Below are 115,343 nucleotides of genomic sequence, written 5' to 3'. Positions count from 1 at the left end.
AATGAAGAACCGCTTTGATGCGCGACGTTAATGAGACCCGAAGCCGCACCGTTATCTTGAGGGTCCACACCTGAGAGTCCCATAACGGTAAGCGGTTGGAACACCATTCCGGCGCCAATGCCCATGATGGTTAAAAGGATGAACATTTGCGGAAAGAACTCCGCTTGTCCGGAGACGATTCGGCTCAGTCCGAGTGTACCAACGATTGCTAATAACAAACCGGCTATCAGGACTTTCCTATTTCCATAACGCTGCACTAGCCCAGGTATCAGATACATCATCCCGAACTGGGCGACTGTAAATGGCAGGAAAGCTAAACCTGCTTCAAGCGAGCTGGACCCGAGGACGTTTTGCAAATATTGAGGGATAAAGAAAAAGAGTGAAAAATTCCCGCACACCATGAAGAACCTTCCCAGATAAGCCCCGGACCGCTGGCGGCTCGCGAACAACCGGAGTGGGATGATCGGCTCAGCCGATCGGGCTTCAATAAGAACGAATGCCGCTAACAAAACAATCCCGGACGCAAGTGAAATCCATGTTTCGGGCTCCCCCCAACCGCGATCGGCAGCTTGAACAAAACCGAATACCAACGCAGTCATGCCAATTACGGAGACAATCGCACCCCAAAAATCAAAACGTCCGGTCCTCTTACCTGATTTCTGAATAAACCTCTGTACCAAATAGAGCAAAACAATCCCAATGGGTACATTGATAAACATTCCGACGCGCCAGGAAATAAAATCGGTGAAAAATCCGCCAAGAAGGAGACCGATACTGCCGCCTCCAGCCGAAACCGCGCTGTATATCGCGATCGCTCTGGCACGTTCCTTGGCCTCTACAAAGCTCGCCGACAGCAAGGCTAGTGCAGCAGGTGTTGCCAAAGCAGCCGCAAAGCCTTGGAATGCACGTGAAACAAGCAAAATTTCGGCTGTCGGCGCCAAACCGGCCAGCATAGAAGCCAGCGAAAATAATCCGATGCCCACATTAAGCATTCTTCTGCGCCCCAAAAGATCCCCAGCCCGGGCACCGAGCAACAAAAACCCACCGAACGGTAAAATGTAGGCATTTTGCACCCAAGTCAAGCCGGTTGCCGTCATATGCAGCGAACGACCGATTTGAGGTATTGCCGTTACCATTATGGAGGCGTCAAGCACAACGATAAGTTGACATGCGATGATAATGGTTAAAATGATCCATTTTGACTGTTGCATAAACATGTTCCTTTCTTTTTTAGAAGATAGTGTTCTGAAGAATATTATGGATGGAATCGGCGGAAGGAAGTAGACCGTTCCTGCTTAAAATTTGCCTAAAGCTGCAAGTTACTTTTTTTTCATAGTTCTATTGCATTGCAATCTTTTTCAATGCCTTTATAATTTAGATAAAGATAGGAGGGATGGAATAAATGCCGGAACAAAGACGGGATAACCGCGCTAGCTATGGAAAGAGTGTTTCTATTCATAAGAAACCGTTGGATCAGCTCATTGCCATGACGGATCGGATTACCAAGGCGGAAGGACGGACGCCAACCGATGTTCCGTTTCTTTCCATTATCAGAAGCAGTCGCGAGACGCTGCGGAATCCAGGTGTTTTGACTCCTTCCTTTTGTCTGATCCTTCAAGGGACTAAGAAGCTTTACCTTGGTCAAGATATCTTTCATTACTCAGCGGGTGATTATTTGGCTTCGCTGATCGATATACCGGCTTCCGCCCAAGTCATCGGCGCTTCGGAAGAATCGCCTTATATCGGTTTGCGTATCGATTTTACGACGCAAGAAATCGCTTCTGTGGTCATGGAGGCGGAAATCATTACGGAACCAAAAGAGAAAGATCTGAATGCCGGAGCTTTCATCGGAAAATCGAATGCCGAACTGCTAGACATATTTTTCCGATTATTGAAGCTAATCGAAAAGCCTAAAGAAGTTCGATTTCTGTCCGAACTGATCAAAAAGGAAATGATTTTTAACTTACTGTCGAGTGATTTTGGTCATTTATTTTTCCAAAAGGTGCTTTTTGATCAAAGAGCGGATGGAGTCGGTAAGGCGATTCAATGGATCAAAGAAAATTACGCACGTTCTTTTACCGTTGAGGAACTCGCAAAATCCTGCAACATGAGTACCTCCGGACTACATCATAAATTCAAAGCGATCACAACAATGGGGCCTTTGCAGTATCAGAAGCAGCTTCGCCTTCAGGAAGCCAAGCGCCTGATGTTAAGCGGTCCCATAGGGGCAACGATGGCCGCATTGACAGTAGGCTATGAAAGTCCGTCACAATTCAATCGGGAATACCGAAGGCTTTTTGGTCTACCTCCTCTGCAAGATATTAAAGCGATGCGAAAATCTTCTCGCGCTTGGGGATTCGAGGATAGTTAATGATGGATGTCATCATCGAGGGAAACGGGCTCAGGGCAATATAATATTTTCTAACGAATTATGAAATAAACCGCGATCTTCACTACAGTGCTTTTCAAATTCTAATAAATTCTGGAACAACAAAAACGGAGCCGCACGGGTGAAGCGGGCTCCGTTTTCTGATTTATTATGGAATACCACATGAATTAATCATCCGGGAAGTGATGCGGTTCCTTATGAAGAACCGGAGTTGATCATTGTGCTGAATCAGGAGATCGTGCTTAATTCCCCGCGGATCGATATTATCCGTAGGAATCGAACGATCGTGAGTCCGCCATTGAGGATACCATTGATTTTGTCATGCGGGGCCTAAAGTATAACAATGACACATTCATCCATTAAGTGACAGCTTTTGTCTGCTATTTTAGTCTCAATTATAGAACAGCAGATAATAGTGAAAGGTTATGCGTAGAACGCAAGCCGTGCGACGAATCCACGCCGTATTCAGAAGGACGAAATTCTGGCTCTACACCAAGACAAAGTACCAAGGACGTAGAACGGTACCGTGCTTTGATTCTGTCATATTTATCCGTTTGAAAAGAGACAATGAACTTGAGAAATTGAAATTAGGAAAAGAGTGGTTAGAAATGAATTCAGTCCCTCGGTTATGGGAGGAGCTTAGTGAATCATCGGATTTCGTTTGCTACGAACATCAAACGATTACTGCGCCTTTTTTCATCGGTTATTTTAAATCTCTCACGGAGTCAAAAGTCTTGCACCAGCATATCCTGGGCTGCCTGAGCAACAATTCGGACATATCCTTTGAGGATTTGTACCACTTGATCCCCGTAGCGGAAAAAGAAATATCCATCGATTGGGATCTTATTCAAAACAAAATTTTGCGGGGGAATGTCGCTATTCAATATGGCCATCAAAGCCATCATTGTATTTTGGTCAATGCCGCCGCATCCAATGGTCGCAGCGTAACGACACCCGAAATCGAATTCACCGTGGAAGGACCGAAAGAAGCCTTTGTTGAATCATTGGACGTCAATCTTAACTTGATTCGCAAGCGAGTTCCTGTTCCTGAGTTCCGCATAAAAGAGCTCGCTGTGGGGAGTATTTCCAAGTCGAGAGTTGCGATTTGTTACATAAAGGGAGTAACGAACGAACAATATTTAAATACATGCATTCAGCGCATAGAGGATGTGCAATTCGATCAAGTTAAGCAACATAATCAGGCCTTTCGGTCCCGATCGTCTGTGGAAAGATGGAGTTGGAATTATCTTCGATCATTTGTTGAAGCTTAGTGGTATCCGTACCGTAATATTGAAGCAATAATCCATGGCAAATAATAATCTTCATAAGTAATAAAAAATGACCACAGGTTGACCGGCGCAAAAAACGCAGTCGGGGACCCGTCCTTCAAAACGCATATTTGCCCCGATGATACGGCCCATTTGGGCAAAGGAATGGACCCTTTTTTACCTCTCCTTAAATTGCAAAAAGATCAAGTTGTGATTTCCGGTTTAGCTTTATTTAAGGATGACAAGTATGTAATGTCACTGAACGAAAAGCAGATGCGAGTCATGAAACTTCTTCTGCAAAATGTAAAGCACGGTACTCTTGAAGCAACGCTGGACAATGGATCCTACATCGCAGTAGTAATTGTCGGTTCAAAAGTGAATTATCGAGTCGGGAAAGATGCGAAAAGTCCAAAAGTAACGATATACCTTATCCTAAACGGTGAAATTCTTGATTCAAAGGGAGTTCACTTTCCAACACAAGAGCAGCGGAGAATAAAAGACCGTTTCGAAAAGGATCTTACCACAACTGGAATGGATCTCATTCAATTGTTTAAAAAAGAAGGGATCGACCCGCTCGGATTAGGGGATTTTGTTAGGAGTAAAACGCGAAATTGGAACGAAGAGGAATGGAAAAAAGAATATCGAACGTTGAACGTTAAATTGAACGTAAAGGTGAATCTTTTGGAAACGGGAATCAGGAAATAAAGACAACCCTATCACCCCGAAAATGGGAATGAAGGTTGTCTTTTTATTTGTCTCTCTTGGCTGTCCCAGTTTTTCAGTGGCCTCGGCGAAAACGGCTGAATTTTTTAGATGAATGTCATTTTGAATAGAAAAATTGTTGAAATTTGTGTCACACTTGAACTTCGTCAATTGTCTAATTAATGACCATTTTTTTAATCGTGGACCATTTCATCTTTTCTAATAGTAAGCTATAAAGACGTGTTTTAACCAACTAGAGAAGGGGCGGGTGTTATGCAAAATTATACCATTGAACCGTCATCGAATAACATTGAAGAATTGTATAGGACCTACAAGCCGCATTTATTTGCAATTGCTTACCGCATGCTTGGTTCTAGATCGGATGCAGAGGATATGGTTCAAGATTTGTTTATCAGCATGTATGGATTATTAAACGAAAACATTCAAAATAATAAATCGTACTTAAGTAAAATGATTATCAATCGTTGTTTCAACGAGTTAAATTCAGCACGAAAAAAAAGAATAAGCTACGTAGGCAACTGGCTTCCAGAACCAACCGTGCAGCTGATCGAGCATAGTCCATTAGATACTGTTGAGCGTCAGGATACGATGTCTTATGCATTTCTTATTCTTATGGATAAACTGACACCCTTGGAACGAGCGGTGTTTATTTTAAGAGAAGTGTTCGCGTATGAACATCGTGAAATTGGAGAAATGTTCAACAAAACAGAAGTCAATTGCCGCAAGATCTACAGCCGTGTCAAGAAAAAAGTAGATGCATCCGATGAAAAAGATGAAATGCTTTCATCGCATCTTCATGAGGAAAAGGAAATGGTAGGCCGTTTCATTGCTGCTCTTTCGAACGGTAACATTCAATCCCTGGTGAACATGTTAACTGAAGATGTCATTTTCATTGCTGATGGCGGAGGAAAAGTGTCTGCCGCGATTAATCCAATTTACAATAAGGAACGAGTGCTCATCATATTGAACGCTCTTTCGTCAAAACAATTGCCTAACTCTAAAGCGCAGCTTGTAGAGGTCAATCATAGGCCAGGTATATTAATAACCAAAGATAGGATTTCAACTGGGGTCATTTGTTTTGATTGGAATATCCAGATGATGGCCATCCAACGGGTTTACCTGATTGTAAATCCGGATAAATTGCAGCAATTTAACTGAGAATGCACGAATAACGCGACAAAACTTGAAAAAGATTGCCAACCACCTGGCCAGAGAGGCCGGAAAGAAGGCAATCTTTATTTGTTTACTTACAACGGTCATTAATGGCTGATCCGAGGCACGCTTCATGGTCAAACGCCCTCAAATTAAGTCTCTGAACTATGTCACATTTTCACATCACCAATTGCCTTATTAATATCAAACAATTATGAACAAAGAAAGGGGTGAAGACACCTTGAGTAATTGTCCTGTTTGCCTAGTAGGCATTATTGAGCCAATTGGTTACGTCGAATTAAAGGAGGGACCACTGGAATTCAAACTGGGCCAATCTACACAGACTAAAAAACAAACAATTACCATTGGGATGTGCAGCCGGAATTCATGTCAGCATGTAAGTATGGGGGCAGTTCCGGAATCCCTTACGCCAGCCAAGAATTTATTGAAGGAGCTCATTATATCACTTGAAAAGAGAACACGGTAAAAGCAATAACACGATATCGTACTCGCGATGTTGAACTATCAAATTATAAAAAAGATATTTGGTTTATGTCACACATTGAAGTTGTCAATTGTCTTAACAGTGTAAAAAAAAATTAGGAGGCATACAATTATGACGCAACGGGTAAATTATATGGAACAATCTCCAGAGCTTTTCAAAAAAATGGTAGAGTTCAGCTTGGCCGAGAATAAAAGCTCAATTGAAAAGAAGATCCTCGATCTCGTTCACATCAGAGCATCACAAATGAATGGATGCGGTTTCTGCCTGGACATGCATGTTAAGGAAGCCAAGATTCATGGTGAGCGCGAGCTTCGCCTATACCACATCTCGATCTGGCGGGAGTCGACGCTGTTTGATCCGCGTGAATGCGCTGCGCTGGCATGGACCGAGATTCTGACCAAGCTGCCTGAGCATGGTGTGCCCGATGAGCTGTATGAACGCGTTCGTGGTCAGTTTACTGAGAAAGAAATTTCGGATCTGACATTCTCTGTTATGGCGATTAATGCTTGGAATCGTATTAACGTAGCATTCAAAACGGAACCGGGCACAGCTGACGCCGCATACGGTTTGAACAAAGCTGGCTTGAGCTAATCAGTTACAGAAGCAAAGCATAGTTCACTCTTATAAGCACTTTAGAACCTATATAGAATATATGTTTAGACATTACTAGCTCTTTATGGGCTACAACAACTAGGAGGATTAATATGAAGATTGTAGTTATTGGCGGCAGTGGGCTTATTGGAAAAAACTTGTAAACAACCTTCGTCAGCGTGGCCATGAGGCAGTGGCAGCATCACCTTCCTTAGGTGTCAATACGATCACTGGTGAAGGGCTAGCAGAAGCGCTTAGCGGCGCACAGGTTGTCGTCGACGTGACAAACGCGCCTTCGTGGGAGGACCAGGCAGTTATGGAGTTCTTTGAGACGTCTACTCGTAATCTCCTTGCAGCTGAAGCAACCGCTGGAGTAAGTCATCATGTTGCGTTGTCGGTCGTTGGTACCGAACGCCTTCTCCAGAGTGGTTATTTCCGTGCGAAAAAGGCTCAAGAAGAGCTAATCCAGAATTCCAAGATTCCTTATACGATCGTCCGCGCGACGCAGTTCTTCGAATTCGTCGGCGGCATCGCCGATGTGGCTACAGACGGGGAAACCGTTCGTTTGCCTTCCGCCCTTATGCAGCCTATTATTTCGGATGATGTTGCAGCCGCGGTGGCCGATTTCACACTTGAAGCGCCAGTGAATGGCATTGTCGATGTGGCTGGTCCAGATCAGATTCGTATGGACGAATTCGTTCGACAATACTTTAACGTAACTCAAGACAAACGACAGGTTGTCACAGACGCCAACGCGCTCTACTACGGATCCGTAGAGGTGAATGATCAATCTCTCGTTCCAAATGGCGATAGACCCGTGAGCATCACTACGACACATTTCCAAGATTGGCTCAGCCGCTCAATATCTCAGGGTTAACTCTCCAAGACAGAGTCAAAAATTAATAATTTTATTATTGTAAAGAACATGGAAGACTCCACATTTTGGATTAAATAATCAAGGATACAGTATGTGAATGAAAGGAGAACCGGTTGTTTACGGGTCTCCTTTCAAAAAGATTCTGATATCAAAAAATAAAATGCTTACCATTAGCTCTTTCAAATGGTAAGCATTTTTTGTGTGATTTTAATATGTGGGGAGGAACGTAAAAGGAAATGAATCACTATTCATCACGTGAATAAAATATCTCTTGACTTGGAGTTAACTCCAAGTGAGATAATATCAGCTATCTACAGGAAACAATCATCGGAGAGAACTACATATGAAGGAATAATATGACCTGGAAAGTGGGGAAATCTTATGGAATACGTGAAACTAGGAAATACCGGCTTGGATGTTTCTCGGCTCTGTCTTGGCTGTATGAGCTTTGGTGTAGCCGAGCGGTGGACACATCCGTGGATACTTGATGAAGAGAATAGTCGTCCGATTATAAAAAGGGCGTTGGAACTTGGTATCAATTTTTTTGATACGGCGAATATTTATTCACTTGGATCAAGTGAGGAAATTGTTGGACGAGCCTTGAAGGAATATGCCAACCGAGATGAAATCGTCATCGCAACGAAAGTTCATTTCCGAATGCATCAAGGACCCAATGGTGCAGGTCTTTCCCGAAAAGCAATCATGAGTGAAATTGATAAAAGCCTTAAAAGATTAGGTACAGATTATGTCGATCTGTACCAGATTCACCGCTGGGATTACAGTACGCCCATTGAAGAGACGATGGAAGCCTTGCATGACGTGGTGAAGGCAGGGAAAGCAAGATATATCGGTGCATCTGCCATGTACGCATGGCAGTTTCTTAAGGCGTTACATGTAGCGGAGAAAAATGGATGGACCCGGTTTGTATCCATGCAGAATCATCTCAACCTCATCTACCGTGAAGAGGAGAGAGAGATGATGCCGCTTTGTAGGGAGGAAAAAATCGGTGTTATTCCATATAGCCCTCTCGCATCAGGTAGATTGGCGCGTAATTGGTTGGAAACAACCTATCGTTCCCAAACCGACCAAGCTCAGAAATGGAAATACGATGCAACTGCAGATATTGACAGCTTGATTGTAGATCGGGTGGCCACAATCGCAGAAAAACGCGGCGTTCCACGCGTGCAAATTGCCCTTGCCTGGCTGCTGCAGAAAGAACCTGTGACAGCTCCAATTATTGGTGTTACGAAAATGGCCCATCTCGAAGAGTCGGTAGATGCTCTTTCGATTACGTTAACACAGGATGAAATTGCGTCGCTGGAAGAACTGTATACTCCTCATCCCGTAGTTGGTCCACAGTAATACTTTATGATTATCCAGTGGTCACTTTAGCTCAATACTCCATGAGTAGGCTGCCGCGAAAAACGCGACGCAAAACTGCTATTCAAGCAGTTTTGCGTCGCGTTTTTATTTAAGCATATTACGATCTAATCGTTTATATGAGGGATTCTGTTCTCTTCATTATCTACTAAGGTGTATACGTAAGGGGGGGACGTCCTGTCGTCAGTAAAAGAGGATTTATTTATTGCAATTCCAAGAGTTATTGCTTCATGGCGTTTGGGCTCCGATGCCTAGAAGACTTAACCGAATGCCCTTCTATTTGTATTTGGAGCTCGGTTATAAAGTCTTTATCGTTTGGAGAATCATAATTATTTGGAAGCGAAACTTCGTATACATTATTTTCTGTTGAAAAGCCTGATGAATAATAGGCTTTTTTTAGTTTGCAGAAATGATCATAATATTCGGTTTTAGACCACTTAAAGGCGATGCACATATACGTACCTTCTGGGATCGAATCAACATGAACACCTGATGGTAAGGAATTTAAATCCGATTTAGAAATAGAAGTATAAAGGCTGCTGTAGTGGATCTTTTCTGTGGACTCATAATTTTTTAGCGGATATATACAGCCACATAGAAGAGCCATAATAGTCCCTTCTTTCTCAAGTGCATTAGCGAGTCCTCTGAAATATAGTTCAGGTTGATCCAGTGGAGTGACTACGTCTTTGCAATCCACTTTTAAGACGGAGCGTTCATCTATTTTGCGGGTATAGACGACACCACATTCCTGATTGTTTAGACGTGTTTGCTCTCGAATCGTTTGTACACATATCCATTTTGAAATTAAGGAGGATTCAACGGCTTGTGCATATTCAGATTCAAATGAACCTGTTGCTGCGATAGAATTACGTCTAACAATTTCTGCTGCTGGAGCCTATCGGGTATTTGATGAGTTCAGTGAAATGGCAATCCATAGCAATGATGACGGTTCATTTGACATTGTAACTCATGTTCCTGGAGGGAGCTGGCTAATCAGCTATCTCTTATCATTCGGCTCGCTTCTCGAGCAAATAGAGCCGGAGCACATCCGGGAACAGGTGCTGTTGGAATTGGATTTACTAAAAAGAAATTTACATTTCAAAATATAATATGACACCCTGTTGTCAGATTATATCCATTATGATTATTTGTAACTTACTGGTCACAACATGCTCATCCACAGGAGGTTATTTGAAATTGAAACCCAAAAAAACCATGCCAGCCGCAGTAGAAACTTACTTTAAATCAGTGAACCAATCTCAGATTGAAGCATTTATTTTCGCTTTCGATAATAACGCTTTGATTTCCGACGCCGGTCGTGAAATCAAAGGAATTGACGCCATTAGATCATGGTGCAATATGGATGTATTTGGGCCTAACGTTAACTATGAGGTAGTGGAAATGGATATGGAAGACTTTAATGGTAACGTTCTCGTAATTGCAAAGGTAGACGGAGACTTTGATAAATCCAATCTTCCCGATCCGCTCCTCCTTAAACATCTGTTCCTATTCGATAACGATAAAATTAAAGAATTGATCATATCGCTTCCCTAAAATAAATAGCTGTTTTTTTGTAATCCAAGGCCATCAAATAGTCATGATAATACCCCTTGATAAATCAACGTTTTTCGCTGCTGTTTTCTCAATAATTATGACACCACACATCAGTGAGGCAGTAAAGTGTATATTCCGCTTCAAGCCCCAAACGACCAGGATAAGCCGATCCTGTTCCATTGGGGCTTTTTTTCTGTATTTCAAGACCGGTACCGGGTTGATGGTGCAGGCTTCTCGTTCGCAGCTCTTCCGGTATTGTATTACACGATGAAAAATAAAAAAATTTAACACTAAAAATAACCGTTCGAAATGACGATAGATGACTAAGAGGAGGATAGATGGTATGAAAAAAAGCTTTAGGTTTAATCGAAGCGTTGTTTTGACGTTCTTATTGGCATTTGTCGTCACATCAGTTTTAGTTCCGATCGGTAAAGTTGAAGGGGAAGGCTCTCTGCTAAAAACAGGGAATTATGTCTACAGTCATGCTCCTAACGGAGGGAACTCCCCCGACTGGAAGGGGACCGGGGTTGTATCCGTGACAAATGGCGTGTTGTTCGACGGAGCCCCGGCTTACGCTGGCTGGATGGGGAGCGCGACATCTCCCGCGACTGTTAATGTGGTTATTGACCTGATGAAGGACTACCCCTTGGACCAGATTCGCTTGGTGCTGAATTCACCCAACAAATATTGGGGATTTAAGGACATTACCGTAAAGTACCGTCCCGAGTCGGCGACGGGGTATTACATTGCAACCAGACACGTAAGAAAGGGGACCGATTTGAACTATTCGGTAACCGTTCCGATGTCAAACAAGACGGTCAGGTTTATCGTACTGAACATTAGGCGTACCCAAGCCTATCAACATATTCCGCTGACGGAAGTTGAGATTTATAAAGGTACGGGCGTTGAAGGGAAAAATCCGAAACCGGCTATTACCACGGAAGTATTGAAAGATGAGTTGAAGAAGGAGGCCTTGCTGACGGACAAGTTCGGTCAATGGATGAATGAAGCCTGGTCGGGAAAAGTTACATCCGCCGAGCAGCTGAGGATGGAATATGCGAATGAGGCCGTTGCCTTGGCGAATGTTTCGCTGGATCCCGCAAAATATGATCAATATGGAGGCATTAAAAGCTTAGGAAAGCAAGCAAGTACCGGGTACTTCAGGCTTCAAAAAATCAACGGCAAATGGTGGTTTATTACGCCGGAAGGATATCCTTTTATTGTTAAAGGAGTGGATGCAACCAGTTTATGGGAGTCCGGATATAAGACGCCTATCCTGAAACCGGACGGCACCTCCAAGCAGATTTTTGAGGAACTGCCCGACCGGACCGCTTACGCTCCCGCCTACACCAGAGATGACAACGGTGAATACGTCAGCTTCGTCGTCGCCAATGTCATGAAAAAATATGGAAGCGAATATGAGTCGAAATGGGAGGATATAACGAAGAAGCGTTTGATCCAGTGGGGCTTTAACACCTTCAGCAAGTGGACCAAACCGAAAAACATTACGTTTCCGTACATTCAAGTGCTGCATGACCCCTGGAATTTGAGAAGGATACAATGGACGTACGACGTTTTTGACCCGCAGAGCGGGCCCATCATCGAGAACACACTGAAGACACAGCTTCAAAATGCGAGATACAGCAAGTGGTTGATCGGCTATTCCTACGATAATGAAGCGGGTTGGAATGCCGATATCGTAACACAGGTGCTGACGTATTCTTCGGACTCTCCGGCAAAAAGCGCATTCGTGGATTTTCTTGCGCCAAGATATAACGGCAAACTCGACGCCGTCAACAAGATTCTGGGAACGAATGCTGCATCGTTTGACGCTTTGAAAGATATCCCGATCGATATCGCCAAAGTTCCCTCGGTCGATGTATCGGAATATATCAGGCTGGCATCCAGAACATACTATTCCATGATCAGGAACATTATCAAAAAATACGATCCGAGCCATTTGTTCCTGGGCACGTCTATCGTTCCTACCTGGCGAACCAGCTTGGATTGGGATCAAGCAGCTATGGAGTTTGTAGATGCCTTTTCCGTGGACAGTTATTCAAGAGATGCGAGTTGGATTTCCAGATACGAAGATTTCGGAAAGCCCCTGCTGAATCTGGAACATTCATTCGGCTCGTCCGAACGCGGACTTTCTTATATCAGTACGGCTACGATGACAACAAGCACAAGGGATAGAGGGCTGGCTTACCAAGCTTTTGCGGAAAGCCAGGCCGCGCATCCGTTGTTTGTCGGCTCAGGGTGGTATGCCTACTACGATCAGCCGGTTACCGGGCGTCCGGACGGCGAGAGCTACAACATCGGCCTGGTCAATCAGCAGGATCAGCCGTATTCGGATATGGTGAGCATCATGAAGACGGCACATGCCGGATTGGAAAATGTTCACCTCACCGGGGATGGCCTTTCGTTGAAAGTTCCTTCTCCAGTCAGGATAGAAGCCGAGAAGTACAGTTCGCAAATGGGGATTGCGAACCAGACTTTGTCGGAAACCGGGACAGGGCTGAAAATCGGTTCGTTGCAGTCTGGCGACTGGGCCGCTTACAGCAACAACAATCTTACGGGGATGAAAAGCATCGATTTCAGGGTCGCCTCTGCCGGTTCAGGTAAGATGAGGATACGGTTGGGAAGCTCTACGGGTACCATTATAGGCACGTTCAATGTCACTTCTACCGGGGGATGGCAGAACTGGATCACTTCCAATGTTCCGATCGCGCCAACCGTCGGAACGCAAAACATATACTTTACGTTTGAAGGTGTTGCGGGTCAGGAGATCGGCACCATCGATTATTTTGAAATCAAACCTTAATCAAACGAAATGCGAAATAAACGACTGTCCCGGCCGCTATGCCGGGGCTTTTTTTTTGCGCAACGGCGCTAAAGGATACCAAGTAAGTGGATGGATTTAATGTAAGGAAATATAACGTTTATTTTGATTAAAGAAAGGGAACTTAAGTGTAATCGGCCTTCATTACAATTAAACTTCAGACTTTACCCCATCTCATGTAATGTATAGTAACATAATAGTTCTAATTTTAATTAATTACATAAATTAATGTTAACTATATTGACATTGAAAATAAGTGATTGTATGATCGATATATCTATTAAAGATCGAAACGAGGGGTGATTGTAAAAGGGAAATCAGGATAATTTTTTTGCTTTTCAGGAAAAGGTTTTCCTAAAAGAAACAAGACTGGTTTGAGTAATCGTGTAATAGATATTTTTTTGATCTTTAGGAAAAGGTTTTCCTGAAATGAGAAATGGATGTGAAGGTATGAATATAACAATTAAAGATGTTGCCCTGAAGGCGAATGTATCAATTGCCACAGTATCGCGTGTGCTAAATAAGAGTAAACCGGTTAGCCAGGAGGTAAGAGAAAAAGTAATGAAGGTAGTGGAAGAGCTTGGCTTTAAGCCCAATCTTGTTGCACGCACTCTCATTATGAAGGAAAGTAAACTAATCGGTGTCCTCATTCCCGAAATAGACAATCCATTTATTTCGATTTTTGTTCAAGCAATTGAAGAGGAGTTTTTTAAACACAATTATACGACTCTACTCTGCAACACGAAGCGCGATTTGGATATAGAGCTTCATTATTTAAAGATCTTAAAAGAAAAATATGTGGATGGGGTTGTTCTGTTAACTTCCGTTCCTAAGCCACAACATATTGAATTTTTTGAGGACCATACCATTCCTGTTATTTTTGCAAGCCATACGGACAGTGAGGGCAGATTTTCCAGCATTAACATCGATGATTTACAGTCTACCTATGATGCAGCCCGTTTTCTTATTCAATCGGGACATCGTAAAATCGCTTTTTTCGGCGGGCCTATTGAATATTATCAGGTTTTACGGCGGCTGGAAGGATACAAGCAAGCCTTGGCTGATCACGGAATTGAATACGATGAGGAGTTATTTTATCCACAAGACTATGATATTAAATCCGGATATGAGAACGGGATGAAATTGTTCAGTAAGAAGGACTTGCCTACGGCAATCTGCTGCATAAGCGACATGGTAGCAATTGGGGCCATTCGAGCAGCAGAAGACAGCGGGCTTAGGGTGCCGGAAGATATTTCGGTCATGGGATTTGACGATATTCCGATTTCCGAAGCTTACCGTCCGGGCATCACGACAGTTCGTCAACCGGTCTATGAGCTCGGAGTACAAGCGGCACAAATGCTGCTCAAGCAGATTCAGCAGAAAGAAGGCTATTTGAAGGAAGCAAGAATTCTCCCGCACGAAATCATCGTAAGGGGGAGTTGTATGAATATAACAAAGAAGGGACTAACGATATGAATACAAAGATGACGAAGCCTGGGCCAGGGCATGCCCAAATCGCAATTATAGGAGGAACTTATCTTCAAAATATGATGCTGGAGTCCGGTCTCCTGGACGACCAATCTTTCACGGTCGAGACACCTTTCGGCCGCTCAGGCGAAATTTGGTGCGGCCGCTCGGGAACCACATCCTTTTATTATGTACATAATCATGGAGACGGAAAGTATGTGGAGACTTGGGTGGCGCTGTATCAATTAGGGGTGCGGGAGGCAATCGGCGGTGCGACAGCCGGCGCTATAAATCCAGCCATGAAAGTCCGTGATTTTGTCGTTCCCGACGATTTCATGGATTTCAACATCGACCGTCCCCGCTCGCTGCCGCAATCGATCTTCCATGAAGAAGGGATGATCCTGCCGCGTTATACGCCAGCTACCGATCCGCTGCTCGACGACATACTGGTCAGCGAGACGAAGAGCTGCCTGGAGCGGGATGATGCTCTTTCAGGTATCGATGTCCACAAGGGTGGCGTTGCCGTTCAGGCTGCTGCAGGGCGCTTTGAAACTCCCGCTGAGATCAGAATGTTTCAGAAGCTGGGCGGCGACTTCGTAACCATGAGCATTGGTACCGAGATCGCTTACTCCCGTATGGCTGGCATTCATTATTCGTGCTTAGTTATTATATCCAATCCGGCTGAAGGGATGGGTGAATGGAGGTTTGACAGCCTTCCGGATATCTATCAGACCTTGAACAAGGTGTCGCTCGACATTGTGGTTTCGTCGCTGCCCCGCATCGCGGGTTTGAAAGGGATGCCCCGAATTGGGGACGAACTCCGAGTCCATCCTTAAGTCACGGCTCGACAACCGAATTCATATTAGGAGGAGTTGCATGACAGTGAAAAACTGATTTTCCACAACTTGAACGATTTCGAATAGATGAGTAGAGACAAAAAAAGGAGAAGAGAGACCATGATGAAAAAATTGAGCCTTCTTTTACTTTCCATCGCATTGACCATCTCGCTGGCCGCATGCGGCAGCAAAACGGACACGGGTAATTCAAGCACTGGGACCGACGGTCAGAACGAAGCTGCCGCAACAGAAGAATTTACGCCTGAACCGGGTGCGGAACTGAAATGGTGGACGTATACGGATGACCAGAAAGCATTTGCCGATCATGCCGTGAAAGAATTTGAAACGAAATACAACATCAAGGTGAAAGTAGAAAATGTCGCGTACTGGGACAGTGTGGCCCGAATGTCGACGGACGGACCGGCAGGCACCGGCGCTGACGTATTCGGGCTTCAGAATGAAGCACTTTCTGAAGCAGTAAAAGCCGGCCTCGTGTTACCCAATGACTACTATGAAGAAGATACAAAGACGACGAACAGTAAGGAATCGATCGCTGCAGTAACGTTTGATGGCATGTTATATGGTTATCCTTGGAACGTTTACTCACTTTCCCTATATTACAATAAAGAGCTGGTAAAGGACGCCAAGCTGGAGACCTGGGACGATATCATTGTGTTTTCGAAAAGTTTTAACGATGTGCAAAACAACCGGTTCGGTTTCCTGTTTGATGGCAAAATTTCATTCTTTGATGTTGCCTTTATGACGGGGTATGGCGGTTATATATTCGGCAACGGTGAAACTGACCCGGCCGATATTGGCCTAAACAATGAAGGCTCTGTAAAAGGCATGGAATTTTTCAGATCGCTTAAAGAAATTATACCAATCAATTTGTCAGACATAACGGGAGACGTGAAATCAGGTTTGTGGGAACAAGGCAAAGTAGCGATTAACATGGATGGAAGCTGGAATATCGGGAAGTTCGGCGACCTTCCGTTTGAAGTAGGCGTTTTGTCAATGCCGAAGCTGCCGGGCGGCGAGGAGGCGAAACCTCTTGCAGGCTATACGTCGTATTATGTCAGCTCGTATTCGAAATATCCAAACGCTGCGAAAATATTCGCTCATTTCATTACGACAAAGGAAATGCAAATCAAAAACAATGAGCTGACCGGTGTCATTCCTGTAGCCAATGGAATCGAATCGGATATTCGCAAGGATGAAATCACTCAAGGATTCTTTAAACAAATCCAGAACAGCCACAGAGTTCCGAACCTGTACGAAACGAAATTCGTATGGCAAAACCTGGATCCCGCGGTGGATGCAATCTGGAACGGCGCTGATATCAAAACCACGCTGGACAAAGCTGCGGCAAAAATAAAGAGCAGCATTGAAAACCAGAAATAGTAGTCAATATTTTTCTTGAATAATGAAAGAGCAATCACCCGGATGTTTTTTCGGGTGATCCCATTTAACTGGAACTGGAGTTGGTATCAGATGAGGGAGCTGGTAATGGAAAATAAATATCATCGACAACCCGGTAGGTATAGCAAGATTGCCGCGATAATGTCCGCCCTAATTATGGGCTTAGGCCAACTTTATAACCGGCAGTATATAAAAGGTATTTTAATGCTGGCATGTTATGTCTTTGGGGTTTATACGGCCATAACGAAGCTGCCTCATGCGTTTTGGGGAGTCGTTACCCTTGGCGAAACCGAAACTCAGCTGAAAAAGGTAGGGAAATTATATAAGCAGGTTATGGGGGACCATTCGATTTATTTAATGATTGAAGGTCTGATTACCATATTTATAATGATCGTTCTTATTTGGCTGTATGTCCTCAGTATTAAGGACGCCTACCGGACCGGCAAACTCCGAGAAGAAGGCGTGAAGCCGAATACATTTAGACAAACAATGAACTTTGTCGCATCATACCGTTTTCCCCACATCGTACTGGCCATTCCAATGATCGGCGTTGTTTTCTTTACGATCATGCCGATCATATTTATGATTTTGGTTGCTTTTACCAACTTTACAAGAGATACAATGCCTCCGGCAAATTTAATTGATTGGCATGGATTTGAGACATTCAAAGATATTTTCCAGATCCAAACCTGGAGTCACACCTTTTACGGCATTATGTCATGGACCTTTATCTGGGCATTACTTACAACATTAACGGGTTACTTTGGCGGATTCGCCGTGGCTTTGTTTGTCGAGCAGAAAGGGATCCGGTTTAAAGCGTTTTGGAGGACGATCTTTATTCTGCCGTTTTCAATCCCGATGTTTGTCTCGACATTAATTCTGCGAAACATCTTTAACGGGCAATTCGGACCGGTCAACCAATATTTGAACTTGCTCGGATTTGAAAAAATTCCCTGGCTCTCCGATCCGCTATGGGCGAAAGTTACGCTTATACTCGTCAACTTCTGGTTAAGCTTTCCGGTTTCAATGTTGATGATCATCGGGATTCTCTCTACAATTCCGAAGGACATGTATGAAGCGGCGGATATCGATGGTGCGAACGGTTTTCAGAAAATTTGCCTGATCACATTTCCGTCGGTTATGTTTTCGATGGCTCCGCTGATTATTATGCAATTTGTCGGCAATATCAATAATTTTAATGTGGTATACCTGCTTACAGATGGACAGCCGGTCAATGAGGATTATCAATTTGCGGGGCATACCGACATTTTGATTTCATGGCTGTATAAGCTTTCGATGGAGCAAGGGCAGTACAACTTCGCCTCGGTAATCGGAATATTCATCTTTATCATACTGTCCGTATTTGCTATATGGAACGTACGCCGCACGAAAGCATTCAAAGAGGAGGACGCCATCTAAATGATACGTAAAACAAAAAGGTCGGTTTGGCTGACGTTCAGTTATATTGTACTTGTTTTAATTGCAGTCTTCTGTGTGTATCCTGCTCTTTGGGTGACGATATCTTCTTTGCGTACCGGCGATGCATTGTACAGCGATACTGTCATTCCGTCCGCACTTACGTTCGTACACTATTTAGACTTGTTTAAAAAATTTATGTTTGCCCAGTGGTACATGAACACCCTCAAAATAGCCTTGGCAAGCATGATAATCGGTACAGTTTTAACGCTGTTAACCGGTTATACCTTTTCGATGTTCCGATTCGCCGGAAGAAAAAACCTAATGAGCATCCTGCTGGTTCTTGGCTTATTTCCCGGATTTATGAGCATGATTGCCGTCTATATTTTGCTCAATCAGATGGATTTGCTTAATAAGCACGCCGCCATCATTATTGTGTATGCCGCGGGAGCCCCGTTGTTTTTCCTTTTCTCGAAAAGCTATTTCGACACGATTCCGAAAAGTCTTGTTGAGGCTGCACGAATTGACGGAGCGGGGCACCTGCCCATTTTCTTTCGGATTGTCATGCCGTTGTCAACCCCTCTTATTGTGTATACGGCGTTAATGACGTTCACTGGAGCGTTCACAGACTTTATTTTCGCGAAGCTGGTGCTGCGATCCCCTGAGAAAAAAACGCTTGCGGTCGGTTTGTTCGATATGATCGCCGGCCAGTTTGCGACCGAATTTACGACGTTTGCGGCAGGCTGCGTATTAACGGCGTTACCGATTACAATCGTATTTATCATTATGCAGCGCTTCTTGGTTGACGGTTTAACGGCTGGCGCTGATAAGGGATAAATTGCAACTAATTTTTACTGATTTATGAGGGATTAAAGCCTTTAAAGATTTATGCATACACCGGGGGCGTCTTTATCACTAGGCAAAGTGGTGGATGATTGTATCGTTTGTCCGTATCACGGATGGCGGTATGACGCAAAGGGGAAATGCGTCAAAATTCCTCAACAGCCTGCGGGGCAAGCCATTCTGCCGAAGTCCATGAAGGAATGCTGAACGACTCTAACTTTCCGGAAATACCCGATTATAGCGTGAATTGTGTAGAGAATCGCTATGTTTCCGATGAATTTGCCATATATGCTAATGCAGACGGGTCGGGAAACTATGAAACGATTTATTCGCAATTAGTATACGACAGCCTGGAACGTTCAGGTGTGTCGTTTTTTTGGGTTTAATAGGATCAAGCCTTTGGTTACTGCACGGAACAGGTAGAGAATGTTCTTTACCTCGATGTTTCGCTCTGTAAACTAAGCATGAATCTATTATTCTATAAAATCATCAGATGACTAGTTACGAATCATAGAGCTCATTCATATGTTGTAAGTAGCTTCTATGAGGAGGTAAAGCAATGCCAAAGGATAAGGAAAAGGAAGAAAAAAAATCTTCAGGTAACCGCTCAGGCGGCAAAAGCAGCGGAGGTAAAAGCGGCGGCAAACGTAAAGGCGGCAAAAGCGGTGGAGCCAAAAGCGGAGGCGGCCGTAAAGGCGGCAAAAGCGGCGGAAACAAAAGCGGAGGCGGCCGTAAAGGCGGCAAAAGCGGCGGAAACAAAAGCGGAGGCGGCCGTAAAGGCGGCAAAAGCGGCGGAGCCAAAAGCGGAGGCGGCCGTAAAGGCGGCAAAAGCGGCGGAGACAAAAGCAGAGGCGGCCGTAAAGGCGGCAAAAGCGGCGGAAACAAAAGCGGCGGCAAACGCACAGGAGGCAATCGCAGCGGAGGCAAAAGCGGCGGCAAACGCACAGGAGGCAACCGCAGCGGAGGCAAAAGCGGCGGCAAACGCACAGGAGGCAACCGCAGCGGAGGCAAAAGCGGCGGCAAACGCACAGGAGGCAACCGCAGCGGAGACAAAAGCAGAGGCGGCCGTACAGGCGGCAATCGCAGCGGAGGTAAAAGCGGCGGCAAACGCACAGGAGGCAACCGCAGCGGAGGCAAAAGCGGGGGCAACCGTACAGGAGGCAACCGCAGCGGAGGCAAAAGCAGGGGCAACCGTACAGGAGGCAACCGCAGCGGAGGCAAGGGCCCACGGGGTCCACTCGGACCGCTCGGCCGCAAGCATAATCAAACGGATCAATTTGATTCAAATTCGGACGACGATATCGAATAGTTTCATATGATGTTTACGATAGCAGTCTATTTCACTTCGGGGAAATGGGCTGCTTTTTGCTTATGATTTATTGGACTATCTTATTGACGGGTTAGTAAGTGGGGGTCCATCATTCGTCTCTTTCAAAAAAATAGATTTACAGATCAAACCAATTTGTCCTCCGAAGCGTTATCTCTAGTGAACAGAACTTAAGGAGGGTTAATTGATGCTAACAAGTTTGAAGAAAATGTTCTTAATTACTGCGATGTGCACGACACTCGCAGCTGTCCCGCTCGGCACTGCATCGGCAGACGCCACAGCCGCGATCGAATCCGATGCCGATACGGCGTCCGAGCTTGGCCTGCTTATTGGTGATGGCAATGGCATGAATGCTGCTTATTTGAACAAAGCATCGACTCGAATGCAGGCTGCAATCATCTCGCTCCGTCTCAATGGTAAACTAAAGGAAGCTCAGTCTTACACCGGCAAATCCAATTTCTCGGATGCTGCAAAGGTTAGTAAAGCGAACCAGTCCATTCTAGCCTATTTGAAGAATAAACCGGAATTAGGCTGGCAGGGCACGGGCAACAATCGATTTGATCCAAGCGCCGCAATCAGCTCCAAGCAATTTTACAAGGTAATCTTGGAGAACCTTGGCTACCAATCCGGATCAGACTTTACATACCAAGGAACAGAAGCATTCGCTGCCTCCCATGGCTTGAACCGGATTGCCGGTAAGGGGTCTTTACTTAATACCAGCTTGGCAACGGCGCTCATCGAAGCATTATCGGCCGAGACGAAGGGCGGAAAGGTGTTTTTCGATTCCCTGCAAGCCAGCGGCGTAATCGCTGCCGGGTCTTCGCTGCCGCAGGGCGAGCGAATCGAGCTTGGCAAAAACGACAAGCTGGGGACGTTTTTCACCGATAAAAACGGACGTACGCTTTATTTCTTTACGAAAGATGCGGAGAATGTGAATGCCTGCCAGGCGGATTGCTTGAAGAACTGGCCGGTCTATTATGATGAGCATCTACAAATACCTGCATCGCTTAATAAGGATGACTTCGCTGTTATTACCCGCACCGATGGTACGAAGCAGTTAACCTACAAAAATTGGCCTCTCTATTATTTTGTAAAGGATACCGCGGCCGGGGATATTGCCGGAGAAGGAGTGGGAGGCGTATGGTTTGCCGCGAAGTCGGATTATGCGGTCATGCTCGGTACCTCGAAGTCAGTAGGCAGCTACTTGACCGACGACTACGGCCGTACGCTTTATTATTTTGACAAAGACCCGTCCCAAACCAGCGTCTGCGAAGGCAATTGTCTAGTTAATTGGCCAGCCTATTCATTATCAGGCTCAAGCGTTCCATCCACGTTAAAAGGAAGTGACATAGGAACGATTACACGCTCGGATGGAAGTAAGCAAGCTGCATTTAAAGGGTTCCCGCTCTATTATTTTATCAAGGACAAGGAGCATGGAGATTTGAAAGGGCAGGGCGTCAACGATGTCTGGTTTACTGTTGATCCGGTGAAATTCAATGGAACGACAGCTTCAACTGTCATTGTTAAAACGTATAGCATTGACATCAAACAATTTTCATTCGGCAAGGAACCGCTCACTGTGGAAGCAGGCTCCAAAATTACCTTCACGAACTACGACGATATGAAGCATAATGCGGTAGCCGTGGACGGTTCATTCGCAACGCCGCTGCTAGCTAAAGGCGAATCGTACATGATAACTTTGGATAAACCCGGTACTGTTAATTTTTACTGTGAGCCCCATATGTCATTTATGACCGGGCAAATCATCGTAAAGTGAGTGTGCTGAAATGAGAAAAATATCCCGTATTTATGGATGGCCGCTTCTCGTCCTGCTGCTCTTATTGTTATCGGCCTGCGGTGCTTCGGCAAACGAACCGCCTGAGCACACAATGGATATGTCTGCTTCACCCGCTAGCTCTGATGCTGCCAATAATAGTGCGCAGGAGACGATGGATGCGAATCATTCCAGCTCTCCCTCTGCTAGTCCCGCGTCCGTTGTCTCCCCTTCGGACGAGCCGGATGCGACTGAGAAGCCCCGGGAGACGGATAAGCCGAAAATAACGCAGAAGCCTGCTGCAACGGAGAAAACGGTAGAAACCAAGCCGCCGACCAGTACGCCGCTGCCTAAATCTACGTCTACTCCCAAGCCTTCCAAAGCCCCGGCAAAGTCTGAGGGGCAGGGCGAGGGTAAAGACAAGGATCAGCCGACTGAAGCGGCGACCGTTCACACAGTTGAGATCTCGAATTTCGCGTTTTCACCGGACAAGCTCGAAATAAAGGAAGGCGATACCGTTACCTTTATCAATAAGGATGAGGTAGGACATACAGCAACTGCAGATAATGAAGACTTTGACACCGGCATTCTAGCTCAAAATGACAGTAAGAGGATTACCTTCTCTAAAGCGGGAGAGTTCAGCTACTATTGCGCTCCTCATCCCGGCATGAAAGGGACAATCGTCGTGAAGGAGAAATAAGTCGTCGTATTTATGAACGAAGGAGCAGCTGTTCACGGCTGCTTCTTCTTCTGATAAGATAGACAAAACAAGCCTGTCGTGGAGGCGCTATTCAATGCTTAATCTAACCGATCATGAACTCATGCAGCTCATTAGAAGCGGCAAACATCAAGCGCTATCCGTTCTTTATGACCGGTATGGCGCTTTGATTTATTCTTTTGCCATGAAGGCGGTCAGGGATGAGGCTGCCGCGAGAGATATTGCGCAGGCGGTCTTCATGCGTCTGTGGACAACGGAAGCGGAGTATAACCCGGAGAAGGGGCGTTTTACAAGCTGGCTGCTCACCTTAACTCGCAATATTACGACGGACCATATTCGAAAACAAAGAAGAAATGATTCCGGCCTTATACAAATAACGGAGGAACGATTTAATGAATTGCCGGATCAGATCGCACTCTCACCAGAGGAACATGCCGTTCGCCATTCTCTAAGAGAACAAATTCAGCAGGCGTGCATGCATTTATCTCATCCGCAGAAAACGCTGTTAGAGCATTTTTATTGGCAGGGCTACAGCCTCAGCGAGCTGGCGCAGCTGTATAATCAGCCTCTCGGAACGGTCAAGAACAGGCTCCATCAAACTTTGAAAATATTACGAAGGCATCTTGCGGCAAAGGGGGATCTATAAAATGAGTGACGAAACATATGGCAGTGAATGCGGCATCGTGCTTGACTATCTTTCCGGTGCTTGCACCGAGGAGGAAAGAGAGGCATTCGAGCGTCATTTGACTCATTGTAAATCCTGCAGAGAGGAGCTTGCCGCATTGCAAATCGTATGGGAGGCGCTCCCCTTGGATATAGAAAGAATTGAACCCCCGCAGGATTTGAAAGAGCAGATTATGTCCGCTGCCAGAAGGGTGCCAAGACGTCCCGCAACTTTCAGTAAAACCAACTGGAGGAAGCCTATTATAGCTGTGGCAGCGGCAGCGGTCATTTTTTTCAGCGGCTCGCTATGGCATAATCCCTTGATCAACAACCGGCAAACGAGTCCGCCATCCATCGAAAATGCCTTATTCGCTCCGGCTTCCCGGATTGTTCAAATTAACATGCTTAAGGCGGAATCGAGTGAGAAGGAGCGTGCGTATGGTGTCGCATGTATTGTTGACACGGGACAAAGCAAACAATTCGTTGTCTATGTGTTCGGAGCAAAGCCAACCAAAGATGAGCAGGCCTATCAGGTTTGGCTTCTCCGCGATGGCAGCCGAACGAGCGCCGGCACGTTCCGTGTAGACGAGAAGGGGATTGGCCTGCTCACGATGGCGATCAAATCAAACGAATTAAACTACGACCGTATCGGCATTACGCTGGAGCCGGACGACAAAGGCGATCAGCCGCGCGGTCCTAAAGCTTTTGGAACGGAAGCCGCCATTACCTGACCTCCCGGTTCAGGTCGTGTCTGCTTATCCCTTACCCTTTCGCGTCATTTCGGCCAGAACGTCCCATTGCTTATCGGTAACTGCGGATAAGCTGTTGAATTGGCCTGCGCCTTGCAGCCATTCTCCGCCGTCTATCGTTACGACTTCGCCGTTCACATAGGCTGCATAGTCAGAAATGAGATATGCGGCCAGATTGGCCAGTTCTTCCTTGTCGCCAACCCGCTTCAGGGGAACGCGTCCGACCATTTTCTCTTCCAGCTCGGGAGTAGGAGAGAGGCGTGACCATGCGCCTTCTGTCGGGAAGGGGCCTGGCGCAATGGCGACCTGACGGATTCCATAAGGCGCCCACTCGGCTGCGAGAGATCTGGTCAAAGCCAGTACGCCAGCCTTCGCAGCTGCGGACGGCACGACGTAACCTGAACCGGTAGAAGCATAGGTGGTGACGATGTTCAGCATGGTGCCGCCTTTTCCTTGCTCAATCCATCGCTTTCCGACCTCCAGCGTCGTATAAAAGGTGCCGTGCAGAACGATATTTAAGACCGCGTCCACCGCTCTCGGCGAGAGGCGTTCAGTCGGGCTGATGAAATTGCCGGCAGCATTGTTAACGAGTATATCGATATGTCCAAAATGATTCTCTACGGCTGCTATCAGATCGTGCACTTGAACCGGGTCACGCACATCACAGCTTTTGTAGAACACGCGGCTGGCCGCAAGGCTCATTTCTTCGGCTGCCTTTTCAAGCACGGCTTCCCGGCGGCTGGCAATAGCCAGACTAGCGCCAAGCGCTAAAAACTTTTCTCCCATGGCACGGCCGAGACCTGTCGCTCCGCCTGTAATGAGAATAACCTTCCCTTTCAAGAGATCCGTTGAAAAAGGTCCCATCCGTTCAGTCTCCTTTTGAAAAGCATTATTTTGGTTTTTTGCTGCCTAATGGCTGGAGCGATCTTAGTATATGATTGAGCTGTCGCAAGAATGAAAAAGCCTGCAAAGCAGCTTGAGCTGCTTTGTAGGCTTTTTCTTCTTTATAATCGGAAAAGCGAAAGGGACAAGCGGCCAATTGAGGCTGCTATTTTTTTGATCAGGACTATTGCAAGCGCTGTCATTATTTGAGTAATATAGAAGATCATCGACTAATGTTGATAAAACAGGAGGAAAAACGATGCGCTTTCGACATTTTCATTCCATTGTAGTTCAACTCTTTTTGCTCTGCTTTATCGGCATGACGCTGCCCGTACTCGTCATGGGTTTTTTATCTTATCACAAATCGTCCTCGATCGTGGAGGAACAGGTCAGCAAAGTGGCATCGCTTACGATTACGCAGGTCAGCGACAAGCTCAACCTGTATTTCAAGAAGCTTGACGATACGTCCATGATGGTTTTAAACAGTAAAGTGATCCACAATATTTTGAAAGAGCAGTCGAAAGAGAAGCTGTACGAAACGACGCTCAAAATTCAAGACGGAAAAGACGTTCTTACCTCCATCATGATTAATTCTCCAGAAATTCTCGATATATACATTTTTGATGTAAACCGCAACAATTCGGTCCTAAGCTCGTCATTGACGTCATTTTCGGATCAATGGGATTCCGAATGGTACAAAGCGATTTTGGACGCCAACGGCAATACCGTCTGGTTCGGACTCTCTCAAAGCTCTTACTTGAAGAAAACGGAAATGGGCTTTCCCGTATTCGGGCTTGGCCGCGCGATCCGAAGCTGGGAAACAGGCGAAGTGATAGGCGTCATGTTTATCGAAGTGATGGGGGAGGTGCTGATCGATGAGCTTAACCGCGTGCAGTTTGGCGATACGGGCTATATCTATGTCACGAATAACCAGAACCGTTATTTTTACCATCCGGACTCAAGCCAGTACGGCAAAGAATCGAAGCTGCCTCTTCCAACACAAGCGACGGAATATGAACTGGACCATAAAAGCACGCTGGTCATTCCCGAACGGCTGTATAACGGCTGGGATGTCGTCGGTGTCGTGCCCCTTGAGGAATTGACAGCCGATTCGGCCAGCATCCGGAACTTTACGATGTGGATTGCGCTGTTCTGTATTTTGTCCGCTATGGGGATGGGCTATTACGTTACGCGGAAAATAGGCAAGCCTTTAGTTTATTTGAGCCGTTTGATGCGTAAAGGAGAGGACGGGGACCTGACCGTGCGAAGCCGGAATGTCGGCCAGAACGAGATTGGGCAGCTTGGACGCAGCTTCAATAATATGATTGAACAAATCGGTCTGCTGATCGCCCGAATCGCCAAAGAGGAATCGGAGAAAAAGAAGGCGGAGGTTCGGGCGCTGCGCTATCAAATTAATCCGCACTTTCTTTATAACACGCTGAACTCGATAAAATGGATGGCAAAATTAAACCGTACGAACGATGTCGATAAAGCCGTTACCACGCTTGTGCAATTGCTGGAAGCGAGCCTTGAACGAAACGGCGTATTTATTCCGCTTGGCGAGGAGCTTGAGCTGCTTCAGAAGTATATGATCATTCAGGAATACCGGTATGACAACCATATTCGCTTAAATATCGTTTGCAGCGATGATCTGAAAAAAGTGCAAATTCCGCGGATGCTGCTCCAGCCGATCGTCGAAAACGCTATTTTCCATGGGATCGCCCCTAAGGATGCGGACGGATCGATTAACATCGTGGTAAAGCAAGCCGCTGCCGACATTATCATCCTGATCACCGACGACGGGGTTGGAATCGATGAGAGCAGGCTTCATCAGCTGCAGATGAACGAGAGCGGACGGAGCAATCAAGGAATGACCAACATCGGCTTGAATCACGTCCACCAGACGATCCAGCTTTATTACGGCAGCAAGTACGGCCTAAGTATCACGAGCGTTAAAAACGAAGGCACAGAGGTGCTGATTGCGATTTCCAAGTATAAGGAGGAGACATATGTACAGAGTGCTATTGGTGGATGATGAGAAATTGGCCCGGATCGGACTGCGCTCCACGTTCGATTGGGAGGAAAACGGATTCATCGTCGCAGGGGAAGCGTCGAACGGCCAAAATGCGATGAAATGGATTGAAAATCAAGAGGTTGATATATTGATTACCGATATTGCGATGCCCGTAATGGACGGTATTGAGCTAACGCGCAGGGCCAGACAGTTGTGCCCGTGGATCAAGGTGCTGCTGCTAAGCTGCCATAACGATTTCGAATTCGTGCGGGAAGGCATACGTCTGGGGGCAAGCGACTATATTTTGAAGCCGACGCTGACCTCGGATTTGCTCAAAGGTGTGCTGCTTCAAATGCGCCAAAAAATACAGGAAGAAAGCGAAAACAGAAAAATTGTAAAGCAGTTTGAAGTTCAACAGCAGGCTAACAAGCTGAAAATATTGGAGAAGGCATTTTGCAAGGCGCTCTGCGGCGACCGGGATGCACTCGAACGGCTGCAGTCGGAATGTCCGGAACAAAGCTACCTAGTTGCCGCTTTGGAGATCAATGTTTTCGGCAAATCGGATGCGGAAAGAAATGATCTGTTTACGGAGCAGGGGGAGACGCTCAAGCAGCATCTCTATCAGTCCTTAGGTTCCTTTGTTGCGGTCATGCTGCGTACGGGCCTGCTGCTGGCCGTGCTTCCTGCGCATGAATGCCATCATGCCAAACTAAACGGGCTCATCTCGCAGTATAGGCAGCATGCGGAGTCAAATGGTGTGCACGTTTCCGTTGGACTAAGCGGCGTTTATAGCAGCTATGATGTTCTTCGAGAAGCCTGTGAAGAAGCGGAGAGAGTGCTCGCGGGCGGTTTTTTCCGGGGACCGAACCGTTTGCTCGCTGCAGAAGAGCTGGCTGCTTCGGCATTGGCAGACCGCGAAGAATCATCAGCGGACTTGAGCGAGCTGAGAGAGTCGCTGACGATGGGCTATTCGTCCAAATCGGAACAAATGATAAACCAAATTATGGAGCAGTGGCAGCCGCAGTACCGGACGAAAGAGGAAGTGATGCTGGAGGCGGAGGAGCTGCTCAGTCTGTTTGTGTTAATAAAAGAAGCTGATTGTTCAATCGTCCGCAAAATCAGGGAGCTGAGAAGTTTCGTTTACGTTGCCGATGTCATTCATCATGTGAGAGCATGCTTCGGCGCAGTCGGGGCCGGCGACGATTCCGTGAAGCCGGATAAAACGCTGCATCAGAGAATTATTATGGAGGCTGCCGCTTATATCGAAAACCATTACAGAGAGCCCATCTCGCTGCAGCAAGTAGCGGATGCGGTTAACGTAAGCCGAAACTATTTCAGCGAAATGTTTAAACGTGTGACGGGTGAAAATTTTATTGATCATCTGATCGCCCTGCGCGTCAAGAGAGCCAAGGAGCTGCTGCAGGGATCTTCGCTCAAGGTGTATGAGGTAGCGGAGCAGTCCGGTTTCAACGACGTCAAGTATTTCAGCAAGCAGTTTAAGAAGATCGTAGGATTATCTCCGGCGGAATATCAGGGACTGCTGCGAAAGTGAAATAAAACGAAATGCGGAAAACAAGACACCCTTTCGGAACATAATCCGTTCAAACCTAAGTTAACGAAATACTATAATTAAAGCGTTTACAAATACTTTAGTGTTGTAAAAAACGAGAGTTTCGAGGGAGGAAAAAGAGAATGAAAAAACTTAAATGGTCTCTGCTCATCTTGATGATTACGGTGTCGGCGGTGCTTCAAGCCTGCGGTTCGGACGGCGGGACGAGCAGTGGAGCAGATGCGGGCAAAGGCGCCAAGGGGGATAAGGTCCAAATTAAATGGGCGACCTGGGGCAACCCGGGAGAATTGACAAGGTTCCAGGATTTCACCAAAGAATTTAATAAGAAGCACCCGGATATCGAAGCGGAATTAATCCCGATTCCAGGGGAATACGATCAGAAAATATTGACGCAGTTGAGCGGCGGAACGGCGCCCGATCTTTTTTATGCAGGGGATGCAACGATCGTCAAATTAATTGAAAACGGCAGCATCGAGGAGCTTACGCCTATGATGGATGCGGCGGACAGCGCAGTGAAGAAGGAGGATTTCTTCCCGGGTTTATGGGGGGCGGCGCTGCGCGACGGTAAAATTTACGGGGTTACGGTAGATAACAATCCGATGGTGCTCTGGTATAACAAGAAAGTGCTGAAGGATGCAGGCATTACGGAAATGCCCGCAGATCTGCAGGAAAAGGGGCAATGGAATTGGGATGCGTTCCAGGAAATGACCGACAAAATACGCGAAAGCGGCAAATACGGCTATGTGCTGGATAATGGCTGGAACAGCACGCACAGCTGGGTCACCTCAAATGGCGGAAAAGTGTATGACGACAACGGCAAATATGTAGGCTACTCGGATCCGAAAGCGATCGAAGCGTTTAGGTTCTTATATGACAATGTGAAGAGCGGGAACATTACGTTTGCCGGCACGCTGCCGAAGGGACAAGGCGGCGATGCGATGTTTATGTCCAATCAGGTCGGGTTTGTCGGCGCAGGCCGCTGGTACCTGCCTTTGTTCAAGAAAAACGCAAGCCTTGAGTATGACATCGTAACCTGGCCTACTAATACAGGCAACAAAATAGAGCCTGCCGGCATACCGACTGCCTTTATGGTACTGAATAAGGCATCGAAGCAAAAAGAAGCGGCATTTGCATTCCTCGCGGAATTCGTTAATGCGGATGGTCAAAAATACCGTCTTCAAGGAGGAGGCAATGCGGTGCCTTCCGTAGTCGGTGCGGACGAAGTGGTTCTGGAAGGAAATCTTCCTGAGCATTCACAGTTATTTTTGGATGCCCGTGAAGTTGGCTATGCTTTAACTCCGTTTGAAGCAGGCATTCCAGGTCTAAGCAATGACATCAATTCCCGTTTCGAGGCGCTTTGGCTGAAAAACGAGGATTTAGATACAGCAATGAAAGAGATCGAGCAATTAGCGAACAAGAAAATCGAGGAATATAAAAGTAAAAAATAAACAGGCCTTTAGGAACTAAAAAGGAAGGGGCTCGGACAACCCGATCGCCCCTTTGTTCTTAACAATAAGAAGAGAAAGGTGGGTTACGGGAATATGCAAACAGCCGAAAGAACAGGGCCCGCTCCGTCTTTAGACCGGATTAGTATGAAGCGCAGCTCCTTAAGTACAAAGACGGTGGATAGCATTTGGGGATATGTGTTCATTTTTCCGCAAATGGTCGGTTTGGTTATTTTTTCATTAATTCCGCTTATATTAGCCTTTACGCTCAGCTTAATGAGCTGGGACGGCTTCGGTGAACGATCCTTTGTTGGACTGGACAATTTTGTGGAACAGTTTAAAGACCCCGATTTCAGGATCGCGCTTGTTAACACGCTGTATTATACCATTCTTACGGTTCCAACCGGCATTCTTCTCGCTATGCTTGTCGCAATCGGCCTCAATAAAGTAAAAGGAAAAGTCCTTTACCGACTTATTTATTTTATGCCTAATATAACGATGTCCGTTGCAGTGGCTGTCGTCTTTATGTGGCTCTTTAATGCTGACTTCGGATTGATTAATCTATACTTAAAAGATTGGTTCGGCATTGAGGGACCCCGGTGGCTGACGGATACGCGGTTCGTTATGCCCTCCATTGCGCTGCTCAGCATATGGATGGGGCTGGGAGGCAGCATGGTGCTGTTTCTTGCGGGCCTGCAGGGGATTTCCGGCACTTATTACGAGGCTGCGCAAATCGACGGCGCGAGCAAATGGCAGCAGCTGAGGCATATTACGATTCCTTTATTGTCATCGACTACCTTCTTCGTTACCATCATGTCGGTGATCGGCTCTTTCCAGGTGTTCGACCAATCGTTTGTCATGACCTCGGGCGGTCCGGCAAAAGCGAGCTATACACTTGTATATCACATTTATGATTCGGCATTCGTCGATTTCACTTTCGGTAAAAGTACGTCGGCCGCAGTCACGCTGTTTGCGATGATTTTGTCGCTGACGTTGTTTCAGATGAAAATATCCAAGCGTTGGGTTCATTACGAAGAATAATAAGGAGAGGGAAGGAGAGAACCCATGAAATCTAAAGCGCTTCATCCGTCTAAAATTTTGCTGCATGCCGTGCTGATCATCGGTGCCTGCATTATGGGGCTTCCGTTCGTATGGATGATACTCAGCGCGCTCAAGGATTTGTCCCAAGTATTTGTCGTACCGCCGAAATGGATTCCCGAGCCGTTCGTCTGGACCAATTTCAAAGATTCGTTGACGGCATTGCCGTTCGGACGCGCGTATTTCAACAGCTTCTACATTAATGTTATTGTCGTCATATCGCAGCTGATCACATGCTCGATGGCGGCTTACGCCTTCGCCAAAATCCGGTTTCCCTTCCGCGAGCCGCTGTTTCTCTTGTTTCTTGCAACGATGATGGTTCCCGGACAAGTAACGATCATTCCGCTGTACTTGATGATGAAAAACTTCGGATGGCTCGATACGCATTATTCGATCATCGTGCCAGCTTCGCTGCTGAATGCATTTGGCGTTTTTCTGCTTCGTCAATTTTTTAAAGGCATCCCGAAGGATATGGAAGAAGCGGCTATTGTGGATGGCGCGAACCGCTTCACGATCTATTTGCGCATTATGCTACCGCTCGTCAAGCCTGCGCTTTCGGCGCTCGGAATATTTACGTTTCTCGGGATGTGGAACAACTTCTTTTATCCCCTTATCTTTCTTAACAGCCCGGAGCAGTTTACGGTACCTATGATGCTGAATCTATACCGCGGCATGTATGCGACGGACTGGACGCTCATGATGGCCGGCGCTACGATTGCGCTGCTTCCGGTGCTGGTCGTTTATATTATCGGCCAACGCTATATTATAGAGGGAGTGACGCTGTCCGGTATTAAAGGATAGAGCTTGCTAAAAACAAACGGGCTGAAGCCTAAGAGACTTCAACCCGTTTGTTTTTGTATTATTGAATTGTAACCTTACGGCTTTCGTTTACAGGGATTTTAACATAGAGAACTTTTTCTTCCGAATCGAAATAATAGCCTTTTTCTTGTTTGTTCAGCTCTTCGAAGCTGCCGGCTTGGTCGTATTTATTATTTGCGGATTTTACGTTTTCCGGCTTTTCGGCATTATGCAGTTTAAGCGTATAGGACTTAATGTCGGAGCTGTAGTTTTGAGATTTTTTGTCCTGCTCGAACGTGATGTGGTTACCCTTCTTCTCCAATTGGAATTCGGTAACATTGTACTCGCCTTTTTTGTAGTCCAATGTTTTGGCATCGTCCTCATAGAAGCTGTAACTAGCTTGTTTATTCAAGTAAGTGTCCAGAATCAAGTTTTCCAGCTTCTTCTCATCCGTATGCTGTTCAACTTCCTGACGAGGGATGATCGTGTCTGCTTTCACGAAGATCGGCAGCGTTCCAAGACCGGCATTTACCGTGATCGTTTGATTGCCGTTAAACTCTTTGCCTGTCCAATAGTCTACCCACTTGGTTCCTGCCGGCAGATACACTTGACGGCTCGTTTGACCCTGTTGCACAACAGGAGCCAGCATCATTGAATCGCCGAACATGAATTGGTCCTCGATATTGTATGTTTTCTCGTCGTCCTGGAATTGGTAAACAAGCGGCTGCTGAACCGGTTGTCCGTTTTCGGCCGATTTCTTAAATTGGTTGTACAAGTACGGCATCAGCTCATAACGCATCGAGATATATTTCCGGCTAATGTCTTCCACTTCTTTACCGAACTGCCAAGGCTCTTGTCCGCTGCCGAGACCTGATTTCGCGCTGTTATCGTAATGGTCGCGGGCAAACGGCAGGAAGGCGCCGACCTCGATCCATCTCGCAAACAATTCAGGGGTTGGGACATTGCCCGGCGATTTTGCAAAGCCGCCGATATCATTTCCGACAAACGGTACGCCGGACAATCCGACATTGGCATTCATCGGAATCGACATTTGCAAATGCTCCCAGTTACTTACGTTATCCCCGGTCCAAAGCGCCGCGTAGCGCTGAGTTCCAGCATACATATCCCGGGTCAATACAAACGGTCTTGTATTCGGTTTATGCTTTGCATATGCATTATAAGTTGCTTCGGCTTCATCGTGACCATACAGGTTATGGTATTCCGTATGCAGCTTCTTCTCTCCGTTATCGCCTTCAAACACGACGTCAAGCGGCATCGTATGGAAAGGACCGTTAAATACGGCAGGTTCATTCATGTCATTCCAAATGCCGTCAACGCCTTCATTCAGCAGTGTACCGAGACTGTCGGTCCACCATTCACGCACATCCTTCTTCAGGAAATTCGGGAAAGCGGAAGGTCCCGGCCATACTTCGCCGATGAACGTGGAGCCGTCGGGATTTTTTGCCCAGAAATCACGCTGAGTGCCTTCTTGATAAACGCTGTAGTTATCATCTTGTTTAACCGCCGGGTCATTGATTGTAATCGCGTGGAATCCTTGTCCCTTTAACGTCTTGAGCGCTTGTTTGTACTGCTCGTTCCATGTGAATACTCTGTAGCCATCCATGTAGTCGATGTCTAAGTGCATCGTATCCAACGGGATTTGTTTCTCACGGTAAGTATTGGCAACATCGACCAGCTCTTCAGGGGTATAGCCCCATTTACTTTGATGGAAGCCTAGCGACCACATCGGAGGCGTTTCCGATTTTCCCGTAAGCTCCGTATATTTATCGATAACATCTCCGATTTCCGGACCGTTGATAAAGTAATACGTCAGTTTGCCGCCGTTGGCATAGAAGTAGTAGTAGTCATCCTTTTCACTTGCCATTTCATAGTAGGAGCGATACGTATTGTCGAAGAAAATGCCGTATGCTTTTTTATTTTTTAATCCGAGGAAAAAGGGAATGGACGTGTACAGATATTTTGTATCCTTATTGTAGGAATAAGCATCCGTATTCCACATGCCAAGGCTTTTCCCGCGTTTGTTCAGCCCGCCGGACTGCTCGCCGAATCCGTAGAAGTTTTCTTCTTTGTCGGTTTTCTTGAAAACATACGGCTTTCCGTCTTCATAGCCTACGCCTTGTGCCGCGTCTTCATTGATGACATTGCCCTGCTTATCCAAAAATTTGATGCCAAAAGGACGTTTATTAATTTTGACTGTCAATTCGTCAGTAGCCAGCGTGATTTCGTTATTCGTCTCTTTTGTGTTAAAACGGGGGGTTTTCCAATTTTTCTTGGCAATCCCGGGGGAGACAAATTCGTCTTCTCCTTTTTTCAATACCGAGATTTTCGCCATATCTTCAGAAAAGAGGCGGATAAAGCTCTGATAATCTCCTAAATCCAGCTTCACACCATTTTCCAAAGCTTCTAACGACATGACGGACAATGACTGCAGATTTTGCTTGTTTAACGGGGTGTCCGCTTCAGGCTGCGTTTCGGCAAAAGCGACATCTGTCGGAAACACACCCGCTGCCGTTCCCGTCAGCAGACTGAAACACAGGATGGCTTGCGCCAACTTTTTCGACTTGCTCTTGGACTTCATTTTTTTTCTCATTTTCTTCTCTCTCCCACTCCGATTAGATTGGTAATCTGTAGTGCACACTACAAAATTAACAACTAAAAGTGGCATGAACAATGGGCAATGCCTCCTAAGATGCTGGCGGATGCGTTATCAATCAAGAGGAGAGAGCCCGCAAAACGGACCGGTAAAGAGAGCGGAAACAGCGCTGCTGCTCCATTTCAGCCTATTTTTGCTTCTCAGATCATGAAGGCGGACAGCGGTCATTTTTGTTGAATTTATGGATTTTATTGGAAAATGTGTAGTGCTATTGAATCAGGGACTATCAGTATTGCGCTCTTTATTATAAAAAGGTCAATCTTTTATTTAAATCTATTTCGTAAAATAGGACACGCTATTCCGATGTTTTTCGAAAAACGGGTTATTTTTCAGCTTATAGCCCCTTTTATTTCCATATAATTGAAGTTAAGCAGAGGGGTAAATTATTATTCACTTCCATAAAAAAAAGACACTTCAGCATTTTACACGTGCAAAAACGATACATTTCCCTATAAATGACATTGGTATAGCCTTTCTCATCTTGTACACTAATTAGATAAGAAACGAACTAGGAGTGTTGCAATGATACGAATATTCCGGTTGTCAAACCGCTTTAGCGCCAAAATTATAATGGTGCTGCTGCTCGTTATATTAATTCCTACTATTTTTACAAGCTTGTCGTTTTACTGGGTGTCCGACTCTATCCTAAAGAAAAATGTAAGGGAATCGAGCGTTCAAATGGCCAGACAGACGGCCGAATCGCTTTCTTTCATTTTTAACGTTGGCATCGATACCTCCGATTTTATTTCCAGCGATCTGAATATTCAGAGTGTTGCTTTGCAAGCAAACAGCAAGCCGTCGTACAAGGAGAGCTTGGAGTCAAGGTCGATTAACACGCTGCTTAACAATATTGTCTATTCGAACTCTTTCGTCAAAATCGTTTACGTGCTGAAAGAGAATGGAAGAGGCTGGGGCAGCGGCGCTTTTTCAGAGTCCAAAATAAAGGATATCCGTATCTCCGATCAGGAATGGGTGAAGGAAGCGAAACGAAAAAACGGCGAACTGGTTTGGCAAGGTATTCAGTATGACCGTTTCAGCGGCGGAGGCGTCAACACGGACTTGGTTCTGCCTGTAGGAAGAGTCTTGAAGGATATTAACAATTTGAATCCTATCGGGCTGGTTCAGGTGCATTTGGACGGGCGCTCCATTCTGGGCACGATTGAGCAGTTGAAGCTCGGGAGGACGGGTAAATTTTTTGTTGTGGATTCCGAAGGGAAAGTTATGATCGATTCCGATCTCAGCGCCATCAACAAGGTCGTGGACAATCCCGGGTTGTACAGCCATCTTGTGGGCGGTGACGCGATGGAATTTGAATATACCGAGAAAGGGACGCCTTATTACGGGGTTAAGCAGCTTCTGAGCAACGGATGGATGATTGTAGGGACCGTTCCGGTCCATGAGATCAGCGGCCAATTGAACAGTCTAAAGGATTGGATATTGGCGTCTTCCGCCGTATTCTCATTGCTTGCCATTGGCATTGGGCTGTTCATTGCCAGAGGGGTGACGAGGCCTGTACAGCAGCTTACCCGCAGCATGCTGCTCGTTCAAAAGGGAGACCTGAAAGTAAGGACAGATATTCGTTCCTCAGATGAAATCGGTTTTTTGAGCAAGCATTTTAACAAAATGCTTCACGAAATCGAGCATCTGATGCAGCAGGTGGAAAATGAGCAAAGTGAGAAGTATCATGCCGAACTTCGGGCTGTCATTCACCGTGTTCAACCACATTTCCTCTATAATACGCTCAGCACTCTTCGGTGGCTTATCCAATCGAATCAGAACGGTCGCGCTTCGGATGTTTTGTCGGCGCTGAACCATCTTTTGGAGGCTAATATGTCTAAAAGCGGGAACATGATAACGGTGGAAGAGGAGTTGGAAATTGTTCGGAAGTTCTTGATCATCCTTGAGATTCGCTACGAAAAAACATTCCATTTGAAGCTGGACGTTGAAGCGGGTACAGAGAAGATCATCATTCCCCGCATGCTGCTGCAGCCTGTGGTGGAAAACGCGATATTCCACGGGATCGTTCCGAAAAATAAGGGCGGTACCATTACGATTGGCATCTGTAGCCGAGAAGGCGATTTGGAATTTCTCATAAACGATGACGGCTTAGGCATCGGGGATGAAAAGCTGAAGAAATTGAATGATCCAGAGGCTGCTATCGCAAAAGGGGAAATCGGAATCGGTCTGCGCCATATTTATGACACACTGCGTCTGTATTATGCGCGAAATTGGGAATGGTCCATTGCAAGCGGGCCGGGGCAAGGTACGACAGTGCGCATTTTGTTAAAAAACGTGTACGAACGGCGGCAGACAACGAGCAGATCGGGGGGAGAAGACGATGTATAGAGTGATTATCGTAGATGACGAGCCTGTCATCCGAAACGGAATTAGTGCCTTTGTCGAATGGGAGAAGGAAGGGTTGTCGGTAGAAGACCATTACGCCAACGGCGCAGAAGCGCTGGCTGCTCTGGAAAGCGGTTCAGCTGATATTCTTATTACGGATATCAAAATGCCTTTGATGAACGGTATTCAACTGATGAAGCAAGCGATAGAGCGATATCCTTGGATTAAAGTGGTTCTGATCAGCAACTACAGCGACTTTGAGTATGTAAAAGAAGGGCTTCAGCTAGGCGCTGTCGATTATTTGTTAAAGCTAACGTTGAATCGGGATGATCTGCTTGCCGTCCTTCGGCGGTGTATCAGCATGCTTGAGGAAGAACGGAGGTTAGATTCCGAACTGTATCATTTTCAACAGGGTGCCCGCTACAGAGAAAGAAAAAAGGCCGAACAGGAGATAAAGAGATTGATCGTGCAAGAGCAGACCTCGTCTTTATCGACCGCGTGGGCTCCGGCATGGCTCGATATGCCATATGTTTGCGCTTATTTTATGCTGGATGCAGCGGAGGAATGGAGAGAAACTTACGGCTATCTGTATGTGCAGCTCATGTTAGAGGAATTGCAGGAAATGCTGTATGAGCAGATAGAGGAAGGAATAGCGCCGCTGGCGGCCGAAAACAGTTTGTTTCTAATCTTTCCTAATAACGAAGGGGAGGTTGAACAGCAGCTCGGTCAGTGGAAGCAATTATTGGAAACGAAATGGGAAATTTCAATTTCAGCCGGCTATGCGATAGAACAAGGTGTGCATAACATTCTTAAGGGATTTGCTGACAGCCGCTCGGCCTGCCAGAGGCGGTTTTTCGCCGGGTTGGGCGGTCTGTATCGTATGAGCGAATTACAGACTAATCTTCAAAATACGTATACGGCCGCAGCTCCAATTGAGGAGTGGGCTCGTTTTTTCGAAATTATTAACGCTGGCGATCCGGTTTCATTCGCAGTCGAATTTGCGCTTGAACGCTGGAAGGAGGAGATCTTGAGTCCGGAACAAGTCAAGCGTGAGGCGTACAGCCTTCTTGCAGGCATTAATAAGCTGCATACAAACGAAGAAGCACTGCTCGCTGAGCGGTATGAACTGCTGAATCAAGCGGAGACATTGGAGCAATTGGCTTCAATATTGACTTGTCAGCTGGAGGAAATGGAAAAGTCCTATATACCGAAGCTGACCGATAACGGCTACGGCGGGCAGTTGATCACGAAGGCTCTGGAATATATGTCCACCCATTATACCGAGAACCTGACGCAACAGAGTGTAGCGGATTTCGTTCATCTAAGCAAGAGCTACTTCAGTCTATTATTTAAAAAACAAACCGACCGGAATTTTATCGATTATTTGATTGAGCTGCGGATTCGGGAAGCGAAGCGGCTGTTGGCGCACAATGATAGCAGAGTTTACGATGTAGCCGGCGCTGCGGGTTTCAAAGACGTCAAATATTTCAGTAAAGTGTTCAAGAAAGTGACCGGTTTATCTCCGATCGAATATAGGGATAAGCACCAAGCACCAGAAACCAAAATTGATTAATAAAGGAGGCATTCGTAATGGCCAGCCGCTGGGCATCTTTATTACTGCTTCTAGTATTGACAACCGGTTGTGGAAGCCAGTCCGTAATCTCCGATCCAAAAAACGTTCAAATGCTTCACGGTAACGAAAAAACGGAAATTACTTTTTGGCACACATACAACGATAAAGAAACCCGGCTGCTGGATCAAGAGCTGATTCCGGCTTTTGAACGGGAGAACCCTGGCATAAGGGTCAGATCTATAAATCTGGCTAACAATAACGAACTAAAGAACAACTTAATTGTCCGTGCTTCCTCAAACCGCGGTCCTGACGTCGTTAGAATGGATATCGCCTGGGTGCCCGAGTTTTCATATAAAGGGCTTCTTGAACCGTTAAACGGGTTTTCGGGCTTCGAAAACATACAAAGTTGTCTTCATCGTAAAACGATGAGTGTAGGTTTCTATCAGAACCAATACTATAGCTTGCCGCTCAACCTGTATACGACAGCTCTTATTTTTAACAGAGATTTACTTGAACGCGCGGGCTATTCAGAGCCGCCGGGCACGATGGAAGAAATACTGCAGCTTGCCCGAAAACATCGTTTTAGGATCGGTCTCGGAGGATTGGAAACTTGGGATACTCTTCCATACCTTTACAGCCTTGGCGGGGCTTTTATGAACGAGGATTTCAGCAAAGCTTCCGGATTTTTGAACGGAAAGAAGACAGTCCGGGCGGTGGAGCAGCTGGCTGCTCTTTACAAGGATAAACAGATTGATATCTCCGTATTAATCGATAACGTTGACAACTGGGCCGAGGTACGGGGCGGAGAGCTGCTTATGATGGATGAAGCGCCATGGTTCTACGGTTTATTGAATCATGCGGATTTGGATCGCGCCCTCAAGCAGACTCTGCCCGTCCCGTTTCCGCATGACAAAGGCCCCGCTTCGATTATCGGCGGCGAAAATTTGGTTATTATGAAGGGCAGCAAGCGACGGGACGAGGCATGGGCGTTTATGAAATTTATGACGGGAAAGGAAGCGCAGCTCGTCATGGCGCGGGCTGGACTGATTCCGACAAACAGGGAGGCAGTCGAAGCTCTGACAGTGGATAAGGAATCTTACCTTTACCCTTATTTGAAATCTATGAATAATACTTTTTTAAGGCCGCCGGTTAGTAATTGGAGCAAGATCGATGAGGTATATACGCTGTATTTGCGAAAAATATTTTTGGGAGAATTGTCCGTTAAAGACGGCTTGGATCATGCGGCGTCTGAAATCGATAAATTATTATAATTGAAGTTATCAAATTCTTCACATGAGGTTGACAGTCCCTTGATGAAAAGCTAGTAACATTCAAAGTGGATTGAAAATAGAGTTCTCATGGAGGGAATATCGTAGTGAAGAAAACAATGAAGGGTTTAATGGTTACAGGTCTTTCACTTGCAATTATCTCATCCAGCTCGCTTCTAATGGCAGCTGACGCACAAAAAAAGCAAGTTAAAAAACCGGCGGCTTCTAAAAACCTTATCGTGCTTATCGGCGACGGCATGGGTCCCGCGCAAGTATCCGCAGCCAGACTATATTCGAAAACAGCGCTTGGCAAAGCGAAGCTTACATTAGATTCCTATTATGTCGGACAAGCTACTACATTTGCGGATAGAGGAGAAGACGGCGGCAAAATCGTGTCCGGTGCCGTAACAGATTCCGCTTCCGCAGGCACAGCCTTTGCAACGGGCAATAAAACATATAATGCCGGAATCAGCGTATCGAATGAAGATGTTTCCAAGCCTTATGCTTCTGTCATCGAAGCTGCTGAAATGAACGGAAAATCAACCGGTCTTGTAACCACGGCCCGTATAACCCACGCTACACCAGCTGTTTTCGCCTCGCATGTCCGCAGCAGAGACAATGAGAGCGCGATCGCATCGCAATATTTGGATAGCGGCGTAGATGTGCTCTTCGGCGGCGGCGAGCAATTTTTCCTAAGCAAAGATGAAAAGGGCAAACGCTCCGACAAAAGCATTGTCAGCGACTTTATGGCTAAAGGCTATAAAGTCGTAAAAGACGGGGCCTCTCTTAACGCATTGACAGCAAAAAGTCAAAAGGCAATCGGATTTTTCGGCTCCTCCCATGTCGCTTATGTACCGGATCGCCCCGAGAACGTTCCGAACCTGGCAAACATGACTAAAAAAGCATTGGAAATTTTGTCGGCAGATAAAGACGGTTTTGCCATTATGATCGAAGGCGGCCGCATCGACCATGCAAGCCACGCAAACGACTTTCCGACGACGATCCAGGAAACACTGGATTTCGATGCAGCAGTTAAAGTCGCTATGGAATTCGCAAAGAAAGACGGAAACACTTCCGTCGTTATTACAGCTGACCACGAGACAGGCGGACTTTCCCTTTCCCGCGATAACATTTACGAGTTGAACATGGAGCTGTGGGGTAAACAAAAGCACTCTTCCGAGTCATTAGTTACAGTTCTAAAAGAAGCGAAAACGATCGAAGACATCAAAAAAATCGTAAATGAAAACACATGGATTACGGATCTTTCGGATGAAGAAGCGCAGCAAATTTTGGATGGCGACGGTTCTTCCTATGCAAGAGAGGGCGGTTATAACGCGGTCATCTCGAAACGCCTTCTGATCGGCTGGTCCGGCCACGGCCACTCCGCAGTAGACGTCGGCGTATGGGCATACGGACCAATTGCAGGACAAGTGAAAGGGCAAATCGACAACACGCAAATCGCGATTGCATCGGCAAAGGTTATCGGTGTCGATCTGAAAAAGGCAACGGCTGCGCTGCAAGCGAAGCACCTGTATCCGAAGTTCAAAATCAACCGCGACGGCGTTGTTTTGTATCCTGCAGAAGCGTTATCGAAAGCTCTGGGCGGAACCTACCAAGCAGGCACTGCCGTAACGATTATGACTAAAGCGGGCAAATCCGTTGAGATCGATATGGCAAGCTTGGCTGTAAAAGCAAATGGCAATACAGCTTCTTACAAAGCTGATTTGGATAACGGTAAATTGTATCTTCCTCTTGAAGCCTTCAACAGCTTGACGGGAACGGCGATGAAGTGGGACAGCCTGTCCGAACGCATCGTTCTGAAGTAAGCAATCATTGAAATCAGCAAAAACAGGGGAACCCGTTTCCCCTGTTTTTCCATTAGGAGTGAGATGAATGATTACCATCCAGCAGCTAGCCAAAGGCTTTTCCGTAAACGGAGACAACTTTCCCATACTCGATATCCCGAATTGGCATGTCGAAAAGGGCAGCAAAATTGCGATCATCGGGCCTAGCGGCTCCGGTAAAAGTACGCTTCTCCACTTGATTGGCGGTATTTTGAAGGCGGAAAAGGGTCAGATCCACGTGGATGGCGTGAAGCTTCACGAACTGACGGAATCGCAGCGTGACCAATTCAGATCGCAGCATATCGGGTATATTCTTCAGGATTTCCATCTCATTCCTTCCCTAACTGCCAGGCAAAATGCTGAGATCGTCATGAATCCGTCCATGAGCCGTAAAGAAAGAGCTGCTGAACTAGATCATTGGTTCGAACAAGTCGGCCTAAAAGACCGCATGCAGCATAGGCCTTCCCAATTATCGAGAGGACAGCAGCAAAGGGTCGCGATCATTCGCGCACTCATAAACCGTCCGTCTATTGTGCTTGCGGATGAGCCTACCGGAAGTCTGGACTGGGAAACAGCAGGCGAAATCACCGATATTTTGCTATCGGAACCGGTATCCAAGTTTGCGACATTGTTAACCGTAACCCATGATCTAAACCTTGCTCAACGTTTTCCTATCCGTCTTCATATTCAAGAGATCAACAAAGCGTTTAAAACCAAACAAGCTGAAAATCTTTCAACTCATAAGGAGAGAGCCGTATGATGCAGTGGACGCTCATTATCAGAAATCTCGTTCACCGGAAATTTCTTTCCCTTCTGACGATTGTATCCGTTACGGTAACGGTAGCGCTGCTTGTTTTTCTCATCCTTTGCCAGGCTAGCGTCAACGAAGGCGCAAAAAAAGGATACGGACCGTTTGAGCTCGTGATTGGAGCCGATGGAAGCGATACGCAGCTGGTGCTGAATACGTTTTATCATGTTGGCGCTCCTACCGGTAATATTCCGCTCGATATGCTTAATCAAGCCAAATCGAATGATCAAGTAATGGCTGCTTATGGCATGACTACAGGCGACAATTACAATGGGTTTCCCATTGTTGGCATAGAAGCCGAATATTTTTTAACACGTTACGGGGATCACAGGCTGGCATCCGGCCATTTGTATCAAATGCTCGGAGAAGTGGTCGTTGGCTCGCATGTCGCCAAGTCGCTTAATCTCCATGTCGGTGATACGTTTAAGGGCGGGCACGGCTTAATGGAAGAAGCCGATCATTCCTTTGAAGAGGAAGAAGAGCATCATGATGCTCATGAGACCTTTACTTACAGGGTTTCGGGAATTTTACCGTTTCTGAACACACCGGACGACGGTGCGGTATTTACGACGATGGATTACGCATGGGCTGTCCATGGGGAAGAGCAGAGTCACCGAGAGGTGACAGCCATTTTGATAAAACCGAAGTCGATCGGCGCTGTCCCATTAATCAAACAACAATATGAAGAAATGAACAACGTTCAAGCTGCGTATACAAGCAAAGCAGTAGCGGATGTGCTGAATGTGGTTGATAGGGGAGCGGAAATTATAAGCCTGGTTACTGTCCTTTGCGTCATTCTGGCTTCGATCTCGATCCTGCTCTCCTTAACCGCTGCAGCTAACGAACGGCAAAAAGATGTCGGCTTGCTTCGGATTATCGGTAAGTCAAAAAGATTTATTTTCATAAGTTTTATCGGCGAGGGATTAGTCCTGGTTAGTATTGGCCTTCTTCTCGGACTGTTGGCAGGCCATCTATCCGGCTTTATGTTTAAAGACTTACTCTTTGAATATACGGGAATCCAAATCAATGCGTTAACGTTCAGCGGGCAGCATTTGCTGCTGGTTGTCGGCACTTTCGTATTCGGGCTGCTGGCAATGCTCATTCCATCTATAAAAATGTACCGCATAGACCCGCTGCAATTATTTAGAGCTTAGAGGTGATCGAAGTGAATAGACGTATCGCTGTCGCTTTATTAACGCTAATCCTGCTTGGAGGCTGCGGCAACCCGGCAAAGCAGCAAGAAGAAGCCGGATCGTTCGCAATAAGCACAGAATCTGAATCTGCAATCGAAGCTCCTAATAAATCAGAATTTTCCCCAGTGCCCACTGCAGAAGCGAAAAAGGTACCTAACAAAACGACTGAAGAAACAATGCCAGCCGAAACGGGTACGGGGGAGTTCCAGGGAGAAACCGTGCAGAATTCTGCCAAGCCGGCAGCCGCAGCAGCCGAGGAAGTAAAAAGCATTTCTCCCGAAGTGAAGAATGTATCTAAAGTGGCCCAAAACGATAAAGAGCAGATCGTAACGGCCAAGCCGGCAGCAAAGACCGACGAGCCCAAAGAAGAAGTCCAAAATAAAGCCGAGGGCATGAAAAAAATAGCGTGGTCCCAATTTTTTGACAACGAAGACCAGACTACGCCTTCCGAGCATTTCTGGGATCTTAGCGGCAGCGAAGTGGAAATTAACGGTTATATGGGCGAAGTTTTATCGTTTGAGAAAAACTGGTTTCTGTTGATCCCGAAGCCGGGTGCAGAATGCCCCTTCGATAATGGCGATGAAACGTACTGGAATAAAATTATGATCGTCTTCGTTCCTGATACCGTCAATTTAAGGCATCATACAGGCCCGCTAAAAATATCCGGAAAGCTGGATGTCGGCATTAAAATCGATGAGTCCGGATATAAAACGATGTTCCGTTTGTACGATGCTTCATTTGAAGAAATGAAGGAATAATGGTAGCCTTCATGCTTGAAACAAGGACCGCAGCTGTTCGCAATTAGCGAAAGCGGCGGTCCTTGTTTCCATAGAGGTGAGCTTTCCGGGATTAGAAAGCAACAATATCATCCGGTTAGAATGCTCTTTGAACAAACCATATGAATCCAAACAGTAACACTACAACCGATAAACTAGGCATAAACCACTTATTTACGCTGACCCAGCGTCTGCTTACGAAGATAAGCAGCGGAAAAACTAAAGATACAATAATGATCTGCCCTAATTCAATACCCAGGTTAAAAAATAAAAGTGACGCAGCTAGATGGCTTCCGCCTAAATTTAGTTCGGACATAATTCCTGCAAACCCAAAACCATGAATTAATCCAAAGGCAAAGGCAATCCATGGAGCGTGTTTGGATTCGGGTTGAAAGATGTTTTTGAGTGCGACATAGATAATACTTAACGCGATTGCAGATTCAATGAGCCTTCCCGGTAAATGCACGATCTCTAATGTTGCTAGTGCAAGCGTGATGCTGTGAGCAATCGTAAATGACGTGACTAAGTAAAAGATATGACGGATCGTCTTGGCTCCAATAAGTAAACTGATAACGAATAAAATATGATCATAACCCGTGAAGATATGTTTTAATCCTAACGAAAGAAACTGTTTCGCCTGGGTAATAAAGCTCATCTCTCCAAGATTCAATTCTCTGACTTCATAGGTAAAAACAAACTCCTGTTGTTTTCCTCCCATTTGAACCTTTGCCATGTTCGCATGACTTGGATCGCTGTCTTCAAAAAACGCGTTGTAATCAACAATCAAATTTTCAGGTTCTTCACTAATGGAGTAGGAAAGCAAGATATCGGCAAATGGGCGATCATTTACCAATATGACACTGGCTGCTTTGATTGTTCCTTCAACGGGGGAGCTGTCTGCATAAACCATTATGCGAGCGTCCAAATATTGTTGGAGCGGAGCCTGGTATTGAATGATGATTTTATTTAGTTGATCAAGGTTTTCAATTTTCTGTTCATCCACTTCGAATCCAATGGCATGGCTTAACTCCATGAAATCGAGCTGCAGGCGGTAATTGATCGTTTGGTCTTGAACTTCTATCGTAGAGAAGCCCTCACTGTTATTGCTGTGTGCGCTCACAGCAGGTGCCGCGATTAGGATTACAAGGCCCATTATAAAGAATAACCATTTAAACTTCACTTCTGCGACACATCCTTTTTGTTCTCTCAAAATGATAAGACGAGGAGCATATTGAACTCATGACTCCTCGTCTATAACCATTACAGTGATTTAATCTTATTTCACACTCATGAAGATAGGGTTGGAATAGAACCAAAGATCAGTCCACGGGTCTTCACCTTTAGGGTCAAGACTTGGTTCAAGCTCGCTAGTATTCGTTCCGCGAACACGAATGTAGCTATCCTTGTCCACATCTTTTAATTTATAAGTGATAGTAATATACTCGCCATTTTGCTTCCAATTGCTCTCGTCGAATCTAGCCACGACTTTTGTAGTTGGGTTAACGGCCGTTGAGCGGTCTTCTACTTTTCCTGTCACGTCGCCCATGATAAGATCCACGCGATTCACTTTCGGATTATCACCATGGCTATTGCTGGCGTTCGGGTCTTTGAATGTAATCGTAACCGATACATCGCTTTTACCGCTCTTCTTGATCTCTAATGTTTCACCGATGCTCGCGCGGTTACCATTAGATTTCACATCTACATCCAATTCATTGACTAAACCGCCCGTCGTTACAAACACGTGTCCATTTCTCAAACCGTCCAAAATATCTGCATAAGTATTTTCTGCCTTCACATAGGTTCTTGAATACTCTCCCGGCCAGAAGTCGCTCCCGCCATCACGCCAGTTTACATGGGAATCCGATGTCGATGTGATCCACCAATGCCTTCCTTCTCCCAGCATGGAATCCCAAAGGCCGCCAACTTTAGCACTCATTTGATCAAAGCCGCCCATAGTTGCGAAGTTGCCATATCCGCCGCGGGTGCCATTAGGATCAATGGAGCCGTCAGAATTGACCGCACCAGCCTGATGTCCAGGCGCACCCTCCATACCAACGGATACATTTGGTGCTGCATCGTTCCAGTTTCGGAACTCTTGCGGTGTATCCTGACCCCAAGCACTGTCTCCGCTGGCTGAGCGGGCAGGGTGGTTTGCAAAAAGAACAGGAGGCTCTGCTAAATCTTTCATGTAGTTTAAGGCAGCGATCATATTGGCTTCCGTATCCCGGGTTGGATCAGAAGGAAAAGGATCGCGTTTATTAAATTTACTTTCGATATTATAAAGAGTTTGTGATTCTTGATCATTCTTTGGAATGATTAATGAACTGTGATCGGCTTGTGGAGTATCAAATTCCATCCCGTAGAATAAAGTCAGACCAGGCACAGCTTCACGGGCTTTGAGCACTTCAGGATAAGCTTGCTCTAAATTTACTTTCGAATGGTTAGGGCCGCCGTGATCGGTAGAGACCATCCAATCCAGTCCGTATGATTTCGCCATTTGCGCGTTTTTAGTAATCGGATAAATGGCGTCTCCGCCTTTGATAGGGGTTGGCGGATTCGTAGCATTGTTCCATCCGACACTCCATTCACTATGAACATGATGATCGCCTGCGAGCCAAGAAATGTTCTTATTAATCGATTTTGCTTCCACAGTTGGTGTATGGAAGCCATAGTTTAAACCTTGCGTAGTTAACGCTGCTGTTGCTAGCACACTTACCGCCAACATGGGTAATGCTTTACGTTTCAATTTCAAAATCTCTCAACTCCTCTTGGTTTTTATCCTCGGATTCTATGATAACTTCGGATTGTAATCTTAAATCTTTCAAAATGTTGTATTATTGTAAGGCTCGTAGATGCATTAATATATGAACAGTCGATTGTTTAGGCTATCTAAACAAAAAAGCCTAGAGGATTTCCTCCAGGCTTCACTTATAATTTTCACGTGATTATCCTTTGATTTTCAGCAGTCTCATGCTGTTTAAAATAACAATTAATGCTGCGCCCGTGTCGCTCAACACGGCAATCCACAAGGTAAGTATATCGGGAAAGATAAGAAGCAGAGCAGCAAGTTTCACAACTATTGAAAACCAAATGTTCTGTTTGATGATTATAAGAGATTTGCGGCTTAACTTTACGGTATGCGGCAGCTTCTCCAAGTTGTCGGCCATCAAAACAACATCGGCTGTTTCCATCGCAGTGTCTGTTCCTGCTCCGCCCATAGCAATGCCAAGATCAGCCGTTGCTAGAGCGGGGGCGTCATTCATGCCATCGCCAACCATCGCAACGATGTTTCCTTCTGTCTGAATCTTTCGAATGGCTTTGACCTTATCTTCGGGCAGCAGCTCCGCGAAATACCGGGTGATCCCCGTTTGTGCAGCTGCTTTTTGGGCTGTTCCTTCATTATCGCCTGTGAGCATGACAATATCGTTAATTCCTGCTTGTTTTAAATTGTGGAGGGCAATTACTGCACTCTCACGAACCGTGTCTGCAACCGTGATTATTCCGGTCAGCTTCTCTTTGGTACCAATTAGGACAAGCGTATTTCCTTCTTGCTGCAAGGAGGCTATAAGCGGTTCTGCCTGACCAAGAGGGGTTTCTAACTCTTGAAACAATCTCAGGTTCCCGGCAAAATATTCGTTTACACCGATCACTGCCTGAATACCTTTACCGACAATATTCCGAAATTGTTCGCCTTTTAAAGAAAGTACCCCTTTGTCATTGGCATGGTTGACTACAGCTTTCGCGATGGGATGCGTAGAAGACTCTTCTAATGTTCGCGCGACAGATAATACGTCATGCTCCAAATTCCCAAAAGATATGACCCTTGTTACTTTAGGTTTCCCTTCGGTAAGGGTGCCGGTTTTATCAAACGCCACGGCAGAAACCTTGCCTGCGATTTCTAAAAAAGCTCCGCCCTTAATTAGAACGCCGTTTTTGGCCGCGTTTCCTATAGCAGAAACAATAGCAACGGGCGTGGAGATGACGAGCGCGCAGGGACATGCCACTACAAGGAGTTCTAACCCTTTGTAAAACCATTCTCCCCAATTCCCGAAGCTAAAAAGTGGAGGGAGGATCATAACCACAAGAGCGAGCACAAACACAATAGGAGTATATACGCGTGCAAATTTATCGACAAATGCTTGTGTGGGGGCTTTTTGTTCTTGGGCTTCTTCAACCAAGTGAATGATTTTTGCAATTGTAGTGTCTTCGGCCAGCTTGGTAACCTTTATTTCAAGCAACCCGTGTTCATTGATCGTTCCTGCAAATACTGGATCACCTACGATCTTATCAACGGGAATGGATTCCCCGGTGATGGGGGCCTGATTGACACTTGATTCGCCATTGATAACTTCTCCGTCAAGCGGGATTTTGTCTCCTGGTTTTACAATCATAATTTGTCCGACAAAGATGTCTTCTACAGATTTTCGGATGATATCGTCACCGGTTTTGACCCAAGCATCCGGTGGAGCAAGATCGATTAAGTTTCGTATTGAATTCCGTGTTTTCTCGAGAGATCTGGTTTGCAGAACATTACCTAGCGCAAATAACCAAACGACCGTAGCGCCCTCCAACAATTGACCAATAGCGGCTGCTCCGATGACTGCAGCTGTCATTAGCACATTCATATCCAACGAACGGCTCTTGATCGCATAAAACGAGCTTTTGGCTGGTTTATAACCGCCGATAACAATCGATGCTAAATAAAGCATATTTATCATGAACGAGGATACATCACTTAATGAACCGAGAAAACCAAGAAATAATAAGGCTCCGGAGATCACAAGAAGATTGGTTCCTGATCTAGATGGCTTTTGAACGATTGCTGCTGTTTTATTTGAGATCAACCTTGCTTTAAAACCTGCTTTTTGAACTTCTTTTATTATTTCTTCCGCGCTGTTTCCGTGTTCAATTTTTGCCTTTCCCGTAGCAAAATTGACAGTTACACTTTTGACAGAGGGAACCGTATTTAAATGGTTTTCAATGGTCTTCGCACAAGAACTGCAATCCATGCCCTCAATGAGGTAAGTGCGATAATTCACGCTGACGGTTTGAATGTCTGTGTTTGACGTCTCGCAGCAGCCATCTTGACAAGCCTTGTCCGAAGCAGCATTAACTAAGGTTAGCGTTTTTTTAAATTTAGGTTTATCGACCTCATCACTCATGTATTCTGCACCTCCACTTTGCCTGTACAGCAATCCAATTGTTCATTTCTCTCACAAGCAGCAACATCTTCTTCCACTTGGAAGAATACATCATCCATCATTGAAAGCAACAATTTGATTTGTTCGCTTCGCAAACTGTAATAATTGAATTTTCCTTCCTGGCGTCCCACAATTATTCCGCAACCCTTTAAACAAGCCAAATGCTGCGAAATGTTCGATTGATTCCCGCTTATTCTTTCTCTATGACAATGTCGTTTGGCATAGCGCCTGGAACTTGGAGAGTGAAGGGCGGATACTGAATCGTTTGTCCGTTCTTTTTGATAACCTCAATTTCCATGTTATAAATACCGGCAGTATGTAATAAATTTCCCGTTATTTTATATAAACCGTCTCCCAGGTAGAAGGCATGGTTTGTGCCAGAGCTTCCGAGACTGGTCTGTAAGATAACCTTAACATTCTTGATATCCTTATCTTCGCTAAGTTGAATCGAAATGTCGTTACCGCCTGGTTTAAGCGGAACAGCATCTACTTTTGCAGTAATACCGGCTATCGTTTGTTCTCGCGGCGAGATCCCCTGCAGCGCTTCTTTTGGAGATAAATCCACCAAAATTCCTGTAAACAACAAAATAATAATAGCGATACCAAGTTCGATTTTTATATTTTTGCAGAAAACCGGCACTAATTTTTCTGTTAACCTCGCGAGCAGCCTCCGCTGCCATATGCCAAAGAGAATAATGATAAGGAAAAGTAGAACCTTGATCGACAATATTTGACCCCACTTGCTTTCAATGAGACTTTCCGCACTGAAAGATGGAATATAACTCAGCGACATTAATATCCCTGTGGCTCCTGTTCCGGCAAAGCTCAGTAATGCCCACCTGGAAAAAGTTTTTCCAATTTCCTTTAGCCAACTCAGCGGATTTTCTTTGGGTAGCATGGCGAATAAAGCAGCTAACCCGCCGGTCCAGACCGAAGTAGTCAGCAGGTGTATGGAATCAAGTCCAACAGCCAACAAGCCGCCATAGCTTGGATCAGCGGAGTGACCCGTAAACGACCAGCAAAAAAGGGCAGATAGCAGAAAAATCAAACGAATTTTTCTCGCGGCTAAGCTTAAGGCTACTAAAGCAAGCTGCAATAGCGAAATCCAAACGGTGTTGAATAAAAGGAAATCACTTATCAAAACGCGGGGGTGCTGCATCTTATAAACAAAAATCTCCAGAATAATGGCCGCAATTGTGAATCCAAACAGCGAGTAAGAAGTTATCATCCAACGGCGGAGATTGCCGCTGTTTTTAGCGATTATGAGCTGAAAAAGTGTGCCGCCAAAGAGGGTAAGCAGACCGAAATAACTTAGCCAATGGATCACTTGAAGTATTCCTGTTTGTCCCCATTCATTTTGGAGCGATAGTTGGTTGTTACTTGTTATCGATGTGAATGCCGCGACAGCAAAATAGACGATATGAATGCCTGTGTTTTCGCCAATGCCGGGGTAGGCTTGTATAGAATATGTGCCATCTGGCAATTCACTTTCTAGTTCAAGAAAAAAATGTTTTGGATCGGCAGGATCGGCAACAGGTTTATTTGTTGGAACGATTTGCTGTTTATCATTCAACAATCCAAAGTAATGCATTTCAATAGGTTCGTTAAACCAAAGCTCGATTTTGCGGGGTGAGCCTGCAACAATTGTTCCGTCCGAAGGAGATGTACGTACTAGATCTAAGCGTTCAAACATTTCTTCAGGTGTAGATATAGCCAATTTTATTTCAAATGAGTATTTTTCTTTTACAGAGTGTCCATCCAAGGCAACTACATCAATATCTACGAAGTATGCTCCCGACGACAGTTGTTTTTGCAAATTTACATAAATGTGGCGGTTATCATTAGGGTCGATTTGCGGTTTTCCGATTTGAACCTCTTTATTTTTTCCATCACGAACAACTACCGAGCTCCGATGAATTTGGACGGGATCTTGAAAATACAAATCTACTTGCGAGGGTCTTGCATCTAGAATAGCATTTAAATTTGGATTTCGTTTTTCAATGGGCGAGTGGGCATATGCAGCAGAAATGGGAATCAGAACAAGGATGATAACTAATAAAAAGGCCAGTCGCTTAAGCATAAATACCTCCGATTTATATCAAATTGCTCTAAAAAACCACATTTACTCGAAGGTGAGCAAATGTGGTTGATTCGTTATGCCGGCATCGGCGTATCTGTAGGGTCTGCGTAGCCTTCTTTATAAGTAGCGTCAATGAAATTCCGGATTTCTTTATCAGACTTGCCTTCTGATTTCATTTTGGCAGCCGTAACGGCAATCTCCAGGCATACACCACATCTTGTTCCGTGATCGTCCCATACGACTGTACCGTCCTCGTTGACTTCTTTTATAAAGCAGTTCAAATTGCTCTTATGTCCCGCGCTTTCACCGCAGCCGCAATAGCAGGGTATCCATTGCAATAAGTCCGTAGCCTGTCCTGCAATTTGGTAGACTAAACGGATTTTATCCATTTGGCCATCCAAAAAGGCAGGCATGACCGTTGCGGAAGCTGTTTTCTCCTGTAGATCGCCATGTGAATGGTTTTCTTCCTTGCTCGTGCCGCAAGCGGTAAGGATCAATGCTGCAGCTGCTGCTATAAATATACTTTTTGTTCTCACGTGTTCACCTCGTTGAAAGAGTTGTGACTACTATAACATATTGGATAAACAGAAATCGTCCAATTATTAATTGTTCAATAAACCGTTGAAATGAATGCCTCTTTTAAATGATAGAAGCATCTTGACTGCGTTAGATCGATAAACGGACAAACATGCATTCTTTTGATGCCCGCCGTTTTATTGTCCCTCTTTTACAAACTTCTCGATACGCGCCTTAATAGAATCGCGAACGCTGCGGAACTGATCCATAATTTCGTCCGCGGTGCCTGACGCTTTTGCCGGATCTTCGAAGCCCCAATGCCATTTCACAACTTTCGGATTGGAGATGACAGGGCAGTGCTCGTCGGCATGACCGCAAAGGGTTATGACAAAATGAGCGCGATTTAAAATCTCAGGATCAATGACATTCGAAGAGTTTTCACTAATGTCAACGCCTGCTTCTTTCATCACTTGAACCGCTCTCGGATTCAAGCCATGGGCTTCCAGACCGGCGCTTTTCACTTCATATTGGTCGCTGCCAAGAGCATTCAGAAAGCCATCCGCCATTTGACTCCGGCAAGAATTACCCGTACATAAGAAATAAACCAGTTTCTTTTCCATTTTGCATGTCTCCTTTGAAATTCGTTTAAAGTATGATGTTTAACCACAGATAAAGTCCAACAAGCGTAATGAACAGAACAGGGAGCGTAAGCAAAATTCCAACTTTGAAATAATAGCCCCATGTAATATTCACGCCCTTCTTGGACAGCACATGCAGCCAAAGTAAAGTCGCCAGAGATCCGATCGGCGTAATTTTAGGGCCTAAATCGGAACCGATAACATTTGCGTAAATAAGCGCCTCTCGAAGTACACCTTCTGTACTTGTGCCTTGAATGGCCAAGGCGTCAATCATAACGGTAGGCATATTATTCATAAGCGAAGAGAGGATGGCGGCAATAAATCCAGTACCGATCGCTGCTATAAATAATCCTTGATCCGCGGTCCACTGGAACACGTTGCCAAGTTGATCGGTAAGTCCAACGTTCCGAAGACCGTATACGACGACATACATCCCGATGGAAAACACCACAACTGACCAGGGTGCACCTTTAACGATAGCGCCTGTATGGATAGCTGCGCTTCTGCGTGCTGCGATTATGAAGATGATAGCAGCTATACCTGCAATAATAGAGACTGGTATATTCACGAACTCACTAAACAGATAAGCTATCAATAGTACCGCCAAAACAACCCAAGATAACTTAAACAAACGCATATCTTTTATCGCTTCACGAGGCTGCTTCAGCTGGTTAAGGTCATAACGCTGCGGAATACTCTTTCTGAAAAACAGGAACAAAACAAGGAGGCTCGCGCCAACCGCAAAGAAGTTCGGCATAATCATCCGGCTTGCATATTCGGCGAATCCGATACCAAAGAAATCCGATGAAACAATATTGACCAAATTGCTCACAACGAGCGGTAAGGAAGCCGTATCCGAGATGAACCCGCCTGCCATAATAAATGGCAGTATCATTCGGTCATCGAATTTTAAAGCTCTGACCATCGCAAGAACAATGGGAGTGAGAATGAGCGCAGCGCCATCATTGGCAAAGAATGCGGCGACAGCAGCGCCGAGCAGTAGGACATAAGCAAACATCAGATAGCCGTTTCCTTTGGCAAAGCGTGCCATATGAAGAGCGGACCATTCGAAGAATCCGATCTCATCCAGAATAAGAGAGATCAGAATGACAGCGACAAAAGCTAGTGTGGCGTTCCAGACGATGCCGGTTACATCCCACACGTCATTGAAATCAACAACGCCAAATAGAAGAGCAAGTATTGCGCCGCCGGCAGCCGACCAGCCGATGTTCAAGCCTCTAGGCTGCCAGATGACGAATATCAATGTGATAACAAAAATAAGGGATGCGACAACTAACATAATTCCTCCTAAAAGTTTTGCTATAGCTAAACTGACTTCGTACTCGAAAATATTAATTGCAGCAGCCGGGACTCCATTTGTTTAACTGTTCCTTCATAGAAGGGAGCGCTGCTAAGATGCCATGAAGATAAGGTTTGTCATCAACATTTAATGAGTAATAAATCCATTGTGCGCGTCTAGTCTCATTTACGAGACCGCCAACTTTTAATTTTCTCAAATGCTGGCTCACATTGGGCTGTGTCGTTTCAAGAATGGCTACGATATCGCAAACGCACATTTCTTTCTCCTTAAGGAGTGCAAGAATAGTTAAGCGAGTTTTGTCAGACAACAACTTCAATGTTTCGGCAAGAGTTTCTATGGGTTGACTCATGCAATCATCCTTTCAAAATGTGGTCATTGGATGCATCTAGGATTACACCTTCCATTCATTATTATACGCAGGTGATTATATAAGTAAAGAATTATATGCGTATAAGCTTATATATTAAATTGAAAATATAATACTGCTAAATGCAATTAGTATTGATAGGAATGATTAGGAGGGTGATGATGCCCTTTACCGACAAATAGTATATACTAGGCTCATACAGCATACATTCGGGTCATATGAGGGGTTATTTGGGCATGGAAATCGTAGAAGCAACAATTTCGTCCATTCAAGCAGCGTTGGAATCAGGCGAGCTCTCGTCTCATGAGCTTGTGCTGTTCTATTTGGACCGAATCGCAAATCATGACAAAGACGGCCTGACGATCAATTCGGTGCTTACGCTTAATCCCGATGCTTTATTTATAGCCGCTGCTCTAGACAGCGAACGTGCTGCTCAAGGTCCGAGAGGTCCGCTGCATGGCATTCCGATCCTGCTCAAGGATAATATTAATACAGGCGATCATATGCCAACCAGCGCTGGTTCGCTTGCGCTTGCAAACTCCTACCCGGGAGAAGATGCTTTTATCGTGAAGAAGCTCCGGGAAGCGGGAGCCATTATTTTAGGAAAAGCGAATATGACGGAGTTTGCCAACTTTATGACGGAAGGTATGCCGTCCGGGTATAGTTCGCGCGGCGGGCAAGTGCTTAATCCTTACAACATTTCAACGCCGACAGGCGGGTCGAGTGCAGGCTCGGGAGTGGCTGTGGCGTGTAATTTTTGCATGGCTTCTATCGGTACAGAAACATCGGGCTCGATATTGAATCCGGGCAACCTGAGCTCGACTGTTGGTATTAAGCCGACGATTGGGCTTGTGAGCCGATCGGGCATTTTGCCGCTCTCGAACAGCCAGGACACAGCTGGCCCGATGGCAAGAACGGTAACGGATGCGACTCTCGTATTGAATGCTATTACGGCTCATGATTCAAGTGATGCGGCTATGGGTGCGGGGTATTGGCGAAAGCAGAAGGATTACAGCGTTTTTCTCGATCCGGAGGGACTGGAGGGAGCGCGAATCGGCATTCCGAGAGATTATTTCTTTGAGGAATTGACGGATGAACAACTCGCGATATTTAACGGGGCAGTGGAACTGATGAGAAAGCATGGCGCGATTATAGTGGACCCGGCAGATGTTCGGACCGCACGGCAAATCGTATATTCTTCGGTAGTGCTCAATGAGTTCAAATCCTCGCTGAACGCTTACTTGTCCAAGCTGCCTCCCGGCGCCCAAATTCGCACGCTTACGGATATCATCGCCTTTAATAACGAGCATCCGACCGAAACGCTAAAGTACGGACAATCGACACTGCTGCTTGCCGAAACAACGACTTCGGGCAATCATACCGAGATCCCGTATCTTCGCAATCGCGCCGCCGATCTCAAATTGTGCAAGGACGAAGGAATTGATGCGACCATGGATGAGCATCGGCTGGATGCGCTGCTGTTTCCAGCTGATTTTGGAGCAAGAATTACTTCCCGCGCAGGTTATCCGTCCATTGTCGTTCCAGCAGGATACACCGCAAAGGGTGTTCCGTTTGGTGTCACATTCGCGGCAAGAGCGTATGAAGAACCAATGCTTATTAAGTTAGCTTATGCCTATGAACAGCACAGCAGGGTCCGGCGGGCACCTTCATTAAAAAGTTTTATATAGTACTTCAAACGACCATCATCTAGTAAAAACACCTCCCGACGTTTGTCAGGAGGTGTTTATTGCGGATAGCAGGTTATCTCTTTGCTTTAAAGTGAACTACCGCGCTGTAAAGCATTTTTTCGATTTTGGGATTAAATACAGCATGATGACTGACGTGGAACACTTCTAGCAGCAAACCTTTATTATTTTCGATTTGCTGGTCGATCTTTTGCTCCAACGTTTTCAAATCATAGGCTTCAAAAAATTCGATCTTGTTTTCGATTAAATCTAACCGGAATTCCATTTGATTATCTCCTAAACATAGATTTATGTCATAAACCTATTATACAGAGAACTTACTTTGCCCACAAAGATTCAATTTCCTCGAGGGATTTCCCTTTTGTCTCCGGAACAACTCGCCAGGTGAACAAGAGGGCGATCAAGGCCATGCTGCCATAAATCCAGAACGTAGATGCAGGACCTGCGGAGCTAAGCAATGGCGGAAATGTTTGCGAAACCAGATAATCCGCTGCCCAGAGCACCATAGCGGCAATCGCTGTCGCTTTTCCGCGGATACGGTTCGGGAATATTTCAGATATGATAACCCATACGACCGGACCAAGCGATATCGCAAATGAAGCGACGTATAGTAAAATAAAGACAAGCACGAGCGGACCTGCGGCATGTCCGGTTTGGAAAGCGAAGCCGATGACCAGCAGGCAGATCGCCATCGAAGCCGATCCGACGAGGAGCAGCGCTTTACGTCCTACTTTATCAATGAGCCACAAGGCCAAAATGGTGAACAGGAAGTTGATGAAGCCAACCAATATGGTCTGAATAAGTGAAGAATTCGTGCCGGCACCCGTTGCTTTGAATATTTCAGGTGCATAATACATGACAGCATTAATGCCTGTAACCTGCTGAAGAACAGCGAGTCCTACGCCAACGAGTAATGCTATACGAAGTCCGGGACTGAAAAGCTGGCGGATAGAACCGCTTTCTTCCTCGAAGGATTGTTTAATGTCGATGACTTCTTTTTTGGCAAGCTCCTCGCCATGAATTTTCAACAAAATAGGCAGGGATTCCGCCGCTCTTCCTTGCTTGATCAACCATCTTGGGCTTTCGGGCACGAAGAACAGAAGGATCAAGAACAGAAGACCGGGAACGGCGCCTACGCCAAACATCCAGCGCCAAGCGTTTTCTACGCCCCAAGCTTCATCGCCTGAGCCGGAAATCCACATATTAACGAAATACGTAAGAAAGATACCGCTGACGATTGCGAACTGGTTGAGCGCAACAAGCCTGCCGCGGTATTTCGCGGGAGCAATCTCGGCATTGTAGAGCGGGCACAGCGTGGAAGTAATGCCGATTCCGATTCCTCCAATAATCCGGGCGATAATAAATCCGGAAAAACTTTCAGGTATGGCTGTGCCGATCGAGCTAATAATAAACAGAATTGCAGCCGTTATTAATACTTTTTTGCGTCCGAAGCGATCTCCCAGAATACCTGACATAGCCGCTCCTACAATACAGCCGATGATTAAGCTTGATACGGCCCATCCAACCTGCAGCTTAGATAAATCAAACCGGTCCTCCATAAAGCCGACCGCACCAGATACGACTGCTGTATCGAAACCGAATAATAATCCGCCGAGAGCGGATACCATGGAAACAAGCGTCACAAATTTCATGCTTACTTGTTCATTTTTGTAGGGCATTGCCATTTCCATATGTGTTTTCTCCTCTCCAAAATCCCATCCTGTACTTAAGCGAATTTCATTATATCACGCAAAACAAGCGAGTCCGCGCGTGAACTCCTTGATTAATCAGAGTTGTTCCCGCATTAATTTCGGACTATTGGCGCAGAGCGTTGCAATTAGGGAAGATTAGCATTATGTTGTCCATTTGAACACAAAAAAGTCCATGTCTAAGCGACATGGACCTTACAATTATTGCTTATTTCGTTTGACCCCGGTAATCGGAGGGAGTAACGCCGGTCACTTTCTTAAATACACGGCTAAAGTAATTTGGATCATTGTAACCGACTTCGAAGCAAACTTCCTTCAAGCTTAGTTGTCCCGTTGCCATCAAAGCTTTCGCCTTATCGATCCGGAGGGACGTGACATAATCAATAAATGTCGTACCAACCTGCTGCTTAAATATTTTGCTGAAATAGTGGGGATTAAGGTGAACCGAGTCTGCAACTTCTTCTAGCGAGAGGTCCTCCGTATATCGTCCCTGAATGTAATTTTTCGCGCGGTCCAGAACCGTTTGGGTTTGCTGCTCGCGCTGCTCGCGGATACGCTGCATGGCTGAGAGCACATAAGCATCTGGAATAGCTTCCGCGATCGTATGCTGCTTCTCCTGATCGTTCCCGGAATGGCCGACTCCTTGTTTTAGTTCGTCAAAGTGGCACACCTTCCCGTATTGCTCGAAATAGTTGGAAGCGAATACAGCTTCAAAATAAGATTTGCGCAGTCCTTCCACACCCGAGCGTGTCTGGCCGATGCCGATTAGAATTTCGACTTCCAGCTGCCTTGCTGCTATCGCACATAGCTCTTCTCCAAATTCGGTAGCTGCTTCTTTCCAGTCAGCAGCGGTAAGCGAAGGCGCTTTGTTGATGAAGATCGCCATATGGCGGTCGATTAGAGAGCTGACAATGCTTGTCGTTACATAGGTTTTGGCAAAGCTTCTTATTGTATCGTAAATTTTTTGCTTGTTATCCGTTTTTACACGATCGGGGAAGGCGATTACGATTGCGCATCCATGTTCAAGAGGAAAGCTAAGCCATTCCGATAATTGCTCGATATCGGTATAGGTAATATTATCGACCATAAACATCATTGCCAGTTCATTTTCCGCTAAGGGCAGAAGCTGGGATAGCTTATGCCTGAGCTCCAGTTCATCTGAACGCTTCTTTTTTTCCAGCTCAAGCTCCTGTATGAGCTGCTCGAGCGTATGAACGACCTGCTCGCGCTTGGCAGGCTTGACAAGATACTCCTTTACGCCAAGCGAGAGCGCTTCCTTGGCATAAGCAAAATAATCATAAGCCGTTACCATGACGAATTTCGTTTCCGGCAAGTTATGTTTAATTTCCCGTATAGCCTCTAAGCCTTGAATGCCCGGCATATTGACATCCATCAGTACGATATGAGGCCGATGCTCTTCTGCCCGTTCAATAGCGACACGTCCGTTTTCGGCATGAATAATTTGGAATGTATTCGGCAGCATCCGCTGAATGATCCATTCCAGTCCTTCGCGCTCCAGTGCCTCATCATCCGCGATCAACAGTCGGTACATGGTTGCGCTCACCTTCCTTTCTTTGGGGTATCCGAATCGTGACCCTCGTTCCTTTGCCCAGCTCGCTTTCGATTTCGACCAGCTCATTAACGCCATAAAACAATTGAAGACGCTTTAACACATTTTTTGTGCCAAGTCCCGTAGACCGCTTTTTATCCGATCCGGACTATCATGTTCAACCTCTTCTCTGAGCGTTTACCGGCTGCTCCAGATTGCGTAAATTATATCTTAGCAGATTGGACACCGATACGATCAGATCGCTTGTTTTCTCCCGTCCACTCGAATGAAGTCCGCAATTTTCTCTGCTTTCTCGTAATGATCCAGCGAAGCTTTCGAGGTCTCATCCATCGGCTTGCTCCTGCTCGAGGAACGAATCCAGCATATGATTATAGCTTTGCTGCACCAGTTTTCCGCTTTGAAATAAAAAGAAGGTGACGAAATTAACTAACAGAACGAGCAGCGGGATGAAAATGAGCAGCTTCGTACGAATCGTCATGGGCTCGTTTCTCCAGTCTCGTTAGCGAGCTTGCAAATATTATAAATAGAATCGCGATTCCGATATTCCATTTCTGATTGGACATGCTGCAGCTCCCTCTAAACATCCATATATATGAATGATTATACAAGAACCCTCTTATAATCAAAAGTTAAGGCTTGCATTAGAGGTATTCAAACTTTACTCTCACTATTTCTTGTAGTCCGGATGCGGATGTGAGATGGGTAATATAATTAATTTATAAATTAATTATAAATCAGAAAACCCGCCTTTTACTCAAGAAATAGTTGACAAATAAGCTTATGAAGGCGTATTCTTGTTACGAAATGGTTATTTAATTGATTTATGATTAACTTTTAAATTAATTCAAAGAAAAAATTAAAATGAGAGGTTGTGCGATGCAAATGGCTTTGAAAACGGTACAAGCTGCACAGGTTAGCATTCCCCGGGCTGAATATCCGCGTCCCGATTGGCAGCGAGCGGATTGGTTAAATTTGAACGGAGCCTGGTCCTTCGAGTTCGATCACGAGAACGATGGACTTCAAGCGGATTGGCATAAGTCGAAGGGGCAACTGTTTCAATCCGAAATTACGGTGCCCTTCTCATGGTCGAGCCCTTTGTCGGGCATTGGGAGCAATGATAAAGGAATTGCCTGGTACTACAAGGAGATCGAATGGGCGCCTGCAGCAGCTGATTCAAGAGTATTCCTCCGCTTCGGCGCCGTCGATTACAAAGCAGACATTTGGATAAACGGAAATTTTATCGGCTCGCATTCAGGAGGCTATGGGACGTTCGAATTCGATATAACGGATGCATGGCTGTTAGATGGAAGCAGCTCGATTACGGTTCGTGTCGAAGATTTTGATCATAATGATCAAGCCCGCGGCAAGCAGGGCTATGGTGAAATTCGCGGAATTTGGCAGCCGGTATGGCTGGAAGCCCGTCCGCAAAGCTATGTTCGCGATTCGAAATTTAACACCCGCATAGATGGCACGGTTGAAGTGAAGACGACGGTAGTTGCCCGGAATGCAGGAAAAGCGCAGCTTTCCTTCTCGTTTGCGGAAGGCGCCGTCTCCCATCAAATCGAAGCTGAACTGGCGGAAGGCAGCAATGAGCTTAGCACGACATTTGTCATTGACGAGCCTAAGCTGTGGAGCCCCGAATCACCTTTCTTATATGAAGGCGAAGTGCGCTTGACAAGCAATGGGCAGACCGATACAATCAGCACTTATTTGGGCGTTCGCGAGATCGGAACGGCGGTTGTTGGCGAGCGAAGCTACCGCTGGATCACTTTAAACGGCAAGCCAGTTTACTTAAACGGCACGCTTGATCAATCCTTCCATAAGACCGGTTATTTTACATATCCGTCCGATGAAGAGATGAAGAATGAAATTTTTCTTATGAAGCGTTTAGGCTTGAACTTTGTCCGCATTCATATTAAACCTGAGGAGCCGCGCAAGCTGTATTGGGCTGATAAGCTGGGCATCCTTGTTATGGAGGATATGCCCTGCTTCTGGGGGGATCCGGATGAGCAAGCGAGAAATGCGTATGAGAACGAGGCGCGCGAGGTCATTGACCGGGACTACAATCACCCGTCGATTTTCTCTTGGGTTATGTTTAATGAGACTTGGGGCTTAAAGACAGAGAGCGAGGCCGTTTCGCTTACGACAGACGTTACACAGCCGAATAATTACCTGCTGCAAACGCAGGAGTGGGTACGGTCTGTGTATCATTGGGCAAAGCAGCAAGATCCAACCCGTATCATTGAAGATAATTCACCTTGCAACTACGATCACGTAGAATCGGACATTAACACCTGGCATTTCTATATCAACGGATACAACGAGCTTCGCAGCCATGTAACGGAAGTGGTGGAAAAGACGTATGCTGGCTCTAATTTCAACTACATTGGCGGTAATGTGCAAACGGATGCTCCATTAATGAACAGCGAATGCGGCAATGTGTGGGGAATCGAAGGCGGAGCAGGCGACAGCGACCTAGCCTGGCATTACCGCTATATGATGAATGAGTTCCGTCGTCATGATAAAATGTGCGGCTTCGTGTTTACCGAATTCCGCGATGTTATTAATGAATTCAACGGCTACTACCGCTTGGACGGCACGGATAAGCATTTCGGCTACGAGTGGTTTGTTCCGGGCATGACCGTTGCTGATTTGCATTCGCCTGACTTTATCGTCATTGATGCTCCCCCATGTCAGACGGTGAAGGCCGGTACAGATACCGTCGTGGATCTTCTCCGTTCCAGCTTTGCGGATCGTTACCACGGGCAATCGCTCCAGCTTGCGTGGGAGCTGTGGTATGACAATTTAGGTACACGAGTCGTGCTTGATTCAGGAAATGAAGCTATCGAATGGAATGGTTATGGCGTTGGCGCACTAACGTCACTATCCTTGAAGATGCCTAAGCAGGATGCAGTTGCCGTGCTTGCGGTACGTCTATTGACCGCTCAAGGTGTCTCAATTACGCGCAACTTTGTAACGTTCGACGTTCGCAGCGGCACAGCTAACGGGCTGTATGAGGCAGACGGCCAAATCGTTAGCGTGCCGGTGGCGGCCTTCTCGGAAAGTGAGTGGCCGTGCAGCTGGATTGTGCTTCAAGAACAGAAGGTGAATGGTGGAGAGACCGGTCATTTTATTTACGATATTCAGCTTCCGTCTGTATCGGAGCAAACGGATATCTATGAAATCGAGCTGTTGTTTGAAGCGAGCTCGAAGCGGCTGTTGAAGCGTAATCTAGAGGAAAGCGTGCAGAAGAAGCTGGATATTTCCTTCATGCATGGCGCTTTAGCCGATCCGGAATACAACATGAACACCTACTATATGACAGATACGGAACGTCACGAATCCAAGCTAAATGTATTTATTGACGGTGAGCTTATCGAGACGATACTGCTCACCGATAATCCTGCCGACAGCCGCGGCGTATTGTCCTGGCATTATCAGTCTGTTGCGAGCAGGCTGGAGGAAGCTGGATCATACGGCTATCTTTGCAAAGTCCATTTGCCGAGCGCGCTAACCGCAAAGTTGAACGCTGGCCGCAGCTTTAAGCTTCAGCTGGCAGCGGAGGAAGGCGGTTTGGCGCTTTACGGACGCAACGCAGGCCGTTATCCGATCGACATTATCGTGCATATCAAAGGCTAATTTTATTGTTTAATAGAAAGAGTCAGCTGTTATTAGGCTGACTCTTTCTTTCGTGGAATGACATCGCTTCTTTTGCTAGAATAGACTTTTTTGTTCGAATAATTGTTTACCTTGTCCAAGTTGATTGCTTATAATAGAAAAGTTCCGAATTTGTTAACGGTTATAGTGATAATAAACCAATACGATCTTGTAAAATAGAGGGAGAATTAGAAGGGGGGTACATATAGATGAACGTTCCTGTAGGGGTGTGGATTTTTGCGGGCATTCTCGTCGTGCTGCTCACTTGGATGACGTTATGGATTACAAAGAAGGCTTATTCCAAAAAGTGGGATGAAGCAGATCACTAGCTAGCCCGCGGATGGGTTAACAATCGGTTAAAATAAACCATTTCTTGCTCCTTGGTCCGTAAGCCGAGGAGTTTTTTTGTGTTCTATTTCCCGCATACAGGAGTCGAAATACGGCTTATCTCATGGGAAATAACAGATACAATAAGCGTGGATAATCGTGTATAATGTGGGTATTGTTTTCTGAAGGGGATGCTGTTTATTGACTCAAAGTTATTTGGATCCGTCGCTGGTACATAAGAAAGAAGATCGCTACTTTGCGCTTGCGCTTATTTTTAGTATTTTCGTTTATGTCGGACTATTTCTTTCGATTATTTTTATTTTTATCATTCCTGTGCTGTTTCTTCTGCCTTTATTCGCCCAGGCGATCATGATGGCAAGCATTCGCACAAACGGCGTGCGAATTACGCCTCAACAGTTCCCTGAGGTGTTCGCCATCGTGCAGGAGCAGTGTGCCAGAATGGGCTTTGCTGTCGTGCCTGACATATACGTCATGGAATCAAGCGGCATACTGAATGCATTTGCCTCGCGCTTCTTTGGCCGGAATATGGTTGTCCTTTATTCTGACCTGTTCGAAATGATTCAAACGGGAGGCGAGAAAGAGCTGACCTACGTCATTGCGCATGAGCTCGCCCACATTAAACGCAATCATTTAACTAAGCGGCTTCTGATCATTCCGGCTTTATGGTTTCCGTTTATTGGAGAGGCGTATTCACGCGCTTGTGAATATACATGCGATCGCATGGCAGCCTATTTTACCAATGATGCCGAAGCCGCGATGAATGGGCTAACAGTATTGGCGATTGGAAAAACGCTTTATAAGCGCGTCGACCGTGAACAATACTTATTGCAAAGCAGCTATGAAAAAGGATTTTTTGTCTGGCTGGCTGAGAAGCTATCAACGCATCCGCCCTTACCGAAGCGGATTCATGCGATACAGCAGTTTGCCGGCATCTCATCAAGTATCGTCTTCAAGTCATCCCGGATAGGACTGATAATAGCTCTAGCCGCAGCGCTGGTTATCGTCGGATCGGTTTCAGCCGGCATCATCTTCTCTAAATCAATCGATACCATTATGAGTTACCTCTCGGAGACGCAATCGGATAAAGATCTGCTTGGAGCAGCCTCGGATGCTGATTTAGAACGTGTGCAATCTATACTGGCAGCCGGTATTGATCCGAATGTTACGGACGAGGAAGGATGGACGGCGCTCATGTGGGCTGCTCAATACAATGAAACGGATATTGGCAGAGCTTTAGTAAAAGCGGGAGCTGATTTGAATTTGGTTGAACAGAGCAATGAAGAGACGGCACTGACGGTCGCATTATATAATGGCAGTCTTGAAATGGTCGCTCTGCTGCTTGAGGAAGGGGCCAATCCCGATTTGCAGGATAGTTCCGGTTGGACACCTTTAATGACAGCGGCATCAAGCGGCGACATGGAGTCGACGAAACTATTATTGGAGGCAGGGGCTAATCCTCTGAAATACGATGAAGAGGGCTATACGGCAGGGGAGTATGCTTTAGAGTATGGATATGAGGATATAGCTGAGCTGCTGAGAGAAAAAGGAGATCAAATATAAAAAAGAAGCTTGATCGCTCAAGCTTCTTTCTTCTATGTATATTCATACATTAATGGTGTGCTTAATGGTCGGGACGACACGATTTGAACATGCGACCCCCTGGTCCCAAACCAGGTGCTCTACCAAGCTGAGCTACGTCCCGTTAAAAGAAAAGTGGTGCCGTCGAGAGGACTTGAACCCCCAACCTACTGATTACAAGTCAGTTGCTCTACCAATTGAGCTACAACGGCACGTGGTTTTCGCTAAACACAAGATGTATTATTACACAGAATTCTAATCTATTGCAAGTGTTTTTTTAATTTTTTTTGAAAAGGATGATCGAGCAACTAGATTGCTTAAAGAAAAGCATGCCCAATTAAAAAGAGCAGCCCTTGCGATATGCAGGGGCTGCTTCTTCATATGGTATTAAATTTAAGCCGTTTCGCCCTCGACTGCCGCTTCCGTTTGCTGAATGAGCATTTCGACCTTGCGAATCCGATTTTTGCTTGTCTCGCGGATTATAAATTTATATTTCTCGAAGAAATGCTCTTTGCCAGGCTTCGGATCAGCGACTTGGCTGTACAACCAGCCGCCAACCGTATCGACATCCTCTTCCTCGAAATTCATACCGGTCAGATCGCTCAGTTCGCTAAGAGAAACTTTGCCGTCAAGCAGGTAGCAGTTATCTGCAAGCTGTTCAATTTCCTTGCGTTCATCGGCATCGAATTCATCGCGGATTTCACCGACGATCTCTTCCAAAATATCCTCAATCGTAATAAGGCCGGAGGTGCCGCCGTATTCATCAACAAGAATGGCGATGTGAACGCGTTCCAATTGCATCCGTTTCAGCAGCATTTTTACGGGCGTAACCTCGGAAACGCTCAGTACCGGATGAACGAGCTTTTTGAAATCCATATCGCGGTCTGTTTCATATTCAAGGAAAAGCTGCTTCGTATTGATCATACCGACGATGTTGTCCTTGCTTTCAAGAGCGACAGGGAAACGCGTATATTGTTCCTTGCGAATAATTTCCATGTTTTCAGCGAGCGATTTGTTTGTGTACAAGCAAATCATATCGGTGCGGGGCACCATAATTTCTTTGGCCAACAGTTCGTCAAAGGCGAAAATGCGGCTTACGTATCCATACTCTGTATTGTTAATCTTTCCGCTCTGGTAGCTTTCGTTAAGAATAATTTGAATTTCTTCTTCCGAATGCGCTTCCTCATGCTCAGTCGCAGGCGTTAGGCCGAACAAGCGGACTAGCGCGTTAGCCGAGCCGTTAAGTAACCAAATGAAAGGATATAAAAACTTATGGAATAAAATAATCGGCCTTGCTGTAAGAAAGCTAATAAATTCAGCTTTTTGAATGGCCCATGTTTTTGGCGCAAGCTCGCCGACAACGACATGCAGAAAAGTTACTGAAAGAAATGCAATCAAGAAGGATAGAATATGACTAATGTTATCGTTTAACGCAAAATGTTCAAACAAGGGTAAAAGCATTTTTTCAACCGTTGGTTCCCCCAGCCAGCCCAGCCCGAGTGCTGTTATGGTAATACCTAATTGGCATGCTGACAAGTAGGCATCCAGATTACTCGTAACCCGTTGAACGGCAAGCGCGTTCTTCCGGCCCTCAAGCACTAACTGATCGATCCGACTGGAGCGAAGTCTGATAATGGCGAACTCCGTTGCGACGAAAAAAGCAGTTAATAAAATAAGAAGAGCAATCATGAATAAATTGAATCCTATACCCATTTTCGTTTCTCACTACCCTTTTATATTTATATTTTTTGTATTCTTATGATCTACTATAACGAATGATTACAGGTTATGACAAACGCCATATGTAACGGTAACAGCCTTTTACGCGCTTTTAGAGCGATTTAATGAGATGGAAAAGCTTATTCTCATTGATTTTCGAGCCTTTACAAGCGTCATTCTCCGGCATATGATGAGTTCATATGAACTTGAAATAAAAAAGTTAGACGAAAGCGGAGGAGGAAGCGATATGGAATCCTTTACGCTTACTCGAAAAGAGATGGCTTGCTTGCTGCTCGCCTTAGACGGACAGCATAATCTGAAGCCTCTTCAGGTGCTGCAAGCCGCATGGACAAAGACGCATCAATACGAATTGGAGAAGGGAACGGGGCTGCCCGCGTTTTTATCTACTCTGCTGCCTCCAATCATTGAGAAGCTGATAAAGGGCAATGAGCTCAAAGGCTTCTCACTTCATGAAATCGCTGCGCTCGGCCAGCTGATAGAATATTCGAATCTGTCAATTACCTCCATGCAAAATTGGGTAAAGCGAGATTTTAAACCTTATTTCGACTGTCCGAAGGCCGGAAAAAAATATTCACTGAACCAAGCTGCGTTATTGTTCATTATTGATGATTTAAAGTCAAATCTTGATTTTGAATCAATACGGAAGCTGTTCGAGATCGTTTTTAAAAAGCCGGAGGATGAAACGGATGATTTAGTCGGACCTATCGAATTATATGCATCCTACACCAGCATGTTTGAAGAGCTGGATGCAAATAACGATCAGCTGCTCGATATTTCCGGTCATTTGAAGGAATATCCGCATCAGGATCTATTGACTGAGCATGTTATTCGTTCGTCAGCGAATCAATTTGCTAGCAGATTGCCGAATTTAACGGAGAAGCAATGGGAAGCGGTGCGAAATATTTTGCTCGTTGCGGTCATTTCGATACAAACGTCCTATTTTCATTCGTTATCGCGTCGTTATTGTAATGCGACTTTGTTCCTTATCCCGGAATAATGGCATGGCTGCCAGACCGCCGGAAAAATTTAGAGCTATATAGGCTGTGTAAAACCGTTCGGCCGTGCGCTGAACGGTTTTTTATTGCCGCTTGACGGTCTCTCATCCATCTGTTGACGTAATGCAAATGGAAGTGGTTCAATGGATCTATCTACGTTGTTGTGAAGGAGCTGCATAATGTTATTCGTTCTTGTTGCGTTATGGGCTGTTGCGGCCATTATATGGCTCTCCGATCGGCGGTCATCCGCTAATCATTGGTTAGGCGCCGTGGCGTTTAGCGGTGGAGCGGGGGCGCTTGCTGCCGTGCTCGACCTGCAATGGCTTCCTGCGGCGGCGGATGCGGGAATGAATGAAGTGGCGCAGCAGCTGCTTTACCGCTTGCAAGCGGTCTCCTCGCTCGTTTCTTATTATGGTTTACCGTTTTCCTTCACGCTGTTTGCCATCGCTTACCGGCCTGTACGGCTGACTGTGAGATTGCAGCAGCTTTTGCCGTTTTTGCTGCTTATCCCGATTGTTATGTGCATCGTGTTTACGCCTTTCTACAGGGAAGAATATCCGATATCCTTCAAGATCGTAGTATGGTGGGCAGTGCCTTATATTTTATTCGGCGCCGTGCAGGTTCTGCTCAAACGCCAGCTGCATGCGTCTTTCTCTCGCACGCATTGGATCGTTTGCTCGGCGGTTCTGCCGCCGGTCATGTTCAGCATGGTTATGAATTACGTGCTGCCTAGCTTCGGTATGCTGCGCATGTGGGTCTATAATACGTGGATCGTCGGATTAGGTGTAACCGTATTTGTCATCGCTCTGTTTACTTACGGCTTCATGGGCGTACGCGTCAATATTGATCGGCGGAGGTATGATTCCACGCTAAGAGCAGTCACTTCAGGCACTGCCATTCTCAATCATGCGATCAAGAACGATGCCGGAAAAATGCGGCTATTTTCTGAAAAGATGAAAGCGTACGCGATCGCAACCGGTCAGCAAGAGCTGCTGGCAGATGTTGAGACGGTACTCGGCGCCTCTCGTCATATGCAAGAGATGCTCCAACGTGTTCATCGGCGAACGGAGGATTTGGTGCTGCGCGTTGAAGCGACCGATTTGGCTGCGCTAATCGAGCAGACGGTGAAGGGGTATGAGCCTTCGTTAGGGAATATTAAGCTTCATACGACGCTTAGCGGGGGCTGGAGCTGCCGTATCGATCCGGCTCAAGTGAGCGAAGCTTTGGGCAATATCGTTGCCAATGCTTTGGAGGCGATGACCGGCTATGGCGAACTGTATATCCAATTAAGCGAGACAAAGCGAGAGCTCGTTATTGAGGTGCGGGATACAGGCCCCGGCATGAATAAAAGTGAAATGACGAGGGTGCTTGAGCCCTTTTATACAACTAAAAACGGCAGCGACACGAATTTTGGCCTTGGCTTGCCGTACGCGTATCATGTGATGCGCAAGCATAAAGGGATGCTGGATCTGCGCAGCAAGCCGGGCGTAGGGACATCCATCTTTATGTCGTTTCCGAAGCGAAGTATTCAAGCAGAGAAAACAGTAGATCATACGCAGAGGAGAGAGGCGCATGGACAGCATTCGGGTATGGATCGTTGAGGATGATCCTGATTGGCTTCGCGGTCTTGTGGCGTATTTAAACAAGGAGCCGGATATTAAAGTAGTATGGACAGCAAGCAGAGCCGAAGATGTGAGGCAAGCGCTGCGGGAAGGCAAGCAGCAATCTATGCCTGCCGATGTCGTGCTGATGGACATTATGCTTGAAGGCAGGCCGGAAGGCGTTTTGCTCGCGGAGGAGACCGCCGCAGCTACAGGAGCGCGAGTGATTATGCTGACCTCGATGGAGGAGAAGGAGCTAATTTTCCGCTCCTTTCAGGCGGGTGCCATCGATTATCAAATTAAATCGGATTTTGAAAACTTGCCTGATGCGGTCAGATCAGCCTCGAGGAGTCAATCACCGATAAACGCGGCTGTTGCTGATCGGATGCGCGAGGAATTCCGCAGGCTGAAGCAGCTTGAGCGCGAATTTGAAGCGAAGAAGCTGAATGATCTTATTACGCCATCGGAGCTGCAGCTGTTGGATTTGATAGATCAAGGCTACACGCAGCCGCAAATTGCCGACAAGCTGGTCGTGTCGATCCGGACGGTCAAAAACCATGTCAATCATATATTAAAGAAGCTGAATCTGACCGGTTCACGCGAGGCGGCTAATAAAGCCAAAGAAATGGGCTTATTTCAAAAGAAAAATGACGAGGATAGTACCACATAAAGTTGGTACTATTTTTTTTATGCCATTTTTTACAGAATGGAAACAAGAAGAACTGTTATATGCTGCCCTACGGCTGCTCGATTATTGGTTTCAAGTCGAAGGCGAGTAGGGGGGCGGTCTTGTTTACGGCGGTTTCTGACTAAATGATGGGGGTCATACAAATGAAAGAAATGATTAATAGGCAAGGGACTTCAATGCTCGGCGTCCTGTTCGTCCTGGCTGCATTTATTACTTTGTTCAAATATTCGGTGGATCAGGGCTGGATTACGGAGTCCATGAAGATCGGATTTGGACTGTTGAGCGGAGCAGGCATAAGTATCGCGGGATTAAAGCTCGCATGGCGTATGCCGCGTAATCCGATTGGCGAGATCATGATCGGAATGGGTGCTTGTATTTTATATGCGACCTTTTCTTTTGCCGGCATTTATTATCGGCTGTGGGAGCCGATGACGATTCTGCTCGGCATGAGCGCGATAACGATTGGGATATCGGCATATGCTTACAAGTTCCAGTCCAGGCTGCTTATGAATATAGCCTTGGCGGGAGGGCTGTTGTCACCGCTGCTGATGCGTCCGGAAACGGATCAAGTATTCGCTTTGTTTCTTTACCTGCTCGTAATCAATGCCGCCTTTCTATTTCTGAGTATCGCCCGCGGCTGGCATGAGCTGAGGATCGTAAGCTTTCTAGGCTCTTGGCTGCTTTATATCGTTTACTTTATACATTACAATCCGTCGACTGAAGGCTTTTGGAGCATGCCGTTCCGGTACGCGCTCGCCGCATTCCTCTTTTATACGATCAGCTTGCTGGCTTCCTCCTGGCGAAACAAGCTTTGTTTCGACGGCATCGATTTGTATTTAAATGCAACGAACGGCATACTGTTCGGATTTTGGGCGCTCCTTATTTTGAACGGGGAATTGGATTACGGGTACATTCTTGCTTTTATCGGCATCGTCTACCTATTGGCCAGCTATGTCATTTATGAGTTGACGGTCAAAATAACGGCTTCCTCTGCAAGCTTTTTTCTTGGAGGTTTGCTGCTGATTCTCGTGTCCGTAAGCAGTATTGGCGGCGGGTATGAGTCAAAGCCGCTAATTAGCGTCCTGCTATGGGGTTGTATTGCTGCCATTGCAGCTGCTATAGGCCGGATAAAAATTTGGCCGCTGCTTAGCCTGTGCTCGCTTGTCACCTGGTTTGTGGTCGGCTCCTATTGGTATGCGGTGACTTGGGATACGCCGCGGGGCGAATGGTTCGGCATATATATCCCATTCTTAAACTGGGGAGCAATGGCTTGGATGCTGCTTGCCGCACTTGGCTTCTATTTCTCAAGACAGCTGGTCTTCACTCAAATAACAGAGAAAGCTAACCGGATTCTTGCAAGGGTATACGCACTGTTAGCCCACCTCATCGTCGGAGGTTTGCTTACAAGGCAAATTGAAAATATATTTACCGAGTATTTTACCGAATCGTCGTCCGTCTACATGCAGCTTGCCCTATCGGTCTCATGGGGCTGCTATGCGCTGCTGCTCATTTTGTGGGGTGCTTATTACCGAGAGCTGTTATTCCGCTGTTTTGGCTCCGTCGTTCTGGTGCTCGTTGCGTTCAAAGCGATCTTTATGGATTTGAGCGGACATGAGGCGCTTTACAAAGTGGGAGTTCTGCTGACGCTCGGAGCGATCTCGTTTTTTATTACGTGGATTAACGGCAAATGGCGCGTAAAGGATGAAGGGGCGCTCGAGAGTATTTAAGCGGGCTGTATGAAATGCAAGCGGAATGAAACCAAAGACCGACCGTGCCAGAAAGGGCGCGGTTTTCTTTTGTTATAATCCGCTGGTATACTCATGCTCCAGCACCTATAATAGAGTTGGCCTTTATAGACAGGCTGCTGCGAGCGGAGATGGGGGGAAGCACATGATAAAAGCAGTTTATTTCGACTTGGACGATACGTTATACGACCAGCTTCAGCCGTTCCGATTGGCGGTGGAAAGCACCGGCCTGATTGGACATGCTAACGGGAGTTTACATATAGAAGATTTGTACAAACGCATTAGACGGCATAGTGATCTTTTGTGGGTGAAGCATGTAAATGGGGAAATGACGCTGGAGGAGCTTCGCATCAAGCGGACTACGGCGGCTTTCTCCGATATCGGCATAAAGGTATCGACGGAGGCGGCGGCGCTGCTGCAGCGGAATTACGAACTGGAGCAATCGCGTCTCACGCTGCGGGAAGGCGTTCAGGAGCTGTTCGAGCAGCTGCAGGCAAGCGGAATCGGCATTGGCTTAATTACGAATGGCCCGGTTGAGCATCAAATGAAAAAAATTATCGCGTTGGAGCTGTTAAAGTGGGTAGCCGAGCCAAACGCATACATCTCCGATGGTATCGGCATCGCGAAGCCCAACCCGGAAGTGTTCCATTTTGTCCGAAGAAATGCAGCTTTACGGCCAGAACAGCTGGTTTATGTGGGTGACGCATGGCATAACGATATCGCGCCTTCCTTTCAAGCAGGCTGGACGCCTATTTGGCTTAATACAAGAAAGCAGCAGCCTCATACGAAGGACGGTTTAGTGAAATATTTGGAGTGTGGGTCAATCGAAGAGGTTATGCCGCTGCTTCGTGAGCTCAATGAAAGGCAAACTGGCTGTTTGCTCTAAAAACATGTACAATAATAACCGATATAATTAAAGTAGAAATAATACCTATGTGCTTATAACCGCAAAGCTGGGAGGAAATCATGAGTATTGACCCTCGGATTATTAAGACATTGCTTCAGCTGCAGCTCGCTCCAAGTTTGGATATGCAAGCAGCATCAAACCCGTTGCTTGCAACAGCCGGCGATGGCTCTGCTTCCTTATTTGATACTCTTCTATCACAATATATGTCTGATAGCTCATCGGAGAATGGCTCCGCCGCTCCAATCCTGCCGGCTGATGCGCTAGCCCAGCTTTCCTCGCTGAACAGTTTGACGAATATTTCCTACAGCAGCCAAGCTGAGACAGACAGCTCACCAAGCGAATATGACGGACTTATTCAGCAAGCTGCCGCCAAATATGGCGTAGATCCAGCCTTAATTCAAGCGGTAATCAAAACCGAATCCGGCTTCCGCGCGGATGCGCAATCCGGCGCAGGCGCGAAGGGGCTGATGCAGCTAATGGACGGTACGGCAAGAGGGCTAGGCGTCACCGATTCATTTGATCCTGCGCAAAATATTGAAGGCGGAACCAAATATTTATCGCTCCTGCTGAAGAAATATAACAGGAATGAGCAGGTTGCCTTAGCAGCTTACAATGCCGGTCCAGGACGTGTCGACCGGACTGGGATAAGAACGAACGAGCAGCTTATAGAAAATCTTGAAGCGCTTCCGGAAGAGACTCAGCGATATGTCGCAAAGGTTCTTCAAGCTAAGTAGAACGGCAGCAATAAGATCACGATTCAGCTTCCGGCCCCTTGGGTAGAAGCAATCGCTGATCTTTTTCTTTTTGGAAAGGAGACAAAACTTCGATGCTATACTTTGACCACTGTGCCTCAACGCCGCCTTATGAAGAAGTCGTGAAAACGATGATGGAGGTGATGAAGTCGCAATACGCGAATCCTTCGTCGCTGCATCGCGCAGGCGCCGATGCGGATAAATTAATCGAACGCTCGCGCGCCCTTCTGGCGGAGCGGCTGCAAACGACGAACGGTAAATGGATATTTACATCCGGCGGAACGGAATCCAACAATTTAGCGCTAAAAGGTATCGCCCGCCAGTATGCGGGACGGGGGAAGCATCTGATTACGACGCAGATTGAGCATGCTTCGGTGTATGAAACGTTCGCTCAGCTGGAGCAAGAAGGTTTTCGAGTCACTTATTTACCAGTCAGCGAGTCTGGACATGTACGCATAGAGCAATTGGAAGAGGCTCTGACCGACCAGACTATTCTTGTCAGCGTCATGCATATCAACAACGAAATAGGGTCGATACAGCCAATCGAGCAGATCGGAAGATTGCTCAGGCGATATCCGAAGGCGATGTTCCATGTCGATGCTGTCCAAAGCATCGGAAAGCTGCCGATTTGCATAGAGGAATGGGGTATCGATTTACTGAGCGGCTCTGCGCATAAGCTTCGGGGTCCTAAAGGCGTAGGATTCTTATACGTCCGCGATGGTATTACGCTTTATCCGCTGTTTACAGGCGGCTCGCAGGAGTACGGAAACCGAGCCGGCACGCAAAATGTGCCGGGCATCGTCGCCTCCGCGAAGGCGCTGCGCATGTCGCTTGAGTCATTGGAGCAGCGAGAGCTGCGAATGCGGCCGCTTAAGCAGAAGCTTATTCAGATCATAAGCGGCATACCGGAGCTAAAGCTTAACGGTGCTGATCCGTCTGCCGCTCATATCATTCATTTCTCGTACCCGGGCATGAAGCCGGAGGTTATCATTCATATGCTGGAGCAGCGTGGTATAATGGCTTCAACCAAATCCGCCTGTTCCTCGAAGGACGACAAGCCAAGCCGCGTGCTGCTTGCGCTTGGCGTAAGCCATGAGCAGGCAGCCGGCGGGGTCCGAGTCAGCTTCGGCGATGAGCACGAGGAACGGGATATTGACGCTTTAGGCGCTGCTCTGCGTCATATTGTTGAGCAATTGAAGCCGCTTGAGAGGAGATTGACTTAATCTTGCTTTATGATCAAATTATACTGAGGTACGGAGATTTAATGGTTAAAGGAAGAAACCGGAATAGATTCGAGAAGCGAATGCTCGATCAAGTGAAGCAGGCCTTGATCTCATATGAGAATATTGCTTATTTCAAATCATTTGGACGCTTGTATGTAAAGTTGAACGGGCATCCCTATGAGCCGGTTGCGGATCGGTTGAAGGATTTGTTCGGGATCGTCTCCTTAAGTCCCGTTAGGAGCACGGAGCCGGAGCTTGAGAAAATAAGAGCGGCGGCGTTAGCGATTATGCAAGCATTGCCAGAGCAGCCGGCGACGTTTAAAGTAAGCGCTAAACGCGCTTGGAAGAAGTTTCCTCACAATTCGCAGGAAATGAATCATTTAGTGGGCGGTCATGTGCTGCGCGCAATACCGGATCTTAAAGTAAATGTGAGCAAGCCTGAGATTGAATTGCGTGTGGATATCCAGGAAGAAGCGACATACGTATACTATGACGTTATACCCGGCGCTGGCGGGTTTCCTTTCGCGTCAAACGGCAAAGCCATGCTGCTGCTCTCAGGCGGTATAGACAGTCCTGTAGCAGGCTGGCTGGCGCTGCGCAAAGGGCTTGAGATAGAGGCGGTGCATTTCCACAGCTATCCTTTCACAAGCGAGCAGGCGAAGGATAAAGTCATTGAGCTTGCTAAACGATTGTCATATTTCAGCGGAGAGCCGATCAAGCTACATCTTGTGCCTTTCACTGAAATTCAGACGACTCTGGTTGGGGCAAAGAGCGACAATCTGATTATTACGTTAATGAGAAGGGCTATGCTGCGAATAACGGAGCAGCTCGCGGAGCGAAACGGGGCATTTGGAATCGTCACGGGGGAAAGCTTAGGTCAGGTAGCGAGCCAGACGCTGCCCAGCATGAATGTGATCGGACGCGCGACGGAGCTTCCGCAGCTTAAGCCGTTAATTATGATGGACAAGCATGAAATCATTCGTTTGGCCGAAAGAATCGGAACGTATGAAACGTCGATTTTACCTTACGAGGATTGCTGTACGTTATTTTTGCCAAAATCGCCAACCACGAATCCGAATCTCAGGATCGCCGAGAAGATCGAGGCGCTTATCCCGAATTATAAACAGCTGCTTACAGCGGCTGTAGAAGGGACCGAGCAGCTATTGATTTCGCCAGTGGCTGAAACGGCCGTGCAAACGGCAGGCGAGGATAGCTGGTTCTGATATAAATGTTGGTAATGAGCTGAAAAACCGAAAAAAAAGCAGGAATCCCCTTAGTGGGATTCGCTGCTTTTTTGTTGTGTATTATTTTTGCGCATATTGGTAACCAATCCGCCTGCGATTGTAATGACAACCACCAGAACCACGAACGACCAGTAGATTAACGGATCTTCGAAAAATTCGTGGAAAGATTTTTCGTGCGTAATCATTTTGGCGGCGGTGTATGCGAGAACCGCAGAACCGACATAAATGATCCATCCATAGCGATTGATAAGCTTGATGAATATAGTGCTGCCCCATACTACAACAGGTACGCTGATGAGTAGTCCGAGAATGACGAGCAGCGTGTCCCCATGTGCCGCACCCGCAACCGCGATGACGTTATCAATGCCCATCGCAGCATCGGCAATGATAATCGTACGAATCGATTGCCAAAGCGTATTGCCCGATTTAATGTTGTCATGCGGATCTTCTTGTACGAGCAGCTTATAAGCAATCCATACTAAGAGAAGGCCTCCGACAAGATTAAGCCAAGGCACATTCAGCAGCTGAACGACGAGCAGGGTGGCAATAATCCGTATGCCGACTGCTCCGGCTGTTCCCCAAATGACCGCTTTCTTCTGCTGGTCCTTTGGCAAATTTCGAGCTGCTAACGCTATAACAATGGCATTGTCCCCGGCCAATATTAGGTCGATAAAAACAATGGTCAGCAAAGCGGAGAAAAACTCGACTGTGAATAGTTCCATAAGTAATTTCCCTCCTTCCCTAAATTAGCACTTCTTGAAGTCTACAATAAATACGAGCGAGAGTGAAGATGGATTCATTTTTTTTTGGACATATTCCCCACAGCTTGTTCATACAGCTGATTAGAGGGGGTATGTATCTTGGACAGCGTAATTATTTTTATCGAAATCATTCTAATTAATGTATTGCTTAGCGGAGACAATGCCATTGTGATCGCAATGGCTAGCGGGCAGCTCCCGCCGGAGCAGCGCAAACGCGCTGTGTGGTGGGGGGCGCTGGCAGCTGTAGGGCTTAGGTGCATTCTAACAATAGTTGCCATAAAGCTGCTGCAGGTGCCTTATTTGCAAGCGATCGGAGCTCTTCTATTGTTCTATATCGCGGTGAAGCTGCTGGCTGATGCAGGCGGGCAGCAGGAATCGCATACGGTTAAAAAAGCAAAAACGATCGGTCAAGCGATTTGGACGATCGTGGTTGCCGATTTTATTATGAGTCTGGACAATGTGCTGGCTATCGCCGCCGTCGCGGAAGGCGATCCTGTCCTTATTTTGCTCGGAATTGCGCTTAGCATACCTATGATTATCTGGGGAAGCCAGATTCTGGGCTCCCTGCTGCAAAAATTTCCTGCCCTTTCTTATATAGGCGCCGCTTTGCTCGCATATGCAGCGGGAGAAATGCTTATGCATGATCCCGGCCTCGATAAGCTGCTGTTTCACGGCTCCAAGACGCTTGGCGAAGCGATTCCGCTGCTATGCGTACCGCTCGTTATTGCGCTGGCAGTTGTCAAAAAGAAGCCTGTTTTATGAGGTTTATTACATGCCCCGTTCACGCAAAATATGGCGGAACGGTTTTTTTTTGTTCTGACCCCGCTATGTACTGGTATTTTTGCCTCAGTTCCTTTAAACTAATATAGATAAAAACTGACGCTTTTCGTCAACATATGCGATTGGCGTTGTAAGGAGCGGAACGCGAATGCCTAATAACAAATATTCCGCTGGAATTATTTTGCTGTTAGCCGGGGTCGTTATCTTGTTGGGCAAGTTAGGTGTATTCAGCTTTTTGGGCGCAATCTTCTGGCCGCTGCTCGTCTTAATTCCCGGAGTGCTTCTGCATGTTCTTTACTTCGGCAGATTAGTACCGGCAGTCGTGCTTGTCCCAGGCGGAATGCTCGTCGTATATGCCCTGCTGTTTGTGGTTTGCAATCTATTTGGATGGGATAGCTTGAAATATTTGTGGCCGTTGTTTATTTTTGGAGTAGCAGCTGGCCTTTACGAATATTATTTGTTCGGTTCATCCAGAACGCGTGTTGTATTGACGGCATCGATTGCGCTTGCCGCCGCATCGGCCGTGTTCGTCATTTTAGTGCTGTTGTGGAGCTGGGGGATTTATGCGATTGCCGTTGCATTTATTGCAGCAGGCGGTTGGATGATGCTGGGCAAACGCAGACGTTGGTAAAAGTTTTAAATAAAAAACAATTGGAGTGGATTACTAGTTATGCAAGCAAGAGAGAAATTACGGAATATCGCCATTATTGCCCACGTTGACCATGGTAAAACAACATTGGTTGACAAGCTGCTTCAACAATCAGGTACGTTTCGTGATCATGAAGCAGTACAGGAACGCGCGATGGACTCTAACGATCTAGAGCGTGAACGCGGTATTACGATTTTGGCTAAGAACACAGCAATTAACTACAAAGACTATTTGATTAACATTGTGGATACTCCTGGACATGCTGACTTCGGCGGCGAAGTTGAGCGTATCATGAAGATGGTAGACGGCGTTCTGCTGGTCGTTGACGCATTCGAGGGCTGCATGCCGCAAACGAAATTCGTTTTGCGCAAAGCGCTTGAATCAAACCAGACGCCAATCGTTGTCGTAAACAAGATTGACCGTCCGAACGCTCGGCCTCAAGAGGTTATCGATGAAGTTCTTGACCTATTTATCGAGCTGGGCGCAAATGATGAGCAGTTGGAGTTCCCGGTTGTTTATGCATCTGCATTAATGGGTACATCCAGCCTTGATCCTGAGAAACAAGACGAGAACATGGAAGCTCTATATGAAACGATCGTGAGCAACATTCCGTCGCCGACTGAGGATGTAGAACAGCCATTGCAATTCCTCGTAACTTTGCTTGATTACAATGAATACCTTGGCCGTATTGCAGTAGGCCGCGTTAACCGCGGTATCATTAAGCAAGGCCAATCGGTTGCTGTTATCACACGTGAAGGCAGCACGAAACAAGCAAGAATTGAGAAGCTGTTCGGTTTCGTGGGCTTGAAGCGCGTTGAGATCGAGGAAGCGGGCGCAGGCGATATTATCGCGATCGCGGGTATCCGTGAAATCAACATTGGCGAGACAATTGCTGATCCGCAGAATCCGGAAGCTTTGCCGGTTCTAAAAATTGACGAGCCGACTCTTCAAATGACATTCCTGGTTAACAACAGTCCTTTTGCGGGCCGTGAAGGTAAATGGGTTACATCCCGCAAGCTTCGCGAACGTCTGTTCAAAGAGCTTGAGACTGACGTTGCTTTGCGCGTAGACGAAACAGACAGCCCGGATGCATTTGTCGTTTCCGGCCGCGGTGAGCTTCACCTTGGTATTCTTATCGAGAACATGCGTCGTGAAGGTTATGAGCTTCAAGTATCGAAGCCTGAAGTTATCATCAAGGAAATCGATGGTAAGAAGCAAGAGCCTTACGAGCGTTTACTGATTGACACGCCTGAAGAAAGCATGGGCGCCGTTATGGAAAGTCTGGGAACTCGCAAAGCCGAAATGCTTAACATGATTAATCACGGAAACGGTCAAGTTCGTCTGGAATTCAGAATTCCTGCGCGCGGCTTGATAGGATACCGTACACAGTTTTTGACGTTGACACGCGGCTACGGCATTATGAACAATGCTTTTGACAGCTATGGTCCACTTGCCGGCGCAGGCGTAGGCGGACGTCATCAAGGCGTTCTAGTAGCAAGCGAGAACGGAACATCGACTTTCTACGGCATGATGGGTGTTGAGGACCGCGGAATTCAATTCCTGGAGCCAGGTACTGAAATTTATGAAGGTATGATCGTTGGCGAGCACAATCGCGAGAACGACATTATCGTTAACATTTGTAAAGTAAAACAGCTTAACAATATTCGTTCCGCAGGTAAAGACGATACCGTTACGCTGAAAAGCCCGCGTCTATTCTCGCTTGAGCAAGCGCTTGAGTACTTGAATGATGATGAGTATTGTGAAATTACGCCGAAATCTATTCGTCTGCGTAAGAAAATTTTGAACAAGAGCGAGCGCGAACGTGCGGATAAAAACCGTAAAAACGCTCAAGCAAGCGTTTAAGAGCCAATCATTAAACAAACGTAAGGTTTTGCTGATGCAAAGCCTTACGTTTTCTTTAAAATATAAGTGGGATTATAAGTTTTTAACTTATAATCCCACTTATATTTCACAGTGTTATCGTTGCTGTGCAACTAAAGCGCGGCGAGTGCCGTTTACAATTTAAGAAGGAGGTATGCTGCATGCAGGCATGGTTAAGCGATCATAAGCTAATTTCTTATTTAATCATTCTGGGCTTTACAATATACATATTCAATAAAGTGTTCCGCGCTCAGCAGAAGCTGCCGTTGTTGAAAGAGATCCTTGTATATGCCCTGATTGCGTTTGGTTCTTTCGTTCTGATGATTCTGCAAGTAGATAAGCTGCCGATCATTCAATGTATGGGGGTGGCGGTTCTTATGATGCTTATGCTCCGCGGCCGTCAGCTCTACGATAAATGGAAGGGCAGCAAAACGGGCGATAATCCGCCGCAAAATGCGGAGTCTGGCAAATGAAATTCGAGGATGCCTTATTCAACTGGCTGCAAATTAAGCTGGTAGCGGATGCCCGTCAAGATGACCAGGCGGCTATCGACACACTTGCGTTTTTTGCACAAATTTTGACGGAAGATCACGGCTTGTCGAGTTTTGCCATAGTCAAGACCGACGAAACGATGATTCATGTGAAATACGAAAAGGATGGCCGTTCCAAGCTGCAGCTTTTTCCCCGGGATAGGGGCGAACAGCTCTTAGCGGACATCGAATCTAATCCAAAATATAACTGAACTTGAAGGTGGAACATATGAGTAAAGGTTCAACAGAATTACCTCCAAGAACGGGTTCACGTCAACCGGCAAAGTCAAAAAAGCAAAAGCCGCGCAAAAAGCGCTCGGTGCTGAAAACGATTTTTGTATTGTTGTTCGCCATACTGCTCATCGCAGCTGCTGCTCTGGCCTATTTAGTGTTCAAAGCGGATAAAGCAGTTGATCAAATTTCTGCGCCGAGTAATAACGAGGTCGTCATACCTGCTGGAGAGTCTGTCAGTGAGAAGTCAGTTGCCATGCTGCTGATGGGCATTGACTCGCGTTCGCATGGAGGCGGTTTAAATACGGATGTATTGATGGTAGCTGTATTTAATCCGAATTCAAAATCGGCTACGATCGTTACGATTCCGCGGGATTCAAACATCGATGTGGATGGCTACAGAACGCGCAAAGCGAACAGCTTTTATGCCGATTTTTATATGAACGCACTCAATGATAAAAATTTGTCAAAAGAAGCGGCATATGCGGATGCCAAACAAGAGGTTCGCAACGTAATGAGCAAGCTGTTCGATATTGACATCAAATATTCGGCCGTCATCAATTTCCAAGGCTTTGCAGATGTGGTTGATGCGCTTGGCGGCGTAGAAGTGGATGTCGATATGCGCATGAAATATATTGATACAGCGGATGGCACGAACATCGATCTCCAAAAAGGGGTTCAGGTGCTGAGCGGTGACAAGGCGCTAGATTTCGTCCGTTACCGTAAATCCAACGATGGAAAAAACATGTCAAGCGATTTTGACCGCAACAAGCGGCAAAGTCAAGTCATTGGCGCACTGACAGATAAGATGAAGTCCTTTGACGGCGTTACGAAAATAGGTTCCGTTATCGAGGCTGTGGGTAATAACTTAACGATGGATATGCCTTCCAAAGAAATTAAAAACATGATGACTACTTATTTGGGCATGAGCCGCAATGATATTACGTTCATTCCGCTTGAAGGAACATGGAGAAGTCCATATGTTTATTTGGATGATGCGAAGCTCGAAGAGGCTCGGGCGGCGCTGAAAGCAAAAATGGCTGAATAACCATAGACTCTCGCTAATAATATGGATATAATAATGCTACAAAGGCCATTATTGAATCTGTTCAGAAGGAGGTCATGCCCATGACCAACGCCGAAGCCGCAAGATCCAAGCGACCGATCGAAGAATTGCATGATCATCCAATTGTTCTACTGCACAAATTTAATGCGGTATCTGACAGTTTGGCCTCGAGCATTACGGATACCTTTGACGTGGTGAACAACGCCGCGTGCTTGTCCACTACCCTTGCGTGCGACAAACCGAATAAGATTATTGCTGCGGACAACTTGGATGTACAAGTTTTCGCTGCCATGAAGAAAGCCTAGTGATTAGCTCACTAGGCTTTTTGTGTCTTCAGGGGACCTTTACAATTTCTTATTCATTTTTGGAGCTTCTTGTTTTTCTGGCTCTTGCGGCATGATATCACGCGGCATCTGCGGAACTATTCTTCCCATAATATCAGCCATTTCTTCAGCAAAGCCGGCTATTGGTCTTCCGCGCCTGATGTCGGCGCCAATTTCATTAATTCTCTGGGAGAGATCAATATCTGCGGTTACAAGAGCGTCTACGCCGTAAGGATCTTTGCGAAATGCTTCGGCAACAGAGTATTTAATCGTGCCGACTCTTGAACGCTCCATCTTGGCATCTACATCGATGCCGACAATTGCAGTATTTCCGAACACGACACAGTGCGCGTTCGATACACCATCAATTCCTTTGGCCAATTGTTCCAGATGTGCTGCAACCTGCGCCGAGTTTTTAATTTCTTTTTTTCTTGGTTCGGTTTGCTGAGCCTGTACACGGCCATTATTTCGTGGAGAGGGTGATGTCTCATTACGTGCGACGGTGCTGCAGCCTGTCGCTACAATCGCAATAATGATCGCTGAAGTAAGCCATTTTAACATGTTTGCCACCTCTTTTTTTTACTCATTGAAAATTTTAAAGCCTTACCTGTCCGCCATAGCTTGCCCGCAGCTGCGCTATGCTATGTATGGCCTCTAATGAATATCCAACGCCGGGAGGGTTCTCATGAAAAAAATATTCGTGCTCGATACAAATGTGCTGCTTCATGATCCGCAAGCGATTTTCGCTTTCGATGATAATGAAGTCATAATTCCCGCGGTCGTGTTGGAGGAAATCGATTCTAAGAAGAGGTTAGCTGATGAATTAGGGCGTAATGCCCGCTCGATCTCGCGTCTGCTTGATAAGATGAGAGAAAAAGGGCATCTGCACGAAGGTATAGAGCTGCCTAGCGGCGGCCTGCTCAAGGTGGAATTAAATCACCGCAGCTTTATGCGCGTGCAAGAAATGTTTGGGGAAATGTCAAACGATAATCGGATTTTAGCGGTAGCGCTGAATTACCACATAGAGCAGGAAAATGAATCCGAGAAACAAAGCATCGTTCTTGTAAGCAAGGATGTGCTTGTCCGTATCAAGGCTGATGTGCTTGGCTTGCAAGCGCAAGATTATTTATCGGATAGGGTGGTCGTATCGTCTGACTTTTACGCGGGCTATATGACGCTTTATGTTCATCCTGCTGTCATTGATGAATTTTACACCTACCGCTTTTTAACCGTAAACAACATGCATCTGAACATTAAGTTAAATCCGAATGAGTTTGTTATTTTACGGGATGAAATGGGCACATCAAAGTCTGCGCTGCTCAAAGTTAGTCAAGACGGAGCGAGGCTTGAGCCGCTATATTTAAGCAATGATCCGATATGGGGCATAACGGCCCGCAATGCACAGCAGCGAATGGCGCTTGAGCTGCTCCTAAATGACGATATCCCGCTCGTGACTCTTACAGGTAAGGCTGGTACCGGGAAGACGCTTCTCGCGCTGGCTGCAGGTCTTCTGAAAACAGAGGATGAGCATAAGTATAAGAAGCTGCTAATCGCAAGGCCGGTCGTTCCGATGGGCAAGGATATCGGGTATTTGCCAGGAGAGAAGGAAGAAAAGCTGCGCCCGTGGATGCAGCCGATTTATGATAATTTGGAATATTTGTTCGACACAAAAAAGGCAGGCGACATCGATAAAATATTGATGGGGATGGGCAGCATTCAGGTGGAGGCGTTAACCTATATCCGCGGAAGATCTATTCCGGGTCAATTCATTATTATTGATGAAGCGCAAAACCTAACGAAGCATGAAGTGAAAACGATCGTATCGCGGGTCGGCGAAGGCAGTAAAATTGTACTTATGGGCGACCCGGAGCAAATCGACCATCCGTACCTCGATTCCATCAGCAACGGATTGACGCATATTGTGGAACGATTCAAATCCGAAGGAATCAGCGGACATATGACGCTGGAGAAGGGCGAACGCTCTAAGCTGGCTCAGCTCGCGGCTGATTTGCTGTAAACATGATGACCCCCTCATCAATGAGGGGGTCATTTTTTGTGTCATTCAAGGATAGAGCTTATGTCCCTTGAGCTCTTCAGAGCCGGCAGGGTGAAGCTTCAGATATAATGCTGCTTGATAATGGATGGGTTAGACCATTCGCCTTACGCGGGTTTCTAACGCCTGCAGACGGCATTCATTTTCGATTCACTCGCTGGCAGGGGAAATAAACTGACAAGAGCCTGCCCCATAATAGAATAGGGACAGGCTCTTATTTATCCGGAGGTTTAGTCTACAGCTTAAGGTTTAGCTTAATGGTCAGTTCGCCGTCTTTCATTTCTACGGAATTCGCTTTGAGGAAGGATACGATTAAATCCGGATAAAAGCCAAGGTCAAATTCCTCCTCCAATGCTCGGCGGGTTGTGTCCGGCAAGGAAAAGCCGTTAAATAAGAGCTCATCTACATGGAATAGGATAGCGTTCTTGGGATCATTTTCAATCGTATAATGGCCGGTTATTTTGATTTCCATATTGTCGCGTTTACCTTGAGCGATTACTTTGCCGTCAATGAATTCAAACGAGAAATTGTTGAAAATATCGTTTTGCTCGCGCAAAAATGAATTCAAATCAACCTCCGGCACTCGGATCGTATACTGAAATCCTTTGATTTCCAGCAGCTGTTTGTTATCCTGCACAAAGTCAGGCAGCTTCTTCATAGCCTTCGAAAGGGCGCGGAAATATTGTTTAACCTCGTCTAAACCGGCCGTTTCCCAGTATGAGGTAAGCTCCTTTATTAAAATACGTATGCGTTCGGCATCCGATCGTCCAGCGAGCTGCTCATCAACCTGCTTTTCGAGCGCCAGTACCCGTTCTCTTTGTGCTTGAAGCTGCTCCTCAATGACGGTAAGCTCGCTTTGTCTTGCCTCGAGCTGCTGATAGCCTTCCCTCACCTTTCTGTATTGCTCCACATATGTATTCAAGGTATGCTTGTCGTGGGTAAGAATAATTTCGGCGTAATCCATTATTTGAAACAGCTCCGATAACGAATCGAACGATAGAAGCGCGCTAAACAAATAATCCCTTTCTCCCATATAGTAAGCGCGCAAGACGCTTCCTGCTTCATCCTGCTTGTCCGATATTTGCTGCTCCTGCTGAAGAAGCTGCTTCTCGGTTTCCGACATCGTAAGCGTAAGCAGCTGCTTCTGCTCTTGAATACGCACAATTTCTTTATCAATTTCTACGACGGATAAGCTTTTTTCAAGCAGCGAATGCATATCCTCTTCATCGGTCGTCTGGGGCTCCGCCCGCACAGGGAGGCGGATCAAGAGGAATGCGATTAGGAGTATCACCGCTGCTGCTATGGAAATACGATTTAGTTTGGCTGGCAATGTCAACGGCATCGTCCCTCCTCAGCATTCATTTTATGCGGCAATTCATATTATTATATCTTACATCTGGAAAAGGATGAACCTTATGGTGAAGGAAAATAAGCTCGCGGCAGCCATTGCAGCAGCCATTGCGGAATCAGTCTTATCGGGCTGGCATGTCGATGCGAAAGGAAATAGGCATACGGTTCCATGCATCTCATTTCTTCAATATATGAATGCTTGCTTATACGATCAGAAGTACGGCTATTACCGCTCTGGGCCGGTCCGTGTAGGCAAGGCCGGCGACTTTTATACGAGCTCGGGAATTGGCGGCGTGCTGGCGGAGGTTCTTGCCGGTTTCGCATTGGATTATAGTAAAGCGCTGGGGAAACCGTTAAAGTTAATCGAGTGGGGGGCTGGAACAGGCAGACTTTCTGCTCAAATCGCTGCAGCTGGCCGTGATCGCAGCGGTGACTGGGATGAGCAATTTCAGTCTATCTTGATTGAGGATCATCCCGCTCATGGACAAGCGGCACGTGAAGCTCTTGCTAATTGCAGCAGCGGACAATTGAATGCCGAGCCGCTGCTGGTGTCGTCAGAAGAGGCTTGGGAGGCGAGTTGGCTGAGAGAACCGGCGCTTGTACTAGCAAACGAGCTGCTTGATGCTTTTCCCGTCCACCGGGTTCAGCGTATGAATGGGCAGCTGCTTGAGCTTGGCGTTGCCGGCGATTTGGTGCAGGGCTTCTATCAGGTGTATATGCCGCTCACGGATATGCGGATAAGCGGCTGGCTCGACCGGGACGGGATACAGCTGAAGGAGGGACAGCAAACGGAGATTCATACGGGAGCAGCTGCGTTTCTGGATCGGCTTGGGGCCGTAATGAGGAAAGGACGCCTCATTCTCATTGATTATGGACATGAATCTGCGGAATATGCGGCGGAGCATCGTATGCACGGCACTCTGATGTGTTATTGGCGGCATCAGGCAAGCGATAGTCCATATATCCGAATCGGCGAGCAAGATATGACATCGCATGTGCCGTTCACGTTTGTCCGTCACGAGGCGGAGGAAAACGGCTGGCAGGTTGCGGGCTATACGACTCAAAAGCAATTTTTGATCGAGAATGGCGTTTTGGAATTGCTCCAAAATCATCACAGCACAGATCCTTTCAGTGCGGCGGCGCGGAGGAATAGGGCGATCAGACAGCTGCTGCTTAGCGATCAGATGAGTGAGACGTTTAAAGTGATGGTTTTGGAAAAAAGTTAGTTTGGGTATAAAAAAACGGTGCCAGCCCAAGAGGAGCTGACACCGTTTTTTTGTTTAAATATAAGTAAGCATAAGTTGGACCTATACTGTGCTTATACTCATAACGAAACGAGCCTTAGCCTTCTAGGAAGGCAGAGGCTCGTTTCCGCTTGGCTTACCTATGTAACCTGCCTTGGCGTATTTCGCTGACGCCTTTGTTAGAATGGCAAGTCCATCTTGAAGACCGACCAATACGTGAAACCCACGAATGAAATGATCATATATCCCCAGAACATGATGATGTAAGTTCTCTCGGAGAAATTCAAGTAGCCTAGAAATACGAAAGCAACGGCTTGTGCGAAAAATAATAGCGCAAATTCCGTCATATGGCCTGCGAAAGCCATTAGTCCGATTACCAGGGTCCAAAAGCCAAGTACCCGATACATGCGTGCCATGATAGCATCCCCCTTTCGCTGCGACCCGATTTTCTAATGATCATTATAACGTTTGGCGAAATAAGTGTAAACCAAAAACCGTGACGAAATCGCAAACTTTTTGTTTTCTAACGTTAACGTGCATTGGGTCTGGATATAGTTTGCTCAAATAAAAGAACAAACATGTATGAGTAAATGAAAATTTGGTTATACAAATTAGTATCCAATAGATTCTATGAACTCTACCAAGGGCATAGAGATAAAGTAAGCGCCTTTACGTTAGGAGGTTTTCGTTGCATGACAGCAGTTAGACAAGATGCGTGGAGTCCGGACGATGATCTTATACTCGCCGAGGTTACACTACGCCATATTCGCGAAGGAAGTACTCAGCTTGCAGCTTTTGAAGAAGTAGGCGAACGTATCGGACGTACGTCAGCAGCATGCGGATTCCGTTGGAATAGCTGCGTTCGCAAAAGGTATGAGGATGCCATTCAAATCGCCAAGCAGCAGCGCCAGAAGCGGAATTATTTGAAAAAACAAACGATTGTTGCAACACCTCATGTTTCATCGATTGCCGTTTTTGAAACGGATGAACGCGCATTCAAGCAAGAGAGCGGTTCGATTGAAGAAGGGCTGTCAGTCGATGCTGTTATTCGTTTCCTTCGTGGCTGGAAGACAACCTATCAAGATTTAACCCGTCAAATCAAGTGGTTTGAGAAAGAACTGAAAGACAAAGAGGAAGAGCTATATCGGCTGCGCGACCAGAATGAGAGATTGTCCAAAGAAGTAAACAATGTTCAAACGGATTACCGTGCTGTGAACGATGATTACAAGACGTTGATTCAAATTATGGACCGCGCCAGAAGGTTAACCGTATTAACGAACGAAGACGAAGCAAAGCCGAGATTTAAGATGGATGCAAACGGTAATTTGGAACGTATTGATTAAGTTATAAACCGAAAAAAAGAGAGGCTTGCCATCAAAAATGGCTGGCCTCTCTTTTTTTGCATCAGTTGCTTTATTTTCGGCAGATTTGATACGATAATGGCTAAATAACGGTGAGCAGCGGGTGTTCGGAAGGAGGATGCAAATTGCAAATCGATGTAGTAGGCGGAGGCTCAATTGGTCTGCTCTATGGGGCGAAGCTGGCGGAAGCGGGCGCCGATGTGACAATTTGGACGCGCAGCGAGGAACAGGCGGCGTTGCTTGAAGCTCAGGGGATTAGGCTGGTAGAGCTTGGAGGGACTGGCGAGCGGTTGATCCATGTGAGAAGCATATGGAGCGAACATTCATCGGATCAAAAGAGGTTAAGAAACAAAAATCTGCAGGAAGCGGGTTATCGCTGGGTGATGCTGACGGTTAAGCAGACCGATTTGAATGATCGGCTGCTAGCGAGACTCATTGCTATAACGTCTGGCCAAGGGGAAGGGCATACAGCGGTCGTCTGCTTACAGAATGGTACCGGTCACTTGGAACGCATTCATAACAGCCTTCCGAATTTGCCGCTGTTTGCCGCTGTGACGACCGAAGGGGCTAAGCGGCTCGATTCGCGTTCGGTTGAGCATACGGGCAAGGGACAGCTTTGGCTGGGAGAATGGACAGGAAATGGGCGTAAACAAGATCAATCTCTTGATATCCCGCAAAAAATGTTGGTTTCTATGCTGCAATCGGCAGGATTTACCTCTTATCTGTCGAATGACTTGGATAATCGAATTTTTAATAAATTACTTATTAATGCGGTTATCAATCCGTTAACGGCGATCTTTGATGTAGAGAACGGAGAGCTGCCTTCTCATCCCACCCGCTTAAAGCTGATGCAAGATTTATACGCGGAAACCGAGACGGTTCTCGTGAAGGCGGGAATGAGCATGCCGGAGGATGGTTTGCAGCTTATTCTCGATGTTTGCAAGCAAACCAGCCGTAATATTTCGTCGATGCTAAGTGATATTCGAGCAGGCAGGGCTACTGAAATTGACGCAATTAATGGCGGTGTTGCAAAGCTGGCCGAAAAACATGGGCTGCAAGCGCCGCTAAACCAAGCAATTACGGAACTAGTAAAAGCGCTGCATCCGATGCCGAATATGAGGGAGTGAAGGACGATGGAGATGATTTGGGAAAGCATCAAACATGCGTACGCTTTTTTGGCGGTTATTCCAATCATACCATTCGCAATCATATTATTCGGATACGGGGCGTTCATTCAGGACCGGAAGAAAGCGTTCCGGTTGGCCATGGATATTACGACAGCTTTATTAATTGGATGCGTAGCTGTATTGTTCGATAGTCTGTTCAGCAGCGATTTCGGTATATACGGTATCTTACTATTTATGCTGCTTGGCGGCGGACTGCTGGGGAATGCTCAATTCCGCAAGCGAGGCGCCATTGATGCCAAAAAGATTTTTCGAACGGTTTGGCGGCTTAGCTTTTTTACGATGAGCCTGCTGTATATCGTCTTTATGTGCATCGGCATTGGCAAGATGGTGCTGACCGCATAGCTTAAAATACAAATCATGAAACGCCTCCATAATTGAGAGGCGTTTTTATTTTGACGGACGGCTTCACCTTTGTGTACAATTATGTGGCTGGTTTTTATAAATGATTAGCCGCTTTTGCGGCTATAAAGCAGGAGGTTAATGGCTGCGCTATGAGAACAGAAACATATTCATTGGCAAGCGCTCAACCTCTGACAGAGGCTTATATACATCGGTCAGATGACCGCATTGATGCTTTGTACGGCTATCATGCGGGAGCGGAGCAGGATTGGGATAGACGGTTCAAGCGTTTGGCGCTTAGCGGCAATAAGAGAGCGGAAGGTGCCGAGGTTGCGCGCGTGCTCCGCACTTATAATGAAACGGCTGGCGCTGCTCCCGAAGTATTTGCATCCATTTCAGCGATAGCGGAAGGCGCTCCTGTCGTCGTAGGAGGTCAGCAGGCCGGCTTATGGACCGGGCCGCTGCTCGTCATACATAAAGCGGTATCGATCATCGGAGCTGCAAAGTCGGCCGGCGAGCAGCTTGGGCAAACGGTCGTGCCGGTTTTTTGGGTTGCCGGCGAGGATCATGATTGGGATGAAGCGAACCATGCTTACGTGCTTACTGCGGAGCAGGAGCTGCGCAAGTTATCGGCTGCACGGCCTGAAGGGGCCCGAACATCGGTAAGCCGCACGGTAATTACGGCTGAAAGGTGGGCGGAGCTGCTGGCTGAGCTGGAGCAAGCGCTGCCGCATTCCGAGTTTAAGCCTGTACTGCTCGGGGAATTGCGTCAAATGTCGGAGAAGGCGCATTCCTTATCTGATTTCTTCGCAATGATTTTAAGTCATTTATTTGGCAAGCAGGGGTTGGTGCTGCTCGATGCCGATCATGAGGACATACGCCGTCTAGAGTCTCCAATGTTCCGGAAGATGATCGAGAGGAACGATGATTTGGAGAAGGCGTATACAGCTTCAGCTGCGAAGGTGAAGGAGCTTGGTTACAGCCTTCAAGCGGATGTGACGCCTGGCAGCGCAAACCTCTTTCTCTTTCAAACGGCAAATGGCGATGAAAGAACGCTTCTGCACAAGAAGGACGGTTTGTTTCAAGACCGCAAAGGACAGGTGTCGCTGACGGAGGAACAACTGCTGCAGATCGCGGATGCACGGCCGCAGCAGCTAAGCAATAACGTCCTGACAAGGCCGCTCATGCAGGATTATTTGTTCCCTGTCCTTGCAACCGTGCTCGGTCCGGGCGAAATCGCTTATTGGGCGTTGACCGGAGAAGCTTTCCGCTCGCTTGGCATGGAAATGCCGATTATCGTGCCCCGTATGTCTTATACGTTAATCGAAGGTACTGTAGCCAAGCATATGGGCAAGTACGAGCTTTCCTTCGCGGATGTCATGGAGCGCTTCGAGGAGCGCAAGGGACAATGGCTGAAGGAGCAAGACGGGCTGTCCATCGAACAGCAATTTGCGGATGCGCGGCAGACGTTCGAACAGCTTTATAAACCGCTGCTTGAGCTAGCAGCGACGGTTCAGCCCTCGCTCTCTAAGCTGGGCGATACGAATCTGCAAAAAATTGTAGAACAAATCAATTACATGGGTTCGAAGACTGTTGATGCCTTCAATAAGCAATTCGAAGCGTCTACCCGTCAGCTTGACCGTATCCATCTTTCGATCAAGCCTCTCGGAAAGCCGCAAGAACGCGTGCTTAACATGACGGCATATTGGAACCGCTATAGCTTAAGCTGGCTGGAGAAGCTGCTTGAAGCGCCATACAGCCGCACGGGCGGACACGAAATCGTGTATTTATAAATAATAGGAGGTATATAGGATGAGTACAGCAGATAAAAGCATCGTAGCCGATATGTCGCTCGCGCCTGAAGGACATTTAAAGATTGATTGGGTAGCCGCGCATATGCCGGTTTTGAATACGATTCGTGCGCAATTCGAGAAGGAGCAGCCTTTTAAAGGGCTAAAGGTGACGATTGCCCTGCATTTGGAGGCGAAAACAGCCTATTTGGCGAAAGTTGTCAAAGCGGGCGGCGCAGAAGTAACGATTACGGGCAGCAACCCTTTATCGACGCAGGACGATGTATGTGCCGCGCTTGTGGAGGATGGCATAACTGTTTTTGCCAAATACAATCCAAGCCCGGAAGAATTTAAGGCGCTTAACGTAAAGGCGCTTGAGTGGAAGCCTGATCTTATGATAGATGATGGCGGAGATCTTGCGACGATTCTAAATTCGGAACATCCTGAGCTCGGCGAAAATCTGCGCGGCGGAGCGGAAGAAACGACAACCGGGATCATCAGATTGAAAGCGATGGAGAAAGACGGCTCCTTGAAATTCCCGATGGTAGCCGTTAATGATGCATATTGTAAGCATCTGTTCGATAACCGCTACGGTACGGGGCAATCCGTATGGGACGGTATTAACCGGACGACTAACCTGATGGTAGCCGGTAAAACGGTTGTCGTTGTCGGCTACGGCTGGTGCGGCAAAGGCGTTGCGATGCGCGCGAAGGGTCTCGGAGCTAATGTCGTAGTAACCGAAATCGATGCGATTAAAGCGGTAGAAGCCTATATGGACGGTTTTGCAGTTATGCCGATGATCGAGGCGGCTAAGATCGGAGAGTTTTTCGTGACCGTTACGGGCAACCGTGATGTTATCCGCAAAGAGCACTACGAGGTTATGAAAGACGGAGCGGTTATTTCCAACGCGGGGCACTTTGACGTTGAAGCGAATAAACCGGAGCTTGCTGCATTGTCGTCAAGCGTACGGACGGTAAGGCGCAACATCGAGGAGTATAAGCTGCAGGACGGACGCAGCATTTACTTGCTGGCAGAAGGACGTCTGGTCAACTTGGCAGCCGGTGACGGACATCCGGCGGAAATTATGGATATGACGTTCGCACTGCAAGCGGTGGCTTTAAAATACGTAAACGAGCAATACAAAGCGATAGGCGCTAAAGTCGTTAATGTGCCTTATGAGCTTGATGAACAGGTAGCGCGGCTTAAGCTGCAATCGCTTGGCTTCGGTATCGATAAGCTAACGGAGGAGCAAATTGCTTACCTGGACAGCTGGAAGGAAGCTGAATAAATTATTTGGAAAGCCGCGAGCTATCGCGGCTTTTTTTTGATTTGTAACCTTTGCTTCAAAGGCTGCGTCTATAGGTAAAAATAGTAAGGGGGGAATTGCATTGAATAAAAATAAAAAAGGACTATGCATGTGGGCTGTTATTGTTTTATTATTCGGGCTTTTGGCGGGCTGCTCATCGGCAAACGGGAATTCAGCAAACTCCAAGGGGGAGATGTCCGAGCAAACGGGATCATCGGAAGCAGGCAGCGCTGCAGGCGACATGATCTCCAGCGATAATGAAGCGGTGGAGGAGCCGGCAGCTGATGGGAGCGGTACGGAACCGACAAGCGGCGGAGGCTTCGCTTCCGGGACAGCTGCCGGCGCAGAAGGATTCAACCAAAAAATTATTTATACGGCGTCATTAAGCATGCAGGTGGATGAACTGGCATCCGCTGCGACTTCGCTGCGCAATGCGATTCATCAAAGCGGCGGCTATATTTTACAATTTCAAGATACGAGGCATGAAGGAGAAGTCGGCGCAAGCTACACGATCAAGGTGCCGGCTGACGGCTTTATGTCATTCATCGATCGTATTGAGCAAATTAAACATCGTGATTTCGAACGGAATATCGGAGGCAAAGACGTATCCGAGGAATACGTTGATCTCGAATCGCGGCTGAAAGCGAAACAGCTCGTGGAAACAAGGCTGCTGGCGATGATGGATAAGGCCGTGCGGGCCGATGATTTACTGAAGTTTTCGCAGCAGCTCTCGGAGGTGCAGGAGGAAATCGAGCGAATCAAAGGACGAATTCGATATTTGGATAACAACGTTTCCTTCTCTACAGTAGAGCTGCGCCTATATCAAACAGATCAGGCATTAAAAAATACAAGCTTGGAAAATCCGCATTTGGGCGGCAGGATGTCAGATGCTTTAGCAGCCAGCACGAAGGTCGTGTGGGAAGCTTTCAACCTCGTACTCGTTGTTTTGGCGGGCGCAGCGCCTGTTGCAGCGGTGCTTGCCGTCATTGCAATTCCTGCTGTCTGGTTATCCCGGCGGAGGAAGAAAGGGAAAGCTTTGAATAGGGTCGAGTCTAGTGATGAAGAGCAGCCGCCCATCCTTTAATCTTTAACACTATGAAATATTTTTGAAAAATCCTGCTCATGGAGCAGGATTTTTATTTTAGGTGGCGAACTACTGTATCTTAGTGGGGGAAAGTGGGGAGAAGTGGAGGATAGAGGGGAAGAGGTGGGGCGAAGTCATGTTTATGGGCGAATTTCAACATAGCATTGATGAGAAAGGCCGCATCATCATTCCTTCGAAATTCCGTGATTCACTCGGAGCCTCGTTTATTGCTACCCGCGGTTTGGATAATTGCTTATTCGTATATCCCATGAGTGAATGGAGCATTTTGGAGCAGAAGCTTAAATCGCTGCCGCTTATGAAATCAGACGCACGGGCATTTACCCGGTTTTTCTTTTCCGGAGCTACCGAATGTGAGCTTGATAAACAGGGAAGGGTAAACATACCCGGCCATCTTCGCGATTATGCGAAGCTCGATAAAGATTGCATGGTGCTTGGCGTCTCCAGCCGCGTTGAAATTTGGAGCAAGCAGACATGGGATGGCTACTACGAGCAATCGGAGCAAACTTTTAACGAGATCGCAGAGAAGCTCGTCGATTTCGATTTCAACTTCTAGAATGGACAACAAGAATGGGAGGGCTGAGGCGTGTTTCAGCATATTACAGTGCTTTTGGAAGAAGCGGTTGACGGTTTGGCTATAAAGCCAGACGGCATCTACGTCGATTGTACGCTTGGGGGAGCGGGCCATAGCGAGCTTATTGCATCCCGACTAGGCGAAGGAGGGCGGTTAATCGCATTCGATCAGGATGACTGGGCGCTGGATAACGCTCGTGTTAGGCTTGCTCCTTATTTGGATAAAGTAACGCTGGTAAGAAGCAATTTCCGTGATTTGGAGCAGGAGCTTAGAGGCTGCGGCGTTCCCATGCTGGAAGGCGTCCCTCAGGTAGACGGCATTTTGTTCGATCTAGGGGTGTCAAGCCCGCAATTAGACGAAGCGGAGCGAGGCTTCAGCTACAATCATGATGCTCCGCTTGATATGCGCATGGATCGGGAAGGTGATTTAACTGCACATGAAATCGTCAATACGTGGGATGAGCGTGATATTTCCCGGATATTGGATCGTTATGGGGAAGAGAAATTTGCCCGTTCAATTGCCAGGAACATTGTGAAGGCACGAGAAAAGGCGCCGATCGAGAAAACCGGCGAGCTGGCTGAGCTGATCAAGCTGTCGATTCCAGCCGCAACAAGACGTACCGGCGGACATCCTGCCAAACGCTCCTTTCAAGCGCTTCGTATAGCGGTGAACGATGAGCTGGGAGCAGAGGAAGAGGCGCTGGAGCAGACGATTCGCTGCTTGAAGCCTGGCGGGCGCGCATCCGTCATTACGTTTCATTCGCTTGAGGATCGCATTTGCAAGCAAATATTTGCGAAGTTTGTGGAGAAATGCACATGTCCGCCTGATTTTCCGTTATGCGTATGCGGAAATAACGGTTCGGTGAAATTAGTTAACCGCAAGCCAATCGTACCTTCCGAGAGAGAGCTGGAGCTCAATCCGCGCGCAAGGTCGGCAAAGCTTAGAGTAGCAGAAAAATTGTAAGAGGGGGATTTGAATTGGCGTATGTGAATGGCAATTTAGCGCTGCAGCCCAAGCGGAAGCAGGATCAGAAAACGGTTATCAAAGAAACGAAGCGACTCGTAAAGACTCGCAAATCATTACCGGTTCAAGAAAAGTTATTGTATATGTTCACAGTATTAATGTGCGTTGTAGTCGCTGGTGTCATTATTTTCCGCTACGCGCAAATCTATGATATGAACCTCCAAATCAAGAAGCTAAACAGCGAATACCAGACGATGAATATCGAATTGGAAGATTTAAAGAAACAGGTCGAGATGCTCAGCGATCCTGAACGCATCCGGAGGCTTGCCGAGACTCAAGGAATGGTTAGCTCCCTTGAGGGCGGTATAACGGTAAATACCGGTGATGACGAGATAAAATCGGCAATGCGTGAATAGGGTGAGCGATGATGAAAAAAAGAATTAGATTACGGACACTGTTGTTTGGAGGGGTAATGACCCTCCTTTTTCTCATTTTAATAAGCAGAATCTATATTGTGCAGGTGGTTGAAGGCGCCAAATGGTATGATCTTGCGAAGACGAGATGGTCCGCGGCCGAGGAGCTTGTAGCTAGGCGCGGGACAATTGCCGATCGCGACGGGAATGTGCTGGCGATGGATACGATCGCTTATAATGTTTCCGTTAATCCGAAAGTGATCCATGATGAGGACCTTACAGAAGATATTATCGATGGCCTGCATGATATACTAGGCATCTCGAAAGAAGAGCTTCGAAAAAATGTAAACGCCAAAAAAGAAGACGGAACTTATGTCGTTCACCGGGAGGTGCGTAACGGAGGCTGGCAAATTGATAAAACGCTGGCAGATAAAATTAGAAAGTTCCGTGAAGAGTTATCCAAAGAGAAGAAGGTGACTGATGTTGGTATCGATTTGGCGGAAAATTTGAAGCGTTTTTATCCCAGAAAATCATTAGCTTCTCAGCTGGTGGGATATTTGAATAGAGACGGCGCAGCAATGACGGGCGTTGAAGCTTTTTTCAACGAGCAGCTAAGCGGTGAAAACGGCTATATCAAGTATGAGAAGGACGGAAAGCGGGTTCAGCTTGCGGAGGGCGAAGTGGAATTTAAGCCCGCAAAGGATGGCCAAGAGATTAAACTGACCATCGATAGCGATATTCAAAATTACGTAGAAGAAGCGCTGCAGGAAATCGTGAAAAAGTATGCGCCGAAGAGCGCGACTGCTATTGCCGCCGATCCCAATACGATGGAGATTTTGGCGATGGCCAACACACCGCAATACAATCCCAATGAATATTGGAAAAACAATTCGAACTCCTATAATCATGCGATTAAATCATTGTACGAGCCAGGATCAACCTTCAAAATCGTAACGTTGGCAGCGGCAGTTGAAGAAGGGGTCTTTAATCCGGATGAAAGGTATAAATCAGGCCAAATCAAAATTAAAGGTGTGCCGAAGCCCATTCGTGATATTAAGCGCGAGGGCTGGGGAACGATCTCATTCTTGGATGGTCTGAAATATTCGAGCAACGTTGCTTTCGTTAAGCTTGGATACGAGCGATTGGGAGAAGAAAAGCTTAGAGACTACATTACGAATTTCGGCTTCGGACAAAAGACGGGCATACAGCTCGGAAATGAGCTTACGGGCTCCATTCGCTTTCAGTACGCAAGCGAAGTAGCGAACGCAACATTCGGCCAAGGGGTTTCGGTTACGCCTATTCAACAGGTCGCGGCTGTCGCGGCTGTTGCGAACGGCGGGAAGCTGCTGCAGCCGCAAATCGTGAAAAGTATGACGGACCCGGCAACCAAAACGACAAAGACATTCGAGCCGAAGGTGATCCGTCAGGTTATCTCTGAGAAAACATCCCGTCAAGTGGGCGAATATTTGGAGCAGGTTGTATCCGATCAGGAGAAGGGTACCGGTAAAAATGCGTATATCGAAGGCTACCGTGTAGCGGGGAAAACGGGGACAGCTCAAAAGGTTGTAGGAAATTCTTACTCCGATTCGAAATTCGTCGTTTCCTTTATCGGTTACGCGCCGGTTGATAATCCGAAAATCGTCGTGTATATCGTTGTTGATGAACCGAATGACTCCCTGGTCGGGGGAGGAACGGTAGCTGCCCCGGCGTTCAAGCAAATCGTGTTGAAGAGCTTGCGCAAAATGGGAGTAGCGCCTAACTATGCAACAGACTCGAAAAACGTGAAGAAGGAAGTAACGATGACGGTTCCTAAATTAACGGAGCTGCAGGTTGCGCAGGCCAAAGCGGAATTAAAAGCGAAGGCGATGACATTTGAATTGGTCGGAAACGGCAAAACGGTATTGCAGCAAATTCCTGCGGCCGACTCATCCGTACATCCAACGCAGAAGATTTACTTGATTACAGAGCAGCGGGAAAAACTGACCATACCAGATTTGAAAGGCGTATCGCTCCGGGATGCGCTCGAAATAACTTCGCTGATCGGCATTCGTCTCATTCCCGAGGGACAAGGCTTTGTCGTATCCCAGAAGGAAGAGACGTTAAACAACGTTAGAGTGTTAAAAGTCGTGCTTGCACCGCCGCATGGCGCAGCAGCTCAGACGGATGAGGCTGATGGCTCAGATTCCGAAGAGGCGGTCAAGAAAGAGGAGGCCGCCGCCCCAGGCGGTTCAGCACAGAGTAAGGAGCAGGCGTCTAAAGGTAATGAAGCGGCCAATACCGATGCTGGTGATAGCGGCAATGCCTCCGTCCGCTGAGTAAGACAAGAGAATGGTTCTGATCATACAGGCAGCTGCCTTTGTTTAAAGCTTGTTCTATCGTCCGCTTGTCCCGAATAATCTGGGAATGAGCGTCATCGAACGCTCCTTTTGAAACGGTCAAGCGGAGGGGAACAAGCTATGAAAGTATCCAATGTAACGGTCAGGCGACGTTTATTTATCGTACTTATATTGGCTGGGGTATCATTCCTTGCCTTAATTATCAGGCTTAGCTATGTGCAGCTGTGGCAGGGCGAAGAGCTGGCGGGTAAAGCGGAAAATTCCTGGCGGCGCGATATTCCGTATGTGGCGAAGCGGGGCGAGATTGTGGATCGCAACGGCATACCGCTGGCATACAACGTAAGTTCTCCTACTGTCTATGCGATTCCGGTGCAGATAAAAGATCAGCATGCCGTGGCGTCTGCGCTGGCTCCGCTGCTCGACATGTCGCAGGAAACGCTGTATAACAAAATTAAAACCAAACAAATGATCGTTAAGCTTGGACCCGGCGGCCGCAAAATTACGATCGATAAGGCCGAGCAAATTCGTGCGCTTGGACTTCCCGGAATCGTTGTGGCTGAAGACAATAAACGCTTTTATCCTTTCGGCAGCCTGGCGGCGCATGTGCTTGGCTTTACCGGAATCGACAATCAGGGCTTAACGGGCATAGAAGCAAAATATAATAAGGAGCTTAGCGGTATCGGCGGCAGCGTGTCCTTTCTCTCCGATGCCGCGGGAAGGACAATGCCTAATTCCTCGGATACTTATGTTGAACCGAAGGACGGGCTTACGATGCAGCTTACGATCGATAAGCAAATACAGACGGTTATGGAGCGAGAGCTTGATCAGGCGATGACGAAGCTGCAGCCGGATGGTATAATCGCGATTGCGATGGATCCGAATAACGGAGAAATTCTTGGTATGGCGAGCCGTCCTACTTTTGAGCCTGACAAGTATCGCGAGGTGCCCACAGAGGTTTATAACCGGAATCTTCCGATCTGGATGACATACGAGCCGGGTTCTACTTTTAAGATCATTACGCTTGCTGCCGCTTTGGAGGAAAAGAAGGTTGATTTGAAAAACGAGCGTTTCTTTGATCCGGGCGCGATAGAGGTTGGAGGGGCTAGGCTTCGCTGCTGGAAGAAGGGCGGACACGGCAGCCAGACATTTTTGGAGGTTGTTGAAAATTCCTGCAACCCCGGTTTTGTCACGCTTGGTCAGCGGCTGGGCAAGGAAAAGCTGTTCAATTACATTAAAAACTTTGGCTTTGGCACGAAGACCGGCATCGATATTGGCGGCGAGGAGAACGGAATCCTGTTCAAGCTGAATCAGGTCGGTCCCGTAGAGCTCGCTACAACAGCCTTTGGTCAAGGGGTATCGGTTACGCCCATTCAGCAAATTACGGCAGTGTCCGCGGCAATTAACGGCGGTACGCTTTACAAGCCCCATGTTGCGAAAGCATGGATTAATCCGGATACCGGAGCGACTGTAGAGTCCGTAGAGCCCGTTGTCGTGCGTAAGGTCATTTCTGACGAAACGTCGAAGCAGGTGCGGGAAGCGCTTGAGAGCGTTGTAGCGAAAGGTACAGGCCGCAATGCATTCATCGACGGCTACCGCGTGGGCGGTAAGACGGGGACCGCGCAGAAGGTTATTAACGGACGTTATTCACCAAATGAACATATTGTTTCGTTTATCGGCTTTGCTCCGGCGGATGATCCGCAAATCGTCATTTATGTAGCCGTGGACAATCCGCAGGGGATTCAGTTCGGAGGTGTCGTCGCGGCGCCTATCGTCCGCAATATTATGGAGGACGCACTCTCGATCTTGGAAGTTCCAGCTCGCGAGAAACAGATCGACCGGATTTATAAGTACGGAGAAACGCCAATCGTAACCGTACCGAATTTGGTTGGCAAAACGGTATCGGATTTGTACGAGGATTTGAATATGAATTTCAACCTCACTTCTGCCGGTTCGGGAAAAACAGTCATACGCCAAGCTCCGGCCGCCGGGACCCGTGTCGACCGGGGTTCGACGATTCGGATCTATTTGGGCGAAGAAGATAATATATCCCACTCACATTGACTATAATGGTAGTTAACGAGGGTGCTGCGGGCGGCATATCGAACCTCCGACGGCGCTTAAGGGAGGAGTGGGGCAGATGCGTTTAAAGGATGTTGCGGAGCTGCTTATAACCGGGCGGCTTATAGGCGATGGGGAAACGGAATTGACCGGAGTCGAAACTGATTCGCGAAGTATTAGCGAGGGTCAATTGTTTATCTGCTTGCGAGGACATACCGTGGATGGTCATTTGTTTGCGCCTCAAGCGGCCGCAGCCGGCGCTGCAGCACTGATTGTGGAACGGGAGCTTGATCTGCCGCTGCCGCAAATTATGGTTAAGGATTGCCGCCTTGCAATGGCTGTTATTGCTAACCTTTTCTATGGCTATCCAAGTCATTCGTTAAAACTTATTGGGGTTACGGGTACGAACGGCAAGACAACTACGACGTATTTGATTGAGCAAATTTTGAATGATCAAAGTATGTCTGCGGGTGTTATCGGCACAATTGAACGGCGTTTTAACGGACAGTCATTTCCGATGACGAGCACAACCCCGCAAACGCTTCAGCTGCAGCGTTATCTCGGGGAGATGCGCGATGCAGGCTCGCAGTATTGTGCGATCGAAGTTTCCTCCCACGCGCTGGAGCAAGGGAGGGTGAAGGGCTGCCGCTTCCGGACGGCTGTGTTTACGAATTTAACGCAGGATCATTTGGATTACCATGAAACGATGAGCCGTTATGCTGCGGTAAAGGGATTGTTCTTCTCAAGGCTCGGTAATGTTTATTCCGCCGAGGAGAGCGAGCGCTCCTATGCCGTTCTAAATGCGGATGACGCCATATCGGCCGAGTACGCAAATTTAACGGCGGCGGAGGTCGTGACCTACGGCATCGATAAGGAGGCGGATGTCCGCGCCTCGAATATACGTATAACGGCACAGGGAACAACCTTTCATGTAAATACCTTCCGCGGAGAGGCGGACGTAACGCTGCAAATGGTAGGCAAGTTCAATGTGTATAATGCGCTTGCCGCAATTAGCACCGTGTTAATCGAGGGAGTAGGGCTGGCGGCAATAACTTCGAGTTTAAGCGCCATTCCTGGAGTCCCCGGGCGGGTCGAGGCCGTTCATGCCGGGCAGGCATTCGCCGTTATCGTCGACTATGCCCATACGCCCGACGGCTTGGAGAATGTGCTGCGGGCCGTCCGGCAGTTCGCCGAGAAACGTATTCTGTGCGTATTTGGCTGCGGAGGCGATCGAGATCGGTCGAAGCGTCCGCTTATGGGAAACATCGCTGTAAAGTATGCTGATTACGCCATCATTACCTCGGATAATCCTCGTACAGAGCCGCCGGAGTTAATATTAAAGGATATCGAGGATGGACTTATAAAGAGCAATATCGATCCTTCATCATATGAATTACTTGCTGACCGCAAGGCGGCAATTCAAAAAGCGGTTGAAATGGCAAGCCCAGGCGATGTAGTATTGATTGCGGGGAAAGGTCATGAAACCTACCAGGATATTAACGGAGTCAAGTATCCATTTGACGATCGAAAAGTAGCGAAAGAAGCGATAAGGGGAATCATACATTGATTAAACGTACGATCAAGCAAATAGCCGAAATGAGCGGCGCGAAATGGAATGGAAGCAATACTGAGCTTATTATTACGGGCGTAACGACTGACTCGCGGCAAGCTGCAGCGGGCCAGTTGTTCGTTCCGCTCGTCGGCGAGCAGTTCGACGGGCATGCGTATTTGGAGCAGGCTGTACAGAATGGAGCGGTTGCCGCGCTTTGGCAGAAAGGGCGCGAGGTTCCTGAATCGCTTGCCCGTGTGCCGCTGCTCATCGTAGGCGATACTCTCGCAGCCTTGCAGCGGCTGGCTGCCGCCTACCGCAGCGAACTTGTCGTCCGCGTGGTCGGAATAACAGGCAGCAACGGCAAAACAACGACTAAAGACATGACAGCAGCTATTCTCGGAACCTCGTATAAGGTTCACAAAACAGAAGGCAACCTGAACAATCATATCGGCTTGCCGCTGACCGTGCTTCAGCTTGAAGAGGACACCGAGGTAGCCGTACTGGAGATGGGAATGAGCGGCTTCGGCGAAATCGAACTGCTCACGAAGATTGCCCAGCCGGACGCTGCGATTATTACGAATGTCGGCGATGCGCATCTGCTGCAGCTCGGCTCCAGGGCAGGGATTGCAAAGGCAAAGCTGGAAATCGCACTCGGCTTAAGCGAGGATGGATTGCTGCTTTATAATGGCGACGAACCGCTTCTCGATACCGAACTTAAGCGTTCCGTGCTCCCAGCGGGCATTGTTTGCCGAACCTTTGGATTAGCCGGGCATAACGAATGGTCGGCGGCCGATATCGTCATTGAATCGGAAGCCGCGACGTTTACGGCCATCTTTAACGGTACACCAAGCGGACTAGGTTCCATACGCATTCCGGTTCCCGGGCAGCATAATGTAAGCAATGCGCTTGCAGCCATTGCGATCGGCCGTTTCTTCGGAGTTCCTGCTGCAAAAATTATAGAAGGCTTAAGCAACCTGAAGCTTACAGGTATGCGTATTCAGCCGGTACGCGCTTTTAACGGCGCGATGCTGTTAAATGACGCTTATAACGCCAATCCTACAGCCGTACGCGCGGCGATTGATCTGGTAGAGCAATTGGATGGCTATACCCGCAAATGGATTGTGCTTGGCGATATGCTCGAGCTCGGACCGGAGGAGGAGACGCTGCATTTCGAGGTCGGGGCTTACATTACGCCAAGCAAGGCGGATGCCGTCCTTACGTTCGGACCATTAGCGCAGCATATCGCACAGGGAGTGAAGTCGCGCTTCCCTAGTGCTGCCGCGAATGAGGTTGTTCACCATTTTGAAGAGAAAGAAAAGCTTGCACAGTGGCTGCGCAGTCATCTTCAGCCGACGGATATCGTGCTTATAAAAGGTTCTCGCGGTATGCGGATGGAACAGATTGTCCAAGCTTTGGAAGTGGGGTGAGGATATGGACATGATGGTCATCTTATTTTCGATAGGCGCTTCCTTCTTGCTAGCTGTTCTGCTCGGACCATTGTTCATTCCGCTGCTTCGCCGCTTGAAGTTCGGTCAGCAAATCCGCACGGAGGGTCCGCAAAGCCATCTGAAAAAAAGCGGTACTCCAACAATGGGCGGCATCATTATTATGTTCGCTCTTATGATCGCTTTCCTGAAGTTTTCGGATAAAACAGCGGAATTTTGGGTGCTGCTAACGGCATCGCTTGGTTTCGGGCTAGTCGGTTTTTTGGACGATTATATTAAAATTGTTTTCAAAAGGTCGCTTGGCCTGACTGCCAGACAAAAGCTGTTCGGTCAGCTGCTGTTTTCCATTGTCGTGTGCGCGATGCTATACAACATGCACCACAGTACTGAAATTACAGTGCCTGGTACAGGTTGGGGCTTTGATCTAGGCTGGTTTTATTACCCTTTTGTCGTTATTATAATGTTCGCAGCGAGCAACTCGATTAATTTTACCGATGGGCTAGACGGCCTGTTAGCAGGCACGAGCGCGATTGCGTTTGGCGCATTCACCGTAGTTGCGCTGCAGACATCGGCTCATGAATCGGCGGTTTTCTCCGCTGCGATGGTCGGCGCAGTACTGGGCTTTCTCGTATTTAACGCGCATCCTGCCAAGGTGTTCATGGGAGACATGGGCTCGCTCGGAATTGGAGGCGGGATTGCAGCGGTGGCCATTTTGACGAAGACGGAGCTGCTGCTCATTATCATTGGCGGTGTTTTTGTACTCGAAATGCTGTCGGTTATTTTACAGGTTGGCTCCTTCAAGCTTAGAGGCAAACGAATTTTCAAGATGAGTCCGATCCATCATCATTTCGAGCTGGTCGGCTGGTCCGAATGGAAGGTCGTTACCGTGTTTTGGCTTGTTGGATTAGTGCTTGCAGCAATTGGGCTGCTCTTTGTAATATAATTAATTGAGAGAAAAATAACGGAAAGCGGCTGCCGATTGATTTGGAGCCGCTTTATGTATCCATAGAAGGGACTGTCAGAAATGAATCATCCGGCATCTTATCAAGGCCGCCGAGTTGTCGTTTTGGGCTTGGCTAGAAGTGGGGTTAGCGTAGCGAAGGTGTTTCATCAATTAGGCGCAGAAGTCGTTGTGAACGATAAGAAGGATCGCGAATTATGCCCCGAAGCGGACGAACTGACTGCTTTGGGCATTTCTGTGCTATGCGGTTATCATCCAGACGATCTCATAACAGAGGACACGGCGCTGCTGATTAAAAATCCCGGCATACCGTACACAGCTCCTCCTATTCAGCGGGCGGAGGAATTAGGCGTTGAAATCATTACAGAGGTAGAAGCAGCCTACTGGCTTTCTCCTGCCCCTATCATCGGCATAACAGGCTCAAACGGCAAGACGACGACGACGACCTGGATCGGGGAGATCTTAAACGCAGCCGGTTTAAAGCCGATCGTTGCGGGAAATATCGGCCGTCCTCTCTGTGAAGCAGCATTGGAGGCAGCGCCTGACCAATGGATCGTTGCCGAGCTCAGCAGCTTCCAGTTGAAAGGTACGAGCGCATTCCGGCCTCATATCGCTCTGCTGCTTAACATCGCGGAGACGCATTTGGATTATCATGGCGATATGGATGACTATGTCAATTCCAAAGCAAAGCTGTTTGACAACCAGACGGAGGAAGATGTTGCTGTCATCAATTGGGATGACCCGGAGTGCAGAGCGTTATCGGAGTTTTTGGTCGCACAGCTGCTGCCGTTCTCTCTTTATGAGCGATTGGAGGCAGGTATTTACATTGAACCGCCGTATGCGCGAGATACCGTTGATTCTCAGGAGCATGAAGCGGCGCTGAATAGACAAATCGTGTTCCGTCAGACGGATGGCAAGGAAATTGTGATTTTACCTGTCTCTGAACTTGGTATTCCAGGCCGCCATAACGCTGCCAACGCGCTTGCTGCCATTGCGGCGTGTTTAGCTGCCGGTGCATCGCTAGAGCAGCTCATAGAGCCCTTGCAGCAGTTTAGAGGGGTAGAACACCGGCTGGAGTTCGTTCGTGAGGTAAACGGAGTCAAATATTACAATGATTCCAAAGCGACTAATCCGGTTGCGACCACGATGTCCGTACGCTCGTTAAACGCGCCGATCGTACTCGTAGCGGGAGGACTCGACCGTGGTTCCGATTATATGGAGCTGGTTCCATTATTCCGCGAGCGATTGAAAGGACTGGTCGCTTTAGGCGAAACGAGGGAAAAGCTGTCCCGCGTTGCCGAGCTAGCAGGTTTAGCTAAGGTGGAAATCGTCGAACCTAATGAGGACGCCGAGTCCGTCCTGCAGCAAGCGGTGAAGCAAGCCGCAGCTATCGCAGAGCCAGGTGATATTGTGCTGTTGTCGCCGGCATGCGCCAGCTGGGATATGTTTGCCTCATATGAGCAAAGAGGGCGCATTTTTAAAGATTCGGCGCATACCTTGTAAGTAGGGGGCATGTCCCTACTTTCCCATGCTAAGAGGTGTGTTCGCTATGGCCAAAGCGCGTTCTGCCCCGGATATTTGGATGCTGACTGCAATTGGGCTCATTCTCTCTATCGGATTAATTATGGTTTACAGCGCCAGCGCAGTGCTTGCTTTTCATGAATTCGGCGATCGTTTTTATTTTGTGAAGCGTCAGGTTTTATTTGCCGGATTAGGTGTGGGTGCGTTACTATTTACAATGAACACGCACTATACCGTATGGAAAAAGTGGGCGCCGATGGCTTTGATGGTTTGCTTTGGGCTGCTTTTGCTCGTTTTGATTCCCGGTATCGGCGTCGTTCGCGGAGGCGCGCGCAGCTGGCTGGGCATTAGTTCTTTCGGTATTCAGCCATCGGAATTTATGAAGCTGGCGATGATATTATTTTTAGCGAAATGGCTTTCGGAGAAGCAGCAGACGATTACGCAGTTTACAAAGGGGCTTATGCCGCCGCTTGGACTGGTTGGACTAGCCTTTGGTCTTATTATGCTCCAGCCTGATCTTGGAACCGGAGCGGTTATGGTGGGCGCTTCCTTAATACTTATTTTCACGGCAGGCGCCAGAATGGCTCATTTGGGCGGATTGGCGCTTATCGGTGTTGCAGGCTTCGTGGGCCTGATCATAGCGGCGCCATACCGCTTGAAGCGGATTACGAATTTTCTTGATCCGTGGGCGGATCCGCTTGGCGGTGGCTATCAAATTATTCAATCCTTGTATGCGATCGGGCCCGGCGGTCTAGTAGGACTTGGTCTTGGCATGAGCCGTCAGAAGTTCAGCTATTTGCCTGAACCTCAGACTGACTTTATTTTCTCGATATTATCGGAAGAGCTGGGCTTCATTGGCGGAGTCACTCTCATTTTATTATTTCTAGTAGTCGTCTGGCGGGGCGTACGTGCGGCCATTGCCTCTCCTGATACATTCGGAAGCTTGCTGGCAGTTGGCATCACAGGGATTGTCGGCGTACAGGTGCTGATCAATATCGGCGTCGTAATCGGCATGATGCCGGTAACGGGCATTACCTTGCCGCTCGTCAGTTACGGAGGCTCATCCCTTACGCTTCTACTAACGGCTCTAGGAATTTTATTGAACATTTCCCGTTATTCGAGGTAAGTATCATACCTGGCCCAAATAACCGTCGGCAGCGATGACGAACCTGACTTTACATCGAATAGAACAAGCGGCCACGGCTGGAAGAAGCTGCGGTTAACGCTTTACCTGAATAAAACGGCTGAGGTGCTGGAGGCTGCAACGATCGTTGTAAGCGGCAAAGCGCCTACCTTTGCGGAAACGACGGCGTCTCGCTTGCCGTCTATTCTTATTCCTCCGCCCAAACATAACGACAATCGATCAGTGAGCGGGCAACTCGCTGTGGGCCTCTGTCACACAAGAGCCTATAGAGGCATAAGATACACTAAATTCGTGACAGTCACCCGAAAGGAGCGGTTAATGCAGCAGAAAATCCTGGCGGCAATGCGTGAATGGTTGCAGCTTGGAATGGCGAATCGTTTTTATAATCATTTAATCAGCTAGGAGGTTCAACTAATGGAAGCATTTAAAGCGGAATTGGAACAAGCCAATCTTGGCGAGGTTTTGTATAACGAACCGCTCTCGAACTATACGACGTGGAAAATCGGCGGTCCCGCCGATATATTAATCCTCCCTCGCAGCAAAGAAGAATTAGTATCAGCGGTTCGTTTGGTGCAAAAACATCAAATCCCCTGGACTAATTTGGGCAGAGGCTCGAACATGTTGGTGAGTGATAAGGGGATTCGCGGCGTTGTGATTAAACCGCACAGAGGGTTAGATTACGTGCGTTTTGAAGAATCGCTAGTGATAGCAGGTGCTTCATATTCATTAATAAAGCTATCAGTCATGGCGGGCAAGGAAGGGCTGACCGGGCTTGAGTTTGCGGGGGGAATCCCAGGCACGGTCGGCGGAGCCGTCTATATGAATGCTGGCGCGCATGGATCGGATGTGTCACGTATCTTTAAGTCAGCTGATATTGTACTGGAGACGGGAGAATTGGTTCGCTACGATCGAGAAGACATGCATTTTTCTTACCGTCATTCCATTCTGCATGAGCAAAAGGGCGTTGTTGTTGAGGCAACTTTCGAGCTGGCAGAAGGGGATAAGAAGGAAATCCTCACCACGATGGCCTCTTACAAAGAGAGGAGATTGAGAACGCAGCCGCTGCAGCTTGCTTGCGCTGGCAGCGTATTCCGCAATCCGCCCAATGATTTTGCCGCTAGACTCATTCAAGAGGCAGGAATGAAGGGTGAACGCCTCGGAGGAGCGCAAGTATCCGAGCAGCACGCCAATTTTATCGTAAATACCGGGCAAGCAACAGCTGAAGACGTTCTCGCCCTCATGACTCATATACAAAGCACGGTTCAGGACCGTTTTGGCATCCTGTTGGTGCCGGAAGTATTGGTGGTGGGTGAGCGGTAATTCGGAGGTGATACATTGGACAAATTGGTGATTGAAGGTGGGAAACCTCTCTCAGGAACCATAGTTATCCAAGGAGCGAAAAATGCTGCTTTACCGATTCTGGCTGCCAGTCTGCTGGCCGAAGGCACTACAACGATAGACCATGTGCCAGATTTGCTGGATATCGACGTCATGCTGAACATTTTGCGCGAATTAGGATGCCGCGCCGAGCATGCGGGAGGAACAGTTGTGCTGGATACTGAAACTGCACATACATCCCATGTGCCGGAATTGTTAATGAGACAGATGCGCTCTTCTATTTTTCTAATGGGACCTTTGCTCGCGAGGTTTGGTGAAACGCAGGTTTACCAGCCGGGCGGTTGTGCAATCGGGGAACGGAAGATTGATCTTCATCTTGAAGGCTTGCAGGCTCTTGGTGCAGAAATAGAAGAACTGGGTAACCGAATTATTTGCCGTGCAGAAAAATTGCGGGGCGCCGATATTCATTTAAGCTTCCCAAGCGTTGGAGCAACAGAAAACATTATGATGGCCGCAGCTTTGGCGGAAGGCCGTTCAACGATCAGCAATGCGGCACGTGAGCCGGAAATTCAAGATTTGCAACGTTTTCTAAATGCGATGGGCGCGAAAATTATGGGCGCCGGAACCGACACGATAACGATAGATGGGGTACAGTCGCTAACGCCTTGTCGTTACAAGGTTATTCCGGATCGCATCGTAGCAGGGACTATTATGGTAGCGGCAGCCGCGACGCGCGGTCAGGTGACGCTCCAAAATACACAGCCCGCGCACTTATCCTCCTTGATTCATGTTCTGCGTCGCGCAGGTGTTCAAATTGTTGTCGACGGTGATATAATTAAAGTTGGCAGTGCTACCCGGCCGAAAGCGGTTGAAAGAATCGTAACCTCTCCATACCCGGCTTTCCCGACCGATTTGCAGTCTCAGGTTATGGTGCTGCTTACGCTTGCAGATGGTGTGAGCGTATTGAAAGAAACGATATTTGAAGGCAGATTGAAGCACGTGGATGAGTTGACCCGTATGGGTGCCGACATTCGCGTGGATATGAATGCTGCGTTCATTCGCGGCGTGCCAAGGCTTTATGGTGCAACGGTGGAAGCGACAGACCTGCGAGCGGGTGCTGCCCTTGTCATTGCTGGTTTAGCAGCGCAAGGAAAGACGGTCGTTGAGCAAATTCATCACATCGATCGGGGCTACGAGAAAATCGAAACGATGTTGACGAGGCTTGGTGCCCGGATTTCGCGATATTCACCAGTGCCTAATAACTAATTCTATGCGCATGTGCTGCAAGATAGAAACAGCCGGTTCCCTATTGATGCTAAGCGTAGGCTGATGCAGAGAGGCTAGCCGGATGTTTTTTGGGGAAAGAAGGGACAAGTTATGAGCGCGCAGATGCCTGTACTGAAGGAGCCAAGCCGAAAGCGGATGGGCAGTCGAAAGCTGCTGACCATACTCATTCTATTGTTTGTTGCTCTTTTGGCGGTATTATTTTTTAATTCCTCAATAAGCAAGGTTTCAGAAATACAAATTGAAGGTATGCGATTCGTTTCACGGGAGGAAATTGGCAAGACAGCTGCGATCTTGGTCGGAGATGCATTCTTCCGTACTTCATCCTCTACTATAGAAGATAGAATTCTTACGCTGCCGCAAATTAATGAAGTGAAGGTGACAAAGATTTTTCCGGGCCTCTTAAAAATTTCAGTGGAGGAGTTTCCGGTTGTTGCATTCGAGCTTTCTAAGCAAGGAGAAATGACAGCGCTCTTGTCAAATGGCACTACGGTGGAAGCCGATAGCGACGAATTGCAGCTTGTGGACAAGCCGGTTTTGTCCGGGTGGGCTGACGATGACCCGGTAAAGGCACAGCTCACGAAGAAGCTGGGTGAAATTTCCACGAAGCAGCTTTCCGACCTGTCAGAGATTATACCTTTTCCTTCATCCGCTTATCCTGACCGAATCATTATGTATACACGAACGAAGTTTGAAGTCGTAACGGCCGTCTCTGTTCTTCCAGAAAAAATCGAGGCGCTGAATGCCGTAATTGAGACGCAAGAGCCAGGCAAAATTACGATGTTGCTCGCGGATACATATGTTCCTTTTCAGAGTGAAATCCCAGAAAATATGGACGCAGGGCAAAAAGAGACTACTCAATAGCTTGAAAGAATGGTAGAATTTTATTTATCGCATTTATACTTGATGAAGCTGGATAACATTAGGAAATATAGGTTGCCGCAAGAGGCGGGACTCGACACAAATCGAAAAAACAATGAAAAATCTGTTGAAAAAAGAGGGAAAATATTAAAGGCGTTGAATATGTAGAAAGACCTAAAGCAACCGGTTTATTAATTTTTTTATTTGAAACGGAGGTGCCGCAAGATGAGCAGCAACGACATCATCGTGAGTTTGGACATCGGTACATCCAAAGTTCGTGCTATTATTGGTGAAGTGAATAATGGAGCCATTAATATTATTGGAGTTGGATCTGCCGACTCAGAGGGTATTCGCAAAGGTGCAATTGTAGATATTGACCAAACCGTGCAATCGATCCGTAACGCAGTAGAGCATGCGGAGCGCATGGTAGGCATTCAAATATCCGACGTTTACGTAGGCATTCAGGGCAATCATATTGCTTTGCAAACCAATCGTGGCGTCGTTGCAGTATCCAACGAGGACCGTGAAATCGGTGAAGAAGATATTGAACGTGTATTGCAAGCAGCTAAAGTAGTCGCTCTCCCACCAGAGCGTGAAATTATTAATTTGGTGCCAAAGCAGTATTTAGTTGATGGTTTGGAAGGTATTTCCGATCCGCGCGGTATGATTGGTGTGCGTCTTGAGGTTGAGGCGACAATCGTTACGGGGACAAAAACTGCTATACATAATCTGATGCGTTGTGTAGAGAAAGCAGGTCTTCGTATTTCCGGCGTCATTTTGCTATCGTTAGCGTCTGGCGTTGTGTCGCTGACTAAGGATGAGAAATCGATGGGTACTGTTCTAACGGACATCGGAGCCGGCTCCTGCACGATTGCGATTTATGATCAAGGCGGAATAGAGGCTATATCAACGCTTCCAATCGGCGGCGAATATGTAACGAATGACATTGCATATGGTTTGCGTACTCAAAGCGATCAAGCGGAGAAAATTAAACTGAAATACGGATGCGCGAACGTATTGGACGCGGCGGAAGATGTGAAGTTTAAAGTTACGCGAATGGGCAGCAATGTTGAGAAGGAATTTTCACAGGTTGATCTTGCAAGCATTATTGAGCCGCGTATGCAAGAAATTTTCCATCTGGTTCGCCAAGAAGTACGTCGACTCGGCTATGGCGAGAAGGTTAACGGCTATGTTTTGACCGGCGGTTCCGTATCGATGCCAGGAACACTCGCTTTGGCCCAAACAGAGTTGGAAGCTTCCGTCAGAATTGCGCTGCCCGATTATATTGGTGTAAGAGATCCGGCTTACAGCAGCGGTGTTGGCATGATCCAATACGTGTCGAAATATATGGGAGCTCGTGGATCTGGAGCAGTGAAGAAAACGGCAAGCCGCAAAGCAAGTCCAGCAGCTTCAACGAAACCCGGTATGTTCGAGCGGATCAAAAGTATGTTTAACGAATTTATTTGAAAATATAAGATAATATAAGTCTCACCTCAACGCGATGCTTATATTTTACCGCGAAACGTTGCTGTTACGTCTCATGGATGCAATCAGCAGTTTACGCTTGACTGGGGGAAAATGAAAGATGTTGGAATTCGACTTTGAGCTTGAACAGCTTGCTCAAATAAAAGTAATAGGTGTGGGCGGTGGCGGCAGTAATGCTGTTAACCGTATGATAGAGAACGGAGTCAAAGGCGTAGAGTTTATTACGGTGAACACCGACGCTCAAGCGCTTCATTTGGCTAAATCGGAGCATAAACTGCAAATCGGCGATAAGCTGACCCGCGGTCTTGGTGCTGGAGCTAATCCAGATGTCGGCAGCAAGGCTGCCGAGGAGTCTCGCGAAATTATTATGAATCAGCTTAAAGGCTCGGATATGGTTTTCGTTACGGCGGGCATGGGTGGCGGAACGGGAACAGGAGCAGCTCCAGTTATCGCTGAAATTGCAAGGGAATGCGGCGCATTGACAGTTGGGGTTGTAACGCGTCCGTTTACCTTTGAAGGCCGTAAGCGTTCTGGACAAGCCGAGCTTGGCATCGAAGCGCTCAAAGAAAAAGTAGATACGCTAATCGTCATTCCAAATGACCGTTTGCTTGAGATCGTTGATAAGAAGACACCTATGCTGGAAGCATTCCGCGAGGCGGATAACGTGCTTCGCCAAGCGGTCCAAGGTATTTCTGATCTAATCGCTGTACCGGGTCTGATCAATCTCGACTTTGCAGATGTGAAAACGATTATGACCGAACGCGGATCCGCACTGATGGGTATCGGTATTGCTACAGGTGAGAATCGTGCCGCTGAAGCAGCGCGGAAAGCGATTATGAGCCCGCTGCTTGAAACGTCAATTGACGGCGCTAGAGGCGTTATTATGAACATTACAGGCGGAAGCAACCTATCGCTTTATGAAGTGAATGAAGCGGCTGAAATCGTCATTTCAGCTTCTGATCCGGATGTAAACATGATCTTTGGTGCTATTATCGATGAAGATCTGAAGGACGAAATTAAAGTAACCGTTATTGCGACGGGCTTCGAGCATAAATCAGCAGCAGCACGCCGTATTTCGCAACAACAGCCGGAAGCGACTGATACAAGACAATTGGGAAGCACAAATCCGGTTAAGCCTTTTGGTTCTAGCAATGCATCAAGCGATCAGCTTGAAATTCCAGCTTTCCTTCGTAATCGTCCGCGTGGCGACCGATAAATCTTTTTCTAATCCCGCCTCACCAGTCAATTGGTGAGGTTTTTTTGTTTGAGGAGCTGTAAGCACGCATAAGTGCTTAACAGCGTCAAATTAGACTGAGTATGCTGCATGTAAGCACCGGTGTGTGCTTACAGAGCGGGATCAGAGTATGAGCAAGGCATATATATCGCTATAAGCACGCATAGGTGCTTACAGCGTCAAATTAGCCTGCGTAAGCTGCCTGTAAGGTTGCTGGAGGAGCTGCTCACACATTCGCGGCTTCTCTTTTATGTCGTCATAGGAAAAACGTAATATTTTCCAACCGTCCAGCTCATGAAAGGCCGGATACCAAACCTTCTCTAAAAACAGTTTTTCGGCATGTGCGTGTCTTTGCTCCAGCCTTCGTCTTCTCTTACCCTTTTACGTTTCTTCAGATGCATCTCCAGCCGATTTTCGTAAGACGCTTGAAACGACAATGAATCAACCTCCCCCGGAAAATAAAAAAAACCGCATACTACGGGTAAATACGAACCCGAGTAAGCGGTGTGCTTCACAGCTTTACATATATATTCGTATCATACTAGTTTTCCAATTGACGGGCAAGGAGCAAACTACGGAACAGACACGACAAGAAGTCTACAGCCTAAATAGCGGTAAAAGGCTAGGCGGTTTTTATACTCCTGCTCGACAAAAAAAGATACCTCATGCCGTCATGAATAGACAGACTTTGAAATAGGATTTTAATATACTAGTCTCAATCGTTCCCCCGGGTGCCGGCTGCAGACCCGTTTATCCGCCAGTCGCAGGAAGGTGACCGAAGTGGCTATTTATGTGGATGTTATGTTTTTGCGAGAGCTGCTCGTTGACGGTGCTATTCTATTAACTTCCGCGTGGGCCCGTCATCTGAAACCACGTCCTTGGCGGGTGCTAGCGGCTTCTGCTGTCGGAGCATGTTATGTCGTTTTGATGCTTTTACCGCAATTATCTTTTTTATTCACGCTGCTGGTAAAAATCGGGATGTCGCTCTTGATGGTGTGGATTGCTTTTGGCTTCGCGTCTATCCAACATTTTATGAGGAATGTCGCGACGTTCTATGCGGTCAATTTTGTTGCTGCCGGTGCTGTGCTTGGGCTTTATTATTTGTTTATGCAAGGATCCGGAAAGGTTTGGAGGACGGTTACGTTCGTGAATGGCAGCATGCATGTAGAGCTCAAGATGGGATTATTTTATTTAATTGCTGCTTTTTGTATCGGACTGTATATATACCGTACTGTATTGACGCAAAAACGAGAACGGGAGCTGGTGCAAACTCATTTGGCTGAGGTCAAAATTACAATTGGACATTGTATTCAAACCTGTGTTGGTCTGATCGATACCGGCAACCAGCTTTATGATCCGTTAACACGGACGCCGGTTATGGTGATGGAAGCTGCTTTATGGAAAGATGATTTGCCCGAATCGTGGTTGAATAGCATACGGGATGCACAAGTAGATCGTCTTGTGGCGGGAATGGATGAAGAGCCATTCATATGGCAAGACCGGCTTCGTCTCGTTCCATTCAGAGGTGTCAACCGAGGGTCACAGTTCATGCTAGCGATAAAGCCGGATGCCGTTGAGATTACTAGGGAGGGACAAGTTTTTGAAACGCGGAAGGTGCTTATCGGGCTTGACGGCGGAAAGCTTACGTCTGATGGGGCATATCGAGCTATTATCCATCCGTCTATGGTTCAACAGTAAAGAACGTATGCATATACAAACGAGGAGGGATGGGCCACATGCTCGTCAAGTATAAACTAATCCTTCAGTTATATTACTATCGTGTAATGTTTTTATTCGGATTAAAGAGCGAAGAGATTTATTATATAGGTGGCAGTGAAGCGCTTCCACCTCCG

100 protein-coding genes, 2 tRNA genes and 1 pseudogene (2 of these 103 cut by a window edge) are annotated in these 115,343 nt (G+C 47.0%); 79 read left to right on the top strand and 24 right to left on the bottom strand.

Features of this window, described 5'->3' with window-relative positions:
- On the bottom strand, positions 1-1,211 hold the 5' portion of the coding sequence (locus AC0YNZ_RS02740) for an MFS transporter (RefSeq protein ID WP_475825153.1). The gene continues 196 nt to the left of window position 1, outside the view; the window shows 1,211 of its 1,407 coding nt (coding positions 1-1,211); it begins with the start codon at positions 1,209-1,211; the stop codon falls past the left edge of the window.
- A 191-nt stretch (positions 1,212-1,402) separates the two neighbouring features.
- On the opposite strand from AC0YNZ_RS02740, the gene AC0YNZ_RS02735 reads away from it, so the two are divergent.
- Both AC0YNZ_RS02735 and AC0YNZ_RS02730 read left to right on the top strand, forming a co-directional pair.
- Positions 1,403-2,371, top strand: a complete 969-nt coding sequence (locus AC0YNZ_RS02735; RefSeq protein ID WP_475825152.1) for an AraC family transcriptional regulator — start codon at positions 1,403-1,405, stop codon at positions 2,369-2,371.
- Between the two features lie 599 nt (positions 2,372-2,970).
- Positions 2,971-3,660, top strand: a complete 690-nt coding sequence (locus tag AC0YNZ_RS02730) for a spore germination protein (RefSeq protein WP_475825151.1) — start codon at positions 2,971-2,973, stop codon at positions 3,658-3,660.
- Here AC0YNZ_RS02730 and AC0YNZ_RS02725 read toward each other — a convergent pair.
- Positions 3,657-3,779 (bottom strand): spore germination protein, encoded by a 123-nt coding sequence (locus AC0YNZ_RS02725; protein ID WP_475825150.1) that lies wholly within the window; start codon positions 3,777-3,779, stop codon positions 3,657-3,659. The two genes, AC0YNZ_RS02730 and AC0YNZ_RS02725, sit on opposite strands and share 4 nt — an antisense overlap.
- On the opposite strand from AC0YNZ_RS02725, the gene AC0YNZ_RS02720 reads away from it, so the two are divergent.
- From AC0YNZ_RS02720 to AC0YNZ_RS02620, 21 genes are all read left to right on the top strand, one after another.
- Positions 3,739-4,362, top strand: coding sequence for a Ger(x)C family spore germination C-terminal domain-containing protein (locus AC0YNZ_RS02720; protein WP_475825149.1), 624 nt, complete (start codon positions 3,739-3,741; stop codon positions 4,360-4,362). The genes AC0YNZ_RS02725 and AC0YNZ_RS02720 overlap by 41 nt on opposite strands.
- A gap of 270 nt (positions 4,363-4,632) precedes the next feature.
- Positions 4,633-5,538: an RNA polymerase sigma-70 factor gene (locus tag AC0YNZ_RS02715; protein WP_475825148.1), complete on the top strand. Its 906-nt coding sequence runs from the start codon at positions 4,633-4,635 to the stop codon at positions 5,536-5,538.
- A 610-nt stretch (positions 5,539-6,148) separates the two neighbouring features.
- Entirely contained in the window at positions 6,149-6,628 is a 480-nt protein-coding gene (locus AC0YNZ_RS02710) for a carboxymuconolactone decarboxylase family protein (protein WP_475825147.1), read from the top strand.
- A 193-nt stretch (positions 6,629-6,821) separates the two neighbouring features.
- Positions 6,822-7,505 carry an SDR family oxidoreductase gene (locus AC0YNZ_RS02705; protein ID WP_475825146.1) on the top strand — a complete coding sequence of 228 codons (684 nt, stop codon included), beginning with the start codon at positions 6,822-6,824 and terminating at the stop codon, positions 7,503-7,505.
- A gap of 381 nt (positions 7,506-7,886) precedes the next feature.
- Positions 7,887-8,867 carry an aldo/keto reductase gene (locus tag AC0YNZ_RS02700; protein WP_475825145.1) on the top strand — a complete coding sequence of 327 codons (981 nt, stop codon included), beginning with the start codon at positions 7,887-7,889 and terminating at the stop codon, positions 8,865-8,867.
- Between the two features lie 770 nt (positions 8,868-9,637).
- Positions 9,638-9,994, top strand: a complete 357-nt coding sequence (locus AC0YNZ_RS02695) for a WCX domain-containing protein (RefSeq protein WP_475825144.1) — start codon at positions 9,638-9,640, stop codon at positions 9,992-9,994.
- An 88-nt stretch (positions 9,995-10,082) separates the two neighbouring features.
- The gene (locus AC0YNZ_RS02690) at positions 10,083-10,439 is read left to right on the top strand and encodes a nuclear transport factor 2 family protein (RefSeq protein ID WP_475825143.1); all 357 of its coding nucleotides are present in this window, start codon (positions 10,083-10,085) and stop codon (positions 10,437-10,439) included.
- 126 nt (positions 10,440-10,565) lie between these two features.
- A complete protein-coding gene (locus AC0YNZ_RS02685; protein WP_475825142.1) occupies positions 10,566-10,727 on the top strand; it encodes a hypothetical protein in 162 nt (53 codons plus the stop codon).
- Positions 10,728-10,782: 55 nt separating this feature from the next.
- The gene (locus AC0YNZ_RS02680; RefSeq protein WP_475825141.1) at positions 10,783-13,263 is read left to right on the top strand and encodes a carbohydrate-binding protein; all 2,481 of its coding nucleotides are present in this window, start codon (positions 10,783-10,785) and stop codon (positions 13,261-13,263) included.
- Positions 13,264-13,731: 468 nt separating this feature from the next.
- Positions 13,732-14,757, top strand: a complete 1,026-nt coding sequence (locus AC0YNZ_RS02675; protein WP_475825140.1) for a LacI family DNA-binding transcriptional regulator — start codon at positions 13,732-13,734, stop codon at positions 14,755-14,757.
- On the top strand, positions 14,754-15,584 hold the full coding sequence (locus AC0YNZ_RS02670) for a phosphorylase family protein (protein ID WP_475825139.1): 831 nt from the start codon (positions 14,754-14,756) through the stop codon (positions 15,582-15,584). The genes AC0YNZ_RS02675 and AC0YNZ_RS02670 overlap by 4 nt, the downstream gene beginning before the upstream one ends.
- A 120-nt stretch (positions 15,585-15,704) precedes the next feature.
- Positions 15,705-16,985: a sugar ABC transporter substrate-binding protein gene (locus tag AC0YNZ_RS02665; RefSeq protein ID WP_475825138.1), complete on the top strand. Its 1,281-nt coding sequence runs from the start codon at positions 15,705-15,707 to the stop codon at positions 16,983-16,985.
- Positions 16,986-17,207: 222 nt separating this feature from the next.
- Complete coding sequence (locus tag AC0YNZ_RS02660; protein ID WP_475825137.1) at positions 17,208-18,422, top strand: carbohydrate ABC transporter permease; 1,215 nt, start codon at positions 17,208-17,210, stop codon at positions 18,420-18,422.
- Positions 18,423-19,256 (top strand): sugar ABC transporter permease, encoded by an 834-nt coding sequence (locus AC0YNZ_RS02655; protein WP_475825136.1) that lies wholly within the window; start codon positions 18,423-18,425, stop codon positions 19,254-19,256. It abuts the gene before it with no gap.
- Between the two features lie 51 nt (positions 19,257-19,307).
- Positions 19,308-19,469 carry a Rieske 2Fe-2S domain-containing protein gene (locus AC0YNZ_RS02650; RefSeq protein WP_475825135.1) on the top strand — a complete coding sequence of 54 codons (162 nt, stop codon included), beginning with the start codon at positions 19,308-19,310 and terminating at the stop codon, positions 19,467-19,469.
- Positions 19,403-19,648: a hypothetical protein gene (locus AC0YNZ_RS02645; protein WP_475825528.1), complete on the top strand. Its 246-nt coding sequence runs from the start codon at positions 19,403-19,405 to the stop codon at positions 19,646-19,648. Before AC0YNZ_RS02650 ends, AC0YNZ_RS02645 begins: the two co-directional genes overlap by 67 nt.
- Positions 19,649-19,821: 173 nt before the next feature.
- A complete protein-coding gene (locus AC0YNZ_RS02640) occupies positions 19,822-20,571 on the top strand; it encodes a hypothetical protein (RefSeq protein WP_475825134.1) in 750 nt (249 codons plus the stop codon).
- Between the two features lie 205 nt (positions 20,572-20,776).
- Entirely contained in the window at positions 20,777-22,366 is a 1,590-nt protein-coding gene (locus tag AC0YNZ_RS02635) for a plastocyanin/azurin family copper-binding protein (RefSeq protein WP_475825133.1), read from the top strand.
- Positions 22,367-22,376: 10 nt separating this feature from the next.
- A complete protein-coding gene (locus tag AC0YNZ_RS02630) occupies positions 22,377-23,063 on the top strand; it encodes a cupredoxin domain-containing protein (RefSeq protein ID WP_475825132.1) in 687 nt (228 codons plus the stop codon).
- 94 nt (positions 23,064-23,157) lie between these two features.
- A complete protein-coding gene (locus AC0YNZ_RS02625) occupies positions 23,158-23,727 on the top strand; it encodes an RNA polymerase sigma factor (RefSeq protein ID WP_475825131.1) in 570 nt (189 codons plus the stop codon).
- 1 nt (position 23,728) lies between these two features.
- Positions 23,729-24,475 carry an anti-sigma factor gene (locus AC0YNZ_RS02620; RefSeq protein ID WP_475825130.1) on the top strand — a complete coding sequence of 249 codons (747 nt, stop codon included), beginning with the start codon at positions 23,729-23,731 and terminating at the stop codon, positions 24,473-24,475.
- A 24-nt stretch (positions 24,476-24,499) separates the two neighbouring features.
- Here AC0YNZ_RS02620 and AC0YNZ_RS02615 read toward each other — a convergent pair whose 3' ends face one another.
- The gene (locus AC0YNZ_RS02615; RefSeq protein ID WP_475825129.1) at positions 24,500-25,357 is read right to left on the bottom strand and encodes an SDR family oxidoreductase; all 858 of its coding nucleotides are present in this window, start codon (positions 25,355-25,357) and stop codon (positions 24,500-24,502) included.
- Positions 25,358-25,634: 277 nt separating this feature from the next.
- Here AC0YNZ_RS02615 and AC0YNZ_RS02610 point away from each other — a divergent pair, with 277 nt between their 5' ends.
- From AC0YNZ_RS02610 to AC0YNZ_RS02590, 5 genes are all read left to right on the top strand, one after another.
- Positions 25,635-27,410, top strand: a complete 1,776-nt coding sequence (locus tag AC0YNZ_RS02610; RefSeq protein ID WP_475825128.1) for a cache domain-containing sensor histidine kinase — start codon at positions 25,635-25,637, stop codon at positions 27,408-27,410.
- Positions 27,385-28,941 carry a response regulator gene (locus AC0YNZ_RS02605; protein ID WP_475825127.1) on the top strand — a complete coding sequence of 519 codons (1,557 nt, stop codon included), beginning with the start codon at positions 27,385-27,387 and terminating at the stop codon, positions 28,939-28,941. Before AC0YNZ_RS02610 ends, AC0YNZ_RS02605 begins: the two co-directional genes overlap by 26 nt.
- 140 nt (positions 28,942-29,081) lie before the next feature.
- Positions 29,082-30,407 carry an ABC transporter substrate-binding protein gene (locus AC0YNZ_RS02600; protein ID WP_475825126.1) on the top strand — a complete coding sequence of 442 codons (1,326 nt, stop codon included), beginning with the start codon at positions 29,082-29,084 and terminating at the stop codon, positions 30,405-30,407.
- Positions 30,408-30,551: 144 nt separating this feature from the next.
- Complete coding sequence (locus AC0YNZ_RS02595; RefSeq protein ID WP_475825491.1) at positions 30,552-31,445, top strand: carbohydrate ABC transporter permease; 894 nt, start codon at positions 30,552-30,554, stop codon at positions 31,443-31,445.
- A 24-nt stretch (positions 31,446-31,469) separates the two neighbouring features.
- On the top strand, positions 31,470-32,303 hold the full coding sequence (locus AC0YNZ_RS02590; protein WP_475825125.1) for a carbohydrate ABC transporter permease: 834 nt from the start codon (positions 31,470-31,472) through the stop codon (positions 32,301-32,303).
- A 58-nt stretch (positions 32,304-32,361) separates the two neighbouring features.
- Here the strand turns inward: AC0YNZ_RS02590 and AC0YNZ_RS02585 are convergent, their stop codons facing one another.
- On the bottom strand, positions 32,362-34,911 hold the full coding sequence (locus tag AC0YNZ_RS02585; RefSeq protein WP_475825124.1) for a glycoside hydrolase family 31 protein: 2,550 nt from the start codon (positions 34,909-34,911) through the stop codon (positions 32,362-32,364).
- A gap of 585 nt (positions 34,912-35,496) precedes the next feature.
- On the opposite strand from AC0YNZ_RS02585, the gene AC0YNZ_RS02580 reads away from it, so the two are divergent.
- From AC0YNZ_RS02580 to AC0YNZ_RS02550, 7 genes are all read left to right on the top strand, one after another.
- Positions 35,497-37,320, top strand: coding sequence for a cache domain-containing sensor histidine kinase (locus AC0YNZ_RS02580; protein ID WP_475825123.1), 1,824 nt, complete (start codon positions 35,497-35,499; stop codon positions 37,318-37,320).
- Positions 37,313-38,890 carry a response regulator gene (locus AC0YNZ_RS02575; RefSeq protein WP_475825122.1) on the top strand — a complete coding sequence of 526 codons (1,578 nt, stop codon included), beginning with the start codon at positions 37,313-37,315 and terminating at the stop codon, positions 38,888-38,890. The genes AC0YNZ_RS02580 and AC0YNZ_RS02575 overlap by 8 nt, the downstream gene beginning before the upstream one ends.
- A 17-nt stretch (positions 38,891-38,907) precedes the next feature.
- Positions 38,908-40,161: an extracellular solute-binding protein gene (locus tag AC0YNZ_RS02570; protein WP_475825121.1), complete on the top strand. Its 1,254-nt coding sequence runs from the start codon at positions 38,908-38,910 to the stop codon at positions 40,159-40,161.
- 176 nt (positions 40,162-40,337) lie between these two features.
- Complete coding sequence (locus AC0YNZ_RS02565) at positions 40,338-41,984, top strand: alkaline phosphatase (RefSeq protein ID WP_475825490.1); 1,647 nt, start codon at positions 40,338-40,340, stop codon at positions 41,982-41,984.
- 67 nt (positions 41,985-42,051) lie between these two features.
- Entirely contained in the window at positions 42,052-42,762 is a 711-nt protein-coding gene (locus tag AC0YNZ_RS02560) for an ABC transporter ATP-binding protein (protein ID WP_475825120.1), read from the top strand.
- Entirely contained in the window at positions 42,759-43,964 is a 1,206-nt protein-coding gene (locus AC0YNZ_RS02555; RefSeq protein ID WP_475825119.1) for an ABC transporter permease, read from the top strand. The genes AC0YNZ_RS02560 and AC0YNZ_RS02555 overlap by 4 nt, the downstream gene beginning before the upstream one ends.
- Before the next feature lie 11 nt (positions 43,965-43,975).
- Positions 43,976-44,761: a hypothetical protein gene (locus AC0YNZ_RS02550; protein ID WP_475825118.1), complete on the top strand. Its 786-nt coding sequence runs from the start codon at positions 43,976-43,978 to the stop codon at positions 44,759-44,761.
- A gap of 115 nt (positions 44,762-44,876) precedes the next feature.
- Here AC0YNZ_RS02550 and AC0YNZ_RS02545 read toward each other — a convergent pair whose 3' ends face one another.
- The 9 genes and pseudogenes from AC0YNZ_RS02545 to AC0YNZ_RS02505 all read right to left on the bottom strand — a co-directional run bounded on the left by AC0YNZ_RS02545 (position 44,877) and on the right by AC0YNZ_RS02505 (position 54,887).
- Positions 44,877-45,959 (bottom strand): HupE/UreJ family protein, encoded by a 1,083-nt coding sequence (locus AC0YNZ_RS02545; RefSeq protein WP_475825117.1) that lies wholly within the window; start codon positions 45,957-45,959, stop codon positions 44,877-44,879.
- 96 nt (positions 45,960-46,055) lie between these two features.
- The gene (locus tag AC0YNZ_RS02540) at positions 46,056-47,534 is read right to left on the bottom strand and encodes a CehA/McbA family metallohydrolase domain-containing protein (protein ID WP_475825116.1); all 1,479 of its coding nucleotides are present in this window, start codon (positions 47,532-47,534) and stop codon (positions 46,056-46,058) included.
- A 193-nt stretch (positions 47,535-47,727) separates the two neighbouring features.
- Positions 47,728-49,944: a heavy metal translocating P-type ATPase gene (locus AC0YNZ_RS02535; protein WP_475825115.1), complete on the bottom strand. Its 2,217-nt coding sequence runs from the start codon at positions 49,942-49,944 to the stop codon at positions 47,728-47,730.
- Positions 49,941-50,183, bottom strand: a pseudogene (locus tag AC0YNZ_RS02530) (ArsR/SmtB family transcription factor); the annotation flags it as partial. The gene AC0YNZ_RS02535 and the pseudogene AC0YNZ_RS02530, both read right to left, overlap by 4 nt.
- Positions 50,174-52,063, bottom strand: coding sequence for a copper resistance CopC/CopD family protein (locus AC0YNZ_RS02525; protein ID WP_475825114.1), 1,890 nt, complete (start codon positions 52,061-52,063; stop codon positions 50,174-50,176). The pseudogene AC0YNZ_RS02530 and the gene AC0YNZ_RS02525, both read right to left, overlap by 10 nt.
- A 74-nt stretch (positions 52,064-52,137) precedes the next feature.
- Positions 52,138-52,599 carry a PCYCGC motif-containing (lipo)protein gene (locus AC0YNZ_RS02520; protein WP_475825113.1) on the bottom strand — a complete coding sequence of 154 codons (462 nt, stop codon included), beginning with the start codon at positions 52,597-52,599 and terminating at the stop codon, positions 52,138-52,140.
- A gap of 177 nt (positions 52,600-52,776) precedes the next feature.
- The gene (gene arsC, locus AC0YNZ_RS02515; protein ID WP_475825112.1) at positions 52,777-53,199 is read right to left on the bottom strand and encodes an arsenate reductase (thioredoxin); all 423 of its coding nucleotides are present in this window, start codon (positions 53,197-53,199) and stop codon (positions 52,777-52,779) included.
- Between the two features lie 25 nt (positions 53,200-53,224).
- Positions 53,225-54,517 (bottom strand): arsenic transporter, encoded by a 1,293-nt coding sequence (locus AC0YNZ_RS02510; RefSeq protein WP_475825111.1) that lies wholly within the window; start codon positions 54,515-54,517, stop codon positions 53,225-53,227.
- A 52-nt stretch (positions 54,518-54,569) separates the two neighbouring features.
- A complete protein-coding gene (locus AC0YNZ_RS02505; protein ID WP_475825110.1) occupies positions 54,570-54,887 on the bottom strand; it encodes an ArsR/SmtB family transcription factor in 318 nt (105 codons plus the stop codon).
- A 254-nt stretch (positions 54,888-55,141) separates the two neighbouring features.
- Here AC0YNZ_RS02505 and AC0YNZ_RS02500 point away from each other — a divergent pair, with 254 nt between their 5' ends.
- Positions 55,142-56,593 carry an amidase family protein gene (locus AC0YNZ_RS02500; protein ID WP_475825109.1) on the top strand — a complete coding sequence of 484 codons (1,452 nt, stop codon included), beginning with the start codon at positions 55,142-55,144 and terminating at the stop codon, positions 56,591-56,593.
- A 73-nt stretch (positions 56,594-56,666) separates the two neighbouring features.
- On the opposite strand, the gene AC0YNZ_RS02495 is transcribed toward AC0YNZ_RS02500, so the two are convergent.
- From AC0YNZ_RS02495 to AC0YNZ_RS02480, 4 genes are all read right to left on the bottom strand, one after another.
- On the bottom strand, positions 56,667-56,876 hold the full coding sequence (locus AC0YNZ_RS02495) for a YrzA family protein (protein ID WP_110769259.1): 210 nt from the start codon (positions 56,874-56,876) through the stop codon (positions 56,667-56,669).
- Positions 56,877-56,928: 52 nt separating this feature from the next.
- Complete coding sequence (locus tag AC0YNZ_RS02490; protein WP_475825489.1) at positions 56,929-58,347, bottom strand: sugar porter family MFS transporter; 1,419 nt, start codon at positions 58,345-58,347, stop codon at positions 56,929-56,931.
- A gap of 181 nt (positions 58,348-58,528) precedes the next feature.
- Positions 58,529-59,872 (bottom strand): AraC family transcriptional regulator, encoded by a 1,344-nt coding sequence (locus tag AC0YNZ_RS02485; protein ID WP_475825108.1) that lies wholly within the window; start codon positions 59,870-59,872, stop codon positions 58,529-58,531.
- Between the two features lie 340 nt (positions 59,873-60,212).
- The gene (locus AC0YNZ_RS02480; protein ID WP_475825107.1) at positions 60,213-60,368 is read right to left on the bottom strand and encodes a hypothetical protein; all 156 of its coding nucleotides are present in this window, start codon (positions 60,366-60,368) and stop codon (positions 60,213-60,215) included.
- A gap of 398 nt (positions 60,369-60,766) precedes the next feature.
- On the opposite strand from AC0YNZ_RS02480, the gene AC0YNZ_RS02475 reads away from it, so the two are divergent.
- Both AC0YNZ_RS02475 and AC0YNZ_RS02470 read left to right on the top strand, forming a co-directional pair.
- Entirely contained in the window at positions 60,767-63,529 is a 2,763-nt protein-coding gene (locus AC0YNZ_RS02475) for a glycoside hydrolase family 2 protein (RefSeq protein ID WP_475825106.1), read from the top strand.
- 546 nt (positions 63,530-64,075) lie between these two features.
- A complete protein-coding gene (locus AC0YNZ_RS02470) occupies positions 64,076-65,455 on the top strand; it encodes a M48 family metallopeptidase (RefSeq protein ID WP_475825105.1) in 1,380 nt (459 codons plus the stop codon).
- A 65-nt stretch (positions 65,456-65,520) separates the two neighbouring features.
- On the opposite strand, the gene AC0YNZ_RS02465 is transcribed toward AC0YNZ_RS02470, so the two are convergent.
- From AC0YNZ_RS02465 to AC0YNZ_RS02455, 3 genes are all read right to left on the bottom strand, one after another.
- Positions 65,521-65,597 (bottom strand) — tRNA-Pro (locus tag AC0YNZ_RS02465).
- 12 nt (positions 65,598-65,609) lie between these two features.
- Positions 65,610-65,685: transfer RNA gene (locus AC0YNZ_RS02460), tRNA-Thr, on the bottom strand.
- A 181-nt stretch (positions 65,686-65,866) separates the two neighbouring features.
- Complete coding sequence (locus AC0YNZ_RS02455; protein WP_475825104.1) at positions 65,867-67,186, bottom strand: hemolysin family protein; 1,320 nt, start codon at positions 67,184-67,186, stop codon at positions 65,867-65,869.
- 253 nt (positions 67,187-67,439) lie between these two features.
- On the opposite strand from AC0YNZ_RS02455, the gene AC0YNZ_RS02450 reads away from it, so the two are divergent.
- The 8 genes from AC0YNZ_RS02450 (at position 67,440) to thiI (ending at position 76,347) form a co-directional block, all read left to right on the top strand.
- Positions 67,440-68,210 carry a DUF1836 domain-containing protein gene (locus tag AC0YNZ_RS02450; protein ID WP_475825103.1) on the top strand — a complete coding sequence of 257 codons (771 nt, stop codon included), beginning with the start codon at positions 67,440-67,442 and terminating at the stop codon, positions 68,208-68,210.
- Between the two features lie 177 nt (positions 68,211-68,387).
- Positions 68,388-69,809: a sensor histidine kinase gene (locus AC0YNZ_RS02445; RefSeq protein ID WP_475825102.1), complete on the top strand. Its 1,422-nt coding sequence runs from the start codon at positions 68,388-68,390 to the stop codon at positions 69,807-69,809.
- On the top strand, positions 69,781-70,479 hold the full coding sequence (locus tag AC0YNZ_RS02440; RefSeq protein WP_475825101.1) for a response regulator transcription factor: 699 nt from the start codon (positions 69,781-69,783) through the stop codon (positions 70,477-70,479). Before AC0YNZ_RS02445 ends, AC0YNZ_RS02440 begins: the two co-directional genes overlap by 29 nt.
- A gap of 161 nt (positions 70,480-70,640) precedes the next feature.
- On the top strand, positions 70,641-72,224 hold the full coding sequence (locus tag AC0YNZ_RS02435; RefSeq protein ID WP_475825100.1) for a DUF2339 domain-containing protein: 1,584 nt from the start codon (positions 70,641-70,643) through the stop codon (positions 72,222-72,224).
- A gap of 163 nt (positions 72,225-72,387) precedes the next feature.
- On the top strand, positions 72,388-73,128 hold the full coding sequence (locus AC0YNZ_RS02430; protein ID WP_475825099.1) for an HAD family hydrolase: 741 nt from the start codon (positions 72,388-72,390) through the stop codon (positions 73,126-73,128).
- Between the two features lie 80 nt (positions 73,129-73,208).
- On the top strand, positions 73,209-73,883 hold the full coding sequence (locus tag AC0YNZ_RS02425) for a lytic transglycosylase domain-containing protein (protein ID WP_475825098.1): 675 nt from the start codon (positions 73,209-73,211) through the stop codon (positions 73,881-73,883).
- A 92-nt stretch (positions 73,884-73,975) separates the two neighbouring features.
- Positions 73,976-75,124: a cysteine desulfurase family protein gene (locus tag AC0YNZ_RS02420; protein ID WP_475825097.1), complete on the top strand. Its 1,149-nt coding sequence runs from the start codon at positions 73,976-73,978 to the stop codon at positions 75,122-75,124.
- A 2-nt stretch (positions 75,125-75,126) separates the two neighbouring features.
- A complete protein-coding gene (gene thiI, locus AC0YNZ_RS02415; RefSeq protein ID WP_475825096.1) occupies positions 75,127-76,347 on the top strand; it encodes a tRNA uracil 4-sulfurtransferase ThiI in 1,221 nt (406 codons plus the stop codon).
- 50 nt (positions 76,348-76,397) lie between these two features.
- Here thiI and AC0YNZ_RS02410 read toward each other — a convergent pair whose 3' ends face one another.
- Positions 76,398-77,090, bottom strand: a complete 693-nt coding sequence (locus tag AC0YNZ_RS02410) for a TerC family protein (RefSeq protein ID WP_475825095.1) — start codon at positions 77,088-77,090, stop codon at positions 76,398-76,400.
- 138 nt (positions 77,091-77,228) lie between these two features.
- Between AC0YNZ_RS02410 and AC0YNZ_RS02405 the strand changes: the two genes are divergently transcribed.
- The 7 genes from AC0YNZ_RS02405 to AC0YNZ_RS02375 all read left to right on the top strand — a co-directional run bounded on the left by AC0YNZ_RS02405 (position 77,229) and on the right by AC0YNZ_RS02375 (position 82,571).
- Positions 77,229-77,891: a TerC family protein gene (locus tag AC0YNZ_RS02405; protein WP_475825094.1), complete on the top strand. Its 663-nt coding sequence runs from the start codon at positions 77,229-77,231 to the stop codon at positions 77,889-77,891.
- Positions 77,892-78,057: 166 nt separating this feature from the next.
- Positions 78,058-78,540 carry a hypothetical protein gene (locus tag AC0YNZ_RS02400; RefSeq protein ID WP_475825093.1) on the top strand — a complete coding sequence of 161 codons (483 nt, stop codon included), beginning with the start codon at positions 78,058-78,060 and terminating at the stop codon, positions 78,538-78,540.
- 39 nt (positions 78,541-78,579) lie between these two features.
- A complete protein-coding gene (gene typA / locus AC0YNZ_RS02395) occupies positions 78,580-80,421 on the top strand; it encodes a translational GTPase TypA (protein WP_475825092.1) in 1,842 nt (613 codons plus the stop codon).
- Positions 80,422-80,600: 179 nt separating this feature from the next.
- Positions 80,601-80,912, top strand: a complete 312-nt coding sequence (locus AC0YNZ_RS02390; protein WP_475825091.1) for a YlaH-like family protein — start codon at positions 80,601-80,603, stop codon at positions 80,910-80,912.
- Positions 80,909-81,181, top strand: coding sequence for a hypothetical protein (locus AC0YNZ_RS02385; protein ID WP_475825090.1), 273 nt, complete (start codon positions 80,909-80,911; stop codon positions 81,179-81,181). Before AC0YNZ_RS02390 ends, AC0YNZ_RS02385 begins: the two co-directional genes overlap by 4 nt.
- A 17-nt stretch (positions 81,182-81,198) precedes the next feature.
- Positions 81,199-82,248: an LCP family protein gene (locus AC0YNZ_RS02380; protein ID WP_475825089.1), complete on the top strand. Its 1,050-nt coding sequence runs from the start codon at positions 81,199-81,201 to the stop codon at positions 82,246-82,248.
- Between the two features lie 80 nt (positions 82,249-82,328).
- Complete coding sequence (locus AC0YNZ_RS02375) at positions 82,329-82,571, top strand: hypothetical protein (protein WP_475825088.1); 243 nt, start codon at positions 82,329-82,331, stop codon at positions 82,569-82,571.
- Positions 82,572-82,610: 39 nt separating this feature from the next.
- On the opposite strand, the gene AC0YNZ_RS02370 is transcribed toward AC0YNZ_RS02375, so the two are convergent.
- Positions 82,611-83,150 (bottom strand): YhcN/YlaJ family sporulation lipoprotein, encoded by a 540-nt coding sequence (locus tag AC0YNZ_RS02370; RefSeq protein ID WP_475825087.1) that lies wholly within the window; start codon positions 83,148-83,150, stop codon positions 82,611-82,613.
- A 124-nt stretch (positions 83,151-83,274) separates the two neighbouring features.
- Here AC0YNZ_RS02370 and AC0YNZ_RS02365 point away from each other — a divergent pair, with 124 nt between their 5' ends.
- Positions 83,275-84,606 (top strand): PhoH family protein, encoded by a 1,332-nt coding sequence (locus AC0YNZ_RS02365; RefSeq protein WP_110769234.1) that lies wholly within the window; start codon positions 83,275-83,277, stop codon positions 84,604-84,606.
- 271 nt (positions 84,607-84,877) lie between these two features.
- Here the strand turns inward: AC0YNZ_RS02365 and AC0YNZ_RS02360 are convergent, their stop codons facing one another.
- A complete protein-coding gene (locus tag AC0YNZ_RS02360) occupies positions 84,878-85,984 on the bottom strand; it encodes a coiled-coil domain-containing protein (protein WP_475825086.1) in 1,107 nt (368 codons plus the stop codon).
- Positions 85,985-86,057: 73 nt separating this feature from the next.
- Here AC0YNZ_RS02360 and AC0YNZ_RS02355 point away from each other — a divergent pair, with 73 nt between their 5' ends.
- On the top strand, positions 86,058-87,218 hold the full coding sequence (locus tag AC0YNZ_RS02355) for a class I SAM-dependent methyltransferase (RefSeq protein WP_475825085.1): 1,161 nt from the start codon (positions 86,058-86,060) through the stop codon (positions 87,216-87,218).
- Positions 87,219-87,415: 197 nt separating this feature from the next.
- Here AC0YNZ_RS02355 and AC0YNZ_RS02350 read toward each other — a convergent pair whose 3' ends face one another.
- The gene (locus AC0YNZ_RS02350) at positions 87,416-87,652 is read right to left on the bottom strand and encodes a DUF2626 domain-containing protein (RefSeq protein WP_056639067.1); all 237 of its coding nucleotides are present in this window, start codon (positions 87,650-87,652) and stop codon (positions 87,416-87,418) included.
- 276 nt (positions 87,653-87,928) lie between these two features.
- Between AC0YNZ_RS02350 and AC0YNZ_RS02345 the strand changes: the two genes are divergently transcribed.
- From AC0YNZ_RS02345 to sigE, 24 genes are all read left to right on the top strand, one after another.
- Positions 87,929-88,579, top strand: coding sequence for an RsfA family transcriptional regulator (locus AC0YNZ_RS02345; protein ID WP_110769231.1), 651 nt, complete (start codon positions 87,929-87,931; stop codon positions 88,577-88,579).
- A 143-nt stretch (positions 88,580-88,722) separates the two neighbouring features.
- Entirely contained in the window at positions 88,723-89,724 is a 1,002-nt protein-coding gene (locus tag AC0YNZ_RS02340; protein ID WP_475825084.1) for a ketopantoate reductase family protein, read from the top strand.
- 6 nt (positions 89,725-89,730) lie between these two features.
- Positions 89,731-90,126 carry a DUF3397 domain-containing protein gene (locus tag AC0YNZ_RS02335; RefSeq protein ID WP_475825083.1) on the top strand — a complete coding sequence of 132 codons (396 nt, stop codon included), beginning with the start codon at positions 89,731-89,733 and terminating at the stop codon, positions 90,124-90,126.
- A 149-nt stretch (positions 90,127-90,275) separates the two neighbouring features.
- Positions 90,276-91,916 (top strand): bacillithiol biosynthesis cysteine-adding enzyme BshC, encoded by a 1,641-nt coding sequence (gene bshC, locus AC0YNZ_RS02330; RefSeq protein WP_475825082.1) that lies wholly within the window; start codon positions 90,276-90,278, stop codon positions 91,914-91,916.
- A 19-nt stretch (positions 91,917-91,935) separates the two neighbouring features.
- On the top strand, positions 91,936-93,201 hold the full coding sequence (locus tag AC0YNZ_RS02325) for an adenosylhomocysteinase (RefSeq protein WP_110769227.1): 1,266 nt from the start codon (positions 91,936-91,938) through the stop codon (positions 93,199-93,201).
- 100 nt (positions 93,202-93,301) lie between these two features.
- A complete protein-coding gene (locus AC0YNZ_RS02320; RefSeq protein ID WP_475825081.1) occupies positions 93,302-94,303 on the top strand; it encodes a DUF4349 domain-containing protein in 1,002 nt (333 codons plus the stop codon).
- A 136-nt stretch (positions 94,304-94,439) separates the two neighbouring features.
- Complete coding sequence (gene mraZ / locus AC0YNZ_RS02315) at positions 94,440-94,877, top strand: division/cell wall cluster transcriptional repressor MraZ (RefSeq protein WP_110769225.1); 438 nt, start codon at positions 94,440-94,442, stop codon at positions 94,875-94,877.
- 30 nt (positions 94,878-94,907) lie between these two features.
- The gene (gene rsmH / locus AC0YNZ_RS02310; RefSeq protein WP_475825080.1) at positions 94,908-95,858 is read left to right on the top strand and encodes a 16S rRNA (cytosine(1402)-N(4))-methyltransferase RsmH; all 951 of its coding nucleotides are present in this window, start codon (positions 94,908-94,910) and stop codon (positions 95,856-95,858) included.
- Positions 95,859-95,881: 23 nt separating this feature from the next.
- Complete coding sequence (gene ftsL, locus AC0YNZ_RS02305; protein ID WP_475825488.1) at positions 95,882-96,274, top strand: cell division protein FtsL; 393 nt, start codon at positions 95,882-95,884, stop codon at positions 96,272-96,274.
- An 11-nt stretch (positions 96,275-96,285) separates the two neighbouring features.
- Positions 96,286-98,586 carry a penicillin-binding transpeptidase domain-containing protein gene (locus tag AC0YNZ_RS02300; protein WP_475825079.1) on the top strand — a complete coding sequence of 767 codons (2,301 nt, stop codon included), beginning with the start codon at positions 96,286-96,288 and terminating at the stop codon, positions 98,584-98,586.
- Positions 98,587-98,727: 141 nt separating this feature from the next.
- Positions 98,728-100,668, top strand: coding sequence for a stage V sporulation protein D (locus tag AC0YNZ_RS02295; RefSeq protein WP_475825078.1), 1,941 nt, complete (start codon positions 98,728-98,730; stop codon positions 100,666-100,668).
- Positions 100,669-100,744: 76 nt separating this feature from the next.
- Positions 100,745-102,232 (top strand): UDP-N-acetylmuramoyl-L-alanyl-D-glutamate--2,6-diaminopimelate ligase, encoded by a 1,488-nt coding sequence (locus tag AC0YNZ_RS02290; protein ID WP_475825077.1) that lies wholly within the window; start codon positions 100,745-100,747, stop codon positions 102,230-102,232.
- On the top strand, positions 102,229-103,644 hold the full coding sequence (locus AC0YNZ_RS02285) for a UDP-N-acetylmuramoyl-tripeptide--D-alanyl-D-alanine ligase (RefSeq protein WP_475825076.1): 1,416 nt from the start codon (positions 102,229-102,231) through the stop codon (positions 103,642-103,644). The genes AC0YNZ_RS02290 and AC0YNZ_RS02285 overlap by 4 nt, the downstream gene beginning before the upstream one ends.
- 4 nt (positions 103,645-103,648) lie before the next feature.
- Positions 103,649-104,605, top strand: a complete 957-nt coding sequence (mraY, locus tag AC0YNZ_RS02280) for a phospho-N-acetylmuramoyl-pentapeptide-transferase (protein ID WP_475825487.1) — start codon at positions 103,649-103,651, stop codon at positions 104,603-104,605.
- Positions 104,606-104,686: 81 nt separating this feature from the next.
- Positions 104,687-106,126, top strand: a complete 1,440-nt coding sequence (gene murD, locus AC0YNZ_RS02275) for a UDP-N-acetylmuramoyl-L-alanine--D-glutamate ligase (RefSeq protein WP_475825075.1) — start codon at positions 104,687-104,689, stop codon at positions 106,124-106,126.
- Positions 106,127-106,172: 46 nt separating this feature from the next.
- Positions 106,173-107,270, top strand: a complete 1,098-nt coding sequence (gene spoVE, locus AC0YNZ_RS02270) for a stage V sporulation protein E (protein ID WP_110769216.1) — start codon at positions 106,173-106,175, stop codon at positions 107,268-107,270.
- A 9-nt stretch (positions 107,271-107,279) separates the two neighbouring features.
- The gene (locus AC0YNZ_RS02265; RefSeq protein WP_475825486.1) at positions 107,280-107,690 is read left to right on the top strand and encodes a glycosyltransferase; all 411 of its coding nucleotides are present in this window, start codon (positions 107,280-107,282) and stop codon (positions 107,688-107,690) included.
- Between the two features lie 12 nt (positions 107,691-107,702).
- On the top strand, positions 107,703-108,608 hold the full coding sequence (murB, locus tag AC0YNZ_RS02260) for a UDP-N-acetylmuramate dehydrogenase (protein WP_110769214.1): 906 nt from the start codon (positions 107,703-107,705) through the stop codon (positions 108,606-108,608).
- Positions 108,609-108,623: 15 nt separating this feature from the next.
- The gene (gene murA, locus AC0YNZ_RS02255; RefSeq protein ID WP_475825074.1) at positions 108,624-109,892 is read left to right on the top strand and encodes a UDP-N-acetylglucosamine 1-carboxyvinyltransferase; all 1,269 of its coding nucleotides are present in this window, start codon (positions 108,624-108,626) and stop codon (positions 109,890-109,892) included.
- Between the two features lie 111 nt (positions 109,893-110,003).
- On the top strand, positions 110,004-110,774 hold the full coding sequence (locus tag AC0YNZ_RS02250; RefSeq protein WP_475825073.1) for a cell division protein FtsQ/DivIB: 771 nt from the start codon (positions 110,004-110,006) through the stop codon (positions 110,772-110,774).
- Between the two features lie 222 nt (positions 110,775-110,996).
- The gene (gene ftsA, locus AC0YNZ_RS02245) at positions 110,997-112,238 is read left to right on the top strand and encodes a cell division protein FtsA (protein ID WP_110769211.1); all 1,242 of its coding nucleotides are present in this window, start codon (positions 110,997-110,999) and stop codon (positions 112,236-112,238) included.
- 118 nt (positions 112,239-112,356) lie between these two features.
- Entirely contained in the window at positions 112,357-113,472 is a 1,116-nt protein-coding gene (gene ftsZ, locus AC0YNZ_RS02240) for a cell division protein FtsZ (protein WP_475825072.1), read from the top strand.
- A 798-nt stretch (positions 113,473-114,270) separates the two neighbouring features.
- Positions 114,271-115,188 carry a sigma-E processing peptidase SpoIIGA gene (gene spoIIGA / locus AC0YNZ_RS02235; RefSeq protein WP_475825071.1) on the top strand — a complete coding sequence of 306 codons (918 nt, stop codon included), beginning with the start codon at positions 114,271-114,273 and terminating at the stop codon, positions 115,186-115,188.
- A 38-nt stretch (positions 115,189-115,226) separates the two neighbouring features.
- Positions 115,227-115,343: the start of an RNA polymerase sporulation sigma factor SigE gene (sigE, locus tag AC0YNZ_RS02230; RefSeq protein ID WP_054027973.1), read on the top strand. The gene runs 606 nt beyond the window's last position; only the first 117 of its 723 coding nucleotides appear in the window; it begins with the start codon at positions 115,227-115,229; its stop codon lies beyond the right edge, outside the window.

It is taken from the genome of Paenibacillus sp. J2L1-98 (assembly GCF_056269405.1).
The sequence above is the reverse complement of the archived record's forward strand: the minus strand, read 5'-3'. Positions and strand labels throughout refer to the sequence as shown.

Coding starts and splice junctions, on each gene's coding strand:
- AC0YNZ_RS02575 (WP_475825122.1), top strand. CDS start 37,313: ATGTATAGAGTGATTATCGTAGATGACGAGCCTGTCATCCGAAACGGA.
- murD (WP_475825075.1), top strand. CDS start 104,687: ATGAATCATCCGGCATCTTATCAAGGCCGCCGAGTTGTCGTTTTGGGC.
- AC0YNZ_RS02525 (WP_475825114.1), bottom strand. CDS start 52,063: ATGCTTAAGCGACTGGCCTTTTTATTAGTTATCATCCTTGTTCTGATT.
- AC0YNZ_RS02675 (WP_475825140.1), top strand. CDS start 13,732: ATGAATATAACAATTAAAGATGTTGCCCTGAAGGCGAATGTATCAATT.
- AC0YNZ_RS02495 (WP_110769259.1), bottom strand. CDS start 56,876: ATGGAATTCCGGTTAGATTTAATCGAAAACAAGATCGAATTTTTTGAA.
- AC0YNZ_RS02555 (WP_475825119.1), top strand. CDS start 42,759: ATGATGCAGTGGACGCTCATTATCAGAAATCTCGTTCACCGGAAATTT.
- AC0YNZ_RS02450 (WP_475825103.1), top strand. CDS start 67,440: ATGGAATCCTTTACGCTTACTCGAAAAGAGATGGCTTGCTTGCTGCTC.
- AC0YNZ_RS02735 (WP_475825152.1), top strand. CDS start 1,403: ATGCCGGAACAAAGACGGGATAACCGCGCTAGCTATGGAAAGAGTGTT.
- AC0YNZ_RS02335 (WP_475825083.1), top strand. CDS start 89,731: ATGGAGATGATTTGGGAAAGCATCAAACATGCGTACGCTTTTTTGGCG.
- AC0YNZ_RS02375 (WP_475825088.1), top strand. CDS start 82,329: ATGACCAACGCCGAAGCCGCAAGATCCAAGCGACCGATCGAAGAATTG.
- murB (WP_110769214.1), top strand. CDS start 107,703: ATGGAAGCATTTAAAGCGGAATTGGAACAAGCCAATCTTGGCGAGGTT.
- AC0YNZ_RS02355 (WP_475825085.1), top strand. CDS start 86,058: ATGGTGAAGGAAAATAAGCTCGCGGCAGCCATTGCAGCAGCCATTGCG.
- AC0YNZ_RS02360 (WP_475825086.1), bottom strand. CDS start 85,984: ATGCCGTTGACATTGCCAGCCAAACTAAATCGTATTTCCATAGCAGCA.
- AC0YNZ_RS02505 (WP_475825110.1), bottom strand. CDS start 54,887: ATGAGTCAACCCATAGAAACTCTTGCCGAAACATTGAAGTTGTTGTCT.
- AC0YNZ_RS02650 (WP_475825135.1), top strand. CDS start 19,308: ATGCATACACCGGGGGCGTCTTTATCACTAGGCAAAGTGGTGGATGAT.
- AC0YNZ_RS02565 (WP_475825490.1), top strand. CDS start 40,338: ATGGCAGCTGACGCACAAAAAAAGCAAGTTAAAAAACCGGCGGCTTCT.
- AC0YNZ_RS02475 (WP_475825106.1), top strand. CDS start 60,767: ATGCAAATGGCTTTGAAAACGGTACAAGCTGCACAGGTTAGCATTCCC.
- AC0YNZ_RS02625 (WP_475825131.1), top strand. CDS start 23,158: ATGCTTAATCTAACCGATCATGAACTCATGCAGCTCATTAGAAGCGGC.
- AC0YNZ_RS02680 (WP_475825141.1), top strand. CDS start 10,783: ATGAAAAAAAGCTTTAGGTTTAATCGAAGCGTTGTTTTGACGTTCTTA.
- AC0YNZ_RS02410 (WP_475825095.1), bottom strand. CDS start 77,090: ATGGAACTATTCACAGTCGAGTTTTTCTCCGCTTTGCTGACCATTGTT.
- AC0YNZ_RS02645 (WP_475825528.1), top strand. CDS start 19,403: ATGCGTCAAAATTCCTCAACAGCCTGCGGGGCAAGCCATTCTGCCGAA.
- AC0YNZ_RS02665 (WP_475825138.1), top strand. CDS start 15,705: ATGATGAAAAAATTGAGCCTTCTTTTACTTTCCATCGCATTGACCATC.
- AC0YNZ_RS02295 (WP_475825078.1), top strand. CDS start 98,728: ATGAAAGTATCCAATGTAACGGTCAGGCGACGTTTATTTATCGTACTT.
- AC0YNZ_RS02630 (WP_475825132.1), top strand. CDS start 22,377: ATGAGAAAAATATCCCGTATTTATGGATGGCCGCTTCTCGTCCTGCTG.
- AC0YNZ_RS02385 (WP_475825090.1), top strand. CDS start 80,909: ATGAAATTCGAGGATGCCTTATTCAACTGGCTGCAAATTAAGCTGGTA.
- AC0YNZ_RS02585 (WP_475825124.1), bottom strand. CDS start 34,911: ATGAGAAAAAAAATGAAGTCCAAGAGCAAGTCGAAAAAGTTGGCGCAA.
- typA (WP_475825092.1), top strand. CDS start 78,580: ATGCAAGCAAGAGAGAAATTACGGAATATCGCCATTATTGCCCACGTT.
- AC0YNZ_RS02655 (WP_475825136.1), top strand. CDS start 18,423: ATGATACGTAAAACAAAAAGGTCGGTTTGGCTGACGTTCAGTTATATT.
- AC0YNZ_RS02325 (WP_110769227.1), top strand. CDS start 91,936: ATGAGTACAGCAGATAAAAGCATCGTAGCCGATATGTCGCTCGCGCCT.
- spoVE (WP_110769216.1), top strand. CDS start 106,173: ATGGCCAAAGCGCGTTCTGCCCCGGATATTTGGATGCTGACTGCAATT.
- AC0YNZ_RS02400 (WP_475825093.1), top strand. CDS start 78,058: ATGCCTAATAACAAATATTCCGCTGGAATTATTTTGCTGTTAGCCGGG.
- arsC (WP_475825112.1), bottom strand. CDS start 53,199: ATGGAAAAGAAACTGGTTTATTTCTTATGTACGGGTAATTCTTGCCGG.
- AC0YNZ_RS02250 (WP_475825073.1), top strand. CDS start 110,004: ATGAGCGCGCAGATGCCTGTACTGAAGGAGCCAAGCCGAAAGCGGATG.
- AC0YNZ_RS02480 (WP_475825107.1), bottom strand. CDS start 60,368: ATGACGATTCGTACGAAGCTGCTCATTTTCATCCCGCTGCTCGTTCTG.
- AC0YNZ_RS02510 (WP_475825111.1), bottom strand. CDS start 54,517: ATGTTAGTTGTCGCATCCCTTATTTTTGTTATCACATTGATATTCGTC.
- AC0YNZ_RS02635 (WP_475825133.1), top strand. CDS start 20,777: ATGCTAACAAGTTTGAAGAAAATGTTCTTAATTACTGCGATGTGCACG.
- AC0YNZ_RS02365 (WP_110769234.1), top strand. CDS start 83,275: ATGAAAAAAATATTCGTGCTCGATACAAATGTGCTGCTTCATGATCCG.
- AC0YNZ_RS02590 (WP_475825125.1), top strand. CDS start 31,470: ATGAAATCTAAAGCGCTTCATCCGTCTAAAATTTTGCTGCATGCCGTG.
- AC0YNZ_RS02425 (WP_475825098.1), top strand. CDS start 73,209: ATGAGTATTGACCCTCGGATTATTAAGACATTGCTTCAGCTGCAGCTC.
- mraY (WP_475825487.1), top strand. CDS start 103,649: ATGGACATGATGGTCATCTTATTTTCGATAGGCGCTTCCTTCTTGCTA.
- AC0YNZ_RS02595 (WP_475825491.1), top strand. CDS start 30,552: ATGAAGCGCAGCTCCTTAAGTACAAAGACGGTGGATAGCATTTGGGGA.
- AC0YNZ_RS02620 (WP_475825130.1), top strand. CDS start 23,729: ATGAGTGACGAAACATATGGCAGTGAATGCGGCATCGTGCTTGACTAT.
- AC0YNZ_RS02600 (WP_475825126.1), top strand. CDS start 29,082: ATGAAAAAACTTAAATGGTCTCTGCTCATCTTGATGATTACGGTGTCG.
- AC0YNZ_RS02435 (WP_475825100.1), top strand. CDS start 70,641: ATGAAAGAAATGATTAATAGGCAAGGGACTTCAATGCTCGGCGTCCTG.
- AC0YNZ_RS02710 (WP_475825147.1), top strand. CDS start 6,149: ATGACGCAACGGGTAAATTATATGGAACAATCTCCAGAGCTTTTCAAA.
- ftsZ (WP_475825072.1), top strand. CDS start 112,357: ATGTTGGAATTCGACTTTGAGCTTGAACAGCTTGCTCAAATAAAAGTA.
- mraZ (WP_110769225.1), top strand. CDS start 94,440: ATGTTTATGGGCGAATTTCAACATAGCATTGATGAGAAAGGCCGCATC.
- AC0YNZ_RS02580 (WP_475825123.1), top strand. CDS start 35,497: ATGATACGAATATTCCGGTTGTCAAACCGCTTTAGCGCCAAAATTATA.
- AC0YNZ_RS02660 (WP_475825137.1), top strand. CDS start 17,208: ATGCTGGCATGTTATGTCTTTGGGGTTTATACGGCCATAACGAAGCTG.
- AC0YNZ_RS02700 (WP_475825145.1), top strand. CDS start 7,887: ATGGAATACGTGAAACTAGGAAATACCGGCTTGGATGTTTCTCGGCTC.
- AC0YNZ_RS02420 (WP_475825097.1), top strand. CDS start 73,976: ATGCTATACTTTGACCACTGTGCCTCAACGCCGCCTTATGAAGAAGTC.
- AC0YNZ_RS02615 (WP_475825129.1), bottom strand. CDS start 25,357: ATGGGACCTTTTTCAACGGATCTCTTGAAAGGGAAGGTTATTCTCATT.
- AC0YNZ_RS02670 (WP_475825139.1), top strand. CDS start 14,754: ATGAATACAAAGATGACGAAGCCTGGGCCAGGGCATGCCCAAATCGCA.
- AC0YNZ_RS02560 (WP_475825120.1), top strand. CDS start 42,052: ATGATTACCATCCAGCAGCTAGCCAAAGGCTTTTCCGTAAACGGAGAC.
- AC0YNZ_RS02445 (WP_475825102.1), top strand. CDS start 68,388: ATGTTATTCGTTCTTGTTGCGTTATGGGCTGTTGCGGCCATTATATGG.
- AC0YNZ_RS02390 (WP_475825091.1), top strand. CDS start 80,601: ATGCAGGCATGGTTAAGCGATCATAAGCTAATTTCTTATTTAATCATT.
- ftsA (WP_110769211.1), top strand. CDS start 110,997: ATGAGCAGCAACGACATCATCGTGAGTTTGGACATCGGTACATCCAAA.
- AC0YNZ_RS02610 (WP_475825128.1), top strand. CDS start 25,635: ATGCGCTTTCGACATTTTCATTCCATTGTAGTTCAACTCTTTTTGCTC.
- AC0YNZ_RS02350 (WP_056639067.1), bottom strand. CDS start 87,652: ATGGCACGCATGTATCGGGTACTTGGCTTTTGGACCCTGGTAATCGGA.
- AC0YNZ_RS02570 (WP_475825121.1), top strand. CDS start 38,908: ATGGCCAGCCGCTGGGCATCTTTATTACTGCTTCTAGTATTGACAACC.
- AC0YNZ_RS02455 (WP_475825104.1), bottom strand. CDS start 67,186: ATGGGTATAGGATTCAATTTATTCATGATTGCTCTTCTTATTTTATTA.
- AC0YNZ_RS02370 (WP_475825087.1), bottom strand. CDS start 83,150: ATGTTAAAATGGCTTACTTCAGCGATCATTATTGCGATTGTAGCGACA.
- AC0YNZ_RS02345 (WP_110769231.1), top strand. CDS start 87,929: ATGACAGCAGTTAGACAAGATGCGTGGAGTCCGGACGATGATCTTATA.
- AC0YNZ_RS02380 (WP_475825089.1), top strand. CDS start 81,199: ATGAGTAAAGGTTCAACAGAATTACCTCCAAGAACGGGTTCACGTCAA.
- AC0YNZ_RS02535 (WP_475825115.1), bottom strand. CDS start 49,944: ATGAGTGATGAGGTCGATAAACCTAAATTTAAAAAAACGCTAACCTTA.
- bshC (WP_475825082.1), top strand. CDS start 90,276: ATGAGAACAGAAACATATTCATTGGCAAGCGCTCAACCTCTGACAGAG.
- AC0YNZ_RS02500 (WP_475825109.1), top strand. CDS start 55,142: ATGGAAATCGTAGAAGCAACAATTTCGTCCATTCAAGCAGCGTTGGAA.
- AC0YNZ_RS02605 (WP_475825127.1), top strand. CDS start 27,385: ATGTACAGAGTGCTATTGGTGGATGATGAGAAATTGGCCCGGATCGGA.
- AC0YNZ_RS02715 (WP_475825148.1), top strand. CDS start 4,633: ATGCAAAATTATACCATTGAACCGTCATCGAATAACATTGAAGAATTG.
- AC0YNZ_RS02440 (WP_475825101.1), top strand. CDS start 69,781: ATGGACAGCATTCGGGTATGGATCGTTGAGGATGATCCTGATTGGCTT.
- AC0YNZ_RS02430 (WP_475825099.1), top strand. CDS start 72,388: ATGATAAAAGCAGTTTATTTCGACTTGGACGATACGTTATACGACCAG.
- AC0YNZ_RS02300 (WP_475825079.1), top strand. CDS start 96,286: ATGAAAAAAAGAATTAGATTACGGACACTGTTGTTTGGAGGGGTAATG.
- AC0YNZ_RS02485 (WP_475825108.1), bottom strand. CDS start 59,872: ATGTACCGACTGTTGATCGCGGATGATGAGGCACTGGAGCGCGAAGGA.
- AC0YNZ_RS02290 (WP_475825077.1), top strand. CDS start 100,745: ATGCGTTTAAAGGATGTTGCGGAGCTGCTTATAACCGGGCGGCTTATA.
- AC0YNZ_RS02640 (WP_475825134.1), top strand. CDS start 19,822: ATGCCAAAGGATAAGGAAAAGGAAGAAAAAAAATCTTCAGGTAACCGC.